The organism is Brachybacterium sp. (assembly GCF_052095815.1).
Classification (GTDB): domain Bacteria; phylum Actinomycetota; class Actinomycetes; order Actinomycetales; family Dermabacteraceae; genus Brachybacterium.
The window spans coordinates 1-113,911 of record NZ_JBQDLF010000007.1; the positions used below are offsets into that span (position 1 = coordinate 1).

A 113,911-nucleotide genomic window follows, 5' to 3' on the forward strand; every position below is an offset into this window, starting at 1 on the left:
CCGTTCTGCGCCTACGACGCGACGCTCCCCATCACCACGAACCGGGAAGAGCCGGTTATCTAGGTCGGGTGTTTCTCCCGAGGGCTCAACCGTGTTGCGGTAGGCAGCCGCGCAAGCAACCCGGCCTTAGGCCTGGGGTAGTCTTTGCCGCCGGGTTAAGCCTCCCGCGTGCCCCGAACAGCCATCCAGCTAACGAGCCGCACTTCATGGGGTTCTACATCAGGGAGCGGCTCGCGCGGGGGCGGGGCAGTAATCCCGGCTTCTTCTAGAACTTCGGTGATCAGTCCGATACGTTCTTCGTCGGTGCGCCCGTCGTTGAGGGCACGGCGCATCTGCCGAGCGACCTTGGCGGAAGGGACACTGCGGAGTCGGTTCGCGAGGTCTATCTGCGTCTCCCGCCCGAGATAGCCGCCTGCACGAAACACCAGTTGATGGGAGTCGCGGAATGACAGTGGCATATCCGGTTGGAACGCGTTGGGATCGGTGAGTGCGCTCCAGGCGGCGTAGGCATCGTTGCGGGCGACTTCCCAGGCGTCGAAGGCTCGGTCGTAGACAAGGGCGTCAAGCCAGCGGGGGGCGCTCTCGCTACTGGGATCGGCGACGCGGAGCGAGATGAGCGTGTCGCCCGAGATTCTGGGCTCGCCGGTCTCGTCGTAGTTGATGTTCCAGTCCTCGTCCACGGCAACGTATCGGAACCAGGGTTTATCGCTGTCGCCGATGCGCATGCAGAAGACATAGCCGTTACCATTTACTGCCGGGTTCTCAAATCCGCTACCTGAGCCGTAGGGCAAGGAAAGAATATCAGCCTTGGTGGTCGTGTCGGCGGTGAAGGAACCGTAGAGCCGACGTCGGTACTCCTCACCGGACAGGGACGCACTAGAGCCACCAGTGTCGAGGAGCTTCTCGAACTCGCCGGCGACATGATCGTCGCTTAGGTTTACCTCGTGACCCGGACCGCGGCCAGGTAGGACTTCACCTGCACCGACCGCGGCATCTGCGAGGGCGAGCTTGTTCTGCAAGCGTTCCTCAAGGCGCAGTAAGTCGTCGAGTCTTTCGGCCGGGAAGAATAGTCCGAGATGAACGTAGTCGTGCTTCGAACCGATCCGGTCGACGCGGCCGTGACGCTGGACGATCCTCATCGGATTCCACGGCAGGTCGTAGTTGATCATCTGCCCGGCTTGCTGCAGATTAACTCCCTCAGCCAAGACGTCCGTGGTGAACAGGACGTCGTACTCGTCCTTTGCTATGGGCTCCCTCTGAGGGTTGCGTGGCCCTGCGGTTTTGGGCGCGAACCCGGCGATGGTAGACGCACGCCCACCCTGGTCGACGCCGCCAGACTCGCCCCGCTCGTGCACCTTGGCGTAAGCACCCATAATTGGGGCTGCGACCCTACCTTTGTAGTCCGCCAACGCCGACCCCGATGGTGCCACGCTGATCGCCGCGACGACAGCGTCATGGATCGCAATGATCGTGTCGGAGAAGGCGGAGAAGACGATCACCTTTCGGCGGTCAACGTGAGAGAGACCGCGCGCGTCGATTCTGCGAGCGTCCTCAGCGATCTTAGATAGCTCCTCCACGAGCTTGTTCACTTTTGGCTCGATCCCGGCGAGCACCGTGCCGGCGAGATCGCGTAGATCATGCAGGAGAGCGAGGTCGGAACGGGCATCGGTTTCGAGCTCTGTCACGTGGTAGCCGCTGGCCGCGTCGACTTGATCCTCGTCGTCGAAAGCCTCCACGAACGCGTCAAGATCATCAGAGTCTGAAGAGACCCAGTCGTTAAGTGCCTCTCCCTTCAGGATGTAGCCCCTGTCCAGGGCATCCAGGAACGCCTCGTGCGAACCAATCATCCGTCCCAGAGAAGAATGCAGCGCACTCGGACTCGACTCCAACCGCTTCAGCAGGCCGGATCGGAGCAGGCCAGCATTGGAAATCTGGTACTCCAACAAGTCCTGGTCGAGGGTGTACCTGCTAGACAGATACCTTGCGAGCATCAGGCGCTTCGGGTCCAATGAGCGGTTTTCCCATGCCCGTGGAGTGTGCGGATCCGTTGGATCACCAAGGGCATAGACCATCGCGTCTATGAGCTCCAGCCCGGCCGCGTCGAGGTCGTAGTTGATGCGTCGGACCTTTGGCTGCGGGAACTTGATCGTCGTCGTCGCCCCGTCCGGGCCTACGATCATGTCGTTGGTGTAATGCTCCTTGACGAACTTGCGAGTGCGCCGGACAGCGACCTGGTCCATCAGGTCGAACAGATGCTCCGGGGTGAGGTTGGCGGGGTCGATCCCCTGGGCATGCTTGATGTACTCCCGAATGCTCGGAATTCCCAGTGAGGCGAACCTCGCGTCGTCGCGGATGAAGTACCTGACTAAAGTTTCTAGGTCCGCCAGCGAGTTATTGACCGGTGTCGCTGTCAGCAGCACGACCTTCTTCGGTTGGGTGCCGGCGGTGATCACTCGGTCCACTGCACCTGACCGTTGCGCAGAGGAGTTGCGCAGGTTATGAGCCTCGTCGATCACGACGAGGGAGTAGTCCTCGATCTCTTGCATGAACGCGCGATGACCCGCGTGGGCTGGTTCGAGACGATTGCGGACCTCTTCGTAGGAGTAGACCGTCACCCAGCGGGAGAAGTCGTACTCGAGCAGGAACGGTTCCCACATCGACGTCTTCAACGCCGCCGGCGCCACGATCAGTACCCGCTGCCGGTTCACGTTCGCAGTCCGGTAGATCACCTCACCGGCCAGGTAGGTCTTGCCGAGGCCGACCTCATCAGCGACGAGCACACCTCCGTGCTCGTCCAGCAGGCGCTCCATCCGAACCACACCGTCGGCCTGGAAACGAGTCAGGCTTAGCCCCGTCTTGATGTGCGGGCTCTCGTCATCCAGGTGCGCCCCGTACAACTCCCACAGCATGCGCAGGTAGACCGTCCACGGGCTGTGCGGGTCCCACAACCGGCCATACAATTCAGCCAGGTCGTAGGGTTCACTGGCCGCCCAGAACCCTTCGAACCATTCGTGGACCTTCGCCGCGGCGTGGGTACCGCCGCCAGTACCCAGGTTCAGTTCTGCGTTCAGCGCCAGTCCGGCAAAAGTCATGTTCGAGGACCCGGCGATTGCGGCCTGAGTCGCCATATCCTCCACCATGTACGCCTTGCCATGGAGGAAACCACTCGTGTAGCGGCGCACCTCCACCCGCGCCCGCCCCTCCGGGTCAAGGCCGCGTAGCCATTCCACCATCCGTCTGGCGTCTGCATCAGGCTGCCGCGCGAACCCCATGGTGTCCCGTTCCATCGCGAGCCAGTCGTCATGCTGCTCGAGTGCAGCGCTGATCCGCGAGTCCATCGTCGCGTCATGAGCACTAACCGCGCGAACCGAGTTCTGTTCCGGTTCCGCACCCAGCAGCAGCCTCACGCGAGGTGCCTGCTCCAGCTCGTCGGAGAGCAGGGCGAACCCTCCAGGATTAATGTATGCCGTCGCGATTGCGAGCGGCGGTGGTGTCTGCTTGTTCTCCCGTAACATCCGGAAGAGTTCGTTCACCCGGTCCGCTACTCGGACCGTCGCCTCGCTTGCCAGATAGTTGGTTGCGAAGTCAGGGAGCTGGCTCATGCCTGCCCCTTCCACCGTGCGTAGTGCGTCAAGACTGCCTCCAGCCGCGATTGATAATTCCAACCTCGGTGGAACGTCCCGAAGATGTGCTCGACCTGGTCCTCCGACAATCCGTATAGCAAGCTCACGACAGCGTCGAGCTCCGCAGTCAGATCGTCCTTCGCCGACTTCGTCGTCACCGACCCGACGGGTACTCCAACCTCGGCCGCCCACTCGGTGTATCGGTCGTCGACCGCTGCCAGCCTCCCGGCGACTTCCACCGCTCGAGCGGCGACTGATGACTCGGGGTCGAACGTGGGAATGGGAAGACCGTTGAGGATGTGCAGGTTCATTCCGAGCTCGACATACTTGCGGGCGTACCAGTCCAGTGGGATCGACGACAGGACGCCCAGTAGGTATGCCTCGGCCAGTGCGGTCCCTGCCCGGCGGTACAGGTAGGGCGCCTTGTTCGTTAAGGCTACGACGGGCGGCAGTAATGCCGCGATCATCGTCCGAGTGTCCGTTGAACGCGCGATATCGCGAAAGGCGATGCGCGGGCGACGCATTGGGAGCGTGTCCACGTCGTCCGCCCACGCCTGGGAAAGTGCATGGAAGGCAGAGCTCTTCAGCCTGACCTGGCGCTTGCGCTTGGCTTGGAGAGCGACTTCAATAGCTTCCTGGTCCCCGTACGCATAAACCTCCCCGGTCCCCGGGTTCCACAATTCAAAACCCTTCCCGCCGAGAACTGGGACGGTCCCGCGCCCCTCACTGTCGAAGGTTGGTCGATCGTTGGTCGCGTCAAACTCGCGCACCGGCCGAAAGTCCCAGCCTGGGCGCCGCGCGTCGAGCCGCGGAGCCTTACGGATGACGTTCAAAACTTCAGCTGCCTGGGGCGTTGCAATCTGCGGGACGGTCGAGCCAGTCATCACTTTCAGTGACGATACTTCCACGCGACCTAACTGACCACGTCCGGCGAGGAAGGTTTTCTCCTCGTAGAACGGCCCGCACACCTCGATGTACCCTAACGGTGGATCACATTTACGGAACGTCAGCAAAGAGATCGAGTACCTTGGGTCGATCGGGAAGATCCACCTGCGCTCGTTGACCAAAGTGATCGCCTGGAGGCTGCCTGCCGCGAACATCGCCTCACGCCAAAGACTCGGGCCAGCCGCGTTAAGGATCGAGCGCGGCATCACGACACCCGATCGACCTTCATTCCTTAGGAGTTGCAGGAGGCGCCACGCGAAAGCCTGGTAAAGGTCAATATCCCCGGTCCCAAGCCCGGGATATGGACCTTTGAGCATGGTCTGGCGAACCTTGCCGACAACCTCGCTCAGCTCATCGAGCTCTGCCACCATGTCAGGACGCTCGTCGCGCAGGCGCGCGATCTCCGACTTCATCACGGCCGGCTTGAGCGCGAGCAAGCCAGGCCGGATCCGGAGCCAAAACTTCGGCTCCTCAACCATGAGCTCTTCCCACGGGGGGTTCCCGAGCAGGACATCGAAACCGGGGTTGGTCCGCAGGAACACCTCCGGGAACAGCACTGGCATGTGTGCGGGCTTCAGCTCTTTGATGGTCTCCATTACCCGGTGATCACGGGCCAGTTCGATGACGTCGTCTTCGCTAAAGATCATCCCGGCGTCGATCGCGCCGACCCGGGCTGCCACGGCGACGTCGAAAACGCGCTCCGCAGGATTTGATGCCTCTCGTGCCTGCTCCAGTAGACGCGCGGACTCTTCGATCTCTGCCTTATTGGCTTCGCCAGCACTAGCGAGATCGACAAGGAGAGTCTTGGCGGATACGAGTGTGTCGGTAATGACATCATCGAAGAAGTCGCTCTGCCCGGGGTTGCGGTCTGGTTGGAGGACGTCGAGAGCCTCGTCGACCGTGCCGATTCCGGTGAGGGAGTCGGCGTTGATGAGGCCATGGTCGAGGTTGCTCATCGGGAGTCCGGGGACAAACGTGTGGATCCAAAGCGCGAGGCGGGCAAGTTCGACGGCCATGGGGTTGAGGTCGAGGCCGTAGATGCAGCGACGTGCCACCTGACGTCGCAGGAGACCGATCTCATCTACCTCGGACTTGGCGACGTCGTCGGTGCCGAGAGCTTCCTTCGCGGCGCCAGCGAGCCGGAGCAGTTCGTCGGTGACACCTGGAACGGCGTGTTGGGCGAGAAAGGCGCGCATGAGCGCTTCGATCTTGTCGACCGCTGCGACGAGGAAGTGGCCCGATCCCATGGCGAGGTCGGCGACTCTGAAGTCGAAGAAGTCTCGGGAGGCCGCAGCTACGTCACCCTTGTTGAGGTGGTCGGCGACCTTGTCCAGGTGCGCGGTGAGTGCGGGCACGACAGACTGTTCGATCAGGTGGTCGACGAGGACCTTGGGGGTGAAGTAGGAACCGGTAGCCTTGCGCTCCCCGGAGGCGCTGTGGAAGTACACCCCACCAGATCGGACGTGGACCTCATCGTTCTTCTTGACAGGCACCCAGGCGCCGTCGGGGTCGAGGGTGAGGTCCTGTTCGGCCATGGAGAGGGAGCTTTCGAGGAGTCCCTCGTAGATGGTGCCGAACTCGCGGACGCTGAGCGACCGAAAGTCGACCGGGCCGTCGACGCCGTCACTGGTGGTGTCGATGAGCAGGTGCTTGAGCGCTGGTCCAAGTACCCGGTCGGGGATCTGGATCTTGGTGAAAAGGGCCCCGTCTGGCGATTGGTCGGGGTCGGAGGAGAATAGGCCGCCGTTGTAGGCGGGGATCTGCCACTGGCGATTGCCTTTGTCGATGGCGTCCCACACCTGGGTCAGGTCGCCCCACAGGGTTGCTGACTCCCCGAACTCGCGGTCTTCCGTAGCGATGAGGCGCTGGGCATTGGTCTTCAGACTGTTCGCGTCGAATCCTTCGTTGCGCCTGGAGGGGAGGAGCCCTCGGTCTTCGGCGTACGCCTGGAAGAGGAGACGGAACAGGATGCGTAGGGTGACGCGGTAGGCGGTGGCGAGGCCGTCGGGGTCCAGGCGCAGTTGTGCGCGTTTGGTGAGTTGGTGGGTGACTTCGACAGCGAGCGGGGGGATGATCTCGCCGTAGATGCGCTCCCGAAGCCGTTTCCCGAGCTCAGTGGCGTAGCGAGTGCTCTCCTCCAGCAACTGGTCCGCGGTGCCGTTCGCGGCAAGGGCGTTGGCGGTGAAGATCAGCGGCAGCAGTCCGGCGTAGTCGGCGTCGACCGTCGACAGGTCGATCTCGAAGTACGTCTCGGCCTGACCTTTGGATCCGACGCCGACGCCGTCCCGCCCGGGGTAGAGGCGGATCTGGTCTTTGCGAAGGACGATCAGCCACGGCACCTCTTGCTGGGTCGCGACAGCGAGACCATAGGCGACCGGGGTCAGCTGGAACCTTGGGCTCTTGCTGTCGAAGTGCTCGGTTTCGTCGAGCAGGACCGCGACCGCACGGGAGGCGTCGGTCGGCGTTGACAGCAGGACGGCACCACCGGTGGCGGGCTGGGTCTTGAAGCCGAGCGCGTCGATGAGGGCCGTTCCACGGGCAGTGAGTAGGCCGCTACCGGCCTGATTCAGGTCGTCCCAGTCGAGGCGCTGCGGGAGGTTCTGGGTGAGGTGGTAGGTTGCGAAGAGCCCGCTGTTGGTGTACCCCGCGACGGCGGTTGAATTGTGGGCCTTGCGAAAGCCGGCGATACGCTCGGTTGCGGCCAGAACGTCTGGTTCGTCAAGTGCCGACTGCAGCTGCCTCTGTGCCTGTTCCGTCGGTAACTCGACGGGCTGGGCTTGGGGATCCGGGCCGAAAAGATATGTAGTAGAGCTGTTTCCCACTGCGACGACGAGCTGAAGTTGGGTCTTGCCGCGGCGAGCGTTGAACAGGTCTCGGACCGCTCGTTTGGAGGGTAGGTCCGATGAACGCGCAACCGCAACTTGGAGGCCCCCCATTCCCAACGGATCGGGTCCGATGAAAATTCGCTCTGTGGCAATGTTGGCAGGCGCAGTGGTCTCGCTCCACTTCACGGACTTACTTGCAATCAAGCGCATTGAATGTCTCGACTTCTCGATATCGCAGGTGGCTAGCCAGACAAACGGGCGGACGCTATTACGACCGAACCGATCGTGGCATCCGATGGCATCCTGGTCGCTATGGGCGTAGGGCTGGCCAATGAGGGCTCCCCCTGATCCTAAGCCGCTCCGTCATCTACTGGAGTCATACGGTCGATGACACCACGGATTTTTGTCGGATACCCAAGAGGGAAGATGCTCCACCCTCGGACCCTAAGGGGACCGATCTGAGGGCAAAGTGGTGCCTCGATTGGTCATCAACGTGCACCATGGACCCATGCCCTCCACCTTCGCCTGGCTCGCCGTCGACGCCGAGCAGCGTCGCAGGATGATGGAAGCGGTGGATCAGTTCCGCGACGAGACCACCATCGACGATCTCGGAGTGGGAGGCATCCGCGACGCCTTCTCGGACACCTTCTTCCCCGGCACCTCCACCCTGCACACGCGGCTGCGCTACGTGCTGTTCATCCCGTGGCTGATGCAGGAGGCCTCGACACGCGCCACCGCGGAGGAGATGGCCACGAGGTACCACGACCTCGAGCGGGATTTCATCGGCGCACTAGAACGGGGGACCGACGAGGGAGAACAGGGCATCATCGGCCGGCGCGCGGGCAAGGCCCTCCAGCGTGTGCCCTCGGTGCTGTACGGCGGGATGCTCGTCCAGTGGGGGATCCTCGAGACTGGTCTCACCGCTCGCGAGCACTTCGCGCGCATCGAACAGAACCGGCGCCTCGACGCTGACTCTCCCCGCGTCGAGGATGAGGGGCTCGGCAGCGTACGCATCCCCGACGGCCTCGATCCGCGCCTGCCGCTCCGCCCGGAGGGGCTGCTGAAGAGCGCCGATTTCGCTCTCACCTCACCGGAGGTCGAGTACCTGAAGGAGACGATCACCCGCAACAACGCGGGCACCCTCCTCGCGCGGCTCGCCCACCGTCGGCCCACCACCTGGACGGCCACCGGCACGATGCCGTCGGCTCCATGGGCCGACGACGTTCTCGACCTGCTTGACCCCGTCGCGGACCGGGGCCTCCGGACCACGCTCGACCTCGCCGAACGCTTCAGCCTCTATACCCAGGGTGCGAACCTGCTCTACAACCTGTTGCTGGCCGAAGCGACGTCCGGCGATCCAGATCGCTTCCGGGATGACCGCGTCGAGCACTACCGCGAGCGTCTCGCGCAGTGGGCCGACGAAGCTGCTGCACACCGCCCGTTCGACGCCGCGGATCTGCTCGGGCTCGGTCAGCTGATGGCCGCGCGTCGCCGCAACTTCCCGGACAGGACCCGAACTTTCCTGGAGAACTGGTTCGACGAAGCCCGCTCATCGCGGACGGTCGCGGACTCCCGCAGTGCTCGCGAGCTCATCTCTCGACGAGAGCGCCTCGTCAAAGGCAGTCGCGCACGGCTCCGGCCGGGCAACCTCAAGGCGCTGAATGCCTGGAGCGGCGCCTCCGGCACCGCGAGGATGTACTTCCGGTGGAGCAATGTCACCACGCTCCTGAAGGACCTCTACGACGGAGAGGGGCGCCACTGATGCTGCAGCCCGACACCACGGTCCTCCTCACCGAAGCACTCCGGCCCCCGCCCGGGTACGAGGTGGACGTCGCCGTGACCACCACGTATTCGTTGAATCTCACCGCGATGCTGATCGCGCCGATGACCTTCGCCTTCGCGTCGATGGACGAAACGTCGGGCATCGACGACCGCGACCCCGCCCAGCTGCTCGATGCGATCCAGCGCTTCATGGGACGGACCACCGTGTTCTGTCAGGCAGCCGGCATCCACGTGCCCACCACGCACAGCCGCATCCACACCTTCCTCGAGGGCTCCCTCCACCAGGTGGAGCCCCCACGCGAGGGCGCCTTGTTCCATCCCAAGCTCTGGGCCATCCGGTACCGCCGAGCGGTGGACGGCGCACTGTTCCACCGCGTCGTCGTCGGCAGCCGCAACCTCACCCTCGACAGCTCGTGGGATACGGCCCTGATCCTCGATGAGGGGCCTGACGGCGCGATCGATGCCGCCCCCGCCGCTGAGGCCGTCGTCGCGGTGTCCGGGATGGTGCTGGACCCCATGAGCGAGGACCGGCGGGAGTCGATCCTCGACCTCGCCTCGACGCTGCGCACTGTGTGCCTCGAGGTGCCGGCGCCGTTCACGGGAGGTCGGCTGCTCGCCCTCGGGCTCGACGAGGATCGCGACCACTGGCCGTTCCCCGAGGACCCCCGGAAGATTCTCGCCATCAGTCCGTTCCTCTCACGGGGCACCCTCGACAGGCTCCGCGCCGGCGCGGAGGACGCCACCCTGCTCACCCGCGCGGACTCCGCCGATCTGCTCGGCGCCTCCGCGACAGCGGGCTGGGATGTCAACGTCCTCGACGCCGCCGTCGATTACGAGGAGACGGTCGAGGAGGGAGTGATGGAGGATGACACCGCCGACGAGCGGACTGTCGCACGCTCCGCCCTCGTCAAGCTCACGGGGCTGCACGCGAAGACGGTCGTCCTCGACCGCGCCGATGGCCGGTCGGAGGTGGTCACCGGCAGCGCGAACCTGACCCGCCAGGCATGGGACCTCAACGTCGAGTTCGATGCGATCCTCACCGGTCCCACCCGCAGCTGCGGGGTCGACGCGGTGCTCGGCGACGGTGCCAAGGACATGGGCCTCCGCACGATCATGGAGCCCTACACCCCGTCACAGGACGCGATCGACGACCCCTCCTTGCTCACCGGCTATGAGCTCGAGGAGTTTCACCGGAGCATCGCGAGATCCGAGCCGCGACCGCAGCTCGACATCACCCGCACCGGCGACGACGCCGTGGCCGCGCGCCTCACGCTCGCCCTTCCCGACGCTCCCGTCGGCGAGACCACGATCTGGCCCCTCACCGCGCCGGCCCTGCGCAGGCCGCTCGCCGACCGTTCCGAATGGACGCTCTCACTCGACGAGATCACCCCGTTCATCGCAGTCGAGACCACCGCAGGGAAGGACGCAGCCCGCGTCACCCGACGCTGCCTGCTCAAGGTGCTGCTCGTGGGCGATGTCGTCGACCGCGAACAGCGTGCTCTCGCCACCATGCTCAACAGCCGTGACCGCGTGCTGCGCTATCTCGCACTCCTCCTCGGCCTCGACGAGCCGGCGACCACCCACGCCCAGGAGACCGACGTCGAGACTCTCGAGACGATGATCGACGGCATCGCCGGGACGGCGACGCCACGCCAGCTTCCACCGATCGTGCTCTTCGAGCCTCTCGTGCGCGCGGCCGGCGCAGACATCGACCGCATCCTCTCGGTCCGCAAGCAGGTCGAGGCCGTCCTCAACCTGCCGAAAGCCGAGGAGCTTATCCCGCCGGAGTTCCTGCAGCTGTGGGACGTGGTCCTCAAGTTCTCCCTCAGCAGGAGGAGTGCATGAACAACGCGCAACCTGACGGTACGCAGAGCGGACACTTCGATCTCGACGGTGTGCTCGCCCGGCTCAAGCCTTTCCAGCTCGCCACCGTCGACCACGCCTTCCGTCGGCTCTGGACCGACGACGAACCCGTGAACCGATTCCTCGTCGCCGACGAGGTGGGACTCGGCAAGACCCTCATCGCAAAGGGAGTCGCCGCCCGCGCCGTCGATCACCTGCGGCGCACCCGGGAGGGTGCTGTGACGATCGTGTACATCTGCTCCAACAACCAGATCGCCAGCCAGAACCTCGAGCGGCTGCGAGAGCTCACCGGGGGACAGGCGCAGCAGAACGCCGACCGCATCACCATGCTCCCGCAGACGATGGGCCGGGGAACGGCCGGCGGGGTCAACCTCATCGCCTTCACCCCCGGCACCTCCTTGAAGCTCGGCTACGCGACCGGTCGCGTGGAGGAGCGGGTCCTGCTGCACTGGATGCTCAGCCACGTCCTCGACCGCCTCTGGTTGATGCAGGACGCCGTCATCGATTTCTTCCGCGACTCCGTCGGTTACGATCGGTTCGCGAACCGCCTGGACTGGGACTGGAGCCGGCCCACGATCGACGACGACCTCATCGCCGACTTCACGCAGCACATCACCACCGACCGCGGACCCTTCGGCGGGACGCTGCTCGAGGATCTCCTTGAGGAACTCGACCGCTGGCTGGACCGCGACACAGTCACCGACAACTTGCGACGTCGCCGCACGCAGATGATCGGCGAGCTGCGCATGACCATGGCCCATACGGCCGTGTCCCGTCTCGCCCCGGACCTCGTGATCCTCGACGAGTTCCAGCGCTTCAAGGACCTCTTCCCCGGTGCCCGCAGCGGCGGCGACGAGGACTACACGGACGCACAGCGCCTTGCCCAGAGGATCATCACCCATCCCGGTGCGAAGTCACTCGTCCTCTCCGCCACCCCCTACAAGATGTTCACCCTCCCCGACGAGCTCGACGAGGAGGACCACCACCAGGACTTCCACGACACCATCGCCTTCCTCGCAGGACCCGCTCGGGCCCGGCGCGTCGCAGAGCACCTCGCCGAGGTGCGGCGAGGCATGCTGCTGCGCACCGATGAGGGGAAGCACATCGCCGAGTGGGCGACGACGCAAGCGACCGCAGAGCTACAGCGCGTCATGTCCCGCACCGAACGGCTCGGTGCGACCGCCGTCACCGACGGCATGCTCCAGGAGATGGAGATGCCCTCCCTCGAGCTCCGTCCGCAGGACCTCGAGATCTGGACCGCGAACTACCGCATCGGCCGCCGGGCCCACGGCATGGACATGTTCGAGTTCTGGCGCTCGAGCCCCTACCCGGTGAACCTCATGGACCCCTCGGCGTATCAGTCCCAGCGTCGCGTCATGGATCTGGCCTCGGAACAGGACGAGGACCTCGCCGCGCTGCTGCACCTCCACCACCGGGGGCTCCTGGACTGGAACGACATCCTCGAGTTCCGCGAGATCGACCCCGGGAACCCTAAGCTCCGCGCGCTGATCGACGCGTCGATGGAGCGGGGCGTGTGGAAGCTGGCCTGGCTGCCGCCCGCACTGCCGTACACCACACCGGGAGGCCCGTTCGCCGCCGACGGCGCCCGCAGCTTCACCAAGCGACTCATCTTCTCCGCCTGGAGCGTGGTGCCCAAGGCGATCGCCGCGCTGTTCAGCTACGAGGTGGACCGTCGGCTGAGCGAGTTCACCCGCCAGAGCGACGGCTCTAGCACCCGGTACGACTCCACGCGACCCTCGCCGCTGCTCCGCTTCGCCGTGTCCGACGAGAAGCTGCTCAACCTGCCCCACCTCGCGCTGCTGTACCCCTCGGTCGCGCTCGCCCAGCTCGGAGACCCCGTCGCGGTCGCGCGGGAACGGGGCGAGGAGCTGCCGCTGGATCGGGAGCGCTTCCTCGGGCTCGTGGCAGAGAGGATTCAGGAGAAGCTCGACGGCCTCGACCTCCCCCGCGGCGAGAAGAAGGGACAGACTGCCGGTTGGTACGGGGTCGCTCCCTATCTGCTCGACCAGGCGCTGAACCTGAAGGATCTGAGCCCGCGCGGAGCCGTCGCTGACGAGACGGACGGCGAAGAATCGATATCGCGCTACGGCGACCACGTCGCCTTCGCCATGAAACCCGACTGGGACACGCTCGGAGCCCCACCGAAAGACCTCGCCCAGATGCTCGCAGTGATCGCGGTGGCAGGCCCGGGGGTCTGCGCGTTGCGTGCCCTGAGCAGGGCGACCGGGGGAGCGGAGTCGCTCGAGGACGACGGCGTGCGACGCGCCGCCCTCACGATCAGCGAAGGGCTCCGCACGCTCTTCAACCGGCCCGAGATCATGGCGGCGGTGCGAGCCTCCACCGGCGTGAGCTCAGAGGACGCCGACGGCTATTGGCAGCTCGTGCTCGGCTACTGCCTCGACGGCAACCTCCAGTCCACGCTCGACGAGTACGTGCACACGCTCGTCGACTCCCTCGGACTGCTCGGCGATGCACCGGCCGACCGCGCCGCGAAGCTCGCCGAGAAGATCCGCGCCACCGCCGGCATCCGCACCGCAGCGAACGAGATCCACGACCTGCGTGCGCGCGAAACGGAGATCGACGTCGACGTGCATCGCGTCCATTCGCACATCGCCGCCCGCTTCGGACGCACACAGAGCTCCGAACAGGCCGACAAGCGGGAGACCTCGGTGCGCGACAGCTTCAACTCGCCGTTCTGGCCCTTCATCCTCGCCAGCACCTCGGTGGGGCAGGAGGGCCTGGACTTCCACACCTACAGCCACGCCATCGTGCACTGGAACCTGCCCGGCAACCCCGTGGACCTGGAGCAGCGCGAAGGGCGCGTGCACCGGTACAAGGGCCACGCCATCCGCCGGAACGTCGCCCAGCGCCATGGGAGCGCAGCGCTTGCCGAGGGGCACGATGACCCGTGGGCGGCCATGTTCCATGCCGCAGAAGCAGCCGAGCCGGAGGGCAGCGACGGGATGAGCCCGTACTGGCTCTACGACGGGCCGACAAAGATCGAACGCTATGTGCCGGCCATGCCGCTCAGCCGGGAGTCGCGACAGTACCGTCGCTTGCAGCGCACGCTCGGGGCGTACCGCTCGGTGATGGGGCAGCCGCGGCAGGACGACCTGATCAAGCTGATGGGGGAGGACGTCGACTGGCCGCGGATCGACCTGCGGCCGCCGCGGGGAGAGCGCGAGGTCACGGAAGAGATGTAGGGGGCTCCGTTTTCAGGCTTCCGTCGACGGGTTCAGGGCGAACCACTCGCGCAGTGCTTCGACCAGGAGAACCCCGACCGTGTCCTTCTCTCCGCCTCGGGCATCGGCCTCGGCACCCAGATCATCGAGCATCGATTCAGCGGTGACGTTCTCGGACTCAGGCCGGAGGGGCGACTTCCCACGAGCATCCTCGAAGATCAGAAGCTCGACGTCATCGGTGCGCGGAGACTGGCCGTCGCCCGGCCAGAGCTCTGCGGCCCAGCCTTCCAGCACGTCGACGTAGCGTTTGTAGCTCTCCGTATCCCACCAGGAGAGGCTGAACGTCCCCGCGTCCGCGGCATTCCGCTGAAGCCAGCCGGTGACGACGCTGTCCATGACGGGAGTCGTCCGGTGCGAAGGCTTCTTGGTGAGGAAGTAGATGAACTTCGTCCCGAAGGCAGGGCCGAGGTATTTCAGGTACGAGCGGTCCGCGCGGCGCCGCGTGGAGATGTGGTCGAAGGCCGCGATTCCGCCATCTCTGAGCGCTGTCTCGGCGACCTCCGCCAGCTGCGCGATGACTTTCGTGTCCTGAACGGTTCCGCCGCAGGTGAGCACTCGCTCGGTGCGGTACGGACCGTAACCGACCATGCCGTATCCCCAGATCATCGACGCGATGAATGCCTTGACGACGGCTGCCTCGAGCGCTGTACCGTCTCCGGTACGAAGCTCGTCTGAGTTGGCAAGCTCGGACACTGCTCCTCGTCCGATGCGCGGTCGTTTTCCTTCCTGTCCCGGCTCGGACTTCGTGGCCAATTCCTTGATCAGCGCTTCGTAGTCGAAACTCAGTCGATCATCGGCCCCTTGAGAGAACCTCTTGAGCCAGGACTCCGGCTTCCATGCCATAGATTCCTGCACGGGACCAGTTTAGCGGTTCACAGTCTCGGCTCGATCGCGAAGTCGTTTCGGAATGGTCATGGCTCACAGTAGGCCGAAAGCGCCGTTCGTTGCGGCCCTTCTGGAAGAGTTCGGTGCCCACGTGTCAGCTCCCGGTGGCACGATGGGGAAAAGCACGGTGAGACCGAAGGAGCGAAATGGCGCAGTACGCCGCGGATGGGGTCCCCACGATCGATGGCTGCAGACCAGCCGTTCTCCGGCTCATGGCTGACGGCGAGCTGCGTCCCCTGAAGGACATTGTCGCGGGCGTCGCCGAAGTGATGGGACTCGGCGAGGACGTGGTGGCGCAGAAGGTGAGCTCGGGGCAAGGACGGCTCGAGAACAGAGTCGGCTGGGCGTGCTCGTCGATGAAACAAGCGGGGCTGCTGGATCGGCCCCGGTACGGGCGCTACCAGATCACCGACGACGGACGAACCGTCCACTCCCGCGGCCTGACCGAGTACTCCGAGCGAGATCAGCAGGAGTGGCCCACCTGGCGGAACTACCTGTCAGAGCTGGCTGAGCGGAAAGAGCGACAGAAGCTCGAGTCGGGTGAGCTTGAGAGCGGCGCGGGAGATGTTCGCGCCGGCGAGTTCGACGTGATGCACGCTGGCGATTCGGAGATGGATCCACTGTCAGCCGTATCCGACAAGGTGGACGAGCTGAACGACAATGTCGAGACGGAGCTCCGGGCCGCGTTGCAGAGCTCATCGCCCAAGTTCTTCGAGGAAGCCGTCCTGCAGCTGCTGTGGGCCATGGGATATGCGGGAGCCCAGGGCGAGAAGCAGCACCTCGGCAGGTCTCACGACGGTGGGATCGATGGAGTGATCCGACAGGACCCCCTCGGCCTGCAGAACGTCTACGTCCAGGCCAAGCGCTATGCCGATGACAACGCGATCGGTGGCCCGGACATCAACTCCTTCTACGGCGCGCTCGCTCGGCTGGGCGCGGATCGCGGCGTGTTCATCACGACCTCGAGATTCACTCTCGCTGCGAAGGACGCAGCACGCCAGTTCCAGGGACGCATCGTCCTCATCGACGGGATCCGCCTCACCGCACTGATGCTCAGGTACGGGGTCGGCGTCGAAGAGCGCCAGAAGTTCACCGTCTACAGCGTGAACCAGGACTTCTTCGATGAGTGACGTGCGCCGATACCAAGAATGACGGGCGCAATTCCAGAGTTGAAAGGGGCTTCGATGCCATCCCAGCGACGCTACGACCCACGGATCGCCACGATCCTTGCCATCTTTCTCGGCTTCCTCGGAGTCGACCGCTTCTACGCTGGTAATGCCGTGGCCGGAGTGATCAAACTTCTGACAGTCGGTGGCTTCGGCATCTGGTGGCTCATCGACATCGCCCTTTTCGGTGTCGAGGCGTTCCGCGCTATGGGCGGAACGTCGGCGGGCCGATCCCGCGTCCAGACAGGCGCTCACGGCGGAGAAGGGGTCACAGCGCAGCCCGCACAGCCGGATCGCGGTGGAGCTCCCGAACGCAGTCGGGCCCCGGCAGGGAGACGGGACGAGCCTGCACATGTACCCCCGGTCCCGCAAGGGGAAGGAGTTGCCCCGTGGAGCCGCTCGAGCACTCTCACGGAGGTCGTGGGGGAGTACTACCAGCCGGAGTCCTACGAGCGAATCTTCGACGGCTTGCCGAAGGACGGCACCTTCAGCAACTTCGATCAGATCGCTGCGCTCTATCCTGACCCCCATAATCCCCACAGCTCCGGAAACGCCGTTGCAGTATGGATCGACGGCCACCATGCGGGCTACCTCGCCAGCGGAAACTCGTCCAGGTACGCGCCAGTGCTGAAGTCGATGGCGGAGAGCGGGCGTTACCTGACGATGCGTGCTCGGGTCACCGGTCGATTCGACCGGCGGAAGAACCGTTGGGCCGCCGAGGTCGGTCTGGAGCTTCCCGAGCCCGATCAGCTTCTTCCCGCCAATGACGTGCCGTCGGGGGAGATCGTGCTGATCCCCGCGGGGCGGTCGATTCAAGTCACCGAGGAACGCCGGCACATGGATGTTCTCGGTGGCCTGACCGGAGAAGCGCCGGTCAACTACTCCGCCACCTTGCACGCGATCCATGAGGTACGGCCGCGGTCATCATTTGAGACCGTCGAGGTGCGGATCAACGGCGAAGCGGTGGGAATACTGTCCAAAGCTACGGCGGAGAAGGTGCTGCCCCTGGTGAAGCTCATCGAGCATCGTGGACTCGTAGCTGTGGCACGCGCGAAGGTGACGGGAAACGCGTTGAGCGCCGAAGTCACGCTCAACATGATTCGCAGCTCCGAGGCAGAAGCCGAGTGGCTCGCGCGCATCGAGGTACGGCCCCCGGTTCCGCGATCTGCGGACGGTCCGGGCTCGGACGACTGGGAGAACTAGCTGTTGCGGGGCGTGATGTTGTCGGCGCCTGTGCGGAGGCGAGAGGCCCGGGACGCATCTACCGTCCCGGGCACTTTGAGGGGTCAGTGGCGCTGGACCACTACCCGCACGTCCCACGAATCAAGTTCCAACTCGGCGCCTTCCGCCAGTGACGCACCGCTGAGAATGTCCGTCACCGCCCCGGGCAGCGTGAACACGCTCGGTTCCCACGACCAGTTGTGGACAACGTGGACCCGCTCACCAGCTCCGTTCGTCGAGGTCGAGACGGTCTGAGACTCCGTGTCCCGCGTCCAGGCCGGAGCCCCCGCTCCAATCGCCACAGCCCACTTCATGAGTGCTGCCGACGCTGCGGGATCAGGCACCGTTCCCACATAGGTGATCCGCCCGGCACCGGCCTCACGTGTGGTGATCGCGGGCCAGCGGCCATAGTGCGGATGCTCGTACCGGGCCAGCACCGTCGTACCCGCGTCGGTGGTCTGCAACCCGTCGGTCCACAACGTGCCCGTGGCGCCGGCCGGCAGTTCAAATCCCTTAACCGCTCCGTCGGACTCGAGCGGCAATGGCGCCCGCAGGTTGCTGAACTCGTCGTACCAGACCCCCGCCGCCTCGTCGAGCAGCGCAGGCTTCCGCTCGAGCCGCGCCCGGGCTTCCTGGTCCTCATAGCCGGTGCGGATCCCCACCACCAGGTGCCCGCCGGCGTTCGCGTACTCGCGCAGCCACGACAGGTCCTCGTCGGCCGCGATCGTGAACGCGGCCGCGACCAGCACTGGCCGCTTCGCCGCGAACTTCGCCGGCGCCTGTTCTCGCAGCTGCGCCATGTGCACAGCGTTCGCCTGCAGCCCGGCCTCGAACACCCCGCGGGAGAACGCCTCGTACACGGTCTGGTACGAGCGACGATCCGGGCCGCCGTCCTTCGCGAGGGCCGGGAACTCCGCGAGCGACCACTTGCTGGCGTTATCGAACAGCAGCGCCACGTCCGCATGAGGAGTGAGGCCGGTGACGGTAGAGCCCGCCGCCTTCAGCTCTTCCCCGATCTGGGCGAGCTCCCGGTACACGCGGCCCGGCTCCTGGCTGTGCGGGATGACCCCGCCCCAGTATGTCTCCGCGCCGGCGTGCAGGGTGTGCCAGTGCCAGTACTCGATCATCGCCGCACCGCGGGAGATGAGGGCCCAGGCGGCCTGGCGCCACTGCCCGTCGTAGGCGGGCTCGTTCATCCACGTGAAGCCGATCGCCTGGGCGTTCGTCTCGGTGACCAGGAACGGCGCCTGCTTCGTGCCGTACATGCGGTCGGCGTGCGTGATCAGCGACCACACCCCGGTGGTGGTCCAGAACTGGGCATCCTGGGTGGTGTTCGGCAGCTCGAATGAGTCCTGCATCCGGTAGTAGGGGTTTCCGGCGGTGACGTCGAGGTCCTTCGCGACTGCGTGCTCGTCGAGCGTCGGCCGGTCGTAGGAGATGCAGGTGGTGACGAACTGGTCCTCGCGGGAGTACTCGCGCACCACGTCGGCCTGCCAGCTGATGAACCCCGTGGTGATGTCCGCCTGGAAGCGGCGCCAGGCGAGCGTGTACTGCGGCTGGGCATTGGCGTCGGGGCGCCAGAGGTCCGCCCAGTCGCTGAGTCGGTGCGACCAATAGGTGAGGCCCCATTCGCGGTTGAGGTCCTCGACGCTTCCGTAGGTACGGCGCAGGAGATCCACGAACTTCTGGAACACCTGATCGTTCGCGAAGATCTCGTTGCCGGGCTCGTTGTCCACCTGGTAGCCGATCACCGCAGGGTGATCCGCGTAGCGGGCGATGATCCTGCGGATCAGGCGTTCGGCGTGGAACAGGAACGCAGGGTGGGCGTAGTTGATCTCCTGCCGCACGCCCCAGCCCATGCGCTGACCCGTCGTGCGCTCCACGTTGATCTCGGGCACCTGCCGGGCCAGCCACATCGGGGCCGCGTAGGTGGGAGTGCCCAGGATGACCGCGATGCCGTTCTCGTGAGCTGCATCGAGCACCGGCGCGAGCCATTCAAGATCGAAGAAGCCGTCCTCCGGCTCCCACGTGGACCACACGGATTCGCCCACGCGGATCACGGTGAACCCGGCCTCGCGCATCTGGCGCATGTCGGTCTCGAGTCGAGGGGTGGGCTGGTACTCGTGGTAGTACGCGGCGCCGAAGAGCACGTGGTCGGGGAGGGTATTGCGGGGCTGTGGGCTGGACATGGGGTCCTTTCGGAGCCGGTGTGCGGAGTCATCGGTAGTGGGGCGAGACGGGCTCGCATCCCGTTGAGGGTCGGAGGGAGGTCGGGTCATCCCTTCACCGCCCCGGCCACGAGCCCCTCGAGCAGCTGCTTCCGCAGCAGGATGAACACGAGGATCGTGGGGATCGAGGCGAGGACCGCGCCGGCGAGGACGAGGTCGTAGCTTCGGTTCTCGGAGGCGTAGAGGATGTTCAGACCCAGCGGCAACGTGTACTGCTGGGAGTTGGAGATGATCACCAACGGCCACATGAAGCTGTTGTAGCTCTGCAGGAAGCTCCATACCGCGAGCGCTCCCAGGGAGGGGCGCAGCAGCGGCAGCACCACCCGACGGAAGGTGCCGAACTCGCTGGAACCGTCGATGCGGGCGGATTCCAGGAGCTCATCCGGGATGGCCTGCACGATGAACTGCTGCATCATGAAGATGCCGAAGGCCGGAGCCACCCACGGCACGATCAGCGCGAACCACGGGTTCGCCAGGCCGCTCTTCACCACGAGGATGAACAACGGGATCAGGATCACCGCGAAAGGGACCGAGAGCGAGCTGAACATGATGGCGAAAAGGATCCGCTTGCCCCGGAAGCGGAACTTCGCGAAACCGTAGCCGGCCATCGCACACACGAACACGGAGACCACGGTGGCGATGCCCGAGGTGCCGATGCTGATCCCGAACCAGGACCAGAACGGCTGCGTGGTGAGGAGGTTCTGATAGTTCTCCAACGTGGCTGGGTTGGGGATCAGACTGGGCGGCGTGGCGAAGATGTCCCCACGCTGCTTGAACGATCCGCTGAGCGCCCACACCATCGGCAGGATGAACACGACGAGCAGGGCGATCAGGGTGAGGTAGAGCAGGCCCCGTCGCATGCGTGCAGGCGCGGCACCCTGGCGCCGCGGACCGCCCGCTGGAGTCGCCGATGATGTGGCTGTGGTGCGAGTACTGGTGCTGGTGCTCATGAGTCCCTCCCGATGCCGAGGAGCCGGTTCAGGCCCTGGCTGACTGCGAAGACGATGACGAACAGGACCACGCCCGCGGCGGCGGCGTAGCCGAACTGCTGGCGCTCGAAGGCGGCGCGGTAGATGAACATCGCGACCGAGATGGTCGCCTCGCCGGGGCCGCCCTTGGTGAGCAGGTACGGCTCGTCGAACAGCTGCGCGGCACCGATGAACGACGTGACGATGACGAAGGCGGAGATCGGTTTGATGCCGGGGATCGTCACCGCGAAGAAGGTGCGGATCCGTCCGGCGCCATCCAGGGCGGCCGCCTCGTACTGCTCCGAGGGGACGTTCTGGAGCGCGGCGAGGAAGAAGATCGTCAGATACCCGACGGTCCGCCACAGCAGCACGAAGCCGATCGCGCCCTTGGCGATCGTCGGATCCCCGAGCCAGTCCACGTGCGGCAGGCCGAAGACTGCATTCAGCGTGGAGTTCAGCAGACCGTAGTCGCGATCGAAGATCAGGCTGTAGATCAGCGCGATGACGATCGGGGACAGGACCATCGGCACGAAGAACGCCACCCGGAACAGATCCCGGAACTTCAGCCCCTTCGTGTTCAGCGCCTGCGCGATCAGCAGTGCACAGGGCACGACCACCAGGACGGCGATCAGCGTGTAGATGAGCGAGTTGGTGAGTGCGGTCGCGAAGCTCGAGTCGGTCGCGAGGTTCACGTAATTGCGGGCGCCGACGAACTGAGGGGTTCCCAGGCCGACCCATTCGGTGAGGCTGAGGTAGATCGCCGCACCGATCGGGATGATCATGAAGAACACGTACAGGATGTAGAACGGGGCGATGAATGCGTAAGGAGCGGCGCCGCCTCGCAGAGATTGCCGGCGACGGCCTGCGGGCCGTGCCGATCCGCGAGCGGAGCCCGGCCGTTGGGGAGTCCGGAGCAGGGCCGAGACCGTGCCGGAGATGGTCGAGGAGTCAGAAGTCGTCATGGCGTCAGCCCTTCGCTTGGCCGAGGAAGTCGTCGGTGGCGTCGGCGAGCGCCTGGGCGGGGCTCACGTCACCCTTGAAGGCACGCAGCACGTGCCCGGACAGCACCGTGTTCATGATCGAGGTGTCGGCGCTCTGGTGGACCTCGGGAACGTCATCGATGACGTCGCGGAAGATCTCGAAGAGCTTCTGTCCGCCGAAGTACTCGTTCTCCAGCGAGAGCAGTTCCGGATCGTCGTAGACCGAGCGGAGCGTGGGGAGGTATCCCATGTCCTTGTACCGCTTCACCTGCTGGGCGGGATCGAGGTAGGTGCTCACCACGAGGTTCCGTGCGGCCGCTGAGGAGGGCTTGTCTCGCAGCGCTGCGAACCCCGTGCCGCCGCCGACGCCGGTCCGGTGCCCGCCGCCCTCGAAGACGGGCACGGCGGCGACCCTCCACTGGCCCGATTGCTCGGGCACGTTGGGTTGGATGCCGTAACTGGAGTACCAGGACGGCATGTTGACCGCGAGGATCTTCCCGGCCTTCAACCCGCTCTGGATGCTGGGGCCGTACATGTCCGCGACGGTGGCGAGGAAGCCGCTCTGCACGCCGTCCACGAGGAACGCGAGGGTCTCCTCCGCCTCCGGGGTCTGCAGCGTGGGATTGCCGTCGGCGTCGAAGAGGTCTCCTCCGCGCTGCAGCAGATGGATGTGGAAGCACTGGACAGTTCCGCCGGGGTCGTTCACGGCGATGGCGCCGAGGGAGAGCTCATCGGTCTCGGCCAGCTTGCGGCCTACGTCCGCGAAGTTCTCCCAGGTGCCGAACTCCGGGTCGATGCCGAGCCGAGCGAACTCATCCGTGCGGTGATAGAGCACGGTGACCGGGGTGTCGGAATCGAGAGCGTAGAGCGCGCCGTCCTTGCTGAACGGCGTGAGTCGGGCTGCGATCAGGTCGTCCTTGAACGGCTCGACATCTGGAGTCAGGTCGGCGAGGAGCTCGGAGGCGATGTCCCCTCGCAGCATGCGGGCGAAGGCGCCGATCTCGAGGCCCGCGACGTCCGGGGTGCCGGTGCCGGCGACCGCCTGGGCGATGAGCTTGGTGACGAGATCCGACGCGCCGCTCTTGGTGATGGTGACGTCATAGGTGAAGTCCGAGTTCTCCTCGGCCAGCGGGATCGCCTCGGTGAAGAACTTGATGTATCCGTCGTCGTGGGTCCAGAGAGAAAGAGGAACCTCGCCGGAATCGATCGGCGCGCCGGAGCTGCTGCTTCCGCAGGCGCTGAGCGCCCCGGTGAGGCCGATGCCTGCGGTAAGGGCTGCGCCGGAGCGCAGCAGATCGCGGCGGCGCACACCGGACGTCGGCGGGGAAGCGGACGGGATAGGCAGGGCCCGCCGAGATGGACGGATCCTGTTTCTGGAATGGGACATGTGATGCACTCCTGACTGCGCTGTCATATGGGGGTACAGATAGCCGCCCGGGGGTGGTGGCGGGTGTCGTGCTCCGGCGCCGACTCCGAGGGTGGGAAGTGGCGACGAACTGGGGCTACCAGGGGTTGGTCGTCCCGGAGCGGGGTGGAGGGGCCGTCGTCGATCGGTTCACGAACGAGAGCGGCACCAGATGGCGGACGTTCTCCGGCACGGTGCCGTCGATCGTCTGGATGAGCGCGTTCATGCCGCGAAGCGCGGCGAGGGAGAATTCCTGCCGCAGAGTCGTGAGCGGCGTAGGCTGGAACTCGGCGACGTCGATGTCGTCGAAGCCGACCATGCTGATGTCTCCCGGAACCGTGAGGCCCTGGCCGGCGATGGCGGAGATGGCACCGATCGCCATCTGGTCATTGGCGACGAAGACAGCGGTGGGGAGGATGTCTCCCTTCAGCAGCTGCGTCATCGCCTCGAAGCCGCTGCGGGGAGTCCAGTCCCCGGCGACGGCTTCGTGGAACTTCGCACCCTGCTCACGGAGAGCGGACGCCCACCCCTGCTCGCGCAACTGGCTCGATACCCACGCCTCGGGGCCCGCGATGTGGTGCACGGTCTGGTGGCCGAGGGCCAGCAGGTGCTCGGTGGCGAGGTGCCCGCCCGACTCCTCATCCGCGCCGACCACGAGTTCATCCTCGCGGTCCGTGAGACCGCGTGCGCCGAGGGTCAGCACCGCGACGTCGGCGCGGATCTGCAGGGGAGGGCCCTCGAGCTGCTTCGGCTCGGAGAGCACGATCCCTTCGGCACCCTCGTTCAGCAACGTGTCCACGGCGGACTGGATCTCGTCCCGATCGGTGGAGTCAGTGCGGTGGACGCTGAGCGAGTAGCCATCTGCCCGTGCCACCGACTCGAGCGCAGCAAGCGCGGACGTCGGCCCGTGGAACGCCGTCCCCAGTGCGACGACACCGATCCGCCGGGTACGGCGGGTAACGAGCGAACGTGCTGCCGCGTTCGGCCGGAAGTCGAGTTCCTTGATGGCGCTCTGCACCCGCAGGCGCACTTCCTCACGGACGTACGGCTCGCCGTTCACTACTCGAGAGACCGTTTTCTGGGAGACCTGGGCGTGCGCCGCGACGTCCGTCATCGAGACGGCGCGGCGTGCAGAACGGGTCGAGGGACTGCGTGGCACGGGCACCTCCCTTGGTGGGCGTCGACGCTGTTGAGATGGGAGCGTAGGCCGAGTGTGACTGCGTAGTCAATAGTTGGGGCCGGTGCTTGGTGCGGGGTCCAGGCGCGGGCGGCGGCACGGAGTGCGTCGCCCGGGCCGGCACCGATCTCGTCGGCCACCCGGGCCGCGTCGGCGGCGGCCCGGGCGCCGGAGCGCAGCAAGACCAGCACCGCATCGTCCGCGGTGTCGGCGCGCTCGCCGGCCTCGCCGATCGCCTCGTAGGCGGAGCGGATGCATCCGGCGTCGAGCTGTCGAGGCGCGGGGGAGTCGGTGGAGCGGGCGATGTCGGCGGCGACTGCGTCGTGGTCCTGGGCGTCAGGGCCGATGCCGCGAATGATCTGCTCGGCGCGGTCACGGGCATTGAGGGGATTCCTGCTCATGCGGTTCCTCCTGGGATGGTGCGCGATCGTGCGGGGCGTTTCCGGGTGGGGGTTCCTCGCAGTGGTCGGCGCGGTGCGGGTGCGGTGCGGGTGCGGCAGATCCAGTGGACAGGATGTTCCCGGAACACGGTCAAGGGCCTGGCCCGCGAGCCCGGAGCCGGCGGCGCGAGCTGCACGTCTAGCAAATGTGTGTAACTTGACGATGTCTTTGTTGTGGGACGACCAGACGGAGAAGACGGCACGATCAAGAACGTCACCATCATGAGGTTTTCACGCAGCTGATGCGGCAACCGCGGCTCGTAATGTGCGCGTGGGAGACCACCCCGCACGCGAACGTGATCGTGCGCTGCGGGGTGCCGTTCCAGAAGGTCAGTCCGCCACCGCCCACACCGCCTCCGGCACGAGCCCCACCTCGACCACGGTTCCCGTCGGCCAGGGCTCGTCGGTCGGGCCCAGCGGCTTGCGGACCACCAGCGTGCCCGCGTCGGTCTCGACGTCGTGATCGACGTGGTCACCACCGAAGGTCGTCGAGAGCACGCGGCCCAGCCGGGGGTCGACCTCCCGTCGCTCGGCAACCGGGTTGATCGTGAAGGCATGGGGATGCCCGAGCACGATGCAGGTGTCGCCGACTCTGCTCAGCCCAGGGGCCGCCGGGACGTCCCACTGGGTGCCCAGCACGCTCACACGCACCCGGTGCGCGCCCGGTCTGTCGTCAAGGTCGTCGTCCACGGCCTCGACCTGAGTGGACAGGAAGTTGGGCACGCCCACTCGGGTCGCGACCCAGGCGCTCACCGGGTGGGAGTAGACCTCCCGCGGCGTGTCCACCTGGACGATCGTCCCCTTGCGCATGACCGCGATGCGGTCGGCGACGGCGAGGGCGTCGGCCCAATCGTGCGTCACGAAAAGGGAGGCGCTGCCCATCCGTCGGTGGATCCGAGAGATCTCGCGCAGCAGCCCCGCGCGAGCGGCCGGGTCCACGTGCGCGAGCGGCTCGTCGAACAGCATCACCTCGGGCCGGCGCACCAGAGCCCGGGCCAGGGCGACCCGCTGGCGCTGCCCAGCGGAGAGCTGGTGCGGGAAGCGATCGGCGAGGGTGCGCAGGTCCAAGGAGGTCAGCGCCACGTCGAGCTCGTCGGCGGCTCTCGCGTCGCCGCGCCCTCGCTCCAGGGCGAACGCAATGTTCTGCGTGACCGTGAGCTGGGGAAACAGGACCGGTGTCTCGAACAGCATGGTCGCTGGTCGGCGCTCCACGGGCACCCGCTCCATGTCCCGACCGCCGATGCGGACCGTGCCCGCAGGAAGCGGCTCCAGGCCGGCGACGCGCCGCAGCAGCGTCGTCTTGCCCGATCCCGACGGTCCGATCAGGGCGACCATCTCCCCGGGACGGACCCACAGGTCGGTCCCGGCCACCCCCTCGAGCGACAACCCGGCGCGTTCTGTCATGGCGCATTCACCCGCCCAGCGAGGGCTGCGGTGGGCACCGCGGCGACCAGCGCGATCGCGGCCCCGGCGAGCACGGCGATGAATCCGGTCAGGGCGAAGGTCTGCTCGAGGGCGGCACGGTCCAGCAGATCCAGGGCGAAGGACGCCACCATCGGGGCGTCAGGAGTGGAAACGAACACGACAGGGGCCACAGAGACGATGTTGCGGGCCACCACCGCTGCAGCTGTGGCGGCCACCAGGGCGCCGGCCTGCGGCAGCACCAGATGGGCGGCGATGCGCCGGCGACCCGCGCCGAGCACCCGTGCGGTCTCATGCACGGCGAGCGGGACCTGGCGCTGCCCGGCGCGGGCGGCGAGGTGCACCATCGGTACGGCAGGGGCCACGAACACGGCCAGCAGCGCCACCGAACCGGAGGCGAGGGACGCGCCTCCCACCAGCGCCGGCAGCTCGCCCAGCGGCGTGCGGGAGGCCAGCCCATAGGCCAGGAAGAAGGCGATGCCCAAAGTGGTGCCGGGCATCAGCAGCAGCGCCGTCTGCAGGAAATCCGCGCCCCGGGCGAGGCGCCTGCCGCCGAGGCTCGAGGCCCAGGCCGTCGCCAGCCCCACCGGGACCGCGATGAGCAGCGCCACCAGCGCGTACCGCACCGTCGTGGCGATCACCGCGAGCATCGTCGGCGTCAGCAGCGATCCGCTGGAGCCGAGCATCGTCAGCACGGCGGCGAGCACCAGCGTCAGCACCACCGCGAGCACGATGACGCTCAGCATCCGGGAGGCGTGCACCAGGAGCGAGCGGGGCAGCACCAGCGTCGGGCTCGCCCCCCGGCCCAGCCACCGCTCGACCAGCTCTCCCTCGTCGTGGCGTCGCCACAGGACCAGCAGCACCGGCAGCATCGGCAGGGCCAGCAGGAGGGCGATGAGGGCGGCAGTGCCCTGACCGCCCCAGGCGATCACCTCGATGTAGGCGGTGTGCGCGAGGGTCGGCACCCGGCCGCGCAGCACCGCAGGGATCGAGGGATCGGACAAGGCGGTGACGAACAGCAGCGCGGCGGCGACCGCCAGCGGCGCGCGCAACGGCGGCAGCAGCACCAGGCGGATCACCTCGGAGGCGCGCGCCCCATTGACGCGCGCCATCTCGACCAGCCGCGGGTCGACCTCACGCCACGCCATCCGGATCGTCAGATACGGGATGGGGAGGTGCGCGATGACCATCGCGATGGTCATGCCAGCAGTTCCATAGACGTCGGGCAGCACCGCCGTCAGCAGTCCGCCCCGCCCGCCGGCGGCGACCACTGCGGCGGCGACGGTATACGGAGGAACCAGCAGCAGAGCGCCGATGACGGTGTCCAACAAGCGCCTCCATCGTCGAGGAAGGGTGCGGGCGGTCAGCGCCAATGCGAAGGCCAGCACGGCGCCGATCACCGTCACCGTGAGAGCGATCCCGAGAGAGATCGCCACCGTGCGCCCGAGCCCCGGAACACCCTCACCCAGCGCGGAGACCGCCTGGCCGAGCATCCGCAGCAGCGGCCATGCGACGACCAACGCCGCCCCCGCTCCGGTGACGAGCAGGACGGCCACTGCGGCAGCCCGGGATCGGTAGCCGGTCACCGCTCGACCTCCTCGGTGAACCAGGCGAGCAGGCCCTCGCGGCGAGCAGCCCGTTCGGCGAGCGAGGAGCCGATCACCGGGTAGCGGCCGTCTGCGAGGACCTCGGCGAGGTTGTCGGGCAGGTTCGAGCGGGTCGGGATCTGGTTGATGCCACTGGCGGCTCCGGACTGCTGGCCGTCGGCCGAGAGCGCGAAGTCGATGTACTCGCGAGCGAGCTCGGGATGCGGGGCATCAGCCAGCACAGCGACGGCGCCGACCTCGTAGCCGGTGCCATCGCCGGGCATGACCACCTCCACCGCGCTGCCCTCGGCGCGGGCTGCTTCGCAGTAGGGCGCGAAGGTGATGGCCACAGCGGTCTCCCCGCGTGCCACCACCTGGGCGGGGGCAGTGCCGGAGCGGGTGAACTGCAGGACCTGCCCGTACAGGGCCTCTAGATAGTCACGGCCGGCGTCCTCGCCGAGCCGGTCGATCTGCAGCGCCATCGCCGTATAGGCGGTGCCGGAGGTCCGCGGTGACGCGGTGCTGATCTGCCCGTGCAGGGCCGGGTCCAGCAGATCGTCCCAGGTGCGAGGGGCCTCGGCGCCGAGGGCCTCGAGTGCCTGCGGGGCGACGCAGAAGGCCAGCATCGAGGAGTACACGCCGCTCCAGCGATCCTCGGGATCACGGAACGTCGCGGGGATGCCTTCCGCCTCGGGCGAGCGGTACTGCGCGAGCAGGCCTTCGCCTGCGGCTTCGACGTACATCTCGGATCCGCCCCCGTGCCAGACGTCGAACTCCGGCAGGTCCTCACCGTGGCGGATCCGCTCGAGTGCCTCTGAGGTGGGCAGGCGCACCGTGGTCACCGCATGCCCGGTGCGCACCGTGAAATCCTCCGCCCAGGCACGGCAGACCTCGGCGTCGTTGGAGCAGAGGACGGCGAGAGTGCTGTTCCCGGTCCCGCCGCTACCCGCCGCGCACCCCGTGAGGGCCAGCAGTGCGAGCACCACCAGCGAGCACAGGGTGCGCGGCGAGGGACGGGAACGAGACATGATCCCTTGAGGGTAGGACAGGGGTCAGTCGTGGGACGGGGACTCGGCCGCAGCCGATTCCGCGGCGAGCCGCCTGTCCTCACGCGCCTGCATCAGCACCTTCTCGTCCTTGCCGATCACCCACATGATCCCCACGACGAGCAGGGCGCACCCGGTCAGCACCGCGAACGCGAAGTCCCAGCCGAAGGCGTGGACCATCAGGCCCACACCGGAGGAGGCGAGCGTCGCGCCCAACAGGTAGCCGAACAGGCCGGTGAAGCCCGCTGCGGTCCCGGCGACCTGGCGCGGGGAGAGATCGATGGCCTGCAGCCCGATCAGCATCACCGGGCCGTAGATGAGCCCGCCGATGACGGCGACCAGGGCGATCGAGATCCACAGCGGAGCGGTGACCGGGACCTGCCAGTAGGCGACCAGAGCCACAGCCGTCAGGAACATGAACAGCATGCCGGTGCCGGCGCGGTAGCCGCGGAAGACCTTGTCCGAGACCCAGCCGCACAGGAGGGTGCCGATGATGCCGGCGAGCTCGAACGTCACGAAGCCGGTGATGCCGTCCTCGATCTCGGCGCCGCGCACATCGGCCATGTAGACGGTGATCCAGTTCAGGACGCCGTAGCGCAGGGCGTAGACGAACACGTTGGCGACGGCCAGCAGGACGATCACGCGGTTGGTGAGCACGTGCTTGCGCACGAACTGCCACATGGACAGGTGCTCATCGGCCTCGTCGATCTCGACCTTCGCCGGATCGTTGCGATGCTCCTCGATGGGCGGCAGGCCCTCGGATTCGGGGGTATCGCGGATCAGGAAGAATGCTCCCACCGCAACGAACAGTGCGATCACCGCGGGGAACCAGAAGGCGGCGCGCCAGTCGTCGGCCGTCCAGGCCAGAGCCGCAGCCGCAGCCACACCGAGGCCGGCTGCGCCCACGTTGTGCGCGGTGTTCCAGATGGAGGTCTTCCAGCCGCGCTCGTTGGTCGAGAACCAGTGGACCAGGATGCGACCCGAAGCCGGCCAGCCCATGCCCTGGAACCAGCCGTTGATGAACATGACGGTCGCGAACGCCGCGATGGAGCCGGAGACCCAAGGGACGAACGCCACGGTCAGGTTCGTCAGTGCGGACAGGGCGAGGCCGATAGGCAGGAAGTAGCGGGCGTTGGAGCGGTCCGAGACCGTCGCCATGAAGAACTTCGAGAGCCCGTAGGCGAACAGGACGGCGTTGGCGATCAGGCCGATTCCCAGCGTGCTCAGCCCTTGGTCCTCCATCAGGAGTGGGGCCACCAGGGAGACGTTGTTCCGGATCAGGTAGAACCCGGCGTAGCCGAGGAAGATGCCGAGGAAGACGTTGACGCGTCGGCGGGGGTAGGCCCGCTTCACCTCGTCCTCATCCAGTCGGGGCTTTGGCGGTGGGGCAGAGAGGAACCCGCTGCGCTTCGTCGGGGCAGACATCGTTCTCCTTCGTCATTGGGGGAGGGGTCGAACGGCAGAGGCGGCCCGGGGTCCGCCCGTGACCGGTGCGCTGTGGCAGCGCGCGTCCGTCCCCCATAGCCTGCCGAGGCGGCGGTAACCGTGGGGTGGCGCTCGGTGACGCTTGGTGACGAAGTCAGCGAGGACGGCTGGAGGGCAGCACCCGCACCCGGTATCCCTGGCCGCGAACCGCCTCGATGAGGTCGGCGGGGGCGCCCTGGGCGCGCATCTGCTGGCGCAGCCGGTAGATCATCGACTTCACCATGTCGCGCCCGCCCTCGGTGCGGCTTGTGCCCCACACCTCCTGGAGCAGCGTGCGCAGAGGTACGGCACGCCCAGCGTCCTGGACGAGACGGCCGAGCAGCCGCAGCTCTGTCTCCGGCAGCTCGAGCTCGATGCCGTCCCACGTCGCGCTGCCACCGGCGCGGTCCACGCGCAGAGGGCCGCACCGCAGGACCTGGCCGGCCGGACCAGCTGGGCCAGCGACGCTCGACGCGCCGGCGCCCGTTGCTCCGGTGACGCGCCGCAGAATGGCCTGGGCGCGCAGCGCGAGCTCGCGGGGGCTGAAGGGCTTGGTGAGGTAGTCATCGGCCCCGGCGGTGAGCCCGGCGACGCGGTCGTCGACCTCGCCGAGCGCGGTGAGCAGGATGACGGGGACATCGGAGGTTTCCCGCAGCGACCGGCACAATTCGATGCCGCTCTCCCCGGGGAGCATCACGTCGAGCACGACCAGCTCGATCGGCTCGGTGTCCAGGAGCTTGCGGGCCGAGCGGGCGTCTGCGGCGATGAGGGTTCGCAGCCCCTGGGTCTCCAGCGCGAAGGAGATGATCGCGGTCATCTGCTCCTCGTCGTCCACGACGAGCACCAACGGAGCCTGCGAGGCGGAGGCAGCCTGCGTGGCGGAGGCAGCCTGCTTGGCGGAGCCCATCGTGGGTTCAGACATGGGTGTCCTCCTGTGAGGGCCAGGGCAGCACCACGAGGATGCGGGTGCCGCGGCGCACCAGCGAATCGATGACGACCCGGCCGCCATGGGCGCCCACGATCTGCCGGATCACGCCCATACCCAGCCCGGTGCCCTGGGCGTGCCCGCTGACGTGGGGTGAGAACAGCTGTTCACGCTGCTGCGGATCCATGCCTTCGCCGTCGTCGGCCACCGTGACGGTGGCGCCCTCTGTGGTCGCGTCCACTCGGACGGTGACCTCGGCGTCGGGGCCGGCGTGGCGGACAGCATTGTTGATCAGGTTCCACAGCACCTGGCGGATCATCGCACGGTCCACGTCGAGCACGAGAGGCTCCCCGCGACTATCGAGATGAAGAGTGGCGTTCCTGATCCGCCGAAGCTCCAGCACGGTCTCCCGCACTAGGGCCCGGATGTCGACCGCAGCACGGTCCAGCGTCGGTGCCCCGGTCTCCAGACGCGCCTCCAGCAGGAAATCCTCCGCCATGCTGACCACGAGCGACGTGTTGTCCACGATCGTCTCGACGAAGTAGCGCTGCGTGGAGTTCAACGGACCCGGAGTCTCCTCGGCGAGCAGATCGGCCGCGCCCTTGACCAGAGTGAGCGGGGTGCGGATCTCGTGGGAGAGCACGCGGGCCGAGTGCTTCTCGGCGCGGCCCGGCCCTGTTTCGTCGTTGGCGGTGGGGCTGGTGCGGCTGCGCGGACGACGGCGCTGTCGCAGGATGACCGCGCCGACGCCGCCGAGGGCCCCCAGCAGAAGGGTGGCCAGCAGCAGGGCGGCGAGCTGCCACCCAGCGAGCTGCAGTATCTGGCCGGTCATGTGGCCAGGGTATTCGGTGCCGCCCGTGGTGCGTCTAGCGCGGATGCCAAGATCAGCAGCTGTGCGCTCGACGGGCCGGCCTACGCGCACGAGAACGATGTCGCCTGCACTGAACTCCGGGGGTAGAGACGAGGCCCGGACGTATCTGGCCGAGGACGGGCGGGGGAGTTGGCATGACGTCTCGGGCCAGATGCGCTGCTACTCAGGCGACGATGACCGTCACGCCCAACTCTTCCAAAGCCTTGACCTGCGAGTCCGCGACTCTATCGCTCACCACGACATGCGTGAATTCGTTGACCTCGCAGAGGCGATAGAGCGCGGTCTGGCCTACCTTAGTGTGGTCGATTAGAAGCACGCGCCGCTCAGCCGAAGCGATCATCGCCCGCTTGACGGCGACCACACGCTGGTCTTGGTGGTAAAGCATGTTGCCGTTCAAGGACGACGTTGAGGCAAAGAGAACGTCAGCGCGGAGGCCCTTCAGGTTTTCCTCGCAGATGATGCCGAAGAATGCGGCATATTGCGCTACGAACTCTCCACCAAGGCTGATCACGTTCATCTTCGGCATCGCGCAGAGCTGCTTCAACGCAGGAAGGAAGTTGCTGATCACCGTCATCGGAGGGGGCCCGAGATGCGGGATGACCTCTAGCGCGGTCGTGGAGTCATCGATGATCACCACGTCGCCGACGCCGGACAGCTCCGCAGCAGCCTTCGCGATCTTCCGTTTCTCATCCATCGCTGCCATCTTGCGGTAGTGCAGGTCGCTCTCGAACTTGGTCGAACGGTGGGCGGAAGCGCCCCCGCGCACCTTGCGCAGCGCACCGGATTCCTGGAGCGCATCCAGGTCCCGGTGCACGGTCATCCTGCTGACACCGAGAGCCTGGACTAAATCGTCGACGTTGACGAAGCCTTGGCTGGTTACCGCGTCTTTGATGTACTCGAGGCGTGCCGCTTTGGATAGGGGCGCGGACGCCCCGAGATCATCGTCTGCACCGTTCAGCGGTGAATCTTGCGGCATATGAACGTCCTGATCACTCGGGCCCAGCAGGGGGGAAAAGGTCCAGCCATTCAGCCCGCCAGCCGCGGCTGGGTGGTGCGGAACGTTTCGACCTGCTCGAGGTCCACGATACCGGCGTCCGAGCCCAGCCCAGTCGCGACCAAGCTCCCGCAGGCCAGGCCGCGTTCCGCTGCTTGGATAGGGTCGAATCCCGAGAGCAAACCTGATATGAAACCGGAGGTGAAGGCGTCCCCACAGCCCGTGGTATCGACAACGTCGATCACATACGCGGGAAGGACCGTCTCGGCCTCTCCATTGGGCGCGACGCTCACACCCTCCTCACCCATCGTGAGCACTGTGCATCCGGCGCCAGCTTCGTGCATCCACCGGATGATCTGTTCCCTGTCCTCCGTGCCGGCGAGCCATCCGGCTTCCTCGATGTTGGGCATGAGGTAGTCCACGTAGGGGAGGCAGGGAGCCACCAGTTCCTGGGCGTCGGGCCTAGGGCTCATCAGGAAGTCCATCGTGGTGGTCACCCCGAGTTCCTTCACGCGACGGAGCACTCGTGCGCTTGGTTCACCGTCCAGAGCGGGGAGCACGAAAGTGCCGCCAAGATGGAATACATCCGCCTGCGCAACGATGTCCCAGGGGACATCGTCCTCGGTCAGGGCCGCGTTCGCCCCGATCACGTGCAACGCGGGCCGAGAGCCGTCGTCGCGAATGAGGAGCTGGCTCGAGGAGCTCTGGAGATCCGGGTCTTCGATCAGATGACTGGTATCCACTCCGTAACTGTCCATCGTGGTGCGGATGAAGTCGCCGATGGTGTCGCGACCGATGCGCCCGACGGTGGCGACTTCGACGCCCAGCTTGGCGAGGTTGACCGATGGTGCCGCTGCGGTCCCTGCCACGGTGAACTTGATCTTTTCGAGGAAGGCGAGCTGCTGGCCGGGAGGCACCGCGGTGAAGGGCCAACCGAGGGCGTCGGCGATATGGGCTCCGAAGGAGACGACCTGCGGCATCTGCGAGTTCCTTTCGTACGGTCCTGCGGCGTTGCACGGACCAGAGCTGTTCACCGCGCCTCGTAGAAACGCACGGTGCCGACTGCGGTGTCGGTGACGAGCGACAACTCTGTTACAGATTGGACCCAAGTGCAACACTCGTCTCAATGTTGTAACAGTTGTCCGTCGGGGGGTGGCGAGGCTCTACCGCCGGGGGCACTAAAGCGCCAGGTCCGAGGCGCATTGAGCGCCTGGTGGTGAGTGGTTCTCGTAGCCAGCTCCTGTGGCAACCCTTGCGTCCACGGTGGGGTCTGGCTAATGTGACGCACCTGATACATCACACGATGTATCGCATTCAGTCGTTCGACTTGTTCAAGGGAGAACCGGGTCATGAAGCTTCGTTCCCGTCGCAGTGTTATCGGAACCTTCGCCGTCGCAGGCGCCGCAGTGACCTTGGGTGCATGCGGCACAACCACCGATGGTGGAGGCGACTCACAGGGCGAGCGGGGTGCCGATGCCGGACCCTTCAAGATCGCTACGGTGCCGAAGGTGGAGGGCATCAGCTGGTTCCAGGCGATGGCTAATGGCGTCGACCAATTCAACGCAGACAACGACGATGTCGATGCGTGGCAGATCGGCCCCGATACAGAGGACGCTGCCAAGCAGGTCCAGATCATCGAGGACCTCATTGCCCAGGGGGTTGATGCAATCGTCGTCGTCCCGAACGATCCGCAGGCGCTCATCCCGTCGCTCACCAAGGCTCGTGACGGTGGAATCATCGTGATCTCGCACGAAGCGCCTGCACTGGCCGGGACTGACGCTGTCGACTACGACGTCGAGGCCTTCGACAACGTCGTGTTCGGCGAGAAGATGTTCGAGAAGCTCGCCGAGGGCATGGAGGGTTCGGGCCAGTTTGTCGGAATGGTCGGCTCGCTCACTTCGGAAACCCACATGGCCTGGTACAACGCGGGAGTCGCCTATCTCGAGGCGAACCATCCCGACATCACCGCAGTGACCGAGCAGCCATACGAGGACAACAACGACAACGCCGCCGCTCGCTCCAACGCACTGGAGATCCTCAGCGCCTACCCAGACCTCAAGGGGTTCGTCAACGGTTCTGTCTCTGCAGGTGCCAGCATGGCGACTGTGCTCAAAGAGAAGAACAACAAGGACGTCACGATGTCCAGCTTGTCTCTTCCCTCCGTGGCCGGACCGTACCTCGAGGAAGGGTGGATGTACTCCGCCCAAACCTGGGACCCGGCGGCCGTCGGGTACGCATCCAATGTCGTCGCGCTCATGATGCTCAAGGGCGAGTCGATCGAGGGCGGAATCGATCTGCAGCAGGAGGGCTACGACGCAGTGACGGTCGAGGATCAGCTCATCGTGGGTGACGCCATCATGATGCTCGAGAAGGGTCAGTTCCCGGACGGGGACTACCCCTTCTGACGCATCAATAGGGGAAGAGTCGGAGTCGATTGATATCGGGAAGTGCTCCGGGATTCGTTTACCCCCGGTATCCCGATACGTAGCTACCCGTAGAAAAGAGGGCCCGTTGAGCACACCAATCCTCGTGGCGGAGAACCTTTCGATCGCGTTCGGCGAGGTCCGCGCTCTCGATGACGTCACGCTGTCGATCAATGAAGGGGAGATCCGCTGTCTCGCCGGTGAGAACGGCAGTGGCAAATCCACCTTCGTCAAAATTGTCTCGGGGGTCTACCGGGCATCCAACGGCAGCGTCACGGTCAACGGGCATGAGATCTCCGAGCACGACCCGCGTGCGGCTATCGCGGCTGGTGTGCAGGTCATCTATCAGGACCTCGCGCTGTTCGACCATCTCTCGGTGGCGGAGAACATCGCGATCAACTGGATGCTCCATCACGGATCAAAATTTGTGAAGTCGTCCCATATGCGGCAGATCGCCGCAGAGCAGCTCGCCCGCATCGGCGTCGATCTGCCGCTGGAAGACCCGGCCAGCTCCCTTTCGGTCGCGAATAGGCAGCTGGTCGCCATCGCTCGCGCGCTGAGCATGGATGCCCGGATCCTGTTCATGGATGAGCCCACCACCGCACTGACCTCCACAGAGGTCCGGCGGCTGCTCACCATTGTCCGAGAGCTCAAAGCAGAGGGCCTGGCGATCGTCTTCATCAGCCACAAGCTCGACGAGGTATTCGAGGTCGCCGATAGCATCACGATCTTCCGAGACGGCAAGAAGGTTGGGGACTTCGCGGCCAGTGAGTTGAACTCCGCGTCCTTGAGCTTCCACATGACAGGACGGGAAGTTCTGCATACGCCGTATCACCGCGCCGCGACGCCAGAGGATGACGACGAATCGCCGCTGCTTGAGCTGCGGGGCCTGACCCGTCAGGACAATTACAAGGACATCGACCTTCACGTCCGTCCCGGCGATATCCTGGGCATCACCGGGTTGCTGGGGGCAGGGCGCACCGAACTGGCGCTGAGTCTTTTCGGATTGAACCGGCCTGACTCCGGAGAGATCCTGGTCCGGGGGAAGAAGGTCGCTATCCGCGAGCCGTGGGACGCCATCGGACATGGCATCGCGCTGGTGCCAGAGGACCGGTCCGTCGAAGGGCTTTTCCTCGCTCAGCCCACCGTCCGGAACGTCTCCTCCTCACGCCTCGACCAATTGCTGGGCAAGCTGCCCTTCGTCAATGTGAAGGCGGAGCGCGCCCTCGCCCAGAAGACCGTGCACGAGATGGGCGTGAACAACAAGAACATCGACTCGATCGTCGGCAACCTCTCCGGCGGAAACCAGCAAAAGGTCGTGATCGGTAAGTGGCTCGCCACGAACCCCCAGGTCCTGATCCTCGACAGCCCCACGGTCGGCATCGACATCGGTTCGAAGTCGGAGATCTATGGCCAGATCCAGCAGCTCGCCGCACAGGGGATCGGGGTCATTCTGATCTCTGACGAGCCCGAGGAGATCGTGGCGAACTGCAACCGCGTAGTCGTGATGTACGACGGCGACATCATCGCCTCCTTCGATGAGGAGGACCGTGCCGAGCCAGACTTCGAACAGCGCCTTGCCGGTGTCGTCGCCGAACCCGAATCCGCTGAGATTCCTGGAGGAAAGCACCCATGAAGATCTCCCCGTTCCAGCGAATCATGAATCGCCGAGCGACCACGATGGAGAAGTACCTGCTGGCGATCATCGTGGTCTACGTGGTCGTCGTCGCGATCAAGAACCCGTTGTTCCTCAGCTTCGAGACCTTGTTCGACATGCTCCAGGGCGGGTCTAGCACCATGCTGCTGGCGCTCGGAGTGCTCGTCGTCCTCCTGTCTGGCGGTATCGACGTCTCGATCACCGCCGTGGCGCTGATCTCGGGTTACCTGTCGGTGCTCACGATGTTCGCCCTCGAGGTGGACAACATAGTCTTCGCGTTCCTCATGGCCGGTGTGATCGGCGTGCTTCTTGGCGCACTCAATGGCCTGCTGGTGCACGCTCTGCGACTGCCCGCATTGATCGTCACCTTGGGAACCATGAGCGCATTTCTTGGCTTGATGGCCGTCCTCGTCGGGACGAAGAACTTCGCCGAAGCACAGATGCCGACGTCGATGATCCAGTACGGATCAACCGACCTGCTCAGATTCGGCACCGACGGGCGCACCTACGGGTTGACGATCTCCGTGCTCCTCGTCGTAGTCGTCCTGATCATTATTTGGTTCATCCTCTACCGCACCATGCTGGGCCGGTCCGTGTTCGCCATGGGCTCGAGCGAGGAGTCGGCGTCCCGCCTCGGAATCGGGATGCTGCGCACCAAGCTCTTCGCCTATTCGTTCTCCGGTGCCGTCTCGGGCCTGGCCGGGATCATGTACTTCTCCGAGATCAAATACACGAACCCCACGTCGTTGATCGGAACGGAACTCATGATCATCGCCGCGGTCGTCATCGGAGGGGCCAAACTCACCGGCGGTCAGGGGACGATCCTCGGTGCCGTGCTGGGCGTTGTTGTGCTGGAGCTCTTCCAGACCACCCTGGTGTTCCTCGGCCTCAGCTCTTCCTGGAACAACCTGTTCTTCGGAGGGATCCTTCTCATCAGCCTGACGGTCATGTACCGCCGCCAGCGAGCCAACGACCGACGCAACCTCGTCTTCGCGACCGCGTGACCAGGGAATCAGGAGACATTCCATGAACCGAATCACCGAAGTCTTCAGGAGCGACCGCGATCTCTCCGTGCTGGGCGTGCTCACTGTGGTGACGATCGGTATCCTCCTCGTCGTCATCGGTCCGGCCTTTCTGTCCGAGCGGAACCTGCAGTCCATGGGGACGCAGATGGCGGAGTTCGGACTCCTTGCCCTCGCGATGGCGCTCGCCATGCTGCTGGGCGGCATTGACCTCTCAGTGGTCTCGGCGGCTGTCCTCGCCGGGATCGTGGGAACCAAGTTCCTTGCCGGCGACGTGATCCCGCTGACCGACGCCAATCAGAACCTCGTGATGACCCTCGGCGTCGCGGCGATGCTGATCACGGGCATGCTCTGCGGCCTGCTGAATGGTCTGCTGATCGCCAAGGCCTCCATCCCGCCGATCCTAGCCACACTCAGCACGTTCGTGTTCTTCGCGGGGGTCGGCATGGTCCTCACCGACGGCAACAGCGTGCCAGTGAAGATCCCGGCTTTCGCACAGCTGGGAGTCCTCACAGTCGGCAATATCCCCATTATCTTCGTGATCATGGTCGTGGCTTATCTCGTGGTGAGCCAGGTTCTGAAGCGGACTCGGTCCGGGCGAAGGATGTACCTCTACGGCGACAACGACGTGGCGCTGCGTTTCACCGGCGCACGCAATGAGCGCATCGTCATCCTCACCTACATCCTCATCGGCCTCATCGTCGGGCTGGCGGCGATGATCATGGTTTCCCGCGTCAACTCCGTCCGCGTGGGCTTCGGAGAGACGTATCTTTTGCAGGCAATCCTCGTCGTGGTCCTCGCCGGCTTCAACCCATTCGGCGGGCGAGGCAAAGTTGGGAACCTCGTGATCGCGATCGTCCTGCTGCAGTCCCTTTCGAGCGCCTTCACGATCATGCGCTTCGACCCGTTCATGAAGACCTTCATCTGGGGCGCCGCGCTCCTCGTCATCATGGGGGTCCACCGAGCCCGCGAGCTGCGTGCCGACCGCAAGAGCGCGGCAGGGACCCCGCTCGCACCGCAGCCTGCGGACGCCTCCGAGGACCTCGTGGAGAGCGGGGCAGCACAGTGAACTCGTACCGTGCCCGAGGCGAAACCGTGGCGACGGAGATCGGGCAGGTACTCTCCCGCCTCGACCCTTCCCAGCTCGACGCTGTTGCGGACGCGATCAACGGAGCGAACAGGGCGTTTGTGCTGGGGGTCGGCCGCGAGGGCCTCGCGGCACGCGGGTTCGCGATGCGCCTCGTCCACCTCGGGCTCGAGACCCATTGGGGATGGGACGACACCACTCCCGCGGTCGAAGAGAGGGACGTGTTCATCCTCGTGAACGGCCCGGGAACGATCGGCCACCTTGACTACGTCTTCGAGCAGATCCGTGCCACGGGAGCGACTACGGTCGTGGTCACCGGTGTACCGGAAGCGGATACCCCGCGCGCGGCGGATGTTGTGCTGAGTGTCCCAGCGTCTGTGTACCGGGGAACGGGCGACCTCGTCCCATCGATCCAACCGATGGGCAGCTTGTTCGAGCAATGCGTGCAGGTGGCCTTCGACCTGCTTGTGCTCGAGCTCGTCGATCGCAGCGGGAAGGATTTTGGCAGTCTCGCGGCCCGTCACCGGAACTTCGAGTAAGCGCGAGGCCCGCCACTGGGCCGCGGTCTCGATGTCTTAGGCGACGAGGCCCGAAGGTAGAACGTGTGATACGTGGTACGACCTGACTGTACTAACTCATCACGATGGCGTTGATGCCCGGACAGTACATCCGCTGGAGGATGCGGCATCAGCACGTTGCCGAGCGTTGAGCCTCGTGGCGACCGACCGGGCGTTACCGCATTCCATCGCACGAAAACGTGCGGTACTCAGGTGAGCGCTCACGATCCCGCCAAACGTTGGATGCTGGGTCCGGTGCGGTCTGCTCGCCGCTCACCTTGTGAGGATTCCAGCTAACAGATACTGTGACAAGTGTTGGTATGTAACACGTTCGTCGCGTCGGGTTCTCCGAGAGGAAGCGTCGGGCAGCGCCTCTGATCCGGTCGTGAGCCCGACAGTTCGCGAGACGCACGCTCCGCCGATCGCTCAAGGAACAACGAGGAGAGACATGGCAGGCCAGCTGGAATCTAGCGCAGAAGCGCTCTTAGGCAAGCTCGTCGAGGTCTCACGTGTGCTGGGGCGGCGCCCGGATCTCACCCTTCACGGCGGTGGCAACACGTCGGTGAAGGTGACGTGGCGCGACGTCACGGGCCGCGACGTCCCCGCGCTCATGGTCAAAGGGAGTGGCCACGACCTCGCGACGATTGAGGCCGATGGGTTTGCGCCCCTGCGGCTCGATCGCGTGCGCGAGCTGCTCCCGCCCACCGAGCTCGGCGATCTGGAGCTCGCCGATGAGCTGAGACTTGCCCTTCTCCGCTCCTCTGCCCCGGACCCGAGTGTCGAGACGCTCGTTCACGCGCTCCTCCCTCACCCTGCAGTCCTCCACTCCCATTCCGATGCAATCCTCGCGCTGTCGAACACCCCGGACGGAGCAGCCTTGATCGAGGCTGCGCTGGGGGAGAGCGTGCTCGTGGTCGATTACGCCATGCCCGGTCCGGAACTCGGAGCGGCGGTGCAGATGGCTTGGCACGCCTGCGGCGATCGCCAGGACTCCCTCGAGGGGATCGTCGTCCTCCAGCATGGCCTCTTCACTGTCGGCGCGACCCTAGAGGAAGCTCTGGACCGGCACCTAGCTCTCGCCGGACGCGCCGAGAACTACCGTGCCCAGAGGCGTCGGACGCCGTCCGCCGTGACGCCCTTGCCCGAGGTGAAGGGAACCTCGATCGCTGCGTTGCGTCGGCAGCTGAGCGAGCGCGCTGGACGGCCGCTCATCGTGCGCCGCGCTGCGGACGAGCAGGTGGCACGCTTTCTCACCGATGAGTCGCTACTCGACGCCGCCTGCAAAGGGCCGATGACGCCCGACCACGTCATCTGGACCGGACGGGTCCCTATGGTGGGCGCTGATCTCGCCGCCTACTCGAGCCAGTACGAGGACTACTTCTCGACGAACCGGCACCGCCGCGGCACTGACCTCACACAGCATGACCCTGCACCGAGGGTCGTCTTGGACCCCGAATTCGGTCTCCTCACGGCAGGCCGGAACGCGCGCGAGGCGGCGAAGGTTCAAGACATCTACCGCCACACGATGGAGACGATCAGCGACGCCCAGGATCTCGGCGGTTACGAGCCGGCGGATGCCGGGCACGTGTTCGATCTGGAGTACTGGGCACCACAGCACGAGAAGCTGGCACGTACGGAAATCTCCGAGCCGCTTGCCGGCCGGGTGGCCGTCGTCACCGGTGCAGCCTCCGGCATTGGCCGGGCGTGCGCCGCTGAGTTGCTCGAAGCAGGAGCCGTCGTGATCGGATGGGACATCTCCGCTTCGGTCACCGAGACCTTCGATTCCCCCAACTGGCTGGGGCTGAAGGTGGACGTCACCGAACCCGGCGCTCAGCACAAAGCGCTCGCAGAGGGCATCGAGCAGTTCGGCGGACTGGACATCGTGGTCCTCGCAGCGGGCATCTTCCCTGCGGCGCAGCACCTGGTTGAGCTAGACCCATCGGCCTGGCGGCGCACCATGAACATCAACGTTGATTCCGCCGCCGAGCTCTACGGGTTGGTCCACCCGCTGCTCAAGGAATCCCCGGGCGGCGGTCGGGTGGTCGTCGTCGCTTCGAAGAACGTTGCGGCACCCGGCCCGGGCGCGGCGGCGTACTCCGCCTCCAAAGCGGCCCTCACTCAGCTGTCGCGAGTGGCCGCGCTGGAGTGGGCACCGGACGGGATCCGCGTGAACCTGGTCCACCCCGATGCTGTCTTCGATACTGCGCTGTGGACTCCGGAGCTGCTGGCCAAGCGCGCCGATCACTACGGGATGACGGTGGAGGAGTACAAGCGTCGCAACCTGCTCGGCACCGAGGTGACCAGCAGATCCGTGGGCCGCATGGTGCGTGAGATGGCCGGTGGGACCTTCGCCTGCACCACCGGCGCCCAGGTGCCGGTGGATGGCGGTAACGAGCGAGTGATCTGAGCACGTCGAGCCAGCGGCCGAGGGCGGGCTGCAGTCAGAAGTCGATCAGTGCCGTGAGGACGGCACGGAAGGAGTCGTCATGAACCGTCAGTCTGTAGGGAACGCGCTGGAGACCATCACTCGTCTGTCGAAGGAGCTGGGATCCGATCCGACGTTCGTGCTGCACGGCGGCGGGAACACCTCGATCAAGGGCACCTCGAGAGATGTCACCGGTGCCGAAGTCGAGACGATCTGGGTAAAGGGCAGCGGGTGGGACCTCGCGACGATCGAGCCGGCGGGCTTCGCACCATTGCGACGTGAGCGGCTCCTCGAGGTGCTGGCGTGCGACTCGCTCACCGACGCACAGATGGTCAATGAACTGCGCCAAGCATCCCTGGAGTCCTCAGCACCGACCGCTTCGATTGAGGCCCTTCTCCATGCGTACATCCCGTCCCGAGTAGTCCTCCACTCGCATGCGGATGCCATCGTCGCGCTTACGAACCAGCCGGACAGCGAGGCACGCGTGCTGGGGGTCCTGGGCGACCGACTGATGGTCCTGCCCTACGTGAAGCCGGGATTCGATCTCGCGCTGCAGATCGCGGCACGCAGCGAGATCGTCTCCGGGGACATCGACGCGATCGTCCTGTCCAACCACGGACTCTTCACTTTCTCCGATGACCCCGAAGAGGCGCTCACCCGCCATCGCGAGCTCGTCGCCACGGCCTCCGCGGCCTTGAGCGACCCCGCTTGGGGCAACCCCGGCGAGGATATCGAGCGCCGAGGGGACGCGCTCGAGATCGCCGCGATGCGGCGAGATCTGTCCGCCGTCATGGGCAGCCCGGCGATCCTGCACCAGTCGGCGTCCGCCCGCGCTGCCGAGTACGCCGCGCGATCGGGCATCGAAGAACGATCTTCTCGCGGAACCGCCACCGCGGAGCACGTCATACACACGAAGCGGGTCCCGCAGATCGGCCGGGACGTGCAGGCATACGCCAAGAACTATCGCCGGTACGTCGACGCGAATGCTCACCGGATCGGGGACGTCACCCCTCTAGACGGTGCGCCGCGTGTCATCTTCGATCCTGAGTGGGGCATGCTCACCGCCGGGACGACGACTACGAAGGCCGGTGTCGCCCGCGACATCGCACTGCACACTATGGACATCATTGACGCGGCGGACAGGGCTACGTCGTACACGTCCTTCGGTGAGGAAGAGAGCTTTGACGTCGAGTACTGGTCGCTGGAGCAGGCCAAGCTCCGCTCGGCCAAAGCTCGGCCCGAGTTCGAAGGCGAGGTCGCCGTCGTGGTCGGGGCTGCCACCGAGATCGGGCGGGCGTGCGCGGAATTGCTGCTGGCGCAGGGCGCGGCCGTCGTGGGCGTGGATGCCAGCCCCGACGTGACCTCGCAATTCTCTTCAGCTTCGTGGCACGGGGTGTCAGGAGACGCGCAGGATACCGAACAGCTGGCTCGGGCCGCGGAGACTGCGGCTCGGGAGTTCGGAGGTGTCGACGTGCTCGTCGTCGCGACCGGCGAGGGTTCCGTGGCGCGGACCATCGACGCTGTGCGACGCTATCTGGCGCTCGCCCCGCGAGGCGGGCGGGTCGTCGTCGTGTCACACGCGGATGACGGCGCGGACTCAGAGAGCGTTGAGAGTCGCTTGGCGGATGACTACGCAACCGACGGAATCCGGGTCAACGACGTGGAGCTGGTCTATTCCGCTTCAGTACTGGAGCCTGTCCCCATGCAGGTCGCAGCTGCGGTCACCTCGCTGTCGTCGTCGACCTTCGCTGCGACGACAGGTGCAAGAGTGCGCATTGGCAGGTGAGCGAGCGTGGGCGACCTGCCCCATCGCCTGGCTTCCAGCTGACGTCCCCAATCGAGGACGAAGACGTCTCAGAGCTGCGGCAGCTGACTGCCCCGACCCGAGCGCCGCTCACGTCCCCGCGAAGGCCCGATGAGTGGGCCGCGGCTCCTCGCCGAGGCATTCGAGGCCGATCAGACCTGTGTAGCCGGCCGCACGCAGGTCACCGAGCCAGCTCAGCAGTGGCAGGTCGCCGGTGCCGGGCCAACCGCGCCCTGGGGCATCGGCGACCTGGACGTGCCCGATCAGCTCGATCGCGGGGATCGCGCCGGGAACGGCGGGATCCGCATTCATCGCTGCATGGAAGACGTCGTAGAGGATCGAGACATTGTGTGCGCCCTCCGCGCGGGCTGCCCGCACGAGACCCTGCGCATCAGCGAAGGTCTTCAACGCTGCGTCGGGGAAGCCGGACAGCGGCTCGAGGACGATCTGCGCCCCGGCGTCGGCGACCAGGGGCGCGATGCGGAGCAGGTTGCCCAGCGCCGTCTCGAACTCCCGCGAGCCCTCCACCCATGCGGCACCGATGTTCCCGGCCATCGGGTTGTAGAAGGTGGTCCCGATCTGTCGGCCGATGCCGATCGCCGTCTCCGCGGCCCGGAGGAAGTCGTCCTCCTTCCCGGGGACGCTCAGCAGGCCGCGGTCCTCGACCTCGGGCCCGCCGCCGGGAAAGTTCAGGAGCACGGCGGGAAGTTCAGAGCGGTGAACGGAGTCGACGAAGGTGCGGATCCCTGCCGTCGTGGGCGTCTGCTCGGCGAACGGCCACCAGTACTCCACGGTCGCGTAGCCGAGCGCCGCCGCGGTGGTGGCGCGGTCGGCCGGATCGACATCTCGCAGTGCGAGCGAACAGTTCAGTGCGAGGGCGTCGGATTGCATCTGTGTTCCGTCCTTCTGGCGTGAGACCACGCGCGGGTGCGGCGGCACGCTGCGCCGCCGCACCCGCCAGTGGTCGGGGTCTCAGAACTGATCGAGCAGGGTCATGACGCCGACGCCGAAGACGACGACTGCCGAGATCGCGAAGTACAGTGTGAACAGCGGTCCGTCCCGGAGTCGCGGGTCCGTCTGGGTGCGGTGGAGATAGACCACTGCGATCACGATCGCCATCAGCCAGAACGCGTTGATGATGCCGGCGATCAGGACCATCGCCAGCGGCGCCTGCATCCCGTACGCGAAGGCGCCCCAGACGATCGGCAGGCCGATGATGAAGATCTTCAACCAGCGATTCCGAGCGACCGGATCATTCCAGTCGAACGCTCCGAAGACCGCCAACGTGTTGGTCATCTGGCGAGCGAAGCCCGGAGTGTTCGCGAGCACCGTCTTGAAGAGCGCGATGCCGGCGCCGACCAGGAAGAAGACCTCAGCCCACGGGCCGAGGGTGTCGGTGAAGGTGCGGGAGAGCGTCGTGATGACATCGGTGCCCTCCGGTTCGAGGCCCTGCGGGTGCAGCACCGCTGCCCCGAGCACGTAGAAGGCGATGGTGGAGAGGGTGTAGACGGCCCATGACAGCCAGGCGTCCTTCTTCATGACGGAGATCCAGCCGCGTGCGCGCGTCGCCCACTCGTCGGATCCGTCGTTGGGTCCGCTCCATGCGGCGTACCCCTTCTCCACACACCAGTAGGTGTACTTGGTGATCTCGTCCGCACCGATTCCCGTGAAGCCGAAGACGGCCAGGGCGAAGCCCATGGCACCTGCGGAGAGCTGGAACGAGAGTCCCCCTCCGACGTCCATCAGGGTCCAGGAGAACTCGGTGAACTGCACTCCGATCGTCAGCGCGACGACGCATCCGGTGACCAGGATGACCAGGACGGTGCAGATCCGCTCGACGAGCTCGTAGTTGTTCGAGATCTGGATCCCGATGGTGATGGCGACGATCACGATGATCCAGAAAGCGAGCGATGCCGCCGACAGCGGCGCCCCGAGGACGGGGAGAGCGGCTGAGAAGGCGAAGGCCGCAGCGGCGAGCACACCGCCCTGCCCGATCACCCCCTGAGAGAAGTTCAGCAGCCCCAGGTAGGACATCCAGCTCCTGCCGAAGATCTTCGGCGAGACGTCGTTGTACCCGGTCACCGACGGTTTGCCCGTGGAGATCGACCAGCGTGCGAGCTCGATCTGCACCCCCACCTTGACCAGGGTCGACAGCAGGATGATCCACAGCAGGATGAACCCGACCTTCGCCCCCAGTGCGGTCGCCGTGATCAGCTCACCGGAGCCCACCACCGCAGCGCTGGTGACCATGCCTGGGCCCAGGAAGCGCAGGGAAGGGCGCCAGCCCTTGGGTGGTTCGAGGATCTTGCTCTGATCGCGAACGTAAGGGTCGCTTTCGATGACAGCGAGGGCAGTTTGTGACACGTCGTCTCCATTGATCGGGGTCGTGCTGGCGCGAGGCGCAGCGGTAGAAACTTCGCCGGGATGCAGCCCAGCGGGTCGAGAAGGTCAGGCCGTGGGGTGGTGGTCGCCAGCTCCGGGGGGAGTGCCCAGTTCATCCTGCAGAAGTGCCATCTGCACGTAGGCGCGATCCCGGTACTCGCGCATCGCGGCGAGGTCCTCGTCGCCGTAGTCGCCGAGCAGGCCCCGGCCGACCTTCGTCCCCTTCACGCCATCGGATACCGCGGTCGTGAGGGACTCCGGGGTGGCCATGCGCTCGCCGAAGGCCTCCTCGAGGATGCCGTAGCAGCTGGCGTAGATGTCGACGCCTGCCTGGTCGACGATCGAGAACGGTCCCACCAGTCCCAGGCGGAATCCGAAGCTGTTGCGGATCAGGGTGTCGATCGCCTCCATCGAGGCGACGCCCTCGTCGACGACCCGGAAGGCCTCGCTGAGCATGGCGTACTGGATCCGGTTGACGACCATGCCGGGAGTGTCGCCGACGACGGCAGGCCGCTTGCCGGCGCGGCGCAGAACCTCCACGACCGCGGTGACCACGGAGTCTTCCGTCTCATCGCTCGCGACGAGTTCAGCGCCGGGGATGAAGGGGGCCGGATTGAAGAAGTGGATGTTCATGAACCGCTCGGGGTGCGATACGGCGGCCTTCAACGTGTTCACGGAGATCGTCGAGGTGTTCGTGCCGATGATGGTCGTGGGCCGTGCAGCGGCCGAGATCTGCTGGAGCACCGCGGTCTTCACGGCGACGTCTTCGAAGACCGCCTCGATGACGAGGTCGGCGGCGGCCACAGCATCTTCCACGGACAGGGCGGGGGAGAGGTTCTGCTCGATCGCAGCAGCGGAGCCGGCGGGGAAGAGGCTTCGTTCTTCGAAACCGCGTGCTTCCTCCACCAGCCGGTCGTACGCCTTGGCGGCGACCTCGGCGCTTTGATCTGCGATCAGCACGGAGAAGCCGGCTTTGGCAAAGATCTGTGCGATCCCGCCGCCCATGTAACCGGAGCCGACGATGGCGATGGTGCGGATCGAAGGGGGCATAGGTGAGCTCCTTGGAGTTGATGCTGTCTGTGAACGGACCACCGCCACGTCCAGCGCCGGAAGCCCGGTGAGGGGATGCGTCGTGGTCCGTGGGTGATGGGTGTGAGAACAGTGGTGGCGTGGGGTGGGCGTCGTGACCGTTCGGCGGTCTCGACGGTGAGAGCAGGGGCCTTCTCGCTGGCGCCGGGATCCGCGGAGACCGGTTCTTGACGTCGGTCCTGGGACCTTGACGTCGGTCCCGGGACACGACGAGAGACTTCGTATATCGAAGATCATATAGGAACTGGAGGGGCTGTCAATCGGCGGTGAGGACATCCTGGGAGCGCGGCGGCGCTCCGGAGACGGCTACGCTGTGGCCATGAAATCCAGCGAGGACCTCGTAGGGGGCAGCGGGACCTTCGCACTTCGTTCGAGCTCCGCAGTGCGTCGAAACCTGCGCGAGCACGTCTATGACAGCGTCCTTGACCTGCTGCTGCGAGGCGACACCGCGCCGGGGACTCGTCTGTCCATCGATACGATCGCCCGTCAGCTCGATGTCTCGCCGACGCCGGTGCGCGAAGCGCTCGTGCAGCTAGAACGCACCGGCCTCGTGACCCGGCAGACGCACAAGGGGTACCGAGTGGCACCGCCCTTGGAGCACGATCAGCTCATGGAGCTGTTCGAGGCGCGAGACATGCTGGAGGTCACCGCCATCAGGCTCGCCGCGTCCTCGGAGAACGGACTCCTTCCCGAGCTCCGGGTTGCCCAGGAGCGACATCGGCTGGCCGGCGAGGCGGTGATCTCTGCCTTCGGCGACGGGAAGAAGGACATCGCGCTGACTACGGAGTATTACGCGCGTGACCAGGAGTTCCATGAGGTCATCATTCGCCACAGCGGGAACCGCTACCTGCTCGGCATCTCCAACGACCTCGGCGCACTCGTCCATCGGCTGCGCCGCTCAGTCCACCGCGGAGTGACCGATGTACGCGAAGCGATCGTCGAGCACGAGGCGATCATCGATGCCCTCGCGACCGGCGACCCTGACGCATCGGCACATGCCATGCGGTCCCACGTGCTGAAGGTGCGCGATCGAGCGCTGCACGACGCAGGAGACGAGAAGGGCTGAACGACCTCGGCTGACGGAGCGTCGACGTGCGCTTCATCGACAGGCCGGCTCTGCTCGGCAATTCGTCGGGACGGCTGAGCCGACGCAGCCCTGGCGCGGGATCACCCCGCCTCCCCATCCCGCTCCAACGCATACCGCGCCGACTCCACATCGGTGATCACCACATCCGCGAGCCCCGACCGCAGCACGGCGAGCACCGCGTCGTGCTTGCCGGCACCGCCGCCGATGGCGACGCGCTGGGGGATGGCCTGCAGCTCGGCGCTCGAGATCCCGATCAGGCGGCCGTCCAGGGCGTTCACGTCGCGCCCGTCGGCGTCCAGCAGGGTCGAACCGAGCTCGGCGACCACATCCTTCACAAGGTGCTCGTCCCCGTAGTCCGAGACCTGCGTGGCGAGCAGCGAGGAGTCGGGCCAGCCGCCGATCGTGAGGAACGCCTGGCTGATCCGGCGAAACCGCTGCAGCGTGCGTTGCAGGGAGGGGTGGGTGAGCATCGTGGAGGTGGTCTGTCGATCCGCGAGGAAGGGTGCATAGAGGGGATAGGTCTCGCCGCTCGAGGCTCGGCCGAGGTTCAGCACCGCCTCCACGCCGTCTTCCACTCGCGAGTTGCCCACGCCGGTCAGCTGGACCACGTCGGCCGTCGGGAGCGAGTCCACCAGGCGTGAGGCGCGCACCATCGTGCGGCCGGGGGTGGCGCCGATGATGTCGCCGTCCTTGACGTTGTCCTGGAGGAACTTCGCGGTGACCGCGGCGATCGCGCCGCGCACGTCGTCCTCCGTCGTCCCCGAAACCGCGACCACCAGTGCGGAGCGCAGCGAGAACTGCGAGGCCAGCTGGGTCGAGAGCGTGATGTCCACCGGGTCTCCCAGCGTTGCCCGCACCTCCACCAGTCCCAGCTCGCGGGCGCGCTTGACCATGCGCGAGACGGCGAAGCGGGACAGGCCCACCTCCTCCGCGATCTCCAGGATCGGGCGGCCATGCCCGAGGTGCTGCACGGCGACGTAGGCGTGCAGGACCCGGCTCTGCAGATCCATCGAGGTGCTCATATGTGCACTCTTTCCGTGAGGTGTGCTCATGTGGGTAGTCTCTCATGCGGAATGGAAGCGAGCCATCCACTGTCGGGCGGCTCCTCAGATTCGCCAGCTGTCCAAGGGAGGACACGAATGCCCACCGGAAAAATCGCAGTCTCACGGCGCAGCGCCGTGGCTGTCGGTGTCGCCGCCATGACGGCGCTCGCCGCCGGCTGCAGCAGCACCGCGGAGGTCCCTGCTCCGAAAACAGTCGACGCCTTCGACTGGAAGAACTTCTCGGGGGAGTCGCTGAGCCTGCTCATGAGCGAGCACCCCGTCTCGATCGCGGTGCGGGAGCATCTGCCGGAGTTCGAGGAGCTCACCGGCATCACCGTGAGCCTGGAGACCCTCAGCGAGACCGACTACATGGTCAAGCTGCTCACCGAGCTGCAGTCCGGCTCCGGCAGCTACGACGCCTTCATGTCTTCGCAGCCCATGAATTTCCAGTACGCGTGAGCGGGCTGGATCGAGGACCTCATGCCCTGGGTGGAGGACACCACCAAGACCGCCCCGGACTGGGACTTCGCAGACTTCTACTCCGCACTCATCGAGTCCCTGCGCTGGGATCAGACGGAGTACAGCGGCGCCGGCGAAGGCGGGCTCTGGGCCATCCCCGCCAATGAGGAGGGCTATGCCCTCTTCTATCGCAAGGACATCCTCGAGGCCGCCGGGATCGCCGCCCCCGACACCATCGACGAGCTGATCGAAGCCGCCGGGCAGTTGCACGGCACCGTGGTGGACGGGATCGAGATCAACGGGTTCGTCAGCCGCGGCGACAAGACCTACCCCACCCTGAACCCCTTCAGCACCTTCTTCCTCGCCCACGGCGCCACCGACATCGACGGCGGCCAGGCGGCCGTGAACTCGACCGAGTACGTCGCCGCCGTCGAGCAGTGGGTCCAGCTGATGCAGTACGCGCCGGTCTCCGCCAGCACCTACACCTGGTACGAGGCGCAGCAGGACTTCATCTCCGGCAACGCCGCCTTCTACATCGACGCCGACCACATGGCACCGGACTTCGAGAAGAGCCCCATCGGCGGGAAGGTCGGCTACTCCCTGCCGCCCAGCGGCCCGAAGGGTCGCGGCTCGAGCATGTGGGTGTGGTCGCTGGGCATGAACGGCGCCTCCCGCAAGAAGGACGCCGCCTGGCAGTTCATCCAGTGGGCCACCTCCAAGGAGTTCCTCACCACCGCGATCGCGAACGGGAACATGAACCCCACCCGGATCTCCGTCGCCGAGAGCGAGGAGATGACCGCGGCCACCGCCGAATGGGGCAACTACAACGAGGTGTGGCAGGAGATCCTCGCCGAATACGCCCAGTGGGCCTACACCCCCTCGTCCCGCTTCCCGGAGATCGGCGACGCCTGGACCGTGCGGATCCAGTCCGCGGTGCTGGGCCAGCAGAGCCCGCAGGAGGCCATGGACGAGGCCGCCGAGAAGATCAACGCGATCATCGCGGATTGAGGAGCGACCATGAGACACAGCAAATCCCTGCCCTACCTCCTCGCGCTGCCGGGGATCGCGGTCCTCATCGCGATCATGTACCCCTTCCTCACCGGCGTGTGGTGGTCCTTCACCGACTACCGCCTCACCGAGGGCGGCCCCTCCTTCAACTTCGACCAGAACTACCTGGAGCTGTTCACCACCGGTGACGGCCTCCACGCGATCCTGGTGACCCTGACCTACGCCGTCTGCGCCGTGGTCATCGAGGTGCTCATCGGCACCGGCCTCGCCTACCTGCTGAACATGGGCCCCTACGGCTCCTTCTTCCGCATCCTCATCGTGCTGCCGCTGCTGCTGCCGCCGGTGATCGCAGCGCTGATGTGGAAGGTGATGCTCACCGAGAACGGCGTGGCCAACTGGCTGCTCGAATCCACCATCGGCCAGGGCTTCCTCTGGTTCAACGGGCCGGATACCGCGCTCGCCACCGTGATCCTGGTGGACGTCTGGCTCTACACCCCGTTCGTGGTGCTGCTGATGCAGGCCGGACTGCGCAGCATCCCCACCGAGATCCGCGAGGCCGCCGGCGTCGACGGCGCCGGCCCCCTGCGCAACTTCTTCTCCATCACCCTGCCGCTGGTGATGCCGGTGCTGGTGGTCGTGATCGCCTTCCGCGGCATCGACTCGCTGAAGATGTTCGACGTCATCTACACCACCACCAAGGGCGGCCCGGTCGACGCGACCACGAACCTGCACGTCCTGGCCTACCTCGAAGGCATCCGCAACATGAACTTCGGCGCGGCGATGGCGATCCTCGTCGTGCTGTGGCTGCTGTGCTACCTGATCTCGTACTTCCTGCTGAAGGCTCGACGCAAGGAGATGTCGGCATGACCCACACCGCCCCGCGCACATCCACCGCTCCCACCCACTCCGGGCGACCCGCCAACTCCGGCAGCATGCGTCGCCGCCGGCGCCGACGGATCGGTCACGCGCTCGCGATCACGGCGCTGACGGCCTGGTCGATCTTCGCGCTCGCCCCGATCGTGTGGATCTTCATGATGTCGCTGAAGACCCCCGCCCAGGTGGTCTCCAATCCGCCGCTGTTCTTCTTCACGCCGACGCTCGAGAACTACGCGTCCGTGCTCAGCGGCTCCCAGTTCCTCGACCCGTTCGTGAACTCGATCATCGTCACCGCCGGCTCGCTGCTGCTCACCCTCGTGATCGGACTGCCCACGGCCTACGCCCTGGCGCGATTCTCCTTCCGCGGGCGGGAGAACATCGGCTTCGGCATCCTCTCCCTGCGCTTCGCCCCGGAGCTGCTGATCATCCTGCCGCTCTACCTCGTCTTCCAGCGCACAGGCCTGGCCGACAACTACCTCGGCCTGATCCTCGCCTACCAGATCGTCACCCTGCCGATGCTGGTGTGGATGCTGCGCTCCTTCATCGAGGACCTGCCCAGCGAGCTCGAGGAAGCCGTCGCGGTCGACGGCGGCACCCGCTGGACCGCCTTCCGCCACGTGCTGCTCCGCCTGATCGCCCCGGGCCTGGCAGCGAGCCTGATGCTCTCGTTCATCTGGGCCTGGAACAACTACATGATCCCGCTGGTGCTGGCCGGGAAGAACACCCAGACCATCACCACCGGACTCCAGCAGTACATCGGCTACCAGTCCATCGAATGGGGCCCGATGGCCGCCGCCACGATCGTCTCGATCATCCCCGGCATCCTGTTCGCCATCTTCTCCCTGCGCTGGATCGTGGGCGGGCTGACGGCAGGCACGGTCAAGGGATGAGCGCCCCCGCGACCACGCACCCGGACGACCACACATCCACACCTCACTCTGAAGGAGACCGCACGATGACGACCACCCCCGAGACGATGACCGCGAGCGTGCTCACCGAGGCGCTCGAGATCGAGCTGCGCCAGGTGCCCGTCCCGGCGCTCGGCCGGAACCAGGTGCTGGTGAAGGTCGAAGCCGTGGGCGTCTGCGGCTCCGACACCCACTTCTACGAGACCGGGAACATCGGCGACCTCGTGGTGAAGGGCCCGGTGATCCTCGGCCACGAATCCTCCGGCACCATCGTCGCCGTCGGCGCAGATGTTGCCGCGACCCGGATCGGTGCCCGCGTCGCGGTCGAACCGCAGACGGTCTGCCGCCGCTGCGAGTACTGCAAGCGCGGGTCCTACCACCTGTGCCGGGCCGTGGAGTTCTACGGAGCCTGGCCGGTGGACGGCTCCTTCTCCGACTACGAGATCATCGACGACGACTTCGCCCACGACATGCCCGAGCAGATGACCTTCGAGCAGGGCGCGATGGCAGAGCCGGTCTCCGTGGCCGTGCACGCCGTGCGGAAGGCCAAGATCACCGAAGGCTCCAAGGTGCTGATCACCGGCGCCGGCCCGATCGGCGTGCTGAACGCGCAGGTGGCCCGGGCCTACGGCGCCTCAGAGGTTGTCATCTCCGATCCCGTCGAGAACCGCCGACGCTTCGCCGAGGCGCACGGCGTCACCCGCGCGATCGACCCGGCGCAGACGGACTTCTCGCAGTTCGAGGAGCACTTCGACTGCTATATCGACGCCTCCGGCAACGCCCGCGCGATCGACGCCGCGATCCCCACCATCCGGCCCGGCGGGATTGCCGTGCTGGTGGGCATGGGCGGGGAACGGCTCGAACTGCCGATCGCGCTCATGCAGCACCGGGAGATCACCCTCACCGGCACCTTCCGCTACGTCAACACCTGGCCCGCCGCGATCGCCCTGATCAGCTCCGGCACCGTCGACGTGGACTCGCTGATCACCGGGCGCTTCGGCCTCGCCGACGTCGAGGAGGCGCTGCTGAAGGGCAAGACCGACCCGCTCGCGATCAAGACGATGGTGATCCCGGGACTCGGCGCCTCCGCGGAGGGATGAGTGCGGGGCAGGTCGGCCGGTGGCCGCGGGGGCAGCCCGGCCGCAAGCTAGGGTCTCGTCCTCGAACCGTTGCTGCGCTCCGGGGCGGGGGCGTTCGCCGGATACTTCACCCGAGTCTTCTCCAGCTTGTCCAGCACGATCTGATCAGGATCCAGGTTCAGGCGCATCGCCAACTGGTAGCAGTAGGTGAGGACGTCCGCGAGCTCGTCCCGGACCTCCGCCAGTTCCGCGTCGTCGCCCACTGGTAGTGCTCCAGCAGCTCAGCCGCTTCGATGGAGATGGACTTCGCGAGATTTGAGGGGGTGTTGAATTGCGCCCAGCCCGGTTCTGCGGAGAACACGCGAAGCGCGGAGAGGACAGCAGAGTCGACCATTTCCGCACCGTAGCACCTGGGGCGGGCTGAGGCTCCGGGTGCCTCTGGCGCCGTCAGCGTCGTCGATGCGTGAGATCTGTACCCGTGAGGAAACGGATGGGGACCTGGACTGTGGGACTGCTGGGCGATACTGTGAATCACTACTCGAAAAGTGATTCAGGGGGCGTGGTGATGGACAGGATGATTGCTTCGATCGAGAGCGCCCGTACTGCGGCTGGTCTGTCGCAGCGTGAGTTGGCGGACAGGGCGGGCCTCTCGCAGCCCACCTTGCAACGCATCCTCACAGGCAAGCGTTCGGCCAAGACGCCGGAGATCATCCTGATCGCCGATGCGGTGGGGTGCTCCGTCGCCCAGTTCACCGGAAGTGCCGTGGCCGATCGTGTGCAATGCGCGGCCCGCTCGACGAATGGCGAGGATTTGGATGCCATGCGTCAGCGCCTCCTGCACTACATGGAGATCGACGCCTACCTCGACGACCACGCGATCCCCGCGCTCTGATGGCCGGCGCGGAGCAGCAGGCCAAGACGGCCGCTGAGGCATTCCGGCAGCAGTATCGCCTGGGAGTTCAACCTCTCGGAGACCTCGTGGCACTGATCGAGCAGACCACGGGTCACGATGTCGCAGTGCTGGATGCGCCAGCGGACTCCCACGGACTGACGATGCGTGACCCGGTGCGAGACCGGACCTTCATCGGCGTCGCCCGCACTCGCCATCCGATGCGTCAGCGCAGCATGCTCGCCCATGAGCTCGCTCATGTGGTGTTCGGCGATTGGACGGAGGACCTCGCGGAGCGCTCGCCGGAAGAGGTCCGTGCCGACGCCTTTGCCCGGCACCTGCTGATCCCACGCGCAGGGCTCACCGCCTTCCTCGGCGAGGGACATCATGCCGAGGCAGCCACGCTGTCTGACGTCGTGCAGCGATTCCTTGTGTCACCCGTGATCGCAGCGATTGCGATGAGGGACGCCGGCACGATCGACCCGAGTACCTACGATTCATGGAAGGTGCTGAGTACTCCCCACTTGGCCGCGCGCTTTGGATGGGCTGACCATTACGCCACGCTGCGAGCGGATTCCGACCGTCTTCGCGCGCCTCAGGGACTGGTCAGTCGCGCGATCGCCGGTTATGCGGCGGGGGTGGTGTCTGCCCAGGCCGTCGCCACTTTGCGGGGCGCGCCCGTCGAGACGGTGTTGGAGGAGCTGGCTGCCGTCGGCATCGTTTCGGAGCAGGCGGACCCGGAAGACTATGAGCTCCACGAACTGCCCGAGATCGCCCTCGACACGAGCGATCTGGAGGATGCGGGCCCGTCAACATGACTCCTCGTCCGATCATGGATGCTGGGCCGGGCCTCAACTTCTTCATCCTGCGGCTCGCACCACCCACCGGCCCCGGACCGGAATGTGCAGCCCTCGCGGGGTGACGAGCGCGTCCCGCCGAGCACAGCGAACATGGCTGCCACGATGCGCGCCCTCCGTGCCACCATGCTGCTATGAGCGCTGATTCCTCCATGCCGTATGTGAGCGAGCAGGACATCATCCGCTTCGCTGGAACGACCGCCGCCCAGCGGGGCAAGCGCTACAGCCGCTCGGGCGCCGTCGGGAGGGTGGCCTGTGAGGAGTCCGCCACCTCCACCCGGGCAGGCACGCTCACCCTGGAGGGCGAGGTGCGCGGGACCCGCGCTCAGCCGTACCGCACCCAGGTCACCCTGCGGGAGAACCGCGCTCGGACCGCAATGGCGGGCCCCTCGCTATCGCTGGGGCTGACTGCCCGAGAGCCGGTCGACTCATGGTGCACGTGCCCGGTGGGCACGGCCTGCAAGCACGCCGCGGCTCTCATGTACACCGTGACCACCGAGGCGATGCGCAGTGGGCTGCTGCGCGCGACCGACGACGGTCTGGACCGCGCACCCCGTGCACCGCGATCCGGCGTGGTCTCGCCGCCACCATCCCCCTCACCGTGGCGCCGCACCCTGGCACCGCTGATCGATGTCGCCGCGAGCCGTGAGACCACGGCGTTGGCGCTCGGCGTCGAGCTCCGGGCCGGCGCGCGCGGGCACGCCGTCTCGCGGTTTTCCTCGGTCCCCGCGACGACCGCGAGTGTGGAGAAGGGGGCACTGCTCAGTGTCGGGCTGCTGCCCCTGCGCGCGGGGACCGCGAAGCCATGGATCAAAGGCGGCCTGTCCTGGAGCACGTTCCAGTACTCGACCTCCCAGTACCCGACCGCCCACTCCGAGTTCCCCGCGGAGCACGCCGAGCTGCTGGGCCGGCTCGCGCGGGCAGCAGCCCTCGACCAACCGTATGGCGGCTACTCCGACGAGCGGCTGCTCCTGGACGATCTGCGCTCCCGCGACGGCTGGGAGCTGCTCGGTCAGGCAGTCCGCGCAGGTGTTCCGCTGGTCGGCATGGGCATCATCGCGGATGTCGCCTGGCAGGGCCCGGCCCACGTGCACCTCGAGGTCCAGGCCGACGGCGGTGATCTCCTCGTCTCCGCGATGGCCGAGATCGACGGCGTGCCCCGCACCGATCTGCGCCCCGCCGGCCCCGGCGGGTTCATCGACGTCAGGACGGCTCCCCGCGCCAGCAGCGTGCAGGTGGTGCTCCATCCCGCTGCGAAGCCCATGCCCGAGACCGTGCGCCGGCTGCTGGAGCACGAGGACACGCTGCGGATCCCGGCACCCGATACCGAGGAGTTCCTCCGCGACGTCGCCCCGCAGCTCCGCTCCGTCATCGAGGTGACCAGCACGGACGCCTCGGTCGAGTTCCCAGAGCCGGCCCCGGCGCGGCTCGAGCTGGAGGTGCGGCACCTGCCCGAGGACCGGGTCGAGCTGCACTGGGCATGGGCCTACGATGCTCCCCGCCGAAAAGTCCCACTCGGCCGCGAGCTGAGCGGGCCGCGCGACGCCGTCCAAGAGGGCGCGGTGCTGGATTCCGTGCGTGAGCACTGGGAGGACGCGGCCACCCGGGCCCAGCAGCAGCTCGCCGGTGTCGATGCCGCTGCCTTCGTCGACCAGGTGCTGCCCGCGCTGCAGACGCTCGAGCACCTCGACATCCGCGAGATCGGCACCCGACCGCGCTACGCCGAGCTGCGGGGAGATCCGTCGCTGCGCATCTCCCAGACGGACTCCACGGACCCGCAGGACAACGACTGGTTCGACCTCGGGTTCGAGGTCACCATCGGCGGCCACCCGGTGCCCTTCACCGCTGTCTTCACCGCCCTGACCCGGGAGGAGCCCTCCGTACTGCTTCCCGACGGCACCTACTTCCGGCTGGACCATCCCACCTTCGACCGACTCCGGACGCTGATCCAGGAGGCCGGGACGATGGACGACTGGGAGCCCGACTCCCAGCGCATCAGCCGGTACCAGGTGAGCCTGTGGGACGAGCTCGAGGATCTTGCCGACGAAACACTCGACACCACGTCGTGGCGCGAGAGCGTCGGCGCCCTCAGAGCCCTCGAGCAGATCCCGGTGCCGGAGGTGCCGGCAGGACTACAGGCGACGCTGCGCCCCTACCAGCACGAGGGTTTCGCGTGGCTGTCCTTCCTCTACGACCACCATCTGGGCGGGATCCTCGCCGACGACATGGGACTGGGCAAGACCCTGCAGACCCTCGCCCTGATCGTGCGCGCCCGCACCCTCCGCACTGACGCGCCACCATTCCTGGTCATCGCGCCCTCCTCGGTGCTGTCGGTGTGGAAGTCCGAGGCCGAACGGTTCGCCCCGCAGCTGGACGTGCGCATCCTGGACTCGACCACCGCTCGACGCGGCAGCACGGTCGCCGAGGCTGCAGCCGGCGCGGACATCGTCGTCACCAGCTACACCCTGCTGCGGATCAACGAGGAGGACTGCACCGCTCCGGACTGGGACGGCCTGATCCTGGACGAGGCGCAGTTCGTCAAGAACCGCGCGACCAAGGCGCACCGGGCTGCCCGCCGCATCCGCGCCCCATTCCGCCTGGCGATCACCGGCACCCCGATGGAGAACTCGCTGTCGGACGTCTGGGCGATCCTGTCGCTCACCGCGCAGGGCCTGTTCCCCTCCTGGCAGCGCTTCCGGCAGGAATACCTCACGCCCATCGAGCGTGCCGAGGCCGGTGAGGAGGGGCGCCTGCTTTCCGAGGAACGCATGGGCCGGCTCCGGCGACGGATCCGTCCGTTCATGCTGCGCCGCGGCAAGGACGCGGTGGCGTCGGACCTGCCCCCGAAGCAGGAGCAGGTGGTGAGGGTCCCCCTGCAGCCCGCCCATCGGCGGCTGTACGATCGCGTGCTGCAGCGCGAACGGCAGAAGATGCTGCGCCTGCTGGAGGACATGGACCGGAACCGGTTCGTCGTGTTCCGCTCCCTCACACTGCTGCGGATGCTGGCGCTGGACCCGGCGATCGTCGCCGAGGAGCACGCGAAGGTCCCTTCCTCGAAGCTGGACGCGCTGCTGGAGCACCTCGACGAGATCCTGGCCGAGCAGCACCGGGTGATCATCTTCAGCCAGTTCACCTCGCACCTGGCGCGAGTGGGCCAGGCACTCGAGGACCGGGGCGTGCGCTACGCCTACCTCGACGGCTCCACCCGCGATCGCGCCGGCGTGATCGACTCCTTCCGCAGCGGCGACCAGCCCGCGTTCCTGATCAGTCTGAAGGCCGGCGGGTTCGGCCTCACCCTCACCGAGGCCGACTACGTGTTCCTGCTGGATCCCTGGTGGAACCCCGCCGCGGAGGCGCAGGCGGTCGATCGTGCCCACCGCATCGGGCAGACGCGCAGCGTCATGGTGTACCGCATGGTCGCCGAGAACACCATCGAGGAGAAGGTGCTGGCCCTGCAGGAGCGCAAGGCCGCGCTGTTCAACGCGCTGACCGACGGGAACCAGGCCTTCAACGGCACCCTCACCGCCGACGACGTGCGGGAGCTGCTCGCCGGCGATGGGTGAACGCTGCAGTGCGCCGGCGGACGCAATGTGCTGCGGCGACCGGACCGCCGCGTCGCGTCACTGTCAGTCGTCGAGGAACCCCGAGGGGATGTCACGCGCGGTATGCAGCACCCGGTGGACGCGGTCCCGGTGGCGAAGGTATGTCACCGCCGAACCGCGTGGCGTGCGGAACTCAGCAGCAGACCGGGCTCGATGAGCAGGTTGATCGCGATATGAGCGGCGACGGCGGGCAATACGATCCTCCCGGAGGCGAGGTATACCAGCGCCATCAGCACGCCGAGCCCGAACGTCGACAGCAGGATCGGCAGCACCGCCTTCCAGCTGCGCCCGAACACCACCCAGATCGTGTGCGTCGCCGCGAAGAGCAGCGCGGAGACGATGATCTGCAGCACCGTTCCCAGGCCCACCGCCGCGAACCACGACATGAGGAGATGCCGGAAGAACATCTCCTCGATCAGGCCGGAGCCGAGCGCCAGCGGGACGGCGAGAGCCCGGAACCAGGACACCTCGAGAGCCACCGGACGGATCTCCGGGACGGCCCATAGCGTGTACCCCGCATAGCAGGCTGCTGCGAGAGCGGCGACGATCCACCCGGAGGCGGGGATGTCGGTGCCCAGACCGAGTTCCGCGGCGAAAGCGGCGGCATCCGGACCGGCCCAGAGGAGCAGCCCGAGCGCGAATACGACGATCACGCCCGCAGCCAGGCGCGCCGTGCGGCGGCGGGCAGCAGCCTCAGCCGTCGTCGAGGTCGTCGCCATCACGCCGTCCACTGTAGGTGGCCGCATCTCTGAGTGGCTGCTGCGGCGGCTCGGCCGCCCATCTCAGGCCCGGCGCGCCGTGAGCTCCCGAGTCAGCCAGCTGGCCAGCTCGTTCTCGTCGGCCGCGAGCCCGTTGGGGAGCCACATGACGGGCTGTGACTCGTCCTCGGATTCTTTGAGATCGAGGTCGACGCCCGCTGCGTCTCCGCTCTGGCGGCGGCGCTCCTGCTCGGTGACGGCGAGGATGACGAAGGAGCTCGCGCCCGAGCGCATCACGGAGACGTCGGTGATCTGCGACCACGGGATCGGACCGGCCGTGCCGCGCCCCACCGTGATGCCTTCGGCGGTGACGACCGCGGCGGGCTGCCTCGAGAGTGCCCGGCGCACGAGCACCACCACGGAGATGATGGAGACGAGGACCAGCAGCCAGCCGGTGAGGGCGAGCACCAGATCGGCGGCGAGGCCGAGGGCGAGCCCGATCAGGCCGACCACCAGCATCACCAGTGCCAGGAGGACGCTCTTGAGCCGCGACCGGTGGAGCGCGACCTCCTCCCTGCGGGACAGCGCCGCTGCCCATGCCTCGATCTGAGGGGAACTGGTCATGTCTCCGGTGGTCTGCATGCCTCGTCGTACTCCTTCTGTGTGCCAGGGCCCCGGACAGGGCCGACGACCAGGCTAGTGCGCGGTGGCTGCGCTCCCACCAGACGATCCACAACCACCGTGTACTAGAACTAGTACGTGGGTGTACGGTGATCTCATGGCCGACGTGACCCGGACCGAGCTGAATCAGCAGACCGCACGTGTCCTCGCCCGCGTCGAAGCCGGCGAGCAGATCACCGTGACCGATCGCGGCCGGCCGATCGCGCAGCTGACCCCAGTGCCCTCGAATCGCCGGGCGCGCCGACTCGCCACCGGAGCGCTGCGCCCCGCCACGGAGCGAGGCATTCCGGAGATCCGCACCCCGCTGCACGGTTGGAGCACCGAACAGATGCTCGAGGACATGCGCGGAGACCGGGCGTGATCTACCTCGACACCTCCGCGGCGTACAAGCTGCTCAGCCGGGAGCCCGAGGTCAGCGAGGTCGAGGCGCTGTTCGCCGATGGAGCCGAGCTGCTGTCCTCACGGTTGCTAGAGGTCGAGCTGCAGGCGACCGTGAACCGCCGAGGGGGATCGCTGGAGGACGTCGCGGCGATCCTGCGCCGCGTCGAGCTCGACGCGGTCGACGATGAGATCATCGACCACGCCCTGTCCCTGCAGGCGGGACTGTGCGCACTGGACGCGCTGTACCTGTCGACCGCGCTGCTGTACGGGACGGACGTCTCCGCGATCGCCACCTACGACCGCGAGCTCGCCCTCGCGGCGCAGCGCCACGGCCTCGCGATCCATCGCTGACCCCGGGCCGACCGCGGTCGTGACAGCTGCCGGAATGTCCCCGCGAGCGCCACGGTCCTGGGTGTGGAGACTCCTCATCGCGCCCGACCGGGCGGTGCGGGTGCGCGCCCCCGGCGCCTTGATCCCGAGGCCCACACCCCCTCCCAGCATCCTCCCGACCGAACAGTGTTCAATAATGCACCAGCACCGTGGCTCCCGCCCGGTGGCGGACTCGGCGAAGGAGCTGGATCATGAGTGATGTCCTGGCAGTGATAGGTGTCGGCGGAATGGGCGAGGCGATCGCCCGGCGGTCCGGAACGGGCAGGCAGCTGCTGCTTGCGGACTTCGACGAGACCACCCTGGAGCGCGTGGCCGAGACCCTCCGCGGCGAGGGCTTCGCAGTGACCACCCGGAAGGTCGACGTCACCTCCCGCGAGTCGGTCGCCGCGCTCGCCGCCGCGGCTGCCGAGCTCGGCCCGGTCACCGGCGTGGTGCACACCGCCGGGCTCTCCCCGATGCAGGCGCCGACCGCCGCGATCCTGCGGGTGGATCTGTACGGCGTGGCCGTCAGCCTGGAGGAGTTCGCGAAGGTGGTCGCCCCCGGCGGGTCCGGGATCGTCATCGCCTCGATGGCCGGCACCTTCACTGTGGGCCGCTTCCCCGCGGAGATGGAGCAGGCCCTGCTGGGCACCCCTACGGAGGAGCTGCTGTCCCTGCCGTTCCTGCAGGAGGGGGCCGTGGCGAACCCCGGCGTCGCCTACAGCATCTCCAAGCGCGCGAACCAGCTGCGGGTGCATGCGGCCGCGACCACCTGGGGTGAGCGCGGAGCGCGGGTGAACACCATCAGCCCCGGCGTGATCTCCACTCCGATGGGCCAGGAGGAGCTGGCGGGGGAGAGCGGCGAGGGCATGCGCGCCATGATCGCCGGCTCCGGCAGCGGGCGCGTGGGCACCCCCGCCGACATCGCCGCCGCGGCCGCCTTCCTGCTGGGCCCGGACTCCACCTTCGTCACCGGCACCGATCTGCTGGTCGACGGCGGCGTGGTGGCCGGGGTGCGCAGCGGCAGGATCACTCTTCCCCAGTCCTGACCCCAGTCCTGCGGGGCAGGGGCTGCGGGCCCCCTCGCTCACGCTCCGGCGGCCGACGCGGTGGTGCCGCGCCGACGCCGGAGCGGGAGTGCTCAGTCCCCGAAGCGCGCCACCAGTCGTCCGGTGACCTGGTTGTTCCTCAGCCTCTCGAGGCCCTCGCCGATGCCCGAGAAGGGGATCTCCTCGAAGCGCGGGGTGATCTCGCCGCGGACCATCAGGTCATAGACCTCCTCGATGTCCTCGACCGTGCCGCCGAGGGAGCCCTCGAGGGTCTTGCCCAGGATGGAGTTGGTGGCAATCGTGAAGGTCGGCCTGCCGAGGCCCACCTGCACCACCTTTCCGCCGCGCCTGACCGCGTTCAGCGCCGTCTGCGTGGTCTCGAAACCGGCGTAGTCGACGATCAGGTCGAAGTCGCCCGCCGCCATCGCCTGGCCGGTGGGCACCCACTCCTGCGCGTCCGCGACGCAGGCGGTGACACCGGCCTCGAGAGCGAGCGGCCAGACCTCCTCCTTCGTCTCGGCGACGTGGACCTCGGCGCCCGCCAGCACGGCAGCGCGGGCACCGATCTGGCCCAGACCCCCGTACCCGATCACGCCGACCTTCATGCCGGCGCTTGCCCGGCCCACCTTGATCATGGCGTGATAGCTGGTCATCCCCGCGTCGGTGCCGAGAGCGGCGAGGGAGAGGTCCAGGCCCTCCGGGACCCGCGCCAGATCACGGTGATCGGCGGCGAGCTGATCGGCGAAGCCGCCAGGGGTGAACATGCCCGTCGGCGGCTGGACGCCGGAGCTGCACACGCCCACCACGTCGCCCACGGCGAAGTCAGTGACCTCCGCACCGAGCGCGGTGATCACGCCCGCGTTCTCGTGACCCTGCGTCATCGGCAGGAAGGGCATCACGCCGTCGCCCACCTCCATGTACATGATGTCCGAGTGGCACAGCCCGGCCGCGCGCACGTCGATGATCACCTGCGTGGGCCCCGGGGTCGGCTCCGGCACTTCATTGAGCTGGATGGGGGCGCGGTCGCCCATGTACTGCCAAGCCTTCATGGCGTTCCCTTCGATGGTGGGTCCCGGCGGTGAGAGGTCGGGAGCGTGACGGCATCCTCGCCGTGCACGAAGAGTCTAACAGTGTTCGGAAATGTGTTCACGGATCTGCGATGACGGATAATGGCCCCATGAACGGACGAGGGCCAGGGCGGCCGCGCGGGACCAGCCATGCCGAGATCCGCGATATCGCGCTCGAGCTCTTCCTCGAGCAGGGCTACGCGGCGACATCGCTGGTGAGCATCGCGCGCGAGGCCGGGGTCAGTCGCACCACCCTGTTCGCCTATTTCCGCACCAAGCGCGACATCATCTGGGCGGACCACGACCTGCGCGCGGCGGACATCGACCACGCCCTGGACTCCGGGCCCACCCATCCGGTGGTGGAACTGATCCAGCGCGGCCTGCTGGTCAACGCGCACTACGGGGTCGAGGAGCATGCGGCGCTCGCCGCCCGGATGCGGCTGACCGAGCGGGAGGACGAGCTGCGCGCCTACGCCACCTTGATCGCCCAGGACACCTCCGAGCGCGTCCTCCGGGGGGTGATCCGGCGGGTGCCCGAGGCTGATCCGGCCATGATCGGACTGGTCAGCGCCGCCTTGTCCGCCGCTGCCTCGCGCTGCCTCCGGGAGTGGGCGAGTCAGGAACGGCCCACGGTCCCTCTCGAGGAGCACGTCGCGCAGGGCGTCGGCCCGCTCGTGGAGGCCCTGCGACCGCTGCTGCCGTGAGCGCGGTGACCCGGTGGCCGTGTCCTCGCTCCGCCAGTGAGCAGGAGTGCAGGTGCCGCCCTGAAGGGACCCGATGCCGTCTTCGCGGTCACGATGCACCCCCGTCCTGATCGTGCTGGCGGTGTACCTGGGCTCCCAGATCGACAGCGTGTATTTCCCGCTCCTCGGCACCGCAGGCATGGGGTGCGGCGGCATGGCTCTCGCCGTGCGGAGGCACGAGATCGTCACGATGCTGCAGGCCGAGCTGGTGATCCACGAGGAGGGGATCGTGGCGCATCGCGCCTCCGGCGACCTGGAGGTGATCCCGTGGGAGGAGGCGGCGGCGCTGCAGCCGCCCAAGCGCCCCGGACGGTCCTCGGCGTTCTTCGTGCTCCTCCGGAACCGCAGGCAGGTGCAGATCGCGCGGCTCTCCCTCTCCCCGAGGCAGGATCACGTGGGCAGGTGGCTCCCGCATCCGGACGCTGTGCCGCTCCTCGAGCACTACCTGGAATGGTGCCGACGGACCGGTCGCCTCCGAAGATCGAGCCGGTGAACGCCCGCGGATTCTGAGCGGTGCCAGCTCCGCCACAGAGCTGGACATTTCGCAGGGTCAGCTGCCGCGCGAGGTGGTCGAACATCGCGGAGCAGGCCTGCTGACAAGAAGCCTCAGTCCGGCCGGTGCATATCGAACTTCTGGGCCAGGTCGATCCCGAAGTACGCGCTGGGCCCGCCGGCCCGCAGCACCGGCTCCGCCGCGGCGGTGTCATAGATCCCTTCGACCAGCAACGACTCCTCGATATGGACGCCCACGACCTCGCCGACCACGAACCAGGAGCCGGAGGCCTCCCCGGAGGCTGCCTGCAGATCGATGATCTGGGTGACGCGGCATTCGAAGTTCACCGGAGACGCCGCCACCCGTGGCGCGGCGATCTCGCTCGATGCGGCGGCCTCCAGCCCCGCGGCGTCGAACTCGTCGATCCCGGCGGTCGTCGCGGAGGCGTTCATCTGCTCGGCCAGGGTGCGCGTGACCAGGTTCCAGGTGAACTCGCCGGTGGCCTGGCAGTTGGCGACCGTGTCCTTCCAGGCGTTGCTGGAGAACCCGACGAGCGGCGGGAGGTAGTTCAGCGCAGTGAAGAACGAGTACGGCGCGAGATTGCGGCGACCCTCGGCATCCAGCGTGCCGATCCAGCCGATCGGACGCGGCCCGACGATCGCATTGAACGGGTCGTGGGGCAGGCGGTGCCCCTCGGAGGGCCGATAGAAGTGGGTCATCGGCTCATTGTGTCTCAGGACCGCACCCTGGCCAGGTGTGACGTCATCGCGACTGTGATGCTCTTCATCAGCGGCATCGTTGCAGGCCACGGCCGGATCTGTGCTGCTCCCAGGCAACTGTGAGGACCGCCGTGGCGAACGTTGACACTGCCGAGCAGGATGAGACCCATGGCTTCCCCCGTGCGTCACTCCGCTCGTTCTTCCGCTGCTGGGCCCGACGCGCAGGATCCTCCCTCGCAGAGCCCGGGCGGTGAACCGGATCTGCAGATCAAGAAGCTCTCCCCGATGGGTCTGATCGCCAGTGGAGCGGCCGCGGCCACCGCGACGGTCGTCGGCGGCCAGCTGGGCATCGCGGGCACCGTCATCGGCGCCGCGCTCACCTCGGTGGTCTCCGCCACGGCACTCGCCTTCTACACCGACTCGGTCACCAGGAGCACGCGAAAGCTCAAGGAAGTCGCCGCCCGGGGTCGCGAGCGCCCCCATTCCGCGCCGAAGAACGGTGTTCACTCCTCCCGCACGGGCGCTCGACGCGACCGCCCCGACGATGCGGAGAGCGCTCCCGGCGCGCTCGCCGGCATGGACGAGGCACCCTCCGATGCCTCCACCACCAGGCGCCGGATCGTGAAGATCGCCCTGCTGGCCGCCGTGATCGCACTGATCGGCATCGGCGCGATCTTCGGCATCCAGAGGATCACCGGCACCGAGCTGTCCCCGGGCACGGGACAGATCCAGCGGTCGGTCACCGGTTCCGACGCGGTCTCACCGCGAGGGGACTCCTCCTCGACGGACGACGGTCATGAACAGCAGGACGACTCTGAACAGGACATCTCCGAGCAGGGCGACGATCAGGCCCCGGCCACCGAGGTGCCGGAGGACTCCGGCCAAGGCTCCGGCGGGGAGCAGGACGACGGGACCACGACGGACCAGGGCGGCACCTCGGGCGGCCTGGACGAGGCTCCGATCGACCCGCCGACCTCACCCTCGGGGCAGGGCGACGGTGCGGGCTCGAGCGGTGGGGACAGTGGGAGCGGAGGCGCCGGCTCCGGCGAGTGAGTGCGCACGTCGGCCGGCGGCCGCACGAGCATCTCAGTGCACGTCAGCCTGCGAAGGACTGTGCAGGGAGGCCGCGAGCACCAGAAACCATGAGATCGATCCAACCACTGGGCTTGAGGGTGCTGAGCGAGAGCGATCGGCAGTACGGAACAGGTAACGTCGGTACCAACAATGGTGGCGCCCTCTCCTGCGGAGCCCGCCGCCTCCTGCACTCCTCGGCGACCCCGAGATCCTGGCCCTTCCTACCGACCCTCCCCAAGGAGAGCTCATGAGCGTTCCCCGCCTGCTCGACCACATCGTCATCGCCGGCCCCGACCTGGCCGAGATCGTGGACTGGTTCCACGAACTCACCGGCATCACCGCCGCCCCCGGCGGCACCCACCCCACCGGCACCGCCAACGCGCTCGTGGCCCTCACCGTCAACGGCGAGCCGCGCCCGCACTACATCGAGCTGATCGGCCCCGATCCCGAGCGGGAGGGCGAGGAGCTGCCGAAGACCTTCAGCATCAACCGGCTGAAGAAGCCCACCCTGATCACCTACGCCGTGCACCCCGAGGGCATCGACCAGGTCGTCGAGCGCGCCCGCGCCGCGGGCTTCGACCCCGGCGACGTGGAGGAGCTCTCCCGCACCACCGCCGACGGCACCGAGCTCCAGTGGCGGCTCACCCAGGCCGCAGCCCCGCGCAACTACGGTGTGCCGTTCCTGATCGACTGGGGCACCACCGACCACCCGGGCCTCAGCGGCCTTCCCTCGATCGAGCTGGTCTCCTTCGAGCGCATCGAGGTCAACCCCGGCCCGCAGCAGAAGTCCACCGACGCCCTCGGCCTCGGCGACGGTGTCGCCGAGATCCGTGAGGCGCAGGGCTCCCGGTTCGTGCTCCAGCTGCGCACCGAGGACGGCCGCGACATCACGATCTGAGGCAAGGTCGAGCGCTCCACCCGTCCACGCCGCTGTGGGAAGCTCGGTACTGTCCGACCTCCCGCTGCGCCCGCGCAGCGGCGCCCCGTCGGCCGCCGATCCCACGCACTCAGGAGCCCGATGCCCCGCCCGGAGCCGTACGACCCGACCTCCGCGCTGGTGCTCTCCCTCCTGCTCGGCTTTCTCGGCATCGACCGGTTCTACATCGGGCACCCGATCCGCGGCCTGCTGAAGCTCCTCACGCTCGGCGGGCTGGGGATCTGGTGGCTGGTGGACATCGTGCTGCGTGCAGTCGACGTGCGACGCGCCGGCCGCGCAGCCCGGACCGCACCCGCGCAACCGGCCTCCGTGCCGAGCGCCGGCACGGCAGAGGGGGAGCGGGTGCCGCTGGCGCCTGCCGGGACGGGCGTCGAGCCGCCGGCCCGCACTTCGATGATGACGGAGGTGGTCGGTGAGCATCTTCGGTCCGGCGCCTTTGCGCACCTGCTGGACGGCGTGCCGCAGAACGGCTCCTACTCCAAGGTCGAGCGCATCGCCGCGCTCAGCCTCGAGCCGCACGATCCCCACGATCCGGGCCTCGCGGTCTCGGTGTGGATCGAGGGGCGGCACGTCGGCTTCCTCGCCCGCCAGAACGCGAGCCGTTACGCGCCGCTGCTGGCCGGCATGGCCGAGCGCGGCCACCACCTGACCCTCCACGCCACGATCGCCGGCCGCTACGACCGGCGCCAGGAACGCTGGACGGTCGATGTCAGCCTCGAGCTGCCCGAGCCCGAGCAGATCCTGCCCGAGATCCCGCTGCCCGAGTAGGAACGTCAGCTCGTCACGCCACCCGCGCCGGGATCTCCGCCGCCGCTCTTCGTGTATCGCAGCAGCAGCTCGTCGCCGCCGCGCAGCACGCCGGCCAGTTCCATCGCCGTGGGCGCCGACTGCGGCGCCTGCGTGATGCGCATGGCAGAGCCCGCCTCGAGGGTCGGGGCGAGGGTGAGGCAGAGCTCGTCCACGACGCCTGCCTCGAGGAATGCCCCGAACAGGGTGGGCCCGCCCTCGGAATGGATCCGCCGGTGGCCCCGCGCCTCGAGCTGCGCGCGGACCACGGCCGGATCCACCACCGTCTCGCCCACATCGACGATCTCCGCCACCTCGGACAGGGCCGCCCGCCGTTCCGCCGGCGCCTCGGAGACGGTGAAGATCAGTGGCGTGACCGGGGCGTCGGTGAAGATCGGTGAGGCCGGATCGAGATCCAGACGCCGGGTCACCAGCGCGAAGACGGGCTGTGGCGCGAGGCCCTGCTCCACCCGCCAGCGCTCCGCCTCCTCGGGCAGCCGCATCCCGCCGTAGCCCTCCGCGCGCGCCGTGCCGGCCCCGAGCAGGACCACATCCGCCCACCGGCGCAGCAGCTCGAAGACGCGATGATCGGCCTCGTCGCCGAGCCCGCCGGAGAGCCCGTCGCGGGTGACCGCCCCGTCGAGGCTGGAGACGAAGTTCATCCGCAGCCAGGGGCCGGCGGGCGGCGCGTAGAGCTCGAGCAGCTGCTCGTCGGTCAGGTCCGCGCCGGGGGTGGGCCAGAGCGACTGGATCGAGGTCATGGGCGACTCCTGTAGGGCGGGCGAAGCTCAGGATGGGTGCTGCGGGGGCTGCGGGGGCTGCGGGGGAGCGGCGTGGTGCTGGCGCAGCGCGCGCAGATCCACCCGGTTCCCGCGGAAGGGAACATGCTCCTTCGCGAGCAGGGCCGGGGCGGTCCCGCCGTGGCAGGTCGCGGGAGTCCCGTCAGCGCGGAGGATCCGCCACCAGGGGATGGACTCGGAGATGAGGCCGACGATCCGGCCCACCTGGCGCGGGTGCAGGCCGGTCGCGAAGGCGATCTCCCCGTAGGTCATCACGCTGCCCGACGGGATCGTGAGGGCGACCGCGCGGACGGCAGCGGCGGGATCCTCCACGGCACCGTCCCTTCCTCGACCTTCTCCGAACCTGCGGAGCGCGCCAGCCCGGTCGTGACCGACGCAGGCTCCTGACCGACGCAGGCTCCTGACCGCACTGTATGCGCTCAGGCCCCCGTCATCGCTGTGATCTCCGAGCCAGCGCCACCGCCTGGAAGCAGGTCTATCGTGAGCAGGGAAGGACCCGATGTGCCCCGCGAAGATGCACCCTGCGAAGGAGAGTCGACATGACCGATCCGCTCTATCCCCAGGCCACCCCTGCCGTCAGCGCGCGCCGCAAGGAGCTGGCCCCGAAGATCGACAGCGCCTTCGCGGAGTTCAGCAAGGCCGTCTTCGAGGACGGCGCCCTGCCCGGAAAGACCAAGCAGCTGATCGCCGTGGCCGTCGCCCACGTGACCCAGTGCCCGTACTGCATCAAGGGGCACACCAAGCTCGCCTCCCGGGCAGGTGCCACGGACGAGGAGATCATGGAGTCGATCTGGGTGGCCGCAGAGATGCGGGCCGGTGGCGCCTACGCCCACTCCACCCTCGCGCTCGACGTCCTCAAGGGCCACGAGCACCACGCCTGACCTCCGCGCGGAGCGTCTTTCCACGGGGTAGAGCATCCCCGCTCAGCCCAGCGCGTCCTCAGCCGGCGATCTCCTCGAGCTGGCGCAGCCACTGCGCCTTCTTCTCGGCGCTCGCCCAGCTGATCTCGAGCGAGTTGCGTGCCAGCAGCACCACCTCGGCGCGGGTGAGCTGCTGCGCCTCGGCGAGCACCGCGATGTTCTCGCTCACGTAGCCACCGAAGTACGCGGGATCGTCGGAAGCGATCGAGACCTTCAGCCCCTCACGCAGCAGGGCCGCGATCTCCGCACCCTTCATCTGGTCGGTCACGAAGGAGTTCGAGACGGGGCAGCAGGTGAAACCGATGCCGCGCTGCTTCGCCTCGGCGACCAGCGCCGGGTCCTCGAGGATGTTGGTGCCATGGTCGATGCGCTCCACCCCGATCGTGTGCAGCACGGTCGCGATGTTCTGGATCGACTGCTCCTGGTCGATGTCGCAGTGCATCGTCAGCCGGTAGCCGGCGTCCTTCGCGGCGGCGAACACCGCCGCGAACTTCTCCGGCGGGTTGCCGCGCTCATCGGAGTCCAGGCCCACGCCCACGATCCGGTCGCGGTAGGGGAGCGACGCGGCGAGGGTCTCCTCGGCGGAGTCGGCGCTGTGATCCCGCAGGAAGCACATGATCAGCGCGGCATCGATGCCGAGCGACGGAGCCTCCTGCACCGCGGACCACAGCCCGTCGATCACGGTCGCGAAGGAGATGCCGCGGCTGGTGTGCGCCTGGGGATCGAAGAAGATCTCCGCACGCACCACCCCGTCGGCCGCCGCGCGGCGCAGGTAGGCGAGGGCCAGGTCGCGGAAGTCCTGCTCGGTGACCAGCACCTCCATCGCCGGATAGTAGACGGCCAGGAAGCTCGTGAGATCGGTGAAGGAGTAGGTGTCCCGCACCTGCTCGACCGTGCTCTGACCGATATCCACGCCGTTGCGCTGAGCCAGCTCGAGCTTCAGCTCCGGCTCGAGCGTCCCCTCGATGTGCAGGTGCAGCTCGGCCTTCGGCAGGGAATCGATGAACGCGCGATCGATGCTGGTCATGGGGGGTGAGATCTCCTCGGTGGGGTGGGTGCTGATCACTGGCAGGGTACGCGCAGGGACCTGCGAGTTCGGTCGGCGGGCGAGCGATGGTGACCGTAATCCATATGTCACGCTATGAACGTCCCATAGTGCAACTTAGGGACTCGTGGTCTACTGGCGGCAGCGGCAGCCCGCCGCGCCCCGTGTTCGCTCCACTCCTCAGGAGACCCTCCATGGCGTCCTTCACCCGTCGGTCCGTACTCGCGCTCAGCATCTCGGTGCCCGCTCTGGCCACCCTCGCGGCGTGCGGTGCGAGCAGCGGTGGGGCGGCGGCCGGCGGGGAACCGGCCAGCGGCGGCACACTCGTCTACCTCGAGCCGCAGACCTGGACCACGCTGTACCCGCCGTCGGCCGGCTTCTATCCCAACGGTGGGATAGTCAACAACGTCACCGACCGCCTGCTGCACCAGAACCCGGAGACCCTCGAGCTGGAGCCGTGGATCGCCACCGCCCTGCCCGAGGTCAACGAGGACGCCACCGAGTACACCTTCACCCTGCGTGAGGGCGTCACCTACTCCGACGGCAGCCCGCTGGATGCCGAGAACGTGGTGAAGAACCTCGACCTCTTCGGCCTCGGTGACGCCGCCCGCGCCCTGACCGTCTCCGAGGCGATCAACAACTACGACCGCGGCGAGGTCATCGACCCCGTCACCGTGCGCTTCCACTTCACCGCCCCGGCGCCGGGCTTCGCCCAGGCCGTCTCGACCATCAACTCCGGCCTGCTCTCCTCGGCCACGCTGGACCGTGACGGGCAGCAGTTCGGCCCCGGCAACGCGACGGAGATCATCGGCTCGGGACCCTTCGTGATCGCCGAGGAGAAGCTCGGCACCCAGGTCAACCTCGCCGTCCGTGAGGACTACGACTGGGCGCCCGCCTCCCTGCAGCACACCGGCCGCGCGCGCCTGGACGGGATCGACATCATCGTCGCCGCCGAGGACAGCGTGCGCGTGGGCACCGTGACCTCCGGCCAGGCCCATCTCGCCCGTCAGATCGAAGCACCGGACGAGCCCCAGTTCGCCGCCGAAGGGCTGTCCCTGCACGCCGCGGCGACCAACGGCGTGAACAACGGCCTGAACTTCCGCTTCCGCGACCCGCTCTTCGAGGACATCCGCACCCGGCAGGCACTGATCGCCGCGATCGACCGGCAGGCGATCGTGGACACCCTGTTCACCGCGAACTATCCGCTGGCCACCGGGGCGCTGGCCACCACGGCTCTGGGCCACCTCGACACCTCCGAGCACTACGCCCACGACCCCGAGATCGCGATCTCGCTGCTCGAGGAGGCCGGCTGGGTCGCCGGGCCCGACGGCACCCGGGCCAAGGACGGCGTCCCGCTCACCCTCACCGCCAACGAGGCCCTCCCGCAGCCGCGCTCGCGCGAGGTGATCACCCTGATCCAGGAGCAGCTGGCCGAGTTCGGGATCACCGTGACCCTGCTGTCCGGGGACCAGGCCGCGCAGGACGCCGCCCGCGCCGAGCCCGGCACCGTGCAGGTGTACCACTCGATGGTGGGCCGCGCGGACTTCGATGTGCTGAAGTCCCAGTACGCCTCCGACAACCGCAACGTCCTGCTGAACCTCGAGCCCGACGGCAGCATCGGCGACCCGGAGCTGGACGAGCTGCTGGCCGCGGTCGCCTCCACCCCGGGCGCGGAGGGTCGCACCGAGGCGTCGGCCGCCGCCCAGACGCACCTGGCCGAGCAGGCCTATATCCTGCCGCTGTTCGAGGAGCCGCAGGTCTTCGGCCTCGCCGACGCCGTGCAGGGCTTCGCCACCGAGTCCGTGGGCCGGCCGAGCTTCCTCGGCACCTGGCTCGCCGGCTGAGGGCCCCGGTGCACTACGTCCTGCGCCGCACGGGCGGCGCCGTGCTGGTCCTGGTCCTCGCGTTCACCGCCGCCTACGTGATGCTCACCGCCCTGCCCGGGGATGCGGTGATGGCCCGCTACGGCAGCCCTGACCTGGGGCTCTCCGCCGCAGAGCTCGCCGAGATCCGTGCCGCCTACGGGGCCGACCAGCCTGCCCTGGTGCAGTACTTCGACTCGGTCACCTCGTTCCTGCGCGGCGACCTGGGCTACTCCGTGCAGACCGGTGCCTCCGTCTCCGCTCTGCTCACCGAGGCGCTGCCTGCCACGCTGACCCTCGCGGCGCTGGGCCTGGTCGTCGCGGTGACCCTCGCCGTGGTCATCGCCTTCATCGCCACCCACGGGAGCCTCCGCCACCTCGGCGCCACCCGGGCCCTGCGCGGCGCTCTGCGGGGCCTGCCCCCGCTGATGGTCTCGCTGCCGGTGTTCTGGATCGGGATCATGCTGCTGCAGGTGTTCTCCTTCCAGCTGGGACTGGTCCCGGTGCTCAGCGCGAGTCCGCTCCAGGCGCTGATCCTGCCGGTGATCACCCTCGCGATCCCGATCGCGGCGCCGCTGGCCCAGGTGCTGATCCGCTCGATCGACGAGGTCTCCTCCCAGCCCTTCGTCGCCGTCACCCGCGCCCGCGGCGCCTCCACTTGGTGGGTGCTCACCCGCAGCATCGCCCGCAACGCCCTGCTGCCCAGCCTGACCATGGCCGGACTGCTGTTCGGAGAGCTGGTGGGCGGTGCGGTGGTCACCGAGACCGTGTTCGGCCGGATGGGGGTGGGGCAGCTGACCGCGCAGGCGGTCGCCGCCCGCGACACCCCCGTGCTGATGGCGGTGGTGGTGCTCTCCGCGGTGGTGTTCGTGCTGATCAACCTGGTGGTGGACCTGCTCTACCCGGTGCTCGATGCCCGACTGCGCAGCTCCGCCTCCGCGCCTGCTGCTCCTGTTCCCGCCAAGAGAGCGATGGTGCCGGCCTGATGAGCATCCTGACCCGCACCACCGCCCCGCGCCCCCGCACCCCCCTCGGGGCCGACGAGCCCGCCCCCGGGGCCGACACCGGGGCCTCCCCCGGGGCCGCCCCGGGGGCCGTCGGGGGCGACCGTTCACCGCTGCAGCGAAATGGCACCCAGCGACTGACTGCCCGGCGCCTCGCCCGGCGCCTCACCAGCCTGCGCCCCACCGTGGCGCTCTCCGCGCTGGTGCTGCTGCTCGCGCTCGCCTGGGCCCTGGCCCCGGGCCTGTTCACCGGCTTCAGCCCCACCGCCTCGACCACCGAGGCGCTCCAGGCCCCGAGCGCCGCACACTGGTTCGGCACCGACTCCACCGGACGGGACCTCTACTCCCGCGTGGTCCACGGCGCCTCCCACTCGATCACCGCCGCGCTGATCGCGGTCGCCGTGGGACTCGTCGCCGGCACCACGATCGGGGTGCTCGCCGGGACCGTCGGCGGACTCGTCGAGGAGGCGCTGATGCGCCTGGTCGACGTGCTGCTGGCCATCCCGGGCCTGCTGCTGTCGCTGTCGGTGGTGATCCTGCTCGGCTTCGGCACCACGAACGCCGCGATCGCCGTGGGGATCACCTCCATCGCGACCTTCGCCCGGCTCTCCCGCTCCCGGGTGCTCGAGGTGCGGCGCAGCGAGTACGTCGAAGCCGCCTACGGCTCCGGCGGCACCCTGCCCGCCATCCTCTGGCGCCACATCCTGCCCAACTCCGCAGCCCCCGTCCTGGCGCTCGCCGCGCTGCAGCTGGGCTCCGCGATCCTGCAGATCTCCACCCTCGGATTCCTCGGCTACGGTGCCCCGCCGCCCACCCCCGAATGGGGGCTGCTGATCGCCGAGGGCCGCGACTACGTCGCCACCGCCTGGTGGTTGACCCTCCTGCCCGGCCTGGCCGTGGCCGCCGTGGTCCTGTCCACCAACCGCCTCAGCGCAGCCCTGGGACAGGGGGAGCAGTCATGAGCAACCCGCCCCTGCTCGAGATCACCGACCTGTCCATCAGCTACCGCAGCCGCCGCGGCGCCGTCGACGCGGTGCGAGGGATCGACCTGTCCGTCGCCCGCGGCCAGGTCACCGCGCTGGTCGGCGAATCCGGGTCCGGCAAGTCCTCCGCCGCCCACGCCGCGATCGGGCTGCTGCCCGGTAACGGCCAGGTCATCGGCGGATCGATCACGCTCGGCGGCCAGCACGGCGCGCGCGAGCAGCTGGTGGGCCTGCCCGAGCATGCCTGGCGCGAGCTGCGCGGCACCCGCATCGGCCTGATCCCGCAGGACCCCACCAGCTCGCTGGACCCCGTGCGCACCATCGGCGCGAGCGTCGCCGAGCCGTTGCGGATCCACGGCTGGCGCGACCGCGACCAGATCACCGTCCGCGTGCACGAGCTGCTGGAGCGGGTGGGCCTGGACGACCCCGAGACCCGCGCCCGCCAGTACCCCCACGAGCTCTCCGGCGGGATGCGCCAGCGGGTGCTGATCGCTGCCGCCCTCGCCCTGGACCCGGATCTGCTGATCGCCGACGAACCCACCAGCGCGCTGGATGTCACCGTCCAGGCCACGGTGCTGGATCTGATCGACGAGCTGCGCGAGGCGACCGGCGCGGGAGTCCTGCTGATCACGCACGACCTCGCCGTCGCCGCTGACCGCGCCGATGAGCTGGTGGTGATGCGCAGCGGCCGCATCGAGGAGTCCGGCCGCTCCGCGGAGGTGCTCGCCGCCCCGTCGGCCGCGTACACCCGCACCCTGCTGGCCGACGCCCCCTCCCTGCGGCAGGTCGTCGAGCGCAGCCCTCACCGACCCGACCCCGGGACCACCCCGCTGGTGCGGGTGCGGGAGCTGCGCCAGGAGTTCACCCGCCCCGGCGGGGAGCCGTTCGTCGCGGTCGACGGGATCTCCTTCGACATCGCCCCCGGCACCACCCACGCCCTGGTGGGGGAGTCCGGCTCCGGCAAGACCACCACCGGGCGGGCGATCGCCGGCTTCCGCCGTCCCACCGCGGGCAGCATCGAGGTGGCCGGCACCGAGGTGACCGCGATCGGGAAAGGCAGGGCGCTGCGGGAGTTCCGCGCCACCGTGCAGCTGGTCCACCAGAACCCCTTCGGCTCCCTGGACCCGAGGCAGTCCATCGCCGCGATCCTCGAGGAGCCGCTGCGCAACACCCGCCGCGGCACCCGGGCCGAGCGCCGCACCGCCGCCCTGCACCACCTCGAGCTGGTCTCCCTGCCGCCGGAGGTCGCCGACCGTCGGCCGCGCGAGCTCTCCGGCGGGCAGCGCCAACGGGTCGCGATCGCGCGTGCCCTGATCCTGCAGCCCGAGCTGGTGGTGCTCGACGAGGCGGTCTCCGCTCTGGACGTCACCGTGCAGGCGCAGATCCTGCGCCTGCTGGCCCGCCTGCAGGAGGAGCTCGGCCTCACCTACCTGCTGATCTCGCACGACCTCGCCGTGGTGCGCCAGGTCGCGGACACCGTCTCGGTGCTGCGCCGCGGCCAGCAGGTCGAGGCGGGCCCCGTGGGCCGGGTTCTGGAGAACCCCCAGCACGAGTACACCCGGGCGCTGCTCGCCGCGATCCCCGGCGCGGGCCGTCCCGCGGCGGCACCCGGCCCTTCATCCGCCTCCAGCTCCGCACCCGCCACTGCACCCGCCCGCAGCTCTCTCCCCGAAGAGGTTTCCGCCCCATGACCGGACCCCGATTGGGCCTGTTCACCCGCCTGCTCGAGAACGCCCCCGCTGCCGATCGCTACCGCTTCGCCCTCGAACAGATCCGCCATGCCGATCAGCTCGGCTTCGCCTCCGCCTGGGTGGCCCAGCACCACTTCGGCGAGCACGAGGGCGGGCTGCCCTCACCCTTCGTGCTGCTCGCCGCCGCGGCGCAGCACACCACCGACATCGCGCTCGGCACCGCCGTGCTCACCCTGCCGATCGATGACCCGCTGCGCGCCGCGGAGGACGCCGCCGTGCTCGACGCCCTCTCAGGCCGCCGGGTGCAGCTGGGCATCGCCGCCGGCGGCACCCCCAGCTCCTTCCCGGCCTTCGGCCGCGACCCCGCCGCGCGCCGGGAGCTGTACGCCGAGCACCTCGAGGTGCTGCGGAACACGCTCGCCGGGCGCGGGATCCGCGGTACGGACTCGCAGATCTACCCGCCCGCCGGCGACCTCGACGAGCGGATCTGGCAGGCGACGTTCTCCGCCGACGGCGGCCGCCGCGCCGGGCAGGCGGGGGACGGGCTGTTGCTCTCGCGCACCCAGCCGCGCCCCGACGGGAAGCACGACCTGCCGCTGCACGCCCTGCAGCTGCCGATCATCGAGGCCTATCGCAGCGCGCTGCCCGACGGTGCTGCGCCGCGGATCCTCGCCTCCCGCACCGCACTGGTGGTCGACCCTGCGCAGCGTGCCCGCGCCCTGCAGCTCGCCGAGCCCGGGCTGCGGAAGCTCGCCGCGACCCAGCCCGGCTTCGACGCCTCCGGGGCGAGCCTCACGGAGCTGATCGCCGTGACCGACACCCACGTCGGCACCGCCGAGGAGGTCACCGCGTCGCTTGCGGCCGACGCCTCGCTGCGCGAGGTGACCGACGTATCCTTCCAGGTCCACTCGATCGACGCCGGGCACGAGCTGACCCTGCGCAGCCTCGAGCTGCTGGCCACCGAGGTCGCCCCGCAGCTCGGCTTCGCGACCGGTCCGGCTGCCGCGCGGGAGCTCCGCGAGGCGCATCGGGTGCCCGTCGCCTGAGCGCCGGGCCGGGCCGGGTGCGGGGCCCCGCCCGTTACCGCCCCGGTTCTACCGTTCGGCCCGGAGAGTTGCCGCCCTCTCCCGCACTGAATAGCGTGGAGAGCAGTCCGAGCAGTTCATCGACATGATCGACCAGGAGGAGCTCCCATGAACGACACCGTCAAGGTCCCCACCCCCGCCGGCGCGAAGCGTACGAAGAAGGAGAACGCTGAGAGCGGCTTCCTCGCTCCCGCCGCGCTCGCCAAGAACCTCCAGGCCGTGCTCGTGGACCTCACCGCACTGCAGCTGGTGGGCAAGCAGGCCCACTGGAACATCGTGGGCCCGAACTTCCGGGACCTGCACCTGAACCTCGACGAGATCGTCGACATCGCCCGCGCCAGCGGCGACCAGGTCGCCGAGCGCATGCGTGCCCTCCATGCCACGCCCGACGGCCGGCCGGCCGTGGTCCCCGAGCAGACCTCCCTGCCCGAGTTCCCCCAGGGCGAGGTGCTCACCCACGATGCGATCGACCTGATGGTCACAGCGATCGAGAGTGTGGTCGGCACCATGCGCGACGTCCACGACGAGGTCGACGAGGCCGACCCCACCTCGGCGGACATCCTGCACGGCATCCTCGAGCAGCTCGAGCAGCAGGCCTGGTTCCTCAGCGCGGAGACCCGCACCCCGAAGACGAGCTGAGGCCGCGCCCTACCCCTCCGGCGCCACGTTGTAATTGATGCGGAACAGGTTCCCGGGGTCGTAGCGCTGCTTGACCCGCTGCAGCCGGCGATAGGTCTCCTCGCCGTAGATGCGACGGGAGTAGTCGTTCAGGGGATGGGCGAACTCGCGGGCCCGGAAGTTCACGTACTCACCCTGCTCGCTGAGCTGGTCCATCACCGCGTGGGCCTGCTCGGCGAAGGCGGTGAGGCGAGCATCCTCCTCCGCGTCCTGCCAGAACCCGTAGATGGCCATCCAGAAGCGGGAGCTGCGATTGGGGAAGGCGGTGGACTCCTCGGGCACGCGGGCGAAGGCTCCGCCGAGGTGGTGGATGTCCACGGCGGTGCCCCTGCCGGGGATCGCCGAGGCGATCGCGGTGAGCGCATCCAGCGCGTCCTCGTCCATCCGGGAGAAGGCCGCGTTGCGCCAGAACCCGCGGGCACCGTCCGGGAACAGCTCGTCCATGGCGCTCTGCCACTGCGGCCAGGAGATCGGGCCCGAGGTCTGGTCATCCGGCGGAGCGGCCCGGCGCAGGCGGTCCAGCAGCAGGTTCCCCGCCCTCACGTCATCTCCCACGTACGCGCAGCGGATGATCAGCCATGCCTCATCGCCCATCCCGAGGTTCTCGGGCATGACCATCACCGTGAGGATCGTGGTGAGCGTATCGGGCAGGTCGCGGCTCCAGCGCTCGAAGGCCGCGAGTGCGCGGCGCCAGCGGGCGGGCTGGTAGAACAGGGTCGCGCCGAGCACCGTCTCCGGCAGCGACACCGCACGGTAGGTGAAGGAGGTGACCACCCCGAAGTTGCCGCCGCCGCCGCGCAGGCCCCAGAACAGATCGGGGTTCTCGCTCGTGCTCGCGGTCAGGTGCGTGCCGGCGGCGGTGATCACCTCGGCGCGCACCAGCCGGTCCAGCGCCAGTCCTGCCCGTCGCACCAGCCAGCCCACGCCGCCGCCGAGCGTCATCCCGGCGATCCCGGGCGTGGACACCGTCCCCAGCGGTACGGCCAGGCGGTGAGGGGAGGTCGCGGCGTCGACGTCGGCCGCGAGAGCGCCGGGCCCGGCCGTCACCAGGCGGCTCTCCGGATCCACGGTCACCTCCCGCAGGCCGCTGAGGTCCAGCACGATCCCGTCGTCGATGGTGCCGAGGCCCGCGATGCTGTGCCCGCCGCCGCGCACCGCGAGCGGCAGCCCGGTCTCCCGGGCGGTCTCCAGCACGGGGATGACCTCGGCCGCGGAAGCGACGCGCACGATCGCCAGCGGATACCGGTCGATCATCCCGTTCCACACCGCGCGGGCCTCGTCATAGCCCTCATCGCCCGGTTCGAGGAAGGTGCCGTCGATGCGGTCGCGCAGCCGCAGCAGCGCCGGCCTCGCCTCGGGAACCGGGTATCCGTTGATCGTCATCGCTGCCAGAGCTCCCTGCACCGGTGGGCGAGCCTCGCCCACGATCTGGGCGGGTGAACCGCGGACGTCCTCGTCCTCGTATCCGATCAGCCGGACCGGAACCATGTGCGGCACCTGCCATGGTCTGCGTGAATCCTGCTCTCGACGGTACCCCTGCGGGTACGGGGGAGCAATGGCCCAACCGCCCGGCAGGTCGGGCGGGCAGGCCCAGGACGCGGCCACCGATCGCCGGATGCTCCTTGTCCCTCGCCTGACGCCTGCTGGATAGGCTCAGCAGTACTCGCAGCGCCGCCCCCACGCGCGCTGCATCGAAGGAGGATCCGTGCCCAGCATCGTGCAGCTCGACGCCATCACCCAGGACGACCTCATCGCCGCCGGCGCGACTCGCTGGGCCCGTGGTGGGGACGTGATCGGTGCGTTCGTCGCCGAGATGGACTTCGGGGTCCCCGCGGCGGTCACCGAGCGCCTGTACGCCGAGGTGGAGCGGGGCGCGTTCGGCTACCTCCCCGCCCGGCTCGCCGCCGAGCTGCCGCAGGCCACCGCCGGATTCCTCGCTCGGCAGACCGGCTGGGTCGTGGATCCCGCGCACATTCACGAGATGCCGGACGTCATCTCGATCTTCCAGGCCGTGATCGGGAACTTCCTGCGCCCGGACTCGAAGATCATCGTGCCCACCCCGTCCTATATGCCGTTCCTCGAGGTGCCGCCGCTGATGGGGCGTGAGGTCATCGAGGTCGAGATGCTCCGCGACGACTCCGGCTGCTACCGCTACGACCTCGCCGCGCTCGAAGCCGCATTCGACGCCGGCGGTGAGCTGCTGGTGCTGTGCAACCCCCACAATCCCACCGGCAGGGTCTTCACCGGCGAGGAGATGGACCCGCTCATCGACCTGGTGGATCGCAAGGGCGGGCGCGTGTTCTCCGACGAGATCTGGATGCCGCTGGTGCTCGAGGGCCAGCACCTTCCGTACGCCTCGCTCAGCGATACCGCAGCAGGCCACACGATCACCGCCATCTCGGCATCCAAGGCGTTCAACCTGCCCGGGCTGAAGTGCGCACAGCTGATCACCAGCAACGACGCCGACCGCGACCATTTCGCGACCGTCGGCCACTTCGCCCGCCACGGCGCCGCGAACCTGGGCCTCGCCGCCACCTCGGCCGCCTACACCGAGGCAGGGGAGTGGCTGGAGGACGTCGTCACCTACCTGCGCCGCAACCGCGACACCCTCACCGAGCTGGTCCGCACCCTGCTGCCGAGGGCCCAGCTGACCGCGATGGAGGGCACCTATGTCGCCTGGCTCGACCTGCGCGCTTACGGCATCACCGGCTCCCTGCACGACCACCTGCTCGAGACCGCCCGCGTCGAATGCACCGACGGCACCGATTGCGGCGCCGTCGGAGCCGGACATGTGCGGCTGATCTACGCGATGCCGCAGCCGCTGCTCATCGAGGCGGTCACCCGCCTCGCCCGGGTGCTGGAGCCCGTGAAGAGCGGCGACGGGTTCGTCGTCAGTTGATTCGTGCACGGAGTGCGCCGTCGGAGAGAGCGCGTCGTGAGCTGGATGTCGCGCGGCATCCCTTCAGCCGTCATCATGGGAGACATGCCGAAGAAGCGCAGAACACGACGCGACCACCGCGAACAGACAGGTCCCGGCCCTGACCGGCACAGCACCGGTACCCGCCGCTGGGAGCGGGATGTCGAGGCGCTACTCGCACAGTTCGTGCTGTCGCGCCGGGACGCTGTCTCCGTGGCGACGGCGGACTCGGAGGCATCCCATGTCGAGCAGCTGCTGCGACTGAAGGCGGAGCAGCTGGAGAGCCCTGACCCCACCTACTGGACCGGGGAGCTCATCGAGGTGCTGCTCACCGAGGTGGCGCCCCGGAAGGTGGTCCAGCCGCGGGAGATGGTGATGGCGCAGGGCCCGGCGCTCGGGCAGTTCCTCGGCTTCCTGCAGGAGTCCGGCCGCCGACACCCCGACGGGCTCACGGCCGATGACGCCCAGGAGCTCCTGGCGGAGCTGGAGTTCACGACGCTCGAAGCGGCCGACGACCCCTCCCGTCGTACCTTCTCCGGGAACATCCTCACCTACGCCCAGACCCTCGGCGTCGAGCTCGACGACGCCGAGACCCTGGAAGACTTCATGACCTGGTACAACACAGAGCTCACCGTGGTAGAACGCCATGAGCTCAGCGACACAGGGCAGCTGCGGAACCCCTCCCGTCCCTACATCCCCGGTGCTCGCAGCCCAGCGCTCGGAGCCGGCAGCGGCTCCGCCTTCTTCTCCCATGCCCCGGCACCGGAACCTGTCAGCACGGACCCTGCGGCCTCCGCCGGTGCGGAGGCGCTCGGCTGGCCCTGGTTCCTCCCGCAGGACGGGCTGTCGCGCAGCGCCCTGGAGAGCTCCGTCGACGTCGACGAGGACCCGGTCGGAGCGGCGGCCGTCTACGCCGAGATCCCTCTGGTGCGCGGCGCCGTGCGCCTGCTCGAGCACGTGGGCGAGGGCCGCCGGATCACCTCCACCGGCGCGCTGCGCATGGCCGACGTCCGCGCCCTGGTCGAGGCATGGCAGCTCGACCTCGGCGAGCAGAAGCTCACCACGATGTGGCAGGTCGGCCCGATCGTCGGCCCCTGGAACGCCCTGGTCAGCGGCGGCTGGCTGGAGCTGAGCAGCACCCGGGTCACGCCGGGGCAGGGGCTGACGCCCGCGGTCCCGCAGACGGAGGACCCTGCGGCCTTCGTCCGCTTCTCCCGGGCGCTGCTCATGCTGCTGATCCTCGACACCCTGCAGCAGGGGCCCGAGGGGGGTGGCCTGTTCGGCGGCCCCGACACCTTCGCGGCTCTGATGCACACCATCGCGCCCGGCGGACTCGCACTCCCGGCCACGATCCGCGTCGCGCTCGACCGTGACCTGGTCCCGGCGGACCTCGGCGGTGACCCCGACATGGACGAGATCCAGCGGTACTGGCAGACGGGACGGGACCTGGCAGCGCTCGCGACCTACGGACTGCTGGTGCGCGAGGCCTCCCCGGACGGGAACGACCTCCGATTCCACGGCACCGTCGAGGTGATCGTCGAGGCCTTCGGCGCACTGGAGATGCAGGAGGAGTATGAGGGTCTGGGGTGAACACGGCGATGCGGACGTCGCGGACCACATGACGTTCGCCGTCCCGGCGTCGATCCTCTCGCCGTGGATCTGTACGGCGCGGTCACGCGTCGTCCGAGCGCCGCACCTCATGCACCGTGAGTCCGTCGATCCCCTCGAAGTCCTTCGGGTTCGCCGTGTAGACCGGCAGTTCCCGGGACATCGCGACGGCGGCGATCAGTGCGTCGTAGGCGCGGGCGGCAGGCTTGCGGCCTGAGGCGCGCAGCGCCGCGGCGACCAGCCCGAAGGCGCGTGCCGCAGAGCTGTCGAAGGGGATCGGCTCGAAATCTGCTTCCGCCTGCTGCAGATGTGCCTGCCGCGCCGCCCGCACGGAGGCTGACCGGGCCGCGTGAGGGCCGACCGAGAGTTCGGCGAGGGTGATCGCAGTGATGCTAGGCCTCGAGGGCAGGGATGACGGGTCCAGCGAGGCAAGATCGATCAATGCCGAGGTGTCCAGCACTCCATGGCTGTCCGGGTGCGTCACAACGCTGGATCGATCAGCTCGTCGATCTCGGCCTGCAGCTCTGCTGCATCGATCGCAGGCAGTGAACGCCGATGGGCGATCAGCGTCTCGACGGAGAGTGCCCGTCGAGGAAGGGGGCCGACGGCGGCGACGGGCTCGCCGTCCCGCGTCACGGTGAGCGTCTCCCCGTGCTCAACCCGACGAAGCACTTCGGCGCTGCGATTCCGTAGGTCTCTGACCGTCACTCCGTTCATGAAGGGAGTGTATCACCGGTGATACCGAAGCCCATGGCGCAGGTTCTGCGGTCAGCCCCCGATTCGGCGTGCAGGCGGCGTGGTGGGCAGCATTGGCTGCTCAGCTCGCGGCTCTCAGCTCACCGCCCGGCGAACACTGCGACGCTCACGGCGGTCTCCTCCGGCTCGCCCTGATCGACCGAGCGCTGCACCGTCCACGGCTCGCCGCGGTCGAAGGTCTCGGCGATGCCACCAGAACTCTGTCTCCTGTGAGCTGTGAACGGCTGTGGAGCGTTCAAGACCTCACGAGCGACAGAAATCCGGTGGCGAGACCGGTGGCGAGATCAGGCGGAACGCCGCCAGAGGAAGCAGTGCGTCACACCGCTGTCAGCAGTGATCTTCTCCAGGTGGAAGCGGTCCTCGAGATCCTCCGGCCGATCCCAGAGCTTCAGGCCCGTCCCCAGCGCGATCGGCGCGATCGCCACGTGCAGCTCGTCGACCAGGTCTGCGTCGAGGAAGGCGCGCAGGGTGGTGACACCCCCACCGAGCCGCACATCGAGCCCATTCGCTGCCTTTCTCGCCTGTTCAAGTGCCTCAGCCGGGGTGGCGTCGAGGAAGTGGAAGGTTGTCTCGCCCTTGACCAGCGGCGGGCGCGGGTGGCTCGTGAGCACGAAGACAGGGGTGTGGAACGGTGGTTCCTCACCCCACCAGCCCTCCCATGTCTCGTCGGGCCAGGGGCCGGACTTGGGGCCGAACTTGTGACGGCCCATGATTTCGGCGCCGATGCCGTGGGTGAAGTCGCGGGTCAGGCGGTCCTCGAAGCCTCGGCTGCCGCCGGCGTCCGTGCGGTTGGGCCAGCTCGCGGTGCCCGCAGCCCAGCTCATCAGCTCCATCGGATTCACGTCGTGGCCGAAGGGCTGCTCGAGCGTCTGGTCCTCGCCGGCGGCGATACCGTCGCGGGAGACAGTGAAGTTCTGGACGCGCAGGCGCTGCGACATGGGTGGGTCCTCTCGGAGGGGTCCGGGCCGCCCATCCTGCTCCTCGCGGGCGTGGCTGTCACGCCTGGTGCTCACGCCCGAACCCGTCAACCCCACTCTTGGCACTGAAGGGCGGCACGCCCGACCCTCAGGCATGACCGTGGCGGCCCCACCACGTGGAGCCGCCACCGAGAACTGCGCGCAGACCGGGCTCTCGCCCGGGCCGGATCAGTCCCGCTTGTCCTTGTCGCCGAACATCCCCTCAGCGGCACCCTTCACGGAATCGCGGGCGTCCTGGAGCTTGTCCTTCGCCTCGGCCTTGCCCTGCTGGGCCTGACCCTCGGTCTCGGTCTGCTTGTCGCCGGTGGCCTTGCCGAAACCTTCCTTGGCCTGGCCGCCCAGCTTGTCCTTCGCGTTCTCGAACTTCTCGTCGGTGCTCATCGCGTACCTCCTGATGTCGAGGGTCCGCGCCGATAATGCGCGGTGATGGCGAGTGTAGAACGACAGCGCCGGTCGGGTCCGACCTTCCGGTCGGAGCCGATGCGCCTGCGCGTCAGCCCTTCGACGCCCCGGTGACCGCGTCCCGGAACCAGTCGACGTCACGCCTGGCACACACTCATCTCACCTGCTGCGCCGTCAGCGGGATCCGACCCCCGGCCAGGACCATGCCCACCTGGCGCTCCGAGAGCCGGTGCGCCAGGCGCACCTCGCGCCCGCCGATCGTCGCGCTCAGGCTTCGACCCTCGTGCAGCGCCGCGTGTACGCCCTCGAGGATCACCTCATCGCCGACCGCGATCGACTCCAGATCCGCAGGGTCCTCGAACTCGAGCGGCACGATCCCGAAGTTCGCGAGGTTCTGCCAGTGGATCCGGGCGAAGCTCACCGCGATCACGGCCTGCAGCCCCAGGTAGCGCGGGGCGATCACCGCGTGCTCGCGCGAGGAGCCCTGTCCGTAGTTCTTCCCGGCCACCACCACGTGTCCGCCGTCGGTCTCCCGGGCCCGGCGCGGGTAGTCCTTGTCGATCCGGGTGAAGGCGAAGTCGGCGATGCGCGGGATGTTGGAGCGGAAGGGCAGCACCTGGGATCCGGCCGGGAGGATCTCGTCGGTGGAGACGTCATCGCCCATCACCAGCAGCGTGGGCACCGCGAGGCGGTCCGCGACCGGCGCGAAGTCCGGCAGCGAGGAGATGTTGGGTCCCTTGACCAGTTCGACGGACAGCGCCTCCTGCTCGGGCAGCGGTGGGATCAGCATGTCGCTCATCTGCGCGTACTGCCCGGGCAGCGTGGGTCGCGGATACGGGAGGTCGTGGCTGGCCTCGAGGGTGCGTGGATCGGTGATCGTCCCGGTCAGCGCCGAGGCGGCTGCGGTCTCCGGGGAGCACAGCCACACCGCATCCTCCTCGGTGCCGGAGCGGCCCGGGAAGTTGCGGGGCATGGTGCGCAGGGAGTTGCGGCCGCTGGCGGGGGCCTGGCCCATTCCGATGCAGCCCATGCAGCCGGACTGGTGGATCCGGGCGCCGGAGGCGACCAGCGACCCCAGCCAGCCGCCGGTGATGAGGTCCGCCAGCACCTCCCGCGAGGTGGGGTTGATGTCCACCGACACCCGCGGGTCGGCCTGCCTGCCGTCGAGGATCTCAGCCACCACGGCGAAGTCCCGCAGCCCCGGATTCGCCGAGGAGCCGACGACCACCTGATTCACCGGCTCTCCGGCCACCTCCGCCACCGGCACCACGTTGCCGGGGGAGGAGGGGCGGGCGATCAGCGGCTCGAGCGCAGCGAGGTCGATGCGCTCGGTCAGGTCGTAGGTCGCGCCCTCGTCGGCCTCCCAGGGCTCGAACTGCTCGGCGCGGCCGACGGCCTCCAGGTAGTCGCGGGCGGCGTCGTCGGCCGGGAAGACTGTCGCGGTCGCCCCGAGCTCGGCGCCCATGTTGGCGATGACGTGCCGGTCCATCGCATCGAGCTGGGCGAGCCCCGAGCCGTGGTATTCGATGATGCGGCCCACGCCGCCGCTGACCCCGTGACGGCGCAGCATCTCCAGCACCACGTCCTTCGCGCTGACCCAGTCCGGCAGGTTCCCGGTCAGCTCGACGCCCCAGATCTCCGGCAGGGTGACGTACAGCGGCTGGCCCGCCATCGCCATCGCGACCTCGAGCCCGCCCACGCCGATCGCCAGCATCCCCAGTGCCCCGGCCGCGCAGGTGTGGGAGTCCGAACCGATCAGCAGCGCGCCCGGACGACCGAAGTGTGCCTGGTGGACGGGATGGGAGACGCCGTTGCCGGCCTTGGAGAACCACAGCCCGAAGCGCTGGGCGGCGGACTGCAGGAACAGGTGGTCGTCGGGGTTCTTCTCATCGGTCTGCAGCAGGTTGTGGTCCACGTACTGCACCGACAGCTCGGTGCGGACCCGGTCCAGGCCCATCGCCTCCAGCTCGAGCATGACCATGGTGCCGGTGGCGTCCTGGGTGAGGGTCTGGTCGACCCGCAGGCCGATCTCGGCTCCGAGCTCCAGCGACCCCTCCACCAGGTGAGCGGCGATGAGCTTCTGCGCGACGTTGCGGGGCATGGCACTGTCCTCCTCGGAGAGCGGAACGCCGTCGAGGCCCGTCGGCGGACCTGCCTTCACCGTAGGCCCACCCACCCGCGAAAGCTATGGCCCGCGCTCCCTCCCCTGCTTCCAGCCCACGCAGCGGACTCGGCCTTGCTCCCCGCAGGGATCCGTGTACTCTCTCCCGCATGCAGAACCGTTGGTTTACCTATGCGAAGTCGGCCCTGGAGGGGCCGGCGGCCGTGTAGCGTCCCCAACCTCTCCAGAGCCGACAAGGGCAGAGCACATGCTCTGCCTTCGCCATTCCCCGGCGGGCTCTGAGCATCGGGTCCGCCCCTATGAAGGACAGGACCCATGACTCTTCTCGCCACAGCCCTCGCTGTCCCCGCAGCCCCTGCCGCTCCCGAGCGCCACATCGCGAGCTACACGCCGCTGCCCACCCCCGCTGAGCTCCTCGCTGAGCTCCCGCTCCAGCCCCACCACGCCGCCCAGGTCGCGGCTCACCGTGACCAGGTGCGCGCCGTGCTGGCGGGCACTGATGATCGGCTGCTGGTCGTCGTCGGCCCGTGCTCGATCCACGACCCGGAGGCCGGGCTCGACTACGCCCGCCGCCTCGCCGCGATGCAGGCGGAGGTGGGGGAGGAGCTGCTGCTGGTGATGCGCACCTACTTCGAGAAGCCGCGGACCACCGTGGGCTGGAAGGGCCTGATCAACGACCCGCACCTGAACGGCTCCCACGACATCGCCACCGGTCTGCGCCGCGCGCGGACCTTCCTGCGTGAGGTGACCGCGCTCGGCCTCCCGACTGCGACCGAGTTCCTCGAACCGATCAGCCCCCAGTACATCGCGGACCTCATCAGCTGGGGCGCGATCGGCGCCCGCACCACCGAGTCCCAGATCCACCGCCAGCTCGCCTCGGGCCTGTCCATGCCGATCGGCTTCAAGAACGGCACCGACGGCGGGATCCAGGTGGCGCTCGATGCGATCGCCGCGGCCTCCGCCCCGCAGTCCTTCCTCGGCATCGGGGCCGACGGGCGGGCGAGCCTCGTCGCCACCACCGGCAACCCGGACGCCCACCTGATCCTGCGCGGCGGGGCCGACGGGCCGAACTGGGGTCCCGGCCCGGTGCGGGAGGCCACCGAGCGCCTGGCCGGCGGTGCTCTGCCGCAGCGCCTGGTCATCGATGCCAGTCATGGCAACAGCGACAAGGACCACGTGCGCCAGGCCGAGGTGGCGAGGATGCTCGCCCCCCAGATCGCGGTGGACGGAGCGGCCGTGGCGGGTGTGATGCTCGAGAGCAACCTCGTCGCCGGTGCGCAGAAGCTCGACGTGGATGCCGGCCCCGCCGGCCTGGTGCGCGGCCAGTCCGTGACCGACAAGTGCATGGACTGGGGGACCACCGAGCAGGTGCTCCGCGACCTCGCCGCTGGGGCGCATCGTCGCCGCATGGCAGGGGAGCAGTGAGCGTGAGAGGACTGCCTCGGGCGTCGCGGCCGCCGGCCCCGGTGCCCGCCAGGAATATGCCTCTGCCCGCCCTTGCAGCCCAGGCCGAACGCCTGATCGAGCTCGAGGTCCACACCCTCGCCGGGCTCACCGAGCAGTCCCTGCGCGACGCCGCGGTGCAGTGGGGGAGCGACCGCTCCGACGCCCTGCTCGCAATCGACCCGGCGCTCGCGCCGCCGTCGGCCCTGACCCCGCTGCTGCGCCGCGGTGACAAGCCGGGCTTCGTGGTCGGGGACATGACCGATGCGGACCAGTTCGCCCCGACCGGGATCGAGCTGAGCGGCGAGGCGCTCTATCTGGTCGAGGGCCCGGACCGCGGGGACGAGTTCGAGAACGCCTCCCCGGCGGAGGCACTCACCGAGCTCACCGCCCGCAGCCGCACTCCGCTGCTGCTCACCGAGGGCATCCACTGGGTGCTCCAGCGCCCCGAGGTGCTCGAGCGCAACCACTGCTTCATGACCATCGGCTCGCGCCTGAAGAAGCCCAGCGGCACCTTCGACTCCCGCACCCCGGCGCTGTGGATCAGCAACGGCACCGGTCGCGACGGCAGGGAGCGGAAGGACGCCCCGAAGCTCGGCTGGTGCTGGTGGAACAACCGCCACACCTGGCTCGGCATCGCCTCCGCCGCGGGGCGCGCCGCCTGATCGCTCGGTGGTCGTGCCGTCCTGGACGGAGGCACCGCGGGATGTGGTCGTGCTGGGATCGGACGAGGACCGCGGAATGCGCTGGAGCGACAGCGCCCGCACGATGTACGTTCCCCGTCATGACCGCTTCCTCCGCCCCGACCTGGTGGCACGCCGAGAACGACGCGCTGCGCGCCGCTGACGAGGACGATCCGAGCGTCTCCGAGCAGCTCCTCTCGCCCGAACTCCTCGCACTGCTCGACGAGGTCGAAACAGCCTTCGCGGAGACCGGCGCGGACACCCCCGGCTGGGAGGATCCGCATCTGACCGCCGACGGGGAGTGGCGCGACAGCCTCGACGAGGAGTACAGCCGCTGCCTGGACCCCCACAAGTTCCGGATCCTCTGGGCTCGGGCAGAGGCATGGACACGGGTGCTCACCGCCCGCGGCTGGGCCGACGCGGCGGAGGTGGACGACAGCGGGCAGGTCGACTGGGCGGTCCTGCCGCACGCCGACCGTCACCGCGCCACCGTGCTGCGGCCCCGTCGGCAGGGCGCCCTGCCTCTGGTCCTCGTCCGCACCGCAGCCGAGGAGGCAGCCGGCAGCACCGACCTCGAGAGCAGCGACTCAGAGATCCTCGGCCTGGTGATCGGGATCGGTGATCCGGCGGTGCCCGTGAGCACCACGCCGGACTGCGGCTGCGATGCCTGCGACTCCGGCTCCCGCGACCTGCTCGAGAACCTCGACCGCACGCTGCTGTCGATCGTGGACGGCTCCTTCGAGGTGGCCCACACCACGCAGGGTCACAGCATGCGCACCTCCTTCGGTGCGGAGAGCGGCAGCGGGGTCGGCGACCCGGCCGTCACCCTGACCCTCACCGCGCTGCCCTGGGCCGAGAGCTGGACGCCTCGCCCGCTGAGTCCGGCGATCGATCGGGATGACTCCGCGTGGGCCGACGAAATGATGCGCGAGGGCCGACGCACACTCCTGCTCAATGCGCTCATCGACGCCTTCCCACCGGTATTCGCCGCCCGGCTCCACCGCCTCCGGCCCGGACGCTCGGGCACCGTCTCCTCCTACGTCTACCTGCCGCTGACCGAGCAGCCACTCCTCACCGCACCACTGGACGCTCTTGAGCACCCGCCCGCCGGATACCGCAGAGACCACCGCAGCACCGTGGTCACCGGCATGGACTTCGAGCGCGCCGCCTCAGCGCTGCGCAGCGGGGAGGTGCATCGGCGTGCCGGACTGCAGATCAGCACCACTGAGACCCCGCTGCTGGAGGGCACGGAGATCCACCTGCTGCTCGGTCGCCCGCCGTTCCGGCTCACCGCGCCCTGCCGCGTGCTGTGGGTGATCGATGAGCCGGACCGTGCCGGCTTCGCCTACGGCACGCTGCCCGGGCATCCCGAATCCGGGATCGAGCAGTTCACCGTGACCCGCACCGCGACGGGCCTCGTGCGCTTCCACCTCGACGTCGTCTCCCGGCCCGCCGCCTGGTACGCCCGGCTTGGCGCCCCCGTCTCCCGGCTCGTCCAGGAGCACATCACCCGCCGCTACCTCCGCGCCCTGTCCGCCCCACCTGCGAGGAGCTCTGCCGCGAGGCTACCGGTCCACCGCATCTGCAGTCCTACTACTTCAGTCGGTCCACAGCTACTGCCCGCCCACGGCGTTAGTCGGTGCGGACCACGGTGACGGGGCCCTCGTCGTCCGTCGGCGGCTGGAAGTGGTCGTAGTAGCGCTCCGCGATCTCGCGCGGCAGGCGGAAGTCGTCGCTGTGGCCCACGGCCCGCGGCTTCGCAGCGCTGCTCTGAGGGGCCCGAGCCAGCCGCCCACCACCAGCGCGGACAAAGCCCGGTTTCTCCGCCCCGATTCTGCTTCACTGTGGGCATGCACTATGAAGATCCGCAGACAGGACTCTGGAGCTTCGGAGTCAAGGCCGGCAGCAAATTCCTCGGCGCGAGCTGCGTGCCGACTTTCGTCCTCGAGGTCGAGTCGCGACTGAAGAGGTTCGTGGAGCAGGAGGACATCTCCCAGTGGCATGACGGCTACGAGATCCGGGACGGCTTCTCATCGTTCTTCCTCCGGGATGAGGGCGATGGCTTCGTCATCGAGGTCCCTGACTTCTGGCAGAACCCCGAGCATGACCGCACCGAGGATCTCTCCGACCTGTGGCGCATCGAGCGCCGACAGGCGGAGATCGTCGCGATTGCCGGTCGTCAGCAGGGACCACCGGTGCACTATCTCGACCTCGTCTTCGGCCAGGAGGGCTGGCAGAGGGCGTCCGGCGTGCAGATGACCCGGGATCTCTCCGACCTTTCGATCCGGGATGACGGGATCGATTCCGGCTGGTTCATCCAGCTCACGAGCGGCCCCGAATGGGCTGACGATGCACTGACCGTGCATCCTGCGTGGGAGGCGCTGCGCATCAACCCCGGCGTTGCCAACGGCTTCCAGCTCCCCGAGGGGTTCGCGGTGCTCGTGGACGACTATCGGGTCAGCGACGTCATCGATCGGGCTTCCGGCGACTCCCTCGGTGCGCAGACGTCACCGTCCACCTGAGACCGGTCTCGCGAGTCAGTCCGTGTGCACCACGGTGATCGAGCCTTCGTCGTCCGTCGGTGGCTGGAAGTGGTCGTAGTAGCGCTCGGCGATCTCGCGCGGCAGGCGGAAGTCGTCGCTGTTACCCACGGCCCGTGCCTCGACCCGTGCGAGCGCCGTCTTCCGGGAGGCGACCACGTGCACGATCTCCGGGACGATGCCCGACGGGGCGAGCAGCGCCCGCCAGTCGTCCCGCATCTGCCGGGACCAGAACGACAGGTCCAGCACCACGTCCTGCCCCGCGCGCACGCACGCCAGCAGGCGCTGCTCGAGCACGGTGATGATCTCGGCGGCCACCGCCTCGGGCAGCGGCATCGTGCGGTGCCCGCGGGCCCAGGCCTCAGAGTCCACGGACAGCCGCACCATCCCGGCGGCCTCGAAACCGCGCGCGACGGTCGACTTCCCCGAGCCCGCCGGCCCGCACATGAAGATCACCCTGCTCATCGCGCTCATCGCGCCAGCTTAGGGAAGTCGCCGCGGCGTCCGCTCAGGCGGCGGGCTCGTTCTGGGCAGGGGTCGTCTTCAGCGTGATGGCCAGCACGGTCGCGACCGTGGTGATCACGCCACCGAAGACGAATGCCCAGGAGATGCCGCTGGCCTGGGCGGCCTGCGCCGAGGCACCGGACTCTGCGGCGATGACCGCGCCGAGGGTCAGCAGGGCGATGAACACCGCGGTGCCGAGCGCCCCGGCGAGCTGCTGCAGGGTGTTGAGGATCGCCGAGCCGTGGCCGTACAGCGAGCGCGGCAGCGCCCCCAGCGACAGCGTCAGCAGCGGGGTCATCACCATCGCCATGCCGATGCCCAGCGGGATGTTCAGCGCGATGATCAGGCCCTGGGTGGCGTCCGCATCGAGCAGGAACACCTCCAGCCAGCTCACCACTGCCATCAGCGCCATACCCGGGACCACGATCGGTCGCGGACCGACCCGGTCGTACAGGGCGCCGATGAACGGGCCGAGCAGGCCTGAGGCCGCCGCACCGGGCAGCATCGTCAGGCCGATCTCGAGCGTGGTCATCTCGAGCGCGCCGGTCATGTACAGCGGCAGCGCCACGACGGTGCCGAGCATGGTCGCGAAACCGATCAGGATGACCAGCACCGAGACCGTGAAGGTGCGCACCTTCAGCGGGCGCAGGTCCAGCAGCGGCTCGTCACCACGGGAGAGCATCCGCAGCTGGCGGAGGGTGAACACCGTCAGGGCGAGCACGCCGATCCCGGCGACCAGCAGTGGGATCAGGCGGCTGGTGCCCGAGACGATCTGGCTGATCGAGGCCAGCGCGTAGATCACGCCGCCGAAGCCGATCGCGGAGAGGATCACCGAGATCGCATCGAGGCGCACCTTCTCCGGCTCGGTGTAGTTGCGCATGAAGAGCAGGCCGATGATCAGGGCGACCACGATGATCGGCAGCATCAGCAGGAACAGGTCATGCCAGGTGCCGTGCTCGAGGATGAACCCGGAGATGGAGGGGCCGAGGGCGGGTGCGGCGGAGATGACGACGCCCACCAGGCCCATCACCAGACCGCGGGACCGGATCGGCACCAGCGCGAGGATGGTGGTCATCAGCAGCGGCAGCACCATCGCGGTGCCGGCGGCCTGGATCACGCGAGCGCCCAGCAGTACCGGGAAGTTCTGGGAGAACATGGCGATCGCGGTGCCCACCAGGAACAGCAGCATCGCGGTGAGGAACACGTGCCGCACGGACAGGCGCTTCATGAGGAAGCCGGTGGTGGGGATGACCACGGCCATGGTGAGCATGAACCCTGTGGAGAGCCACTGCGCGGTGACCGCTGTGATCGACAGGTCGTCCATCAGCGTGGGCAGCGCGACGGACAGCAGGGTCTCGTTGAGGATCATCACGAAGGCGGAGACCACCAGCACGGCGATGATCGGGGCGACCTTGACGTCTTTCGGGGCGCGGCCGTCCACCACGGTGGTCGAGGGGTCGTCGGCGCCGTCGCGCGTGGCGAACTCGGCCTCGGCGGCGGAAGATCCCCCCGCGACGATTCCGGAGGACTGGACCGCGGGGAACTCTCCGGTGGGGGTGGGTGTGTACGTGGTCATGAGAGCAGGACGTGCTTTCTTCGTCGAGGAACCGAAGGGCCGGAACCCGCATGTACGCACGCCCCCGGTCGGGGGAGCCCTGGGCGGGCTGGGGCGGGGCAGTCAGGTCACCGTTCGGTGCGGCCGACGGGCGTTGCCGACGACCTGGATAATTCTTTCAGGAGCGCACGTCTCCCCGTAGGGAATGTGCCGTACGCATCCCCCAACGCCGGTCCGCGCCACCGCATTCCCGGTGAGAGCATCCAGTTTTCATGACTTTCCTGGCGTCGGTCTCGCACGCCCAGATTCGCCCGCAGCCCCGCCCGCGGGTCAGCCGCGGTGCTGCCGCCACCACAGCGCCGCCTGCACCCGGGAGTCGAGCTGCAGCTTCATCAGGGCATGCGAGAGATGGGACTTCACCGTGGAGATCTCGACGAAGAGCCGCGAGGCGATCTGCTGGTTGGAGAGCCCCTGGGCGACCAGGGCGAGCACATCCTCCTCCCGACCGGTGAACACGGGCTCGGCGCTGGTCTCCGACCGCGGGCCCGACGCCGGACTCCCGCCGGCATCCATCGACGAGGGCGCCTGCTCCGATGCCGGAGCGGTCACCGACCTGTCCCGCAGCGCTCCGACCACAGCGCGGGTCGCCGCCGCGGAGAGCACCGCGTCCCCGCGGTGCACATCCCGCACCGCAGAGAGGATCCGCTGCGGATCCTCGGTCTTCACGAGATACCCGTCGGCCCCGGCCGCGAGCGCGCCGAGCACATAGTCATCCAGGTCGAAGCCGGAGATCACCAGCACGTTCGCACCGGTCTCGCGCAGGCGCGGGGTGATCTCGATGCCCGTCGCACCCGGCATTCGCACGTCGGTCAGCACCACATCCGGGCGGTGCTCCCGGGCGGCGGCCACGGCGGCGTCCCCGTCGGCCGCCTCGGCGACCACGGTGATGTCCGCAGCGGAGTCCAACAGCGCCACCAGGCCCGAGCGCACAGCGGGGTGGTCATCCGCGACCAGCACCCGGATCGGGGAACGGGCCGGCCGGGCAGCGGGAATGGTCATGAGCGGGACTCCTCGGGGACGGCACCGGGCGCGGTGTCGGAGGTGGTGCGGGGGGAGATCGTGGCCGAGTCGGAGGCATCCTCGCCGAGCGGCGCGGCAGCCTTCACCGGCAGCTCCGCGAGGACCCGCCAGACGCCGGAGTCCGCTCCCGCGCCGACCGCGCCGACCGCGCTGACCGGCCCGGACCTCGCGCTGCCACCCACAGCGGCGGCCCGGTGCGAGAGCGCGCCACGGCCCACGCCGGTGCCCGGCACCGACGCCTCCGATCGGCGGTTGCGCAGCTCGAGCACCACGGTCGCGGCCTCCACCCGGACGTCCAGCGTGATCGGGGCCTGCCCGTGGCGCACCGCATTGGTGACGGCCTCGGCGCCGATGCGCAGCAGCGCGGCCTGCACCGCGGGCTCGACCAGGGTGGGGTCGTCGACCGCGGGATCGATGCTGACCCGCGCCTCCGGATCGCGGCCGTACAGGCGGGCGGTGAGCGAGGGCCAGTCCAGGGTGACCTCGGGCAGAGCCCCGGACTCCGGGCCAGAGAGCATCCCGATCATCGAGCGCAGATCCCGCAGCGCGGCATGGGCGGAGTCCCGGGCGGTGTCCAGGGACCGGTCGCGGGCGGCGGGGTCCTCGAGGGAGGAGGCGAGGTTGGTGTGCAGGGAGACGGCGCTGAGGTGCCCGGCGATCACATCGTGCAGGTCGTGCGCGATGCTGCGCCGCTCGGTCTCCACCGCATGGGCGGCGCGGGTCGCGGCGAGCTCATGCTCGAGGCCCGCGAGCCGCTCGGCGGCCTGCCGGGCGCCGCGATGATGACGCACCTCCCAGCCCCACAGCAGCGGGGTGATCACCACGAGGACGGCGACCATCGCGAGGACGAACACCGCCTCGCCGGGGAGGCCGGAGAAGAGGACGGCCAGCATCCCGGCAGCCCCGAGCACGATCGCAGCCCAGGTGGTCCGTACCGCCAGGGGGCGGCTGCCGTGCATGACCGGATCGAACAGCGCCTCGAACAACAGGAAGTACGCGGAGATCTGCCCGCCCACCAGGATCTCCACGACACTCAGGGGCCCGGCGACGACGAGGGTGATCGCCGGCCGCTGGCGACGCCAGAGCAGGCTCGCACAGGCCACCAGCATTAGCGCGACCGACACCCCTGCTGGCCATTCCCGCCCCTGGAGCAGGAACCCGGAGTTCTCCGTGCCCGAGGCCGCCAGCAGCACGACGATCGCCGCATAGACCGCGACGACCAGCAGGTCCCGTGCCCCGATCGGGGGCTTCCCCTGGTCCTCGGAGGGCGCCGGCTCGAACAGCAGTGGGACCGCGCGTGCGGGCGAGCTGCTGCGCGGAGCGGGAGCATCGGTCATGGTGAGAGGCTACGTGGCCGCTCTCCGCACGTCGTGCTCGACCACCCCACTTCCTCCCAAGGGAGGAGGACTGCGCGGGGTCGCCGGCACCACCATGGAACCCATGGAATCACTGATGGATGTTGCGGGGCCGCTGGGCCTGCTGGTGCTCGCCCTGGTGGACTCGACCTCGATGGGCACGCTCGTGATCCCGGTGATCCTGCTGGTGGTGGGGGAGGGCGGGGCACGCCGCGTCGCCGGCCGCACACTGCTGTTCCTGGCGGTGATCGGGGTGTTCTACCTCCTGCTGGGCATCGCGCTGCTGGCCGGCCTGCTGCCGCTGATCGAGTCCTTCGGGCATCTGCTGGCCTCGCCACCGGTGATGGTGGTGCTCGCCGTGATCGGGGTGCTGCTGGTGGTCTACTCCTTCCGCATCGATCCCAAGGCGGTCGCGAAGCGCGGAGGCGACCCCGAGGCCTCCGCCCGGAAGTGGACCCGGCGCGCGCGCCACGCCTCCGGTCGGCCCGCAGTGCTGATCGGCCTGGCGTTGACCGCCGGCCTCATCGAAGCGGCCTCGATGATCCCGTATCTCGCGGCGATGGGGATCATCGTCGAGAGCGGTGTGGGGCTGGCTGGCGGCATCCCCATCCTGGCGGTGTACTGCGCGGTGATGATCGTGCCGGGCGCGGTGCTGTGCGGGATCCGCGCCGTGCTCGGGGATCGGGCCGACTCCTTCCTGGACCGCGCCCACGAGTGGGCGGTGAAGAACGCGACCAGCGCCTTCTCGTGGGCGGTCGGCATCATCGGCGTGATCATCGCGCTGAACACGATCGGCCCGGCGCTCACCTGGCTCACCGGCGGCGGGGCCTGACCCGCGCCCTCCGGCTCCGAGCCGGGAGACCGGCCGGTAGACTCCCAGGATCTGCTCATGGTCGCGGGCCTGCCGCGCGATGCACCGCGAGGGAAGGATCCGATGACGCACTCCGTGTCCTCGCCCCAGGCTGTCGCGGGGGCTGAGTTCGAACGCTCCGCCCAGGGCGTTCGCAGCCGTCGCGAGTGCTTCGAGCTCGCGGAACCCGCCTCCGAGGAGGCGTCCCCGCGATGAACGGCGATCCCCGTGATCCCCTGCCCCGTGGTCCAGTTCCCCGCAGCACGGTGACTCTGGCCGATGTTGCCCGGGCTGCCGAGGTGTCGCTCGCGACCGCCTCCTTCGTGCTCTCGGGCCGTGGCGGCTCCCGGTCGGCCGGTTCGGCGGCCACGAAGGCCAAGGTGCGGGCAGCCGCGGCCTCGCTGGGCTATGTCCCGAATCGTCACGCCCAGGCCATGCGCACCGGCCGCAGCGGCGGCATCGTGCTCGCCCTCGGCACCCTGGACGATCCCTGGGGCGTGCAGCTGACCACCCAGGTGCGGGACGATGCGCTCGTGCACGACCTCTCCACCCTGGTCCTGGCCGATGAGCGCTGGTACGAGTACCTGCTCGGCGCCTCCGCCGATGCTGCGCTGCTGACCAGCATCGACTTCGTGGAGAACGGTCCCAACCTGGTCCGCCGCCTCGCCGCCGCGACGCACAGCGGGCTCGTCGCCTTCAGCGCGAAGATGGAGCCGGAGGACTTCGACGTGGTCTCCTCCTCGCCGTCCTTCGCGATCCGTCGGGCCTATGAGAGGCTCCGCGCACGCCACCGACGGGTCCAGATGCTCGCCCCCGACCTCGAACGGCGGGCCGGCGGCGCCCTCGCCCATTCCCGCACCGGAGCCTTCCTCGACGCGGTGCGCGAGCTCGGCGACGGACCCGCGGAGGCGCTCGTGCACGTCGTCCCCGAGGGCAGCCACGAGACCTACCTCGCCGCGATCGAATGGCTGCAGGGGCCGGACCGCCCGGAGGCGGTCATCTGCTTCACCGGCTACCAGGCGGTGGCGCTGCATCTCGCCGCCGAGCGCGTGGGAGTGAAAGTCCCGGAGGACCTCGAGTTCATCTCCATCGGCGACGTTCCTGCGAACACCGAGTTCTTCGGCCCCATCAGCTACTACGGCGTCGACGACGTCTTCGCGCGGCTGTCGAGCATCATCATCGACCGCGCGATCGACCGTGAGGACGTCCCCGGTCGGCTCGTCACCTTCGACTGGGAGTTCTTCCCCGGCACCACCACCCTCGACGACGAATGAGCGACATGACCACCTGGACCCTGCCCGGCCTGCAGCTGCGAGACCTGACCCTGAGCGTCCCGCTGGATCATGCCGATCCCGCCGGCGCACAGATCGAGGTGTTCGCCCGGGTGATCGCCGAGGAGTGCGGGGAGGACCGCCCCTACCTCGTCTACCTGCAGGGTGGCCCCGGCTCCGAGGCGCCCCGCCCGCTCTCACCCGGCTCCACCCCCTGGCTGCCCCGCGCCCTGCGCGAGCACCGGGTGGTGATGCTCGACCAGCGCGGCACCGGCCGCTCGACCCCCGTCGGCCCCGACACCGCGCTGCCCGAGGGAGCGATCCCCGGCGCCGCGACCCTGCGCGAGGCGACCGCCGCGCAGCAGGCGGAGTACCTCACCCACTTCCGGGCCGACGCGATCGTGGCCGATGCGGAGGCGCTGCGCGAGCACCTCGGGGTCCCGACGTGGTCGCTGCTGGGGCAGTCCTTCGGCGGATTCACCGCCCTGCGCTACCTCAGCGCCGCCGCGGGCAGCGTCGAGAAGGCCCTGTTCACCGGGGGACTGCCGACGGTGGGCCCCGATATGGATGCCGTCTACGCGACCACCTGGCAGGGCATGATCGGGCGCAGCGAGCGCTACTGGTCCCGCTTCCCGGGGGATCGCGACCGCTTCCGCCGCCTCGCCGACGCTGCTGATGCCGGGCGGCTCAGTCTCCCGGACGGCCAGCGGGTGGGAGTGGAGCGGCTGCGCCGCCTGGGCCACCTGCTCGGCGCCTCCCAGGGGGCGGAGCGACTGCACTACCTGCTGGACCTCGACCCCGCCTCCCCGGCCTTCGCCCATGACCTTGCCGCCGCACTGCCCTTCGGCGGCCGGAACCCCCTGTATGCGGTGATCCATGAGAGCTGCTGGGCCGACGGCACCGCCACCCGCTGGGCGGCGGACCGGATGATGCCGAACGAGGTGCGCGATGACCCGACCCTGCTGGGCGGAGAGCACATCCACCGGGATCTCTTCACCGAGGATCCGGAGCTCGCATTCTGGGCCGAGGCTGCGGAGATGCTGGCAGAGCACGACTGGCCGCAGCTCTACGACGCAGACGCACTGCGTCGCTGCACCGTCCCCGCCGCCGCCGCGGTCTATTACGACGACGCCTACGTCCCGCGCGAGTATTCGATGGCCACGGCCGCGCTGCTGCCCGGCCTGCGACCGTGGGTCACCAGCGAGTACGAGCACAACGGTCTGCGGGCCGGCGGCGAGGCGGTGTTCGACCACCTGCTCGACCTCGCCACGGGGCGCCGCGCCGCCTGAGCGCTGGCGTCGGGCGGCGAGCCTGCTGCAGGGTGCAGGACCACGCAGCGGCGGCGCAGCGCGTCCGGATACGATCCGGTCATGAGCGAGAGTCCTGCGGATCCCGGACCGGAGCAGACACCCAGAGCAATGCGCGCACCTCTGCGGCCATTGGTACTGGCTCGGCCGCTGAACGCACAGTGGCGATGGTGGGCCGTGGGCCTAGCACTCGCGCTGTACTTCGTGCGCTGGGGACCCTCGACGGTGCGTGCTGTCGCCTATCTGATCGAACCCACGGAACGTGCGGCCCCCACGGTGGGCTCCTCAATGCAGACAATCGTCGGATCAATGGCGTTAGCTGGTGCCGGCCTGATCGTGCTTTCTGTCATTGCTGCTGCGACAGACACTCCCCGCGAACGCATCGGACTGGGCAGACGGCCCACGTATAGGAAGCGCACTGCGGTGCTCGTTTTCCTCACCGCATGGATGCTGGTCAACCTCACCCAGTGCTTTGGCGCCTTTGTGGTCAGCCTGTTTCCGTGGATGGCGGGACCGAGCATTGAGGAGCACCCGGTCTCCGACACATTTGCCGGTGCTGTCTTCGACACGATCGCCAGCGGCGTCGGTGGGGCGGTCGAGGAGGTGATCGTCCTTGCACTTCTTATCGTCGCTCTGCGCGCCGCACGCGCCCCATGGCCCGTGGTGTGCGTGGTCGCGGTCGTGCTCCGCGTCGTCTTCCACATCTACTACGGGCTCGGTACGTCCATCGGTATGATTATTTGGGCGGCAGGACTCGTCGGGCTGTACTACCTGTTCGGCCAGTTCATCCCGATCCTCCTCGCCCACCTGGCCTTCAACATGCAGCTCACAGCCGTCGCGTCGATCAACGAGTTGGAGGGCGGGCGGGGGGCGGCACTGGCGAATGCTGGCAGCGGCCTCCTCGACGTGGTGGTGATGGTTCTGGGCCTGCTCTGTGCCGCATTCATCTTCGTCCAGCTCGGGCGCAGTGACGGTATGGAGCTGGAGCGCGCGGCGGGGTGAGATCGCCTCCGCACGAGGCGCATCGGGTGTCGTGCACACACCGAAAATCTGTTACTTGCCTGCCGAGCGCATTGCCCGCATCACCATTGCGCTGATGGAAGGGCTGTAGCCCCAGTGGCTGCTCGATCCCGGGTTCGATATGGCCACGCACGCGCCCACGTCGAGGAGCTTAAGTGGCGCCGGGGCACCGGATACCGCTGAGGGCGCGCGCCTTCAGGTGGCGACCGCGAGCCGGAAGCACTTGTTCCCGCTTGCGTCCCTAGCGGCGGTCGAGGAGCGGGTCGCGACCCGGTACGGGGTGCAGTACGAGTCGTGGCATAGGTAGGAGCCGCCACGCAGCACCTGGCACGACTCCGGTGAGCGACCACGCCTGTCCGGTCGTCCGTTGGTCGCTGCACCACTCCCAGTTCCCGGCCCCTAATAGAAGCCGGTCCTGCTCATGTCCTCGTCCCTTCGGCCAGCAGCTCGCGGACCTCCTCGAGCCCCGGGATGCTGGGGGAAGCTCCGCGCCGGGTCACCGCGAGCGCTCCGGCCGCCCCGGCCCGCTCGATGGCCGCGACCAGCCCGTGCCCGGCCGCGAGCCCTGCTGCGAGATAGCCCGCGAAGGCATCCCCGGCCGCGGTGGTGTCCACCACCGTGACCGGGTGGGGTGCGAGGTCGTGCCGCTCTCCCGGCGTGACCAGCACGCTGCCCGCGCCCGCCAACGTGATCAGTGCGGCGCCCACGCCGCGGTCCAGGAACCACTGCCCGGCGCGCACCGCATCCTCCCGGCTCTCCACCGCGATCCCGGTGAGCAGCGTCGCCTCAGTCTCGTTCGGGGTGACCACATCGATCAGCGGCCAGATCTGCTCGTCCAGCTCGCGCGCCGGGGCGGGATCCAGCACCACGGTGAACCCGCGGGACCGTGCACCTCGGATCGCGTGCATGGTCGCGGCCGCGGGGATCTCCAGCTGGGTGAGCAGCACTCCGCCGGCGGGTGCGGCCTCCTCGAGCGCCGCATCGATCTGGGCCGAGCCCAGCGCATCGTTCGCGAGCGGCACCATCACGATGTCGTTCTCGCCGGCGCCATCCACCCGGATGTGCGCGATACCCGTCTGTCCCGGCACCTCGCGCATGTGCGCGAGGTTCACCCCCGCGGCGGCCAGGCCCTCCCGCACCACCGGCGCGAACATGTCCTCGCCCACGCAGCCCACGAAGCGGGTCGCGGCCCCGGCGCGGGCAGCGGCCACGGCCTGGTTCGCGCCCTTCCCGCCCATCACCAGCGAGAACGAGTCGCCGAGCAGGGTTTCGCCGGGCCCCGGCAGTCGCGTGGAGAAGGTGGTCAGATCCACCGTGGCTGAGCCGATCACGAGCACCTGGCCACTCTGCTGACTGCTGCTGTCGGGCATCAGGTCTCCTTCGTCGCCTCCCACGGCGTCCACCGCCGCTCCGACCTCACGGTAGCCGGAACGCCACGCGGTCCCACATGGGGTGATGTTGCAACCGGTGGTGACCCAGCACACAGGGTTGCTAGCGTGCATGCTCGTGCGCCCTTCTGCGGACCGCAGCTCCCGCGCGCGCACGATCCGACAATGATGACGGAGGTCCCTCGTGAACCAGGCAGCACCCAGAGAGCCAGCATCCGGACAGCCAGCACCGGCGGCCGACGACACGGCGCGACCCGCACGACGCCGTGTCCTCGCCACCTTCGGAGCGCTCCCCGCTGGGGCGGTCCTGGCCGCCGCCGGCACCGCCCACGCCGCCCCCGCCGAGCGAGGCAAGGGCAAGGGCAAAGGGAGAGGCGAGGGAAAGGGCGACTTCCGGCTCGGCATTGAGAACCTGCTGGATCCCGAGACGCTCGAGACCCTGCGCGGAGCGCGCGTCGGCCTGATCACCAATCCCACCGGCACCGACCGCGAGCTGCGCTCCACGATCGACCTGCTGGTCGCAGCGCAGGAAGGCGGCGGCTTCACGATGGCCGCGCTGTTCGGCCCCGAGCACGGGGTGCGCGGAGCGGAGCCGGCCGGCGGCTCCGTCGGCGACTACATCGATGAGAAGACCGGACTTCCCGTGCGCTCGCTGTACGGCGCGACGCAGAAGCCCACTCCGGAGATGCTCGCCGACGTCGACGTGCTGATCTTCGACATCCAGGACATCGGCACTCGCTTCTACACCTACATCTGGACCCTCTACTACGCCATGGAAGCCGCGGGCGAGAACGACAAGCGGTTCCTCGTGCTGGACCGCCCGAACCCGCTGGGCACCGACATCGAGGGCTTCGTGCTCGAGCCGGAGCTGTCGAGCTTCGTGGGGCTGCGCGAGATCCCGCAGACCCACGGCCTCACCGTGGGCGAGCTCGCCATGCTGTTCAACGGCGAGTTCCTCAGCGGTGCCACCAGCCTCGAGGTGATCGAGATGAGCGGCTACGACCCGGAGGATCCCGCCGCCGCGGATCTGCCCTGGGTGCTGCCCTCCCCGAACATCCCCACCCCGGACACCGCCGTGGTCTACGCCGGCACGGGCCTCATCGAATCGCTGAACATCTCCGAGGGCCGCGGCACCACCACCCCGTTCCTCTGGTTCGGCGCCCCGTTCATCACCGAGTCGCACGTGGACGCGATCATCGCGGAGCTGCAGGCGGCGGAGCTCCCGGGCGTGCTGTACCGGCCGATGTTCACCACGCCCGCCTCCTCCAAGCACGCCGGCGAGTTCTGCGGTGGTCTGCAGCTGCACGTCACCGACGCCTCGGCGTACGAGCCGGTGCGCACCGGCATCCATGTGCTCGCCGCCCTGCTGCGCAATGTCGACGAGGTCGACTGGCGCGAGGGAGAGGACTGCCGCACCGAGGAGGACGTCTGCTGGATCGACAAGCTCTCCGGCACCAAGCGCACCCGCGCGATGCTCGAGGCTGGGGACAGCCCGGAATCGATCGTCGCCGCCTGGCGCCGCGAATCCCGCCGCTTCGACGCCACCACCCAGCGCTACCGTCGCTACTGAGCAGGAGCAGACCATGACCTCTCCCCATTCCCCTCTCAGCCGCCGCGCCTTCACCGCGGCCGCCCTTACCGGGGCAGGCGCCGCCGTCGCGCTGCCCGCCACCGCCCACGCCTCACCTGGGGGCGGCCGCGACGCCGCCCAGATCGACGAGCTCCTCGCCGACATGACCCTCGAGCAGAAGATCGGCCAGCTGTTCGTGGCCGTCGGCTATGGACCTACCGCCGATGCGCCGCATCCCTCCAATACGAGCTCCACGGGCGTGGACACCATCGCGGAGATCGTCCGCACCCACCACGTGGGCGGGCTGATCTACTTCGTCTGGAGCGAGAACCTCCAGGACATCGAACAGATCGCGACCCTCTCGAACGACGCCCAGGACGCCGCCCTCGACTCCGGCGGGATCCCGCTGATCATCAGCGCTGATGAGGAGCGCGGGGTGGTCTACCGACTGCCCGCCCCCGCGACACCGCTGCCCGGGCAGATGGCGCTCGGCGCCACCGGCTCCCGCGCCCACGCCCGCAAGGCCGGGGACATCGTCGGTGCGGAGATGCGTGCCGCGGGCCTCCACCAGGCCTTCTCCCCGGTGGTCGACGTCAACATCGAGGCACAGAACCCGGTGATCGGCGTCCGCTCCCTCGGCGCGGACCCCAGCGCGGTCGCCCGTCTCGCCGCCGCCCAGATCAAGGGCCTCCAGGGGGCGAACTGCTCGGCCGCCGCGAAGCACTTCCCCGGCCACGGCGACACCGCCACCGACTCCCACCTCGGGCTGCCGGTCATCGACCACACCCGCGAGGAGCTCGACACCCTGGATCTGCCGCCCTTCGTCGCGGCGATCGAGGAGGGCGTGGACGCCATCATGACCGCGCACATCGTGGTCCCGGTGCTGGATGACTCCGGGGTGCCCGCCACCCTCTCGCACCCGATCCTCACCGGTCTGCTGCGGGAGGAGCTCGGCTACGAGGGCGTGATCGTGACCGATTCGCTCGCGATGGAGGGTGTGCGCACCCTGTTCGGTGATGACCGGGTCCCGGTCGAGGCGATCCTCGCCGGCGCCGACCAGATGCTCATGCCGCCGGATCTCGTGGTCGCCATCGGCGGTGTGCGCGATGCGGTCGCCAACGGTGAAATCACCGAGGAGCGCCTGGATGAGTCGGTGCGCCGCATCCTGGCCCAGAAGCTGCGCCGCGGCCTGTTCGACCAGGTCCACGTGGACCCCGCGACCGCGGCCGACGCGATCGGGACGGCACGCTCGGTGCGCACCGCCCAGAAGATCGCCGACGACGCCATCACCCTCATCGCCGATGATGCCGACGCGATCCCGCTCGCCAAGGGCACCTCAGTGCTGATCACCGGCGCCGGCACCGCGGAGAAGATCGAGGTCGCCACCCAGGCGCTCGAGGCGCACGGACTGCAGGCGGTCCCGCTGGCCGGTGCGACCCCGGAGCAGGCCTCCGCCGCGGCGGCCGACGTCGACGTGGCCCTGGTGTTCACCTCGGCCTCCGGCTTCACGACCCCCGCCTCCCAGGTGGCGGTGGTCACGGCGCTCGCCGAGACCGGCACGCCCGTCATCCACGTCTCGCTGCGCAACCCCTACGACGTGGTCCACGTCGGCGCAGTCGCCAGCTCGCTCGCCGCCTACGGGAACTCCGACTGCAACCTCGAGGCCGTCGCCGGAGCGCTCGCCGGGGATGTCAGCCTGCGCGGAACGCTCCCGGTCCCGATCCCCACGGCCGACGGCACGGGGGAGGCCTACCCGCTCGGGCACGGGCTGCGCTGAATCCAGGGTTCTCAGACCTCGACGCGGTATTCCAGTGCGAGGTCCGCAGCGTTGACCCCGCGGATGCCCCAGTTGACCTTCGGAGTCTCGGTCAGCGTGATCTCGACGCTGTGGGGATCGATGCCCACCGCCTCTTCCAAGTGGGAGAACAGCTCCTGGATCAGCACGCGTTTTGCGGCCTCGGAGCGCCCTTCGAACAGCGAGATCTCGAGAATGGTGTAGTCCTCGCCGCGGTCCTCGGGGTAGACGAAGTCTGCGGGGTCGAGGGCGATGAAGCGGTGGAATCGCTTCTCGGCCGGGTAGTCGAGCGCCTGCATGACGGCGCCGTGGACCGCGTCGGAGATCGCTGCGCGTCGGCCGTCGAGAGAGGAGCGCAGGCCGTAGATGAGGACTTGTGCCATGGCTTCACTGTAGAAGGCGATCCTGGAGGTGGCTCGCCGTGCTCAGCGAAGCGCGGGCGGGGAATCTGCCGCGCCGTGTGCCCGGCTTTCAGCTGCCTCCCGAGCGAGGCGCCGCCGGCGGGCCCTCACCCAGCCCGTGGTGAACACCAGCCCGGCCACCACCATCACCGCCGTCATCAGCGCCATCACCACGGTGAAGGTCACCTGCAGGGTGACCAGCGAGAGCAGCGCGCTGGAGGTGATGATGCCCAGCGCATTCGCGGTGCGCAGCTGCGCGAACACCTCTGCGCGATGCTCGGGCGCGACCAGCTGGTCCAGCACCAGGGAGTAGTAGGTCGCCAGCGGAGCGAGCACCGCGCCGACCAGCAGTGCGCCGATCACCGTGGCGGCCACCGAGTTCCCGAAGCCGACGGCGGCCACGCCGAGCGCGGTGACCGCGAGCCAGGCGAGCACGGTGCGGCGCCGCGGCATCCGGTTGTGCACGCTCACCCAGATCCCGCCGACGATCGAGGACGCGCAGATCGCAACCGGGAACAGCACGCCCCAGGCCGCAGGCAGGCCGAAGGAGACCGCCATCGAGACCGCACCGATCTCGATCGCGGCGATTGCGGCGGCACTCGCCCCGCCGCACACCAGCCACAGCACGATCATCGGGGACAGGCGCAGCCGGGTCCTCCGGTGCTCGGGACCGGGTGCCGTGGCAGTGGCGATCCGCGGCAGCAGCACCATCGGCCCCATCCCCAGCACCACCATCGCCCAGGCCGCAGCCTGGGGTGAATAGCTGCCCAGCACTGCGGCGAGCACCGGGGAGGCCACGAAGGTGACCTCGTTGAGCGTGGCCGCGACGCCGAGCGCGCGCGGAAGCCGCCCCGCGGGCACCAGGTGGTTCAGCACCGCACGCAGATTCCCATAGGCGGCGCCGTTGACCAGGCCCGCGAGCGCCGCCCCTGCCACCACCAGCGCGAAGGGGGCATGGAGCCCCGCGAGCACCGCGATCCCGATCAGTGCGAGGGTGCGCAGCCCGATCAGCACCCGCAGGAAGGGGATCGGGGAGAAGCGTCGGCCCAGGCGCGTGATCGGCACCGCGCCGAGCACCTGCGCGATCGTCATCGCGAGCATCATCGCCGCACCGCTCGCGGCATCACCGGTCAGCGGCAGCGCGATCAGCGAGAACGCGATCGGCGCCGCCGCCTGCGGCACCGCGAAGGATCCATAGGAGACGAACCAGCGCAGCAGCGCTCCGTCCGGCCGACGCACCGGGGTGCGCTGCACGGGGGCGACGGCAGTGCGTCCAGCCATGGGGGACCTCCTTCGAGGCGTCGATACGCAGGGGAGCAGGGGAGATGACCCCTCTGCGCAACATAATGCGCAACACCCCTGATGCGCAATATAGTTCCCGTCACCCTCGCTAGGATCGGACCTCCAGCACCATGAGGAGGACCGGATGAGCGGTGGGATGCGCCCTGCAGTCGTCGCGCAGCTCGGCGACCGGATCCGTGCCGCACGCCAGCAGCAGGACCTCAGCGTCGGCGCCCTCGCCGAGCTCAGCGAGGTCAGCCGCCGCATGCTCACCCAGATCGAGCTCGGCCAGGCGAACCCCTCGGTCGCGACCCTGGACCGCATCGCCGCCGGGCTCGGTACCACCTTCGCCGCCCTGATGGGAGTGGGGGCGGACGATGCCCCGGAGGGGGTCGAGGTCTGGTCCACCGACACGGGCAGCTGGGCGGTGCTGCTGGACGCCGTGGACACCGAGGCGCTCTCGGTCGAGACCTGGAAATGGAAGCTGCTGGGGGAGGACATCTACGAGGGCGGCGCAGGCATCCCGCTCCCCGGCCTGATGCACCATGTCATCGAGGGAGCGCTCGAGATCGACACCGGAGACGACGTCCAGGTCGTCGAGGCCGGCGGCTCCGGCCGGATCGCCACCGGCGGCGCCTACCGCTACCGGGCCCACGAGGGTCAGGCGGCGGTCTTCTTCAGCATCGCCCTGCTCGCACGCCGTCAGTAGGGTGGAGCGCACGCCGCAAGCTCTCGAGCTGGCTCGGGTGGGTCAGGGATTCTGCAGAACCCCTGACGGGGCGGGGTCGCACCCTGCACACTGAGTGCCATGGAACCCACAGATCCGCTCCGCTGCGCCTGGCGCGAGGCGATCGATGACCAGGAGCTCTCAGCGCTGCATTCCGCAGCCTTCGACCTCGAGGGCGGAGTCCAGCCGTGGAGCGAGCGGCTCGAGCGCTACTCGCTGGGCTGGATCACGGCACGGCGCGGCGAGACCCTGATCGGCTTCTGCAATGTGATCACCGACGGGGGCCGTCATGCCTTCCTGCTCGACGTGGTGGTCCACCCCGACCACCAGGGCACCGGGATCGGGCGCTCCCTGGTCCTGCACGCGATCGAGGAATGCCGCTCCACCCCGGTGCAGTGGCTGCACGTCGACTTCGAGGCCGACCTCGGCGACTTCTACATGGCCGACGGGCTCTTCCGGCGCACGACGGCCGGGATCCTGAAGCTCTGAACGCGGCGCCGCGTGGATCTGGGACTACGCTTACCGCATGACCACCCCCACCCGCCGCCTCGGCTCCTTGACCGTCTCCGTCCTGGGCCTCGGTGCCATGCCGCTGTCAATGGGCCGCGGTGAGCCCGCCCCACACGACCGTGCCATGGCCACCCTCCACGCCGCCCTCGACGCCGGCGTGACCCTGCTCGACACCGCTGACATCTACGCCCCCACCTGGGACACCATGGGGCACAACGAGAAGCTCGTCGGCGAGGCGCTGCGCAGCTGGCAGGGCGATCGCTCGAACATCGTCGTCGCCACCAAGGGCGGCATCACCCGCTCCGCGGAGGGTGGGGGTCGCGACGGCTCTGCCGCCTATCTCCGCTCGGCGCTCGAGAAGTCGCTGGCGAAGCTCGGCACGGACACGATCGACCTGTACTACTGGCACCGCCCCGACCGCAGCATCCGCTACGCGGACGGCGTCGAGGTGCTCGCCGCCTTCCAGCAGGAGGGTCTGATCCGGGAGATCGGCATCTCCAATGCGAACGTCGAGGAGATCGACGTGGCCCGCGACGTGCTCGGCGAGGGAGGGCTCGCCGCGGTGCAGAACGAGTTCTCGCCGACGTTCTTCCACACCAGCCGGAACGAGCTGCGCCACTGCGGCGAGCACGGCATCGCCTTCGTCCCCTGGTCGCCGCTGGGCGGCACCGGCGGTGGCGCCGGCGCGGTGGGCGAGCGGTTCCCGCAGATCCAGGGCATCGCCGAGGCGCACGGGGCCAGCCCGCAGCAGGTCGTTCTCGCCTGGGAGCTGTCCCTCGGCGAGCACGTGATCCCGATCCCGGGAGCCAGCCGCCCCGAGTCGATCACCGACTCCGCACGCGCCATGAACCTCGAGCTCAGCACCGAGGAGCTCGAGCAGCTCAACCAGATCATCGCCTGAGCTGAGCGTGCTCGGTGGCTGAGCGCTGCGCCTCTGTTCCGTTGCCACACCTGGAGCAGAGGCGTACCGTGGCCGCGTCCAGGACAGGAAGAGAGACGGCATGCGCACCACGCCTGCAGGAAGCGGGGCGGCCCACGAGGCCTGCTCGGCGTGAGCCGGCGTGCTCGCACGCCAGTCACCGCTGACCGTCATCTCCCGCGCCGGGACCCCGCCACCGGGGTGCTCCCGTGCGCTTTCCTTGAGGACCCCATGATCACCCTGTCCGATTCCCAGATCCGCTCCAGCTTCGTCAACGCCACCAAGGGCGACGCCACCCGGGCCGAGCTGCCCGACCTCTCCGCCGTGCGCTGGGAGTCCATCGACTATCTCGGCTGGCAGGACGCCCGCAAGCCGCAGCTGCACTACGTGGTGCTCGAGGTCGAGGGCGAGCCCGTCAGCCTGATGCTGCGTGGCACCGGCCGGCCGCCGAGCCGCAAGATGCTCTGCGCCTGGTGCGAGGACGTCGTCGACGGCGTCCGTGCGGCCTCCTTCGTGGCGCCCCTGGCCGGCGCCTCGGGGCGTCGCGGCAACACGATCGGCACCGCGATCTGCGCCGACTTCCGCTGCTCCCGCAATGTGCGCCGGGCACCGGCGACCTTCGAGCTGCGCACGGAGGACCCGGCTGTGCTGGCCTACCATCGCGAGCAGCGCATCGCCGGCCTGCAGGAGCGCAGTGCGGGCTTCGCTCGCGCGGTCATGCGCGGCTGACCGGGTCTCAGCTCAGCTGCACCACGACGTCCGCCCGGTCGCGGGTTCCCGCGATCGGGCGGGCGTTGTCCTCATCGGGCCCGAGCGCCCATTCCCGCGCAGCCGCCGGTGACTTTCCGAAGCGCTCATGGCGCTCGATCAGCCACTGGTGCCGCAGCTCCTCGGGTGCCTCGACGAACCAGCGGGCGTCCAGCATCCCGCGCACCTGTGCCCACGGCCCGTCCTCGCACAGCAGATAGTTCCCCTCGGTGATCACCAGCGGCACGTCGGCAGCAACCTCGATCGCCCCGGCCAGCGGCTGCTCGAGGTCCCGCTGGAACATCGGAGCCCACACGGGCGGATCCTGCGGCATCGCCGTCCGCAGCCGCTGCAGCAGCGCCACGTAGCCCGCGGCGTCGAAGGTGTCCGGCGCGCCCTTCCGCCCGCTCCGACCGAGCCGCGTGAGCGCCACATCCGCCAGATGGAAGCCATCCATCGGCACCACTGCGCAGGACCCCACCGGCAGCTGCTCGGCCAGCAGCGCCGTGAGCGAGGACTTCCCCGACCCGGGCGCTCCCGCGATGCCCAGCACCCGTCGCGCCCCGAACCGCAGCGCCTCGTCCAGGAGCACCCGCGCGGCGTCGACCGCCTGTTCGGCGCTCAGCTCAGCGGGCATGTGCAGCCAGCTCGATCTCGACGATCTCGCCGAGCAACGGCAGGTGCATCAGGATCCGATCCGGCGCCCGTCCCGCCGCCGCCAGCGCCCGGGCGTAGGTCGCCATCTGCCCCAGATACTCCCTCCGCACGTGCCCCACCGGGTCCCCGCCTGGATACGACTTATGATCCACCAGCACGATCTCCCCGGTGGGCAGTCGCAGCAGGGCGTCGACCCAGCCCTCCATCACCTGGTCCTCCTCGTTCCACCAGCTGATCGGCTGCTCGGTCAGCTCCTCCGCGCCGGGGAAGGCGGCATCGAGGTGGTCCAGCCAGGCCTGCCCCGCGCCGATCAGCGCCTCGGTCCCGAGCGACCGCTCGAGTGTCCACCGCTGCACGAGGCGCCGCGCGGCACGCTCCCGCTGCTCCGCGTCGAGGGAGCGCAGGGGCAGGGCGAGGTAGCCATGCACGGCCTCGCCCACCCGCTCCCAGCCCTGACCGCCCGCAGGGACCAACCGCGGCCCGATCCGCACCGGCTCGCGCACCTCTCCCAGCTTCTCACGGGATTCGACCCCGGAGGCCTGGAAGCGTGCCGAGACGCCCCCGGCAGCGACGGGCCGCTGCGGGGACAGGTCGGTCGCCGCCAGCGGGCTGCGCCCCGAATGATAGGAGGGCGAGTCCTCGTCCGTCTCCGTCGCCGTCCCCCGGATCACGGCCGGCAGCGTCACCGGCCCTACCCGGAGCTCCTCGGCGCCCACCTCCCAGCTGAGCAGCGGCTCCTCTCGCGCCTCCGGCAGCAGCGCGTCCAGCACTGGGGCGGAGCCATGGCCGCTGAGCACGGTGACGTCCCGCGCCCGGGTGAGCGCCACGTACTGCAGCCGCCCGGCCTCGTCCCGATCCGTCGCGGCGCTGCGCAGCGCATGCGCGGAACCGGCGAGCCGCTCCTGCAGGGGTGCGAAGCGGGGGAGCACCTTCGGCCAGTAGCGCAGGGAGCGGCCGGCCAGAGGCTGCATCACGTCCAGCTCCTCCGCCGGGACCACGAACACCCCGCTGGTGGCGGCGTGTTCCTTGGCGTCCTGCTGCATCACCACCACTCGGGGCCACTCCAGGCCCTTCGCGCCGTGGATCGTGCCCACCCAGACGGTGCCCGGGGTGCCGGCCAGATCGGGGCCGCGGGCGGTGTCGTCGAGCGCCGCGCGCAGCCCGGTCAGCGTGATCGGAGCGGAGACCGAGCGCGCCTGATCCGCGTACTCCTTCGCGACCTTGCGCACCGCGTCCAGGGTGCGCAGGCGCTGGTCCGGGGTGGACCAGGAGCGGATCAGCTCGGGCAGATCGAGGGCGTCGGCCAGCGCCGTGATCATCTCGATGGGGGTGAGTGAGATGCACTCCTCGCGCAGGCTCCGCAGCCCGGCGAGCACATCGGCCTGCCACCAGGAGCGGAACACCTCCTGACGGGCCGCGTCACCCTTCGCCTCCGTGAGCGCGGAGAACCAGCGGCCGTGCGCCGGATGCCCGGTCAGCAGATCCACCAGCTCGGTGAGGGCCAGGGTGTCGCTGCCGTCGAGGGTGACCGCGAGCGCGGCGCGCAGGATCCGACCCTCCCGGGAGACGAGGAGTGGCACACCCTCGCCGGAGGCGGGGATGCCGCGGGCCGTGAGCGCCCCGACCACCTCCGCGGCCTGGGCGTTCGAGCGCACCAGCACGGCCACATCCTCGGGCCCCACCCCGTCATCGCCCAGCAGCGCGAGCACCCCGTCGGCCACTCCGCGGGCGTGCTTGGCCTGCGAGGGCCGACCGCTGTACTGCGGGGTCCAGGCCTCGAGCCTTCCCTCCGGGTGACCGCGCCGGGCTCGCGTCTGCGCGGCGGCGGGCGCCGCGGTGAGCACCACCTGCTCCCGCGGGAGCTTCGGGAAGATCTGGGGGAACACCTGGTTGACCAGCTCGAGCACCGGATCCTGGGAGCGCCAGGAGTGCTTGAGATCATCGACCGTGCCCTCGCCGAGCGTGGAGGAGCCGGCGCGGATCTCCCTGAGCACGCCGAGCATGAGGTCCGGGTCCGCATCGCGGAAGCTGTAGATCGCCTGCTTGGGGTCGCCCACCCAGATCAGGTCCTCGATGAGCTCACCGAGCGCCAGGAACAGGGCGAGCTGGATGGGGGAGGTGTCCTGGAACTCGTCGACCGCGAGCAGCCGGAACCGGGAACGGACGGCGGTCCGGGCCCGCTCGCTGCGGCGCAGCACCTCCAGCGCGAGGACCTCCTGGTCGACGAAGTCCATCAGCCCCAGCTCGTCCTTGTACCGCGCGTAGGCGTCCAGAGAGGTCGCGGCGGTGGACATGACCAGGGTGATCAGCGAGCGGACGTCGGCCAGCAGCTGCGGATTCGAGGGCAGCTCGGCCTCGATCTGCAGCGCGAGGCCCGCCAGAGCGGTGTCGGTGTCCTTGCCGTAGACGTACCCCTTCTCGCCGCCGACGGCTTTGGACGCGGTGACTGCGGCGAGCTTCGCCCACTGCGACCAGGGCGCCCGGTCGCGGCGCTCCAGGGTGCGGCGCAGTGACTCCAGGGCGTCGATCCCCTTGCGCACCGAGTTCAGCGACCCCTTGGCGATCGGTGGCTTCCCGGCACCGGGCGCGGGATCCTCCGAGGCGGCGAGATCGTCCTTCAGCCCGCGGATCGCGGTGTCCAGGCCGCTGAGCCAGGCGGCGCGACGGTCGGCGCCCTCCTCGAGCCTTTGCCCCTGGAACCCGGCTGCCTCGCGGTACTCCTGCCAGGCGGCGTCTGCCGCACCGCGCAGCTGCTGGGCGTCGATGCCGTTGGTGCGGGCCTTCTCCGCGAGGGTGCGCACATGAGCCCGCCAGGACGGCGAGCTGCCAAAGGTGAAGGCCGGGTCCTCCTCACCGTCGTGCTCGGTCCGGGCCAGCAGATCGCTCGCGAGGGAGCCGGCCTCGGCCGCGGCCTCGTCGATCGCGGCGGAGAACGCGGCCCTCTGGCGCACGTCGTCGAGCTCCTGCACGTCGGGCGAGATCCCGAGATCCAGGGCGAACTCGCGCACCAGGCGACCCGCCACCGAGTTGACGGTGCCGATCAGCGCGCTGCCGATGCCCTGGGCGTCATCGAAGCGGTGCTGCTCCAGCAGGGTGCGGTGCACGCGGTCGACCAGCTCGGATGCGGC

97 protein-coding genes and 1 pseudogene (1 of these 98 cut by a window edge) are annotated in these 113,911 nt (G+C 68.5%); 54 read left to right on the forward strand and 44 right to left on the reverse strand.

Annotated features, from left to right (window positions below; all coding sequences use genetic code 11):
* Positions 1-155: 155 nt before the first annotated feature.
* On the reverse strand, positions 156-3,602 hold the full coding sequence (locus ACTH43_RS04450; protein WP_441443717.1) for a helicase-related protein: 3,447 nt from the start codon (positions 3,600-3,602) through the stop codon (positions 156-158).
* Positions 3,599-7,579, reverse strand: a complete 3,981-nt coding sequence (locus ACTH43_RS04455) for an Eco57I restriction-modification methylase domain-containing protein (RefSeq protein ID WP_441443718.1) — start codon at positions 7,577-7,579, stop codon at positions 3,599-3,601. The genes ACTH43_RS04450 and ACTH43_RS04455 overlap by 4 nt, the downstream gene beginning before the upstream one ends.
* 322 nt (positions 7,580-7,901) lie before the next feature.
* On the opposite strand from ACTH43_RS04455, the gene ACTH43_RS04460 reads away from it, so the two are divergent.
* The 3 genes from ACTH43_RS04460 to ACTH43_RS04470 are packed head-to-tail and all read left to right on the forward strand — an operon-like array spanning position 7,902 to position 14,262.
* A complete protein-coding gene (locus ACTH43_RS04460; RefSeq protein WP_441443719.1) occupies positions 7,902-9,155 on the forward strand; it encodes a DUF6361 family protein in 1,254 nt (417 codons plus the stop codon).
* Positions 9,155-11,020: a phospholipase D family protein gene (locus ACTH43_RS04465; protein ID WP_441443720.1), complete on the forward strand. Its 1,866-nt coding sequence runs from the start codon at positions 9,155-9,157 to the stop codon at positions 11,018-11,020. Before ACTH43_RS04460 ends, ACTH43_RS04465 begins: the two co-directional genes overlap by 1 nt.
* Positions 11,017-14,262 (forward strand): helicase-related protein, encoded by a 3,246-nt coding sequence (locus ACTH43_RS04470; RefSeq protein WP_441443721.1) that lies wholly within the window; start codon positions 11,017-11,019, stop codon positions 14,260-14,262. Before ACTH43_RS04465 ends, ACTH43_RS04470 begins: the two co-directional genes overlap by 4 nt.
* 12 nt (positions 14,263-14,274) lie before the next feature.
* Here ACTH43_RS04470 and ACTH43_RS04475 read toward each other — a convergent pair whose 3' ends face one another.
* Positions 14,275-15,156 (reverse strand): 8-oxoguanine DNA glycosylase OGG fold protein, encoded by an 882-nt coding sequence (locus tag ACTH43_RS04475; RefSeq protein WP_441443722.1) that lies wholly within the window; start codon positions 15,154-15,156, stop codon positions 14,275-14,277.
* A gap of 176 nt (positions 15,157-15,332) precedes the next feature.
* Between ACTH43_RS04475 and ACTH43_RS04480 the strand changes: the two genes are divergently transcribed.
* The 3 genes and pseudogenes from ACTH43_RS04480 (at position 15,333) to ACTH43_RS04490 (ending at position 17,555) form a co-directional block, all read left to right on the forward strand.
* Positions 15,333-16,316: a restriction endonuclease gene (locus tag ACTH43_RS04480; RefSeq protein WP_441443723.1), complete on the forward strand. Its 984-nt coding sequence runs from the start codon at positions 15,333-15,335 to the stop codon at positions 16,314-16,316.
* Between the two features lie 54 nt (positions 16,317-16,370).
* Positions 16,371-16,517, forward strand: a pseudogene (locus ACTH43_RS04485) (TM2 domain-containing protein); the annotation flags it as partial.
* Between the two features lie 255 nt (positions 16,518-16,772).
* Positions 16,773-17,555 (forward strand): hypothetical protein, encoded by a 783-nt coding sequence (locus ACTH43_RS04490; RefSeq protein WP_441443822.1) that lies wholly within the window; start codon positions 16,773-16,775, stop codon positions 17,553-17,555.
* Positions 17,556-17,638: 83 nt separating this feature from the next.
* Here ACTH43_RS04490 and ACTH43_RS04495 read toward each other — a convergent pair whose 3' ends face one another.
* From ACTH43_RS04495 to ACTH43_RS04560, 14 genes are all read right to left on the reverse strand, one after another.
* Positions 17,639-19,762, reverse strand: coding sequence for a beta-galactosidase (locus ACTH43_RS04495; RefSeq protein ID WP_441443724.1), 2,124 nt, complete (start codon positions 19,760-19,762; stop codon positions 17,639-17,641).
* Between the two features lie 86 nt (positions 19,763-19,848).
* Entirely contained in the window at positions 19,849-20,661 is an 813-nt protein-coding gene (locus ACTH43_RS04500; protein ID WP_441443725.1) for a carbohydrate ABC transporter permease, read from the reverse strand.
* An 86-nt stretch (positions 20,662-20,747) separates the two neighbouring features.
* Positions 20,748-21,731, reverse strand: coding sequence for a carbohydrate ABC transporter permease (locus ACTH43_RS04505; RefSeq protein ID WP_441443726.1), 984 nt, complete (start codon positions 21,729-21,731; stop codon positions 20,748-20,750).
* A gap of 4 nt (positions 21,732-21,735) precedes the next feature.
* The gene (locus ACTH43_RS04510) at positions 21,736-23,136 is read right to left on the reverse strand and encodes an ABC transporter substrate-binding protein (RefSeq protein WP_441443727.1); all 1,401 of its coding nucleotides are present in this window, start codon (positions 23,134-23,136) and stop codon (positions 21,736-21,738) included.
* Between the two features lie 115 nt (positions 23,137-23,251).
* Entirely contained in the window at positions 23,252-24,313 is a 1,062-nt protein-coding gene (locus ACTH43_RS04515; RefSeq protein ID WP_441443728.1) for a LacI family DNA-binding transcriptional regulator, read from the reverse strand.
* Complete coding sequence (locus ACTH43_RS04520; RefSeq protein ID WP_441443729.1) at positions 24,265-24,732, reverse strand: hypothetical protein; 468 nt, start codon at positions 24,730-24,732, stop codon at positions 24,265-24,267. The genes ACTH43_RS04515 and ACTH43_RS04520 overlap by 49 nt, the downstream gene beginning before the upstream one ends.
* Positions 24,733-25,101: 369 nt before the next feature.
* Positions 25,102-26,175 carry an ABC transporter ATP-binding protein gene (locus ACTH43_RS04525; protein ID WP_441443730.1) on the reverse strand — a complete coding sequence of 358 codons (1,074 nt, stop codon included), beginning with the start codon at positions 26,173-26,175 and terminating at the stop codon, positions 25,102-25,104.
* Positions 26,172-27,779 carry an ABC transporter permease gene (locus tag ACTH43_RS04530; RefSeq protein ID WP_441443731.1) on the reverse strand — a complete coding sequence of 536 codons (1,608 nt, stop codon included), beginning with the start codon at positions 27,777-27,779 and terminating at the stop codon, positions 26,172-26,174. Before ACTH43_RS04530 ends, ACTH43_RS04525 begins: the two co-directional genes overlap by 4 nt.
* Positions 27,776-28,807 carry an ABC transporter substrate-binding protein gene (locus ACTH43_RS04535; RefSeq protein ID WP_441443732.1) on the reverse strand — a complete coding sequence of 344 codons (1,032 nt, stop codon included), beginning with the start codon at positions 28,805-28,807 and terminating at the stop codon, positions 27,776-27,778. Before ACTH43_RS04535 ends, ACTH43_RS04530 begins: the two co-directional genes overlap by 4 nt.
* A 24-nt stretch (positions 28,808-28,831) precedes the next feature.
* Positions 28,832-30,250: an MFS transporter gene (locus tag ACTH43_RS04540; RefSeq protein ID WP_441443733.1), complete on the reverse strand. Its 1,419-nt coding sequence runs from the start codon at positions 30,248-30,250 to the stop codon at positions 28,832-28,834.
* 154 nt (positions 30,251-30,404) lie between these two features.
* Positions 30,405-31,211, reverse strand: coding sequence for a response regulator transcription factor (locus tag ACTH43_RS04545; protein ID WP_441443734.1), 807 nt, complete (start codon positions 31,209-31,211; stop codon positions 30,405-30,407).
* On the reverse strand, positions 31,204-32,046 hold the full coding sequence (locus ACTH43_RS04550) for a sensor histidine kinase (protein WP_441443735.1): 843 nt from the start codon (positions 32,044-32,046) through the stop codon (positions 31,204-31,206). The genes ACTH43_RS04545 and ACTH43_RS04550 overlap by 8 nt, the downstream gene beginning before the upstream one ends.
* A gap of 202 nt (positions 32,047-32,248) precedes the next feature.
* Complete coding sequence (locus ACTH43_RS04555; RefSeq protein WP_441443736.1) at positions 32,249-33,061, reverse strand: DeoR/GlpR family DNA-binding transcription regulator; 813 nt, start codon at positions 33,059-33,061, stop codon at positions 32,249-32,251.
* Positions 33,062-33,111: 50 nt separating this feature from the next.
* Positions 33,112-33,996 (reverse strand): carbohydrate kinase family protein, encoded by an 885-nt coding sequence (locus tag ACTH43_RS04560; RefSeq protein WP_441443737.1) that lies wholly within the window; start codon positions 33,994-33,996, stop codon positions 33,112-33,114.
* A 432-nt stretch (positions 33,997-34,428) separates the two neighbouring features.
* Between ACTH43_RS04560 and ACTH43_RS04565 the strand changes: the two genes are divergently transcribed.
* The 7 genes from ACTH43_RS04565 (at position 34,429) to ACTH43_RS04595 (ending at position 44,036) form a co-directional block, all read left to right on the forward strand.
* Positions 34,429-35,484 (forward strand): substrate-binding domain-containing protein, encoded by a 1,056-nt coding sequence (locus ACTH43_RS04565; RefSeq protein WP_441443738.1) that lies wholly within the window; start codon positions 34,429-34,431, stop codon positions 35,482-35,484.
* 106 nt (positions 35,485-35,590) lie between these two features.
* Entirely contained in the window at positions 35,591-37,138 is a 1,548-nt protein-coding gene (locus tag ACTH43_RS04570; protein WP_441443739.1) for a sugar ABC transporter ATP-binding protein, read from the forward strand.
* Positions 37,135-38,163, forward strand: a complete 1,029-nt coding sequence (locus ACTH43_RS04575) for an ABC transporter permease (RefSeq protein ID WP_441443740.1) — start codon at positions 37,135-37,137, stop codon at positions 38,161-38,163. Before ACTH43_RS04570 ends, ACTH43_RS04575 begins: the two co-directional genes overlap by 4 nt.
* Before the next feature lie 22 nt (positions 38,164-38,185).
* On the forward strand, positions 38,186-39,250 hold the full coding sequence (locus ACTH43_RS04580) for an ABC transporter permease (protein ID WP_441443741.1): 1,065 nt from the start codon (positions 38,186-38,188) through the stop codon (positions 39,248-39,250).
* A 26-nt stretch (positions 39,251-39,276) separates the two neighbouring features.
* Positions 39,277-39,807 (forward strand): SIS domain-containing protein, encoded by a 531-nt coding sequence (locus tag ACTH43_RS04585; protein ID WP_441443742.1) that lies wholly within the window; start codon positions 39,277-39,279, stop codon positions 39,805-39,807.
* Positions 39,808-40,273: 466 nt separating this feature from the next.
* On the forward strand, positions 40,274-42,232 hold the full coding sequence (locus tag ACTH43_RS04590) for a bifunctional aldolase/short-chain dehydrogenase (RefSeq protein ID WP_441443743.1): 1,959 nt from the start codon (positions 40,274-40,276) through the stop codon (positions 42,230-42,232).
* A gap of 79 nt (positions 42,233-42,311) precedes the next feature.
* Positions 42,312-44,036: an SDR family NAD(P)-dependent oxidoreductase gene (locus ACTH43_RS04595; RefSeq protein WP_441443744.1), complete on the forward strand. Its 1,725-nt coding sequence runs from the start codon at positions 42,312-42,314 to the stop codon at positions 44,034-44,036.
* A 108-nt stretch (positions 44,037-44,144) separates the two neighbouring features.
* On the opposite strand, the gene ACTH43_RS04600 is transcribed toward ACTH43_RS04595, so the two are convergent.
* From ACTH43_RS04600 to ACTH43_RS04610, 3 genes are all read right to left on the reverse strand, one after another.
* Positions 44,145-44,945 (reverse strand): TIM barrel protein, encoded by an 801-nt coding sequence (locus tag ACTH43_RS04600; RefSeq protein WP_441443745.1) that lies wholly within the window; start codon positions 44,943-44,945, stop codon positions 44,145-44,147.
* 81 nt (positions 44,946-45,026) lie between these two features.
* The gene (locus ACTH43_RS04605; protein ID WP_441443746.1) at positions 45,027-46,418 is read right to left on the reverse strand and encodes an Nramp family divalent metal transporter; all 1,392 of its coding nucleotides are present in this window, start codon (positions 46,416-46,418) and stop codon (positions 45,027-45,029) included.
* An 84-nt stretch (positions 46,419-46,502) separates the two neighbouring features.
* Entirely contained in the window at positions 46,503-47,486 is a 984-nt protein-coding gene (locus tag ACTH43_RS04610) for a 3-hydroxyacyl-CoA dehydrogenase family protein (protein WP_441443747.1), read from the reverse strand.
* 358 nt (positions 47,487-47,844) lie between these two features.
* Between ACTH43_RS04610 and ACTH43_RS04615 the strand changes: the two genes are divergently transcribed.
* Complete coding sequence (locus ACTH43_RS04615) at positions 47,845-48,591, forward strand: GntR family transcriptional regulator (RefSeq protein ID WP_441443748.1); 747 nt, start codon at positions 47,845-47,847, stop codon at positions 48,589-48,591.
* A 101-nt stretch (positions 48,592-48,692) separates the two neighbouring features.
* On the opposite strand, the gene ACTH43_RS04620 is transcribed toward ACTH43_RS04615, so the two are convergent.
* Complete coding sequence (locus ACTH43_RS04620; protein ID WP_441443749.1) at positions 48,693-49,634, reverse strand: sugar-binding transcriptional regulator; 942 nt, start codon at positions 49,632-49,634, stop codon at positions 48,693-48,695.
* A gap of 117 nt (positions 49,635-49,751) precedes the next feature.
* Between ACTH43_RS04620 and ACTH43_RS04625 the strand changes: the two genes are divergently transcribed.
* The 5 genes from ACTH43_RS04625 to ACTH43_RS04645 all read left to right on the forward strand — a co-directional run bounded on the left by ACTH43_RS04625 (position 49,752) and on the right by ACTH43_RS04645 (position 54,006).
* Positions 49,752-50,114 carry a hypothetical protein gene (locus ACTH43_RS04625; protein WP_441443750.1) on the forward strand — a complete coding sequence of 121 codons (363 nt, stop codon included), beginning with the start codon at positions 49,752-49,754 and terminating at the stop codon, positions 50,112-50,114.
* Positions 50,115-50,123: 9 nt separating this feature from the next.
* On the forward strand, positions 50,124-51,122 hold the full coding sequence (locus ACTH43_RS04630) for an extracellular solute-binding protein (protein WP_441443820.1): 999 nt from the start codon (positions 50,124-50,126) through the stop codon (positions 51,120-51,122).
* 9 nt (positions 51,123-51,131) lie between these two features.
* Complete coding sequence (locus ACTH43_RS04635; protein ID WP_441443751.1) at positions 51,132-51,989, forward strand: carbohydrate ABC transporter permease; 858 nt, start codon at positions 51,132-51,134, stop codon at positions 51,987-51,989.
* On the forward strand, positions 51,986-52,888 hold the full coding sequence (locus ACTH43_RS04640; RefSeq protein WP_441443752.1) for a carbohydrate ABC transporter permease: 903 nt from the start codon (positions 51,986-51,988) through the stop codon (positions 52,886-52,888). The genes ACTH43_RS04635 and ACTH43_RS04640 overlap by 4 nt, the downstream gene beginning before the upstream one ends.
* Positions 52,889-52,953: 65 nt before the next feature.
* Positions 52,954-54,006 (forward strand): NAD(P)-dependent alcohol dehydrogenase, encoded by a 1,053-nt coding sequence (locus ACTH43_RS04645; RefSeq protein ID WP_441443753.1) that lies wholly within the window; start codon positions 52,954-52,956, stop codon positions 54,004-54,006.
* Between the two features lie 47 nt (positions 54,007-54,053).
* Here ACTH43_RS04645 and ACTH43_RS04650 read toward each other — a convergent pair whose 3' ends face one another.
* A complete protein-coding gene (locus ACTH43_RS04650; protein ID WP_441443754.1) occupies positions 54,054-54,248 on the reverse strand; it encodes a MazG-like family protein in 195 nt (64 codons plus the stop codon).
* 227 nt (positions 54,249-54,475) lie between these two features.
* On the opposite strand from ACTH43_RS04650, the gene ACTH43_RS04655 reads away from it, so the two are divergent.
* The 3 genes from ACTH43_RS04655 (at position 54,476) to ACTH43_RS04665 (ending at position 59,294) form a co-directional block, all read left to right on the forward strand.
* Positions 54,476-54,877 carry a helix-turn-helix domain-containing protein gene (locus ACTH43_RS04655; RefSeq protein ID WP_441443755.1) on the forward strand — a complete coding sequence of 134 codons (402 nt, stop codon included), beginning with the start codon at positions 54,476-54,478 and terminating at the stop codon, positions 54,875-54,877.
* An 86-nt stretch (positions 54,878-54,963) separates the two neighbouring features.
* On the forward strand, positions 54,964-55,692 hold the full coding sequence (locus ACTH43_RS04660; protein WP_441443756.1) for an ImmA/IrrE family metallo-endopeptidase: 729 nt from the start codon (positions 54,964-54,966) through the stop codon (positions 55,690-55,692).
* A 173-nt stretch (positions 55,693-55,865) separates the two neighbouring features.
* Positions 55,866-59,294, forward strand: a complete 3,429-nt coding sequence (locus ACTH43_RS04665; protein WP_441443757.1) for a DEAD/DEAH box helicase — start codon at positions 55,866-55,868, stop codon at positions 59,292-59,294.
* A gap of 143 nt (positions 59,295-59,437) precedes the next feature.
* Here the strand turns inward: ACTH43_RS04665 and ACTH43_RS04670 are convergent, their stop codons facing one another.
* Both ACTH43_RS04670 and ACTH43_RS04675 read right to left on the reverse strand, forming a co-directional pair.
* On the reverse strand, positions 59,438-60,052 hold the full coding sequence (locus ACTH43_RS04670; RefSeq protein ID WP_441443821.1) for a CPBP family intramembrane glutamic endopeptidase: 615 nt from the start codon (positions 60,050-60,052) through the stop codon (positions 59,438-59,440).
* Positions 60,053-60,115: 63 nt separating this feature from the next.
* Positions 60,116-60,673 carry an STM3941 family protein gene (locus ACTH43_RS04675; RefSeq protein ID WP_441443758.1) on the reverse strand — a complete coding sequence of 186 codons (558 nt, stop codon included), beginning with the start codon at positions 60,671-60,673 and terminating at the stop codon, positions 60,116-60,118.
* A 136-nt stretch (positions 60,674-60,809) separates the two neighbouring features.
* Here ACTH43_RS04675 and ACTH43_RS04680 point away from each other — a divergent pair, with 136 nt between their 5' ends.
* The 3 genes from ACTH43_RS04680 (at position 60,810) to ACTH43_RS04690 (ending at position 62,511) form a co-directional block, all read left to right on the forward strand.
* Entirely contained in the window at positions 60,810-61,073 is a 264-nt protein-coding gene (locus ACTH43_RS04680) for a type II toxin-antitoxin system Phd/YefM family antitoxin (protein WP_441443759.1), read from the forward strand.
* The gene (locus tag ACTH43_RS04685) at positions 61,070-61,444 is read left to right on the forward strand and encodes a type II toxin-antitoxin system VapC family toxin (RefSeq protein ID WP_441443760.1); all 375 of its coding nucleotides are present in this window, start codon (positions 61,070-61,072) and stop codon (positions 61,442-61,444) included. Before ACTH43_RS04680 ends, ACTH43_RS04685 begins: the two co-directional genes overlap by 4 nt.
* A 230-nt stretch (positions 61,445-61,674) precedes the next feature.
* A complete protein-coding gene (locus ACTH43_RS04690; protein ID WP_441443761.1) occupies positions 61,675-62,511 on the forward strand; it encodes an SDR family oxidoreductase in 837 nt (278 codons plus the stop codon).
* Between the two features lie 92 nt (positions 62,512-62,603).
* Here ACTH43_RS04690 and ACTH43_RS04695 read toward each other — a convergent pair whose 3' ends face one another.
* Positions 62,604-63,560 (reverse strand): zinc-binding dehydrogenase, encoded by a 957-nt coding sequence (locus tag ACTH43_RS04695; RefSeq protein WP_441443762.1) that lies wholly within the window; start codon positions 63,558-63,560, stop codon positions 62,604-62,606.
* Positions 63,561-63,688: 128 nt separating this feature from the next.
* On the opposite strand from ACTH43_RS04695, the gene ACTH43_RS04700 reads away from it, so the two are divergent.
* Complete coding sequence (locus ACTH43_RS04700; protein WP_441443763.1) at positions 63,689-64,282, forward strand: TetR/AcrR family transcriptional regulator; 594 nt, start codon at positions 63,689-63,691, stop codon at positions 64,280-64,282.
* Between the two features lie 73 nt (positions 64,283-64,355).
* Positions 64,356-64,814, forward strand: a complete 459-nt coding sequence (locus ACTH43_RS04705) for a hypothetical protein (protein WP_441443764.1) — start codon at positions 64,356-64,358, stop codon at positions 64,812-64,814.
* A gap of 113 nt (positions 64,815-64,927) precedes the next feature.
* On the opposite strand, the gene ACTH43_RS04710 is transcribed toward ACTH43_RS04705, so the two are convergent.
* Positions 64,928-65,533, reverse strand: a complete 606-nt coding sequence (locus ACTH43_RS04710) for a flavin reductase family protein (protein ID WP_441443765.1) — start codon at positions 65,531-65,533, stop codon at positions 64,928-64,930.
* A 168-nt stretch (positions 65,534-65,701) separates the two neighbouring features.
* On the opposite strand from ACTH43_RS04710, the gene ACTH43_RS04715 reads away from it, so the two are divergent.
* The 3 genes from ACTH43_RS04715 to ACTH43_RS04725 all read left to right on the forward strand — a co-directional run bounded on the left by ACTH43_RS04715 (position 65,702) and on the right by ACTH43_RS04725 (position 68,312).
* Positions 65,702-66,586, forward strand: a complete 885-nt coding sequence (locus tag ACTH43_RS04715) for a hypothetical protein (RefSeq protein WP_441443766.1) — start codon at positions 65,702-65,704, stop codon at positions 66,584-66,586.
* A gap of 268 nt (positions 66,587-66,854) precedes the next feature.
* Positions 66,855-67,505, forward strand: a complete 651-nt coding sequence (locus ACTH43_RS04720; RefSeq protein ID WP_441443767.1) for a VOC family protein — start codon at positions 66,855-66,857, stop codon at positions 67,503-67,505.
* Between the two features lie 120 nt (positions 67,506-67,625).
* A complete protein-coding gene (locus tag ACTH43_RS04725; RefSeq protein ID WP_441443768.1) occupies positions 67,626-68,312 on the forward strand; it encodes an NINE protein in 687 nt (228 codons plus the stop codon).
* A gap of 5 nt (positions 68,313-68,317) precedes the next feature.
* Here the strand turns inward: ACTH43_RS04725 and ACTH43_RS04730 are convergent, their stop codons facing one another.
* The gene (locus ACTH43_RS04730; protein ID WP_441443769.1) at positions 68,318-69,091 is read right to left on the reverse strand and encodes a pyrimidine reductase family protein; all 774 of its coding nucleotides are present in this window, start codon (positions 69,089-69,091) and stop codon (positions 68,318-68,320) included.
* A gap of 27 nt (positions 69,092-69,118) precedes the next feature.
* A complete protein-coding gene (locus tag ACTH43_RS04735) occupies positions 69,119-69,442 on the reverse strand; it encodes an MGMT family protein (RefSeq protein WP_441443770.1) in 324 nt (107 codons plus the stop codon).
* Positions 69,443-69,669: 227 nt separating this feature from the next.
* Between ACTH43_RS04735 and ACTH43_RS04740 the strand changes: the two genes are divergently transcribed.
* A complete protein-coding gene (locus tag ACTH43_RS04740) occupies positions 69,670-70,011 on the forward strand; it encodes a carboxymuconolactone decarboxylase family protein (protein WP_441443771.1) in 342 nt (113 codons plus the stop codon).
* 58 nt (positions 70,012-70,069) lie between these two features.
* Here ACTH43_RS04740 and add read toward each other — a convergent pair whose 3' ends face one another.
* The gene (gene add, locus ACTH43_RS04745; RefSeq protein ID WP_441443772.1) at positions 70,070-71,077 is read right to left on the reverse strand and encodes an adenosine deaminase; all 1,008 of its coding nucleotides are present in this window, start codon (positions 71,075-71,077) and stop codon (positions 70,070-70,072) included.
* Between the two features lie 212 nt (positions 71,078-71,289).
* On the opposite strand from add, the gene ACTH43_RS04750 reads away from it, so the two are divergent.
* The 6 genes from ACTH43_RS04750 (at position 71,290) to ACTH43_RS04775 (ending at position 78,359) form a co-directional block, all read left to right on the forward strand.
* Positions 71,290-72,939 carry a TIGR04028 family ABC transporter substrate-binding protein gene (locus ACTH43_RS04750; RefSeq protein ID WP_441443773.1) on the forward strand — a complete coding sequence of 550 codons (1,650 nt, stop codon included), beginning with the start codon at positions 71,290-71,292 and terminating at the stop codon, positions 72,937-72,939.
* An 8-nt stretch (positions 72,940-72,947) separates the two neighbouring features.
* Positions 72,948-73,943: an ABC transporter permease gene (locus ACTH43_RS04755; protein WP_441443774.1), complete on the forward strand. Its 996-nt coding sequence runs from the start codon at positions 72,948-72,950 to the stop codon at positions 73,941-73,943.
* Positions 73,943-74,923 carry an ABC transporter permease gene (locus ACTH43_RS04760; protein WP_441443775.1) on the forward strand — a complete coding sequence of 327 codons (981 nt, stop codon included), beginning with the start codon at positions 73,943-73,945 and terminating at the stop codon, positions 74,921-74,923. Before ACTH43_RS04755 ends, ACTH43_RS04760 begins: the two co-directional genes overlap by 1 nt.
* Positions 74,920-76,635 (forward strand): dipeptide ABC transporter ATP-binding protein, encoded by a 1,716-nt coding sequence (locus ACTH43_RS04765; protein WP_441443776.1) that lies wholly within the window; start codon positions 74,920-74,922, stop codon positions 76,633-76,635. The genes ACTH43_RS04760 and ACTH43_RS04765 overlap by 4 nt, the downstream gene beginning before the upstream one ends.
* Positions 76,632-77,681 (forward strand): putative FMN-dependent luciferase-like monooxygenase, encoded by a 1,050-nt coding sequence (locus tag ACTH43_RS04770; RefSeq protein WP_441443777.1) that lies wholly within the window; start codon positions 76,632-76,634, stop codon positions 77,679-77,681. Before ACTH43_RS04765 ends, ACTH43_RS04770 begins: the two co-directional genes overlap by 4 nt.
* A gap of 147 nt (positions 77,682-77,828) precedes the next feature.
* Complete coding sequence (locus ACTH43_RS04775; RefSeq protein WP_441443778.1) at positions 77,829-78,359, forward strand: Dps family protein; 531 nt, start codon at positions 77,829-77,831, stop codon at positions 78,357-78,359.
* A gap of 9 nt (positions 78,360-78,368) precedes the next feature.
* Here the strand turns inward: ACTH43_RS04775 and ACTH43_RS04780 are convergent, their stop codons facing one another.
* Complete coding sequence (locus ACTH43_RS04780) at positions 78,369-79,886, reverse strand: FAD-binding oxidoreductase (protein WP_441443779.1); 1,518 nt, start codon at positions 79,884-79,886, stop codon at positions 78,369-78,371.
* A gap of 217 nt (positions 79,887-80,103) precedes the next feature.
* On the opposite strand from ACTH43_RS04780, the gene ACTH43_RS04785 reads away from it, so the two are divergent.
* Together ACTH43_RS04785 and ACTH43_RS04790 are read left to right on the forward strand one after the other, a co-directional pair.
* Entirely contained in the window at positions 80,104-81,297 is a 1,194-nt protein-coding gene (locus tag ACTH43_RS04785) for a MalY/PatB family protein (RefSeq protein WP_441443780.1), read from the forward strand.
* 84 nt (positions 81,298-81,381) lie between these two features.
* The gene (locus tag ACTH43_RS04790) at positions 81,382-82,905 is read left to right on the forward strand and encodes a hypothetical protein (RefSeq protein WP_441443781.1); all 1,524 of its coding nucleotides are present in this window, start codon (positions 81,382-81,384) and stop codon (positions 82,903-82,905) included.
* Positions 82,906-82,987: 82 nt separating this feature from the next.
* On the opposite strand, the gene ACTH43_RS04795 is transcribed toward ACTH43_RS04790, so the two are convergent.
* The 5 genes from ACTH43_RS04795 to ACTH43_RS04815 form a co-directional block, all read right to left on the reverse strand.
* On the reverse strand, positions 82,988-83,407 hold the full coding sequence (locus ACTH43_RS04795; protein WP_441443782.1) for a type II toxin-antitoxin system VapC family toxin: 420 nt from the start codon (positions 83,405-83,407) through the stop codon (positions 82,988-82,990).
* Positions 83,404-83,640 carry a type II toxin-antitoxin system Phd/YefM family antitoxin gene (locus ACTH43_RS04800; RefSeq protein ID WP_441443783.1) on the reverse strand — a complete coding sequence of 79 codons (237 nt, stop codon included), beginning with the start codon at positions 83,638-83,640 and terminating at the stop codon, positions 83,404-83,406. Before ACTH43_RS04800 ends, ACTH43_RS04795 begins: the two co-directional genes overlap by 4 nt.
* A 323-nt stretch (positions 83,641-83,963) precedes the next feature.
* Positions 83,964-84,617, reverse strand: a complete 654-nt coding sequence (locus ACTH43_RS04805; protein ID WP_441443784.1) for a dihydrofolate reductase family protein — start codon at positions 84,615-84,617, stop codon at positions 83,964-83,966.
* Between the two features lie 207 nt (positions 84,618-84,824).
* The gene (locus tag ACTH43_RS04810; protein ID WP_345081079.1) at positions 84,825-85,037 is read right to left on the reverse strand and encodes a CsbD family protein; all 213 of its coding nucleotides are present in this window, start codon (positions 85,035-85,037) and stop codon (positions 84,825-84,827) included.
* A gap of 175 nt (positions 85,038-85,212) precedes the next feature.
* On the reverse strand, positions 85,213-87,159 hold the full coding sequence (locus ACTH43_RS04815; protein ID WP_441443785.1) for an aconitate hydratase: 1,947 nt from the start codon (positions 87,157-87,159) through the stop codon (positions 85,213-85,215).
* Between the two features lie 336 nt (positions 87,160-87,495).
* On the opposite strand from ACTH43_RS04815, the gene ACTH43_RS04820 reads away from it, so the two are divergent.
* From ACTH43_RS04820 to ACTH43_RS04835, 4 genes are all read left to right on the forward strand, one after another.
* A complete protein-coding gene (locus tag ACTH43_RS04820) occupies positions 87,496-88,605 on the forward strand; it encodes a 3-deoxy-7-phosphoheptulonate synthase (protein WP_441443786.1) in 1,110 nt (369 codons plus the stop codon).
* A gap of 56 nt (positions 88,606-88,661) precedes the next feature.
* On the forward strand, positions 88,662-89,288 hold the full coding sequence (locus ACTH43_RS04825) for a DUF5701 family protein (protein ID WP_441443787.1): 627 nt from the start codon (positions 88,662-88,664) through the stop codon (positions 89,286-89,288).
* A gap of 119 nt (positions 89,289-89,407) precedes the next feature.
* The gene (locus ACTH43_RS04830) at positions 89,408-90,961 is read left to right on the forward strand and encodes a DUF1990 domain-containing protein (RefSeq protein ID WP_441443788.1); all 1,554 of its coding nucleotides are present in this window, start codon (positions 89,408-89,410) and stop codon (positions 90,959-90,961) included.
* Positions 90,962-91,156: 195 nt separating this feature from the next.
* Positions 91,157-91,828 carry a hypothetical protein gene (locus tag ACTH43_RS04835; protein ID WP_441443789.1) on the forward strand — a complete coding sequence of 224 codons (672 nt, stop codon included), beginning with the start codon at positions 91,157-91,159 and terminating at the stop codon, positions 91,826-91,828.
* Between the two features lie 15 nt (positions 91,829-91,843).
* Here ACTH43_RS04835 and ACTH43_RS04840 read toward each other — a convergent pair whose 3' ends face one another.
* From ACTH43_RS04840 to ACTH43_RS04855, 4 genes are all read right to left on the reverse strand, one after another.
* Positions 91,844-92,320: an AAA family ATPase gene (locus tag ACTH43_RS04840; protein WP_441443790.1), complete on the reverse strand. Its 477-nt coding sequence runs from the start codon at positions 92,318-92,320 to the stop codon at positions 91,844-91,846.
* Between the two features lie 34 nt (positions 92,321-92,354).
* Complete coding sequence (locus ACTH43_RS04845) at positions 92,355-93,926, reverse strand: DHA2 family efflux MFS transporter permease subunit (protein WP_441443791.1); 1,572 nt, start codon at positions 93,924-93,926, stop codon at positions 92,355-92,357.
* Between the two features lie 309 nt (positions 93,927-94,235).
* Complete coding sequence (locus tag ACTH43_RS04850; RefSeq protein ID WP_441443792.1) at positions 94,236-94,964, reverse strand: response regulator; 729 nt, start codon at positions 94,962-94,964, stop codon at positions 94,236-94,238.
* Positions 94,961-96,322, reverse strand: coding sequence for a sensor histidine kinase (locus ACTH43_RS04855; RefSeq protein WP_441443793.1), 1,362 nt, complete (start codon positions 96,320-96,322; stop codon positions 94,961-94,963). The genes ACTH43_RS04850 and ACTH43_RS04855 overlap by 4 nt, the downstream gene beginning before the upstream one ends.
* A 103-nt stretch (positions 96,323-96,425) precedes the next feature.
* On the opposite strand from ACTH43_RS04855, the gene ACTH43_RS04860 reads away from it, so the two are divergent.
* From ACTH43_RS04860 to ACTH43_RS04880, 5 genes are all read left to right on the forward strand, one after another.
* Positions 96,426-97,172 carry a GAP family protein gene (locus ACTH43_RS04860; RefSeq protein ID WP_441443794.1) on the forward strand — a complete coding sequence of 249 codons (747 nt, stop codon included), beginning with the start codon at positions 96,426-96,428 and terminating at the stop codon, positions 97,170-97,172.
* Positions 97,173-97,274: 102 nt separating this feature from the next.
* Positions 97,275-97,406 (forward strand): hypothetical protein, encoded by a 132-nt coding sequence (locus ACTH43_RS04865; protein WP_441443795.1) that lies wholly within the window; start codon positions 97,275-97,277, stop codon positions 97,404-97,406.
* Complete coding sequence (locus tag ACTH43_RS04870) at positions 97,403-98,464, forward strand: LacI family DNA-binding transcriptional regulator (protein WP_441443796.1); 1,062 nt, start codon at positions 97,403-97,405, stop codon at positions 98,462-98,464. The genes ACTH43_RS04865 and ACTH43_RS04870 overlap by 4 nt, the downstream gene beginning before the upstream one ends.
* A gap of 5 nt (positions 98,465-98,469) precedes the next feature.
* Complete coding sequence (locus ACTH43_RS04875) at positions 98,470-99,750, forward strand: alpha/beta fold hydrolase (protein WP_441443797.1); 1,281 nt, start codon at positions 98,470-98,472, stop codon at positions 99,748-99,750.
* Between the two features lie 81 nt (positions 99,751-99,831).
* Positions 99,832-100,770, forward strand: a complete 939-nt coding sequence (locus tag ACTH43_RS04880; protein ID WP_441443798.1) for a hypothetical protein — start codon at positions 99,832-99,834, stop codon at positions 100,768-100,770.
* 437 nt (positions 100,771-101,207) lie between these two features.
* Here the strand turns inward: ACTH43_RS04880 and ACTH43_RS04885 are convergent, their stop codons facing one another.
* Positions 101,208-102,158: a ribokinase gene (locus ACTH43_RS04885; protein ID WP_441443799.1), complete on the reverse strand. Its 951-nt coding sequence runs from the start codon at positions 102,156-102,158 to the stop codon at positions 101,208-101,210.
* A 202-nt stretch (positions 102,159-102,360) separates the two neighbouring features.
* Here ACTH43_RS04885 and ACTH43_RS04890 point away from each other — a divergent pair, with 202 nt between their 5' ends.
* Both ACTH43_RS04890 and ACTH43_RS04895 read left to right on the forward strand, forming a co-directional pair.
* Positions 102,361-103,746, forward strand: a complete 1,386-nt coding sequence (locus tag ACTH43_RS04890; RefSeq protein ID WP_441443800.1) for an exo-beta-N-acetylmuramidase NamZ family protein — start codon at positions 102,361-102,363, stop codon at positions 103,744-103,746.
* 13 nt (positions 103,747-103,759) lie between these two features.
* Positions 103,760-105,523 carry a glycoside hydrolase family 3 protein gene (locus tag ACTH43_RS04895; protein WP_441443801.1) on the forward strand — a complete coding sequence of 588 codons (1,764 nt, stop codon included), beginning with the start codon at positions 103,760-103,762 and terminating at the stop codon, positions 105,521-105,523.
* Positions 105,524-105,534: 11 nt separating this feature from the next.
* On the opposite strand, the gene ACTH43_RS04900 is transcribed toward ACTH43_RS04895, so the two are convergent.
* Together ACTH43_RS04900 and ACTH43_RS04905 are read right to left on the reverse strand one after the other, a co-directional pair.
* On the reverse strand, positions 105,535-105,924 hold the full coding sequence (locus tag ACTH43_RS04900; protein WP_441443802.1) for a tautomerase family protein: 390 nt from the start codon (positions 105,922-105,924) through the stop codon (positions 105,535-105,537).
* 42 nt (positions 105,925-105,966) lie between these two features.
* Positions 105,967-107,223: an MFS transporter gene (locus ACTH43_RS04905; RefSeq protein ID WP_441443803.1), complete on the reverse strand. Its 1,257-nt coding sequence runs from the start codon at positions 107,221-107,223 to the stop codon at positions 105,967-105,969.
* Between the two features lie 145 nt (positions 107,224-107,368).
* Here ACTH43_RS04905 and ACTH43_RS04910 point away from each other — a divergent pair, with 145 nt between their 5' ends.
* The 4 genes from ACTH43_RS04910 to ACTH43_RS04925 all read left to right on the forward strand — a co-directional run bounded on the left by ACTH43_RS04910 (position 107,369) and on the right by ACTH43_RS04925 (position 110,108).
* Positions 107,369-107,932, forward strand: a complete 564-nt coding sequence (locus ACTH43_RS04910) for a helix-turn-helix domain-containing protein (RefSeq protein WP_441443804.1) — start codon at positions 107,369-107,371, stop codon at positions 107,930-107,932.
* A 99-nt stretch (positions 107,933-108,031) separates the two neighbouring features.
* Complete coding sequence (locus ACTH43_RS04915) at positions 108,032-108,439, forward strand: GNAT family N-acetyltransferase (protein WP_441443805.1); 408 nt, start codon at positions 108,032-108,034, stop codon at positions 108,437-108,439.
* A 37-nt stretch (positions 108,440-108,476) separates the two neighbouring features.
* On the forward strand, positions 108,477-109,361 hold the full coding sequence (locus tag ACTH43_RS04920) for an aldo/keto reductase (protein WP_441443806.1): 885 nt from the start codon (positions 108,477-108,479) through the stop codon (positions 109,359-109,361).
* Positions 109,362-109,610: 249 nt separating this feature from the next.
* A complete protein-coding gene (locus tag ACTH43_RS04925) occupies positions 109,611-110,108 on the forward strand; it encodes an FBP domain-containing protein (RefSeq protein ID WP_441443807.1) in 498 nt (165 codons plus the stop codon).
* Positions 110,109-110,115: 7 nt separating this feature from the next.
* Here ACTH43_RS04925 and ACTH43_RS04930 read toward each other — a convergent pair whose 3' ends face one another.
* Together ACTH43_RS04930 and ACTH43_RS04935 are read right to left on the reverse strand one after the other, a co-directional pair.
* Positions 110,116-110,763, reverse strand: coding sequence for a nucleoside/nucleotide kinase family protein (locus ACTH43_RS04930; RefSeq protein ID WP_441443808.1), 648 nt, complete (start codon positions 110,761-110,763; stop codon positions 110,116-110,118).
* A protein-coding gene (locus ACTH43_RS04935) for a UvrD-helicase domain-containing protein (RefSeq protein WP_441443809.1) crosses the window boundary here: on the reverse strand, positions 110,753-113,911 show its 3' portion. Its footprint extends 129 nt past the window's final position; the window shows 3,159 of its 3,288 coding nt (coding positions 130-3,288); the start codon falls outside the window, past its right edge — the gene reads right to left on this strand; it ends in the stop codon at positions 110,753-110,755. The genes ACTH43_RS04930 and ACTH43_RS04935 overlap by 11 nt, the downstream gene beginning before the upstream one ends.

Excerpts from the sequence above, each read along its gene's own strand:
- ACTH43_RS04875 (WP_441443797.1), top strand. The coding sequence starts at position 98,470 with ATGACCACCTGGACCCTGCCCGGCCTGCAGCTGCGAGACCTGACCCTG.
- ACTH43_RS04720 (WP_441443767.1), top strand. The coding sequence starts at position 66,855 with ATGAGCGTTCCCCGCCTGCTCGACCACATCGTCATCGCCGGCCCCGAC.
- ACTH43_RS04780 (WP_441443779.1), bottom strand. The coding sequence starts at position 79,886 with ATGGTTCCGGTCCGGCTGATCGGATACGAGGACGAGGACGTCCGCGGT.
- ACTH43_RS04580 (WP_441443741.1), top strand. The coding sequence starts at position 38,186 with ATGAACCGAATCACCGAAGTCTTCAGGAGCGACCGCGATCTCTCCGTG.
- ACTH43_RS04895 (WP_441443801.1), top strand. The coding sequence starts at position 103,760 with ATGACCTCTCCCCATTCCCCTCTCAGCCGCCGCGCCTTCACCGCGGCC.
- ACTH43_RS04450 (WP_441443717.1), bottom strand. The coding sequence starts at position 3,602 with ATGAGCCAGCTCCCTGACTTCGCAACCAACTATCTGGCAAGCGAGGCG.
- ACTH43_RS04620 (WP_441443749.1), bottom strand. The coding sequence starts at position 49,634 with ATGAGCACCTCGATGGATCTGCAGAGCCGGGTCCTGCACGCCTACGTC.
- ACTH43_RS04695 (WP_441443762.1), bottom strand. The coding sequence starts at position 63,560 with ATGAAGGCTTGGCAGTACATGGGCGACCGCGCCCCCATCCAGCTCAAT.
- ACTH43_RS04840 (WP_441443790.1), bottom strand. The coding sequence starts at position 92,320 with ATGAGCGCGATGAGCAGGGTGATCTTCATGTGCGGGCCGGCGGGCTCG.
- ACTH43_RS04500 (WP_441443725.1), bottom strand. The coding sequence starts at position 20,661 with ATGCGACGGGGCCTGCTCTACCTCACCCTGATCGCCCTGCTCGTCGTG.
- ACTH43_RS04645 (WP_441443753.1), top strand. The coding sequence starts at position 52,954 with ATGACGACCACCCCCGAGACGATGACCGCGAGCGTGCTCACCGAGGCG.
- ACTH43_RS04775 (WP_441443778.1), top strand. The coding sequence starts at position 77,829 with ATGAACGACACCGTCAAGGTCCCCACCCCCGCCGGCGCGAAGCGTACG.
- ACTH43_RS04590 (WP_441443743.1), top strand. The coding sequence starts at position 40,274 with ATGGCAGGCCAGCTGGAATCTAGCGCAGAAGCGCTCTTAGGCAAGCTC.
- ACTH43_RS04465 (WP_441443720.1), top strand. The coding sequence starts at position 9,155 with ATGCTGCAGCCCGACACCACGGTCCTCCTCACCGAAGCACTCCGGCCC.
- ACTH43_RS04715 (WP_441443766.1), top strand. The coding sequence starts at position 65,702 with ATGGCTTCCCCCGTGCGTCACTCCGCTCGTTCTTCCGCTGCTGGGCCC.
- ACTH43_RS04525 (WP_441443730.1), bottom strand. The coding sequence starts at position 26,175 with ATGACAGAACGCGCCGGGTTGTCGCTCGAGGGGGTGGCCGGGACCGAC.
- ACTH43_RS04710 (WP_441443765.1), bottom strand. The coding sequence starts at position 65,533 with ATGACCCACTTCTATCGGCCCTCCGAGGGGCACCGCCTGCCCCACGAC.
- ACTH43_RS04670 (WP_441443821.1), bottom strand. The coding sequence starts at position 60,052 with ATGGCGACGACCTCGACGACGGCTGAGGCTGCTGCCCGCCGCCGCACG.
- ACTH43_RS04880 (WP_441443798.1), top strand. The coding sequence starts at position 99,832 with ATGAGCGAGAGTCCTGCGGATCCCGGACCGGAGCAGACACCCAGAGCA.
- ACTH43_RS04830 (WP_441443788.1), top strand. The coding sequence starts at position 89,408 with ATGACCGCTTCCTCCGCCCCGACCTGGTGGCACGCCGAGAACGACGCG.
- ACTH43_RS04805 (WP_441443784.1), bottom strand. The coding sequence starts at position 84,617 with ATGTCGCAGCGCCTGCGCGTCCAGAACTTCACTGTCTCCCGCGACGGT.
- ACTH43_RS04865 (WP_441443795.1), top strand. The coding sequence starts at position 97,275 with ATGACGCACTCCGTGTCCTCGCCCCAGGCTGTCGCGGGGGCTGAGTTC.
- ACTH43_RS04835 (WP_441443789.1), top strand. The coding sequence starts at position 91,157 with ATGCACTATGAAGATCCGCAGACAGGACTCTGGAGCTTCGGAGTCAAG.
- ACTH43_RS04790 (WP_441443781.1), top strand. The coding sequence starts at position 81,382 with ATGCCGAAGAAGCGCAGAACACGACGCGACCACCGCGAACAGACAGGT.
- ACTH43_RS04595 (WP_441443744.1), top strand. The coding sequence starts at position 42,312 with ATGAACCGTCAGTCTGTAGGGAACGCGCTGGAGACCATCACTCGTCTG.
- ACTH43_RS04810 (WP_345081079.1), bottom strand. The coding sequence starts at position 85,037 with ATGAGCACCGACGAGAAGTTCGAGAACGCGAAGGACAAGCTGGGCGGC.
- ACTH43_RS04625 (WP_441443750.1), top strand. The coding sequence starts at position 49,752 with ATGCCCACCGGAAAAATCGCAGTCTCACGGCGCAGCGCCGTGGCTGTC.
- ACTH43_RS04850 (WP_441443792.1), bottom strand. The coding sequence starts at position 94,964 with ATGACCATTCCCGCTGCCCGGCCGGCCCGTTCCCCGATCCGGGTGCTG.
- ACTH43_RS04925 (WP_441443807.1), top strand. The coding sequence starts at position 109,611 with ATGATCACCCTGTCCGATTCCCAGATCCGCTCCAGCTTCGTCAACGCC.
- ACTH43_RS04910 (WP_441443804.1), top strand. The coding sequence starts at position 107,369 with ATGAGCGGTGGGATGCGCCCTGCAGTCGTCGCGCAGCTCGGCGACCGG.
- ACTH43_RS04930 (WP_441443808.1), bottom strand. The coding sequence starts at position 110,763 with ATGCCCGCTGAGCTGAGCGCCGAACAGGCGGTCGACGCCGCGCGGGTG.
- ACTH43_RS04640 (WP_441443752.1), top strand. The coding sequence starts at position 51,986 with ATGACCCACACCGCCCCGCGCACATCCACCGCTCCCACCCACTCCGGG.
- ACTH43_RS04505 (WP_441443726.1), bottom strand. The coding sequence starts at position 21,731 with ATGACGACTTCTGACTCCTCGACCATCTCCGGCACGGTCTCGGCCCTG.
- ACTH43_RS04600 (WP_441443745.1), bottom strand. The coding sequence starts at position 44,945 with ATGCAATCCGACGCCCTCGCACTGAACTGTTCGCTCGCACTGCGAGAT.
- ACTH43_RS04460 (WP_441443719.1), top strand. The coding sequence starts at position 7,902 with ATGCCCTCCACCTTCGCCTGGCTCGCCGTCGACGCCGAGCAGCGTCGC.
- ACTH43_RS04905 (WP_441443803.1), bottom strand. The coding sequence starts at position 107,223 with ATGGCTGGACGCACTGCCGTCGCCCCCGTGCAGCGCACCCCGGTGCGT.
- ACTH43_RS04675 (WP_441443758.1), bottom strand. The coding sequence starts at position 60,673 with ATGCAGACCACCGGAGACATGACCAGTTCCCCTCAGATCGAGGCATGG.
- ACTH43_RS04655 (WP_441443755.1), top strand. The coding sequence starts at position 54,476 with ATGGGGACCTGGACTGTGGGACTGCTGGGCGATACTGTGAATCACTAC.
- ACTH43_RS04885 (WP_441443799.1), bottom strand. The coding sequence starts at position 102,158 with ATGCCCGACAGCAGCAGTCAGCAGAGTGGCCAGGTGCTCGTGATCGGC.
- ACTH43_RS04520 (WP_441443729.1), bottom strand. The coding sequence starts at position 24,732 with ATGAGCAGGAATCCCCTCAATGCCCGTGACCGCGCCGAGCAGATCATT.
- ACTH43_RS04770 (WP_441443777.1), top strand. The coding sequence starts at position 76,632 with ATGACCGGACCCCGATTGGGCCTGTTCACCCGCCTGCTCGAGAACGCC.
- ACTH43_RS04535 (WP_441443732.1), bottom strand. The coding sequence starts at position 28,807 with ATGTCTCGTTCCCGTCCCTCGCCGCGCACCCTGTGCTCGCTGGTGGTG.
- ACTH43_RS04900 (WP_441443802.1), bottom strand. The coding sequence starts at position 105,924 with ATGGCACAAGTCCTCATCTACGGCCTGCGCTCCTCTCTCGACGGCCGA.
- ACTH43_RS04825 (WP_441443787.1), top strand. The coding sequence starts at position 88,662 with ATGCCTCTGCCCGCCCTTGCAGCCCAGGCCGAACGCCTGATCGAGCTC.
- ACTH43_RS04690 (WP_441443761.1), top strand. The coding sequence starts at position 61,675 with ATGAGTGATGTCCTGGCAGTGATAGGTGTCGGCGGAATGGGCGAGGCG.
- ACTH43_RS04915 (WP_441443805.1), top strand. The coding sequence starts at position 108,032 with ATGGAACCCACAGATCCGCTCCGCTGCGCCTGGCGCGAGGCGATCGAT.
- ACTH43_RS04845 (WP_441443791.1), bottom strand. The coding sequence starts at position 93,926 with ATGACCACGTACACACCCACCCCCACCGGAGAGTTCCCCGCGGTCCAG.
- ACTH43_RS04550 (WP_441443735.1), bottom strand. The coding sequence starts at position 32,046 with ATGACCGGCCAGATACTGCAGCTCGCTGGGTGGCAGCTCGCCGCCCTG.
- ACTH43_RS04470 (WP_441443721.1), top strand. The coding sequence starts at position 11,017 with ATGAACAACGCGCAACCTGACGGTACGCAGAGCGGACACTTCGATCTC.
- ACTH43_RS04860 (WP_441443794.1), top strand. The coding sequence starts at position 96,426 with ATGGAATCACTGATGGATGTTGCGGGGCCGCTGGGCCTGCTGGTGCTC.
- ACTH43_RS04700 (WP_441443763.1), top strand. The coding sequence starts at position 63,689 with ATGAACGGACGAGGGCCAGGGCGGCCGCGCGGGACCAGCCATGCCGAG.
- ACTH43_RS04575 (WP_441443740.1), top strand. The coding sequence starts at position 37,135 with ATGAAGATCTCCCCGTTCCAGCGAATCATGAATCGCCGAGCGACCACG.
- ACTH43_RS04480 (WP_441443723.1), top strand. The coding sequence starts at position 15,333 with ATGGCGCAGTACGCCGCGGATGGGGTCCCCACGATCGATGGCTGCAGA.
- ACTH43_RS04615 (WP_441443748.1), top strand. The coding sequence starts at position 47,845 with ATGAAATCCAGCGAGGACCTCGTAGGGGGCAGCGGGACCTTCGCACTT.
- ACTH43_RS04855 (WP_441443793.1), bottom strand. The coding sequence starts at position 96,322 with ATGACCGATGCTCCCGCTCCGCGCAGCAGCTCGCCCGCACGCGCGGTC.
- ACTH43_RS04760 (WP_441443775.1), top strand. The coding sequence starts at position 73,943 with ATGAGCATCCTGACCCGCACCACCGCCCCGCGCCCCCGCACCCCCCTC.
- ACTH43_RS04545 (WP_441443734.1), bottom strand. The coding sequence starts at position 31,211 with ATGTCTGAACCCACGATGGGCTCCGCCAAGCAGGCTGCCTCCGCCACG.
- ACTH43_RS04540 (WP_441443733.1), bottom strand. The coding sequence starts at position 30,250 with ATGTCTGCCCCGACGAAGCGCAGCGGGTTCCTCTCTGCCCCACCGCCA.
- ACTH43_RS04800 (WP_441443783.1), bottom strand. The coding sequence starts at position 83,640 with ATGAACGGAGTGACGGTCAGAGACCTACGGAATCGCAGCGCCGAAGTG.
- ACTH43_RS04705 (WP_441443764.1), top strand. The coding sequence starts at position 64,356 with ATGCCGTCTTCGCGGTCACGATGCACCCCCGTCCTGATCGTGCTGGCG.
- ACTH43_RS04565 (WP_441443738.1), top strand. The coding sequence starts at position 34,429 with ATGAAGCTTCGTTCCCGTCGCAGTGTTATCGGAACCTTCGCCGTCGCA.
- ACTH43_RS04635 (WP_441443751.1), top strand. The coding sequence starts at position 51,132 with ATGAGACACAGCAAATCCCTGCCCTACCTCCTCGCGCTGCCGGGGATC.
- ACTH43_RS04730 (WP_441443769.1), bottom strand. The coding sequence starts at position 69,091 with ATGACCTCGATCCAGTCGCTCTGGCCCACCCCCGGCGCGGACCTGACC.
- ACTH43_RS04665 (WP_441443757.1), top strand. The coding sequence starts at position 55,866 with ATGAGCGCTGATTCCTCCATGCCGTATGTGAGCGAGCAGGACATCATC.
- ACTH43_RS04765 (WP_441443776.1), top strand. The coding sequence starts at position 74,920 with ATGAGCAACCCGCCCCTGCTCGAGATCACCGACCTGTCCATCAGCTAC.
- ACTH43_RS04680 (WP_441443759.1), top strand. The coding sequence starts at position 60,810 with ATGGCCGACGTGACCCGGACCGAGCTGAATCAGCAGACCGCACGTGTC.
- ACTH43_RS04750 (WP_441443773.1), top strand. The coding sequence starts at position 71,290 with ATGGCGTCCTTCACCCGTCGGTCCGTACTCGCGCTCAGCATCTCGGTG.
- add (WP_441443772.1), bottom strand. The coding sequence starts at position 71,077 with ATGACCAGCATCGATCGCGCGTTCATCGATTCCCTGCCGAAGGCCGAG.
- ACTH43_RS04495 (WP_441443724.1), bottom strand. The coding sequence starts at position 19,762 with ATGTCCAGCCCACAGCCCCGCAATACCCTCCCCGACCACGTGCTCTTC.
- ACTH43_RS04725 (WP_441443768.1), top strand. The coding sequence starts at position 67,626 with ATGCCCCGCCCGGAGCCGTACGACCCGACCTCCGCGCTGGTGCTCTCC.
- ACTH43_RS04610 (WP_441443747.1), bottom strand. The coding sequence starts at position 47,486 with ATGCCCCCTTCGATCCGCACCATCGCCATCGTCGGCTCCGGTTACATG.
- ACTH43_RS04740 (WP_441443771.1), top strand. The coding sequence starts at position 69,670 with ATGACCGATCCGCTCTATCCCCAGGCCACCCCTGCCGTCAGCGCGCGC.
- ACTH43_RS04815 (WP_441443785.1), bottom strand. The coding sequence starts at position 87,159 with ATGCCCCGCAACGTCGCGCAGAAGCTCATCGCCGCTCACCTGGTGGAG.
- ACTH43_RS04870 (WP_441443796.1), top strand. The coding sequence starts at position 97,403 with ATGAACGGCGATCCCCGTGATCCCCTGCCCCGTGGTCCAGTTCCCCGC.
- ACTH43_RS04920 (WP_441443806.1), top strand. The coding sequence starts at position 108,477 with ATGACCACCCCCACCCGCCGCCTCGGCTCCTTGACCGTCTCCGTCCTG.
- ACTH43_RS04555 (WP_441443736.1), bottom strand. The coding sequence starts at position 33,061 with ATGCCGCAAGATTCACCGCTGAACGGTGCAGACGATGATCTCGGGGCG.
- ACTH43_RS04510 (WP_441443727.1), bottom strand. The coding sequence starts at position 23,136 with ATGTCCCATTCCAGAAACAGGATCCGTCCATCTCGGCGGGCCCTGCCT.
- ACTH43_RS04820 (WP_441443786.1), top strand. The coding sequence starts at position 87,496 with ATGACTCTTCTCGCCACAGCCCTCGCTGTCCCCGCAGCCCCTGCCGCT.